Source organism: Methylocystis rosea, from assembly GCF_003855495.1.
Classification (GTDB): Bacteria; Pseudomonadota; Alphaproteobacteria; order Rhizobiales; family Beijerinckiaceae; genus Methylocystis; species Methylocystis rosea_A.
This window is the reverse complement of the sequence record NZ_CP034086.1, coordinates 2375913-2491255: the sequence shown is the minus strand read 5'-3', so window position 1 is coordinate 2491255 and position 115343 is coordinate 2375913. Positions and strand designations below refer to the sequence as shown.

General features: G+C 62.2%; 96 protein-coding genes, 2 tRNA genes and 2 pseudogenes (2 of these 100 cut by a window edge). 56 read left to right on the top strand and 44 right to left on the bottom strand.

Going from position 1 to position 115343, the window contains the following annotated elements; translation table 11 throughout:
* Positions 1-858, top strand: partial view of a SulP family inorganic anion transporter gene (locus tag EHO51_RS11990; RefSeq protein WP_124739092.1) — the 3' portion only. Its footprint begins 708 nt before the window's first position; the window shows 858 of its 1566 coding nt (coding positions 709-1566); the start codon falls outside the window, past its left edge; it ends in the stop codon at positions 856-858.
* A 12-nt stretch (positions 859-870) separates the two neighbouring features.
* On the opposite strand, the gene EHO51_RS11985 is transcribed toward EHO51_RS11990, so the two are convergent.
* From EHO51_RS11985 to EHO51_RS11975, 3 genes are all read right to left on the bottom strand, one after another.
* Entirely contained in the window at positions 871-1485 is a 615-nt protein-coding gene (locus tag EHO51_RS11985) for a sel1 repeat family protein (protein WP_245434574.1), read from the bottom strand.
* Positions 1486-1692: 207 nt separating this feature from the next.
* Positions 1693-2460, bottom strand: a complete 768-nt coding sequence (locus EHO51_RS11980; protein ID WP_124739091.1) for a glycerophosphodiester phosphodiesterase family protein — start codon at positions 2458-2460, stop codon at positions 1693-1695.
* Positions 2457-2936, bottom strand: a complete 480-nt coding sequence (locus EHO51_RS11975; protein ID WP_124739090.1) for a RidA family protein — start codon at positions 2934-2936, stop codon at positions 2457-2459. Before EHO51_RS11975 ends, EHO51_RS11980 begins: the two co-directional genes overlap by 4 nt.
* Before the next feature lie 108 nt (positions 2937-3044).
* On the opposite strand from EHO51_RS11975, the gene EHO51_RS11970 reads away from it, so the two are divergent.
* Positions 3045-3866 carry a cell envelope integrity EipB family protein gene (locus EHO51_RS11970; RefSeq protein ID WP_124739089.1) on the top strand — a complete coding sequence of 274 codons (822 nt, stop codon included), beginning with the start codon at positions 3045-3047 and terminating at the stop codon, positions 3864-3866.
* Positions 3867-3882: 16 nt separating this feature from the next.
* Here EHO51_RS11970 and EHO51_RS11965 read toward each other — a convergent pair whose 3' ends face one another.
* Positions 3883-4926, bottom strand: a complete 1044-nt coding sequence (locus tag EHO51_RS11965; protein WP_124739088.1) for a hypothetical protein — start codon at positions 4924-4926, stop codon at positions 3883-3885.
* Between the two features lie 166 nt (positions 4927-5092).
* On the opposite strand from EHO51_RS11965, the gene EHO51_RS11960 reads away from it, so the two are divergent.
* From EHO51_RS11960 to EHO51_RS11950, 3 genes are all read left to right on the top strand, one after another.
* The gene (locus tag EHO51_RS11960) at positions 5093-5662 is read left to right on the top strand and encodes a pyruvoyl-dependent arginine decarboxylase (protein ID WP_124739087.1); all 570 of its coding nucleotides are present in this window, start codon (positions 5093-5095) and stop codon (positions 5660-5662) included.
* Positions 5659-6579 (top strand): agmatinase, encoded by a 921-nt coding sequence (speB, locus tag EHO51_RS11955; RefSeq protein WP_124739086.1) that lies wholly within the window; start codon positions 5659-5661, stop codon positions 6577-6579. The genes EHO51_RS11960 and speB overlap by 4 nt, the downstream gene beginning before the upstream one ends.
* Before the next feature lie 126 nt (positions 6580-6705).
* Positions 6706-7269 carry a hypothetical protein gene (locus EHO51_RS11950; protein ID WP_124739085.1) on the top strand — a complete coding sequence of 188 codons (564 nt, stop codon included), beginning with the start codon at positions 6706-6708 and terminating at the stop codon, positions 7267-7269.
* Positions 7270-7297: 28 nt separating this feature from the next.
* On the opposite strand, the gene EHO51_RS11945 is transcribed toward EHO51_RS11950, so the two are convergent.
* On the bottom strand, positions 7298-7819 hold the full coding sequence (locus EHO51_RS11945) for a hemerythrin domain-containing protein (protein ID WP_124739084.1): 522 nt from the start codon (positions 7817-7819) through the stop codon (positions 7298-7300).
* Positions 7820-7875: 56 nt separating this feature from the next.
* Positions 7876-9948, bottom strand: coding sequence for a catalase (locus EHO51_RS11940; protein ID WP_124740136.1), 2073 nt, complete (start codon positions 9946-9948; stop codon positions 7876-7878).
* Positions 9949-10262: 314 nt separating this feature from the next.
* On the opposite strand from EHO51_RS11940, the gene EHO51_RS11935 reads away from it, so the two are divergent.
* The 10 genes and pseudogenes from EHO51_RS11935 (at position 10263) to EHO51_RS11895 (ending at position 25746) form a co-directional block, all read left to right on the top strand.
* On the top strand, positions 10263-11279 hold the full coding sequence (locus EHO51_RS11935) for a sensor histidine kinase (RefSeq protein WP_245434573.1): 1017 nt from the start codon (positions 10263-10265) through the stop codon (positions 11277-11279).
* A gap of 613 nt (positions 11280-11892) precedes the next feature.
* Positions 11893-13761, top strand: a pseudogene (locus EHO51_RS20880) (type I polyketide synthase); the annotation flags it as partial.
* Positions 13673-18313, top strand: a complete 4641-nt coding sequence (locus EHO51_RS11930; RefSeq protein WP_245434572.1) for an SDR family NAD(P)-dependent oxidoreductase — start codon at positions 13673-13675, stop codon at positions 18311-18313. The pseudogene EHO51_RS20880 and the gene EHO51_RS11930, both read left to right, overlap by 89 nt.
* Before the next feature lie 54 nt (positions 18314-18367).
* Entirely contained in the window at positions 18368-19399 is a 1032-nt protein-coding gene (locus EHO51_RS11925; RefSeq protein ID WP_124739083.1) for a 3-oxoacyl-[acyl-carrier-protein] synthase III C-terminal domain-containing protein, read from the top strand.
* A 211-nt stretch (positions 19400-19610) separates the two neighbouring features.
* Positions 19611-20522, top strand: coding sequence for a ChbG/HpnK family deacetylase (locus EHO51_RS11920; RefSeq protein WP_124739082.1), 912 nt, complete (start codon positions 19611-19613; stop codon positions 20520-20522).
* A gap of 43 nt (positions 20523-20565) precedes the next feature.
* On the top strand, positions 20566-21486 hold the full coding sequence (locus EHO51_RS11915) for an SDR family oxidoreductase (RefSeq protein WP_124739081.1): 921 nt from the start codon (positions 20566-20568) through the stop codon (positions 21484-21486).
* On the top strand, positions 21477-22844 hold the full coding sequence (locus tag EHO51_RS11910; protein WP_124739080.1) for a glycosyltransferase: 1368 nt from the start codon (positions 21477-21479) through the stop codon (positions 22842-22844). The genes EHO51_RS11915 and EHO51_RS11910 overlap by 10 nt, the downstream gene beginning before the upstream one ends.
* A gap of 51 nt (positions 22845-22895) precedes the next feature.
* Positions 22896-23912: an efflux RND transporter periplasmic adaptor subunit gene (locus EHO51_RS11905; protein ID WP_124739079.1), complete on the top strand. Its 1017-nt coding sequence runs from the start codon at positions 22896-22898 to the stop codon at positions 23910-23912.
* Positions 23909-25081 carry an ABC transporter permease DevC gene (devC, locus tag EHO51_RS11900; RefSeq protein ID WP_124739078.1) on the top strand — a complete coding sequence of 391 codons (1173 nt, stop codon included), beginning with the start codon at positions 23909-23911 and terminating at the stop codon, positions 25079-25081. Before EHO51_RS11905 ends, devC begins: the two co-directional genes overlap by 4 nt.
* Positions 25078-25746 carry an ATP-binding cassette domain-containing protein gene (locus EHO51_RS11895; protein ID WP_124739077.1) on the top strand — a complete coding sequence of 223 codons (669 nt, stop codon included), beginning with the start codon at positions 25078-25080 and terminating at the stop codon, positions 25744-25746. The genes devC and EHO51_RS11895 overlap by 4 nt, the downstream gene beginning before the upstream one ends.
* A 418-nt stretch (positions 25747-26164) precedes the next feature.
* On the opposite strand, the gene EHO51_RS20530 is transcribed toward EHO51_RS11895, so the two are convergent.
* On the bottom strand, positions 26165-26362 hold the full coding sequence (locus EHO51_RS20530) for a hypothetical protein (protein ID WP_164479389.1): 198 nt from the start codon (positions 26360-26362) through the stop codon (positions 26165-26167).
* Positions 26363-26954: 592 nt separating this feature from the next.
* On the opposite strand from EHO51_RS20530, the gene EHO51_RS11885 reads away from it, so the two are divergent.
* Positions 26955-27323 (top strand): copper resistance CopC family protein, encoded by a 369-nt coding sequence (locus EHO51_RS11885; protein ID WP_124739075.1) that lies wholly within the window; start codon positions 26955-26957, stop codon positions 27321-27323.
* A gap of 174 nt (positions 27324-27497) precedes the next feature.
* Here the strand turns inward: EHO51_RS11885 and EHO51_RS21250 are convergent, their stop codons facing one another.
* The gene (locus EHO51_RS21250) at positions 27498-27629 is read right to left on the bottom strand and encodes a hypothetical protein (RefSeq protein ID WP_281024482.1); all 132 of its coding nucleotides are present in this window, start codon (positions 27627-27629) and stop codon (positions 27498-27500) included.
* A gap of 165 nt (positions 27630-27794) precedes the next feature.
* Between EHO51_RS21250 and EHO51_RS11880 the strand changes: the two genes are divergently transcribed.
* Entirely contained in the window at positions 27795-28943 is a 1149-nt protein-coding gene (locus tag EHO51_RS11880) for a copper resistance D family protein (protein WP_245434879.1), read from the top strand.
* Between the two features lie 44 nt (positions 28944-28987).
* On the opposite strand, the gene EHO51_RS11875 is transcribed toward EHO51_RS11880, so the two are convergent.
* The 6 genes from EHO51_RS11875 to EHO51_RS11850 all read right to left on the bottom strand — a co-directional run bounded on the left by EHO51_RS11875 (position 28988) and on the right by EHO51_RS11850 (position 37663).
* Positions 28988-30610, bottom strand: coding sequence for an adenylate/guanylate cyclase domain-containing protein (locus EHO51_RS11875; RefSeq protein WP_124739074.1), 1623 nt, complete (start codon positions 30608-30610; stop codon positions 28988-28990).
* Positions 30611-30788: 178 nt separating this feature from the next.
* A complete protein-coding gene (locus tag EHO51_RS11870; protein WP_026222544.1) occupies positions 30789-31160 on the bottom strand; it encodes a response regulator in 372 nt (123 codons plus the stop codon).
* A 17-nt stretch (positions 31161-31177) separates the two neighbouring features.
* Positions 31178-33949, bottom strand: a complete 2772-nt coding sequence (locus EHO51_RS11865; protein ID WP_124739073.1) for a response regulator — start codon at positions 33947-33949, stop codon at positions 31178-31180.
* A 3-nt stretch (positions 33950-33952) separates the two neighbouring features.
* Positions 33953-35227, bottom strand: a complete 1275-nt coding sequence (locus EHO51_RS11860) for an urea ABC transporter substrate-binding protein (protein ID WP_124739072.1) — start codon at positions 35225-35227, stop codon at positions 33953-33955.
* A gap of 133 nt (positions 35228-35360) precedes the next feature.
* Positions 35361-36866 carry a S10 family peptidase gene (locus EHO51_RS11855; protein ID WP_245434571.1) on the bottom strand — a complete coding sequence of 502 codons (1506 nt, stop codon included), beginning with the start codon at positions 36864-36866 and terminating at the stop codon, positions 35361-35363.
* Between the two features lie 29 nt (positions 36867-36895).
* Positions 36896-37663 (bottom strand): TetR/AcrR family transcriptional regulator, encoded by a 768-nt coding sequence (locus tag EHO51_RS11850; RefSeq protein WP_245434570.1) that lies wholly within the window; start codon positions 37661-37663, stop codon positions 36896-36898.
* Between the two features lie 220 nt (positions 37664-37883).
* On the opposite strand from EHO51_RS11850, the gene EHO51_RS11845 reads away from it, so the two are divergent.
* The 3 genes from EHO51_RS11845 to EHO51_RS11835 are packed head-to-tail and all read left to right on the top strand — an operon-like array spanning position 37884 to position 43840.
* Positions 37884-39569: an efflux transporter outer membrane subunit gene (locus tag EHO51_RS11845; protein ID WP_124739071.1), complete on the top strand. Its 1686-nt coding sequence runs from the start codon at positions 37884-37886 to the stop codon at positions 39567-39569.
* A 28-nt stretch (positions 39570-39597) separates the two neighbouring features.
* A complete protein-coding gene (locus EHO51_RS11840) occupies positions 39598-40740 on the top strand; it encodes an efflux RND transporter periplasmic adaptor subunit (RefSeq protein WP_205789016.1) in 1143 nt (380 codons plus the stop codon).
* A 16-nt stretch (positions 40741-40756) separates the two neighbouring features.
* Complete coding sequence (locus tag EHO51_RS11835; protein WP_124739069.1) at positions 40757-43840, top strand: efflux RND transporter permease subunit; 3084 nt, start codon at positions 40757-40759, stop codon at positions 43838-43840.
* 49 nt (positions 43841-43889) lie between these two features.
* Here EHO51_RS11835 and EHO51_RS11830 read toward each other — a convergent pair whose 3' ends face one another.
* The 6 genes and pseudogenes from EHO51_RS11830 to EHO51_RS11810 all read right to left on the bottom strand — a co-directional run bounded on the left by EHO51_RS11830 (position 43890) and on the right by EHO51_RS11810 (position 49338).
* A complete protein-coding gene (locus EHO51_RS11830) occupies positions 43890-44333 on the bottom strand; it encodes an SRPBCC domain-containing protein (protein WP_124739068.1) in 444 nt (147 codons plus the stop codon).
* Positions 44334-44503: 170 nt separating this feature from the next.
* Positions 44504-45895 carry a glycosyltransferase family 4 protein gene (locus tag EHO51_RS11825; protein ID WP_124739067.1) on the bottom strand — a complete coding sequence of 464 codons (1392 nt, stop codon included), beginning with the start codon at positions 45893-45895 and terminating at the stop codon, positions 44504-44506.
* A 128-nt stretch (positions 45896-46023) separates the two neighbouring features.
* On the bottom strand, positions 46024-46938 hold the full coding sequence (locus tag EHO51_RS11820; protein WP_245434569.1) for a glycosyltransferase: 915 nt from the start codon (positions 46936-46938) through the stop codon (positions 46024-46026).
* 388 nt (positions 46939-47326) lie between these two features.
* Positions 47327-47968, bottom strand: a complete 642-nt coding sequence (locus EHO51_RS20875) for a sensor histidine kinase (RefSeq protein ID WP_245434877.1) — start codon at positions 47966-47968, stop codon at positions 47327-47329.
* A 36-nt stretch (positions 47969-48004) separates the two neighbouring features.
* Positions 48005-48172 (bottom strand): annotated as a pseudogene (locus tag EHO51_RS20870) (HAMP domain-containing protein); the annotation flags it as partial.
* A gap of 449 nt (positions 48173-48621) precedes the next feature.
* The gene (locus EHO51_RS11810) at positions 48622-49338 is read right to left on the bottom strand and encodes a response regulator (RefSeq protein WP_124740131.1); all 717 of its coding nucleotides are present in this window, start codon (positions 49336-49338) and stop codon (positions 48622-48624) included.
* 1587 nt (positions 49339-50925) lie between these two features.
* Between EHO51_RS11810 and EHO51_RS11800 the strand changes: the two genes are divergently transcribed.
* The 3 genes from EHO51_RS11800 (at position 50926) to EHO51_RS11790 (ending at position 53410) form a co-directional block, all read left to right on the top strand.
* Entirely contained in the window at positions 50926-51849 is a 924-nt protein-coding gene (locus tag EHO51_RS11800; protein WP_124739064.1) for a Cof-type HAD-IIB family hydrolase, read from the top strand.
* Positions 51846-52787: a phosphotransferase family protein gene (locus tag EHO51_RS11795; RefSeq protein ID WP_124739063.1), complete on the top strand. Its 942-nt coding sequence runs from the start codon at positions 51846-51848 to the stop codon at positions 52785-52787. The genes EHO51_RS11800 and EHO51_RS11795 overlap by 4 nt, the downstream gene beginning before the upstream one ends.
* A 107-nt stretch (positions 52788-52894) precedes the next feature.
* The gene (locus EHO51_RS11790; RefSeq protein ID WP_124739062.1) at positions 52895-53410 is read left to right on the top strand and encodes a superoxide dismutase family protein; all 516 of its coding nucleotides are present in this window, start codon (positions 52895-52897) and stop codon (positions 53408-53410) included.
* A 103-nt stretch (positions 53411-53513) separates the two neighbouring features.
* Here EHO51_RS11790 and EHO51_RS11785 read toward each other — a convergent pair whose 3' ends face one another.
* The 5 genes from EHO51_RS11785 to EHO51_RS11765 form a co-directional block, all read right to left on the bottom strand.
* Positions 53514-53906 carry a beta family protein gene (locus EHO51_RS11785; RefSeq protein WP_124739061.1) on the bottom strand — a complete coding sequence of 131 codons (393 nt, stop codon included), beginning with the start codon at positions 53904-53906 and terminating at the stop codon, positions 53514-53516.
* A gap of 133 nt (positions 53907-54039) precedes the next feature.
* Entirely contained in the window at positions 54040-55362 is a 1323-nt protein-coding gene (gene fahA, locus EHO51_RS11780; RefSeq protein ID WP_205788963.1) for a fumarylacetoacetase, read from the bottom strand.
* 7 nt (positions 55363-55369) lie between these two features.
* Positions 55370-56599 (bottom strand): CaiB/BaiF CoA transferase family protein, encoded by a 1230-nt coding sequence (locus EHO51_RS11775; RefSeq protein ID WP_124739059.1) that lies wholly within the window; start codon positions 56597-56599, stop codon positions 55370-55372.
* Position 56600: 1 nt separating this feature from the next.
* On the bottom strand, positions 56601-57410 hold the full coding sequence (locus EHO51_RS11770) for an enoyl-CoA hydratase/isomerase family protein (RefSeq protein WP_124739058.1): 810 nt from the start codon (positions 57408-57410) through the stop codon (positions 56601-56603).
* Positions 57411-57668: 258 nt separating this feature from the next.
* A complete protein-coding gene (locus tag EHO51_RS11765) occupies positions 57669-58748 on the bottom strand; it encodes an AraC family transcriptional regulator (protein ID WP_124739057.1) in 1080 nt (359 codons plus the stop codon).
* Positions 58749-59028: 280 nt separating this feature from the next.
* On the opposite strand from EHO51_RS11765, the gene EHO51_RS11760 reads away from it, so the two are divergent.
* Together EHO51_RS11760 and EHO51_RS11755 are read left to right on the top strand one after the other, a co-directional pair.
* Complete coding sequence (locus EHO51_RS11760; RefSeq protein ID WP_124739056.1) at positions 59029-60435, top strand: NAD-dependent succinate-semialdehyde dehydrogenase; 1407 nt, start codon at positions 59029-59031, stop codon at positions 60433-60435.
* Between the two features lie 50 nt (positions 60436-60485).
* Complete coding sequence (locus tag EHO51_RS11755; RefSeq protein WP_124739055.1) at positions 60486-60968, top strand: tautomerase family protein; 483 nt, start codon at positions 60486-60488, stop codon at positions 60966-60968.
* Positions 60969-61400: 432 nt separating this feature from the next.
* On the opposite strand, the gene EHO51_RS11750 is transcribed toward EHO51_RS11755, so the two are convergent.
* Positions 61401-61490: transfer RNA gene (locus EHO51_RS11750), tRNA-Ser, on the bottom strand.
* A gap of 49 nt (positions 61491-61539) precedes the next feature.
* Between EHO51_RS11750 and EHO51_RS11745 the strand changes: the two genes are divergently transcribed.
* From EHO51_RS11745 to EHO51_RS11730, 4 genes are all read left to right on the top strand, one after another.
* Entirely contained in the window at positions 61540-61992 is a 453-nt protein-coding gene (locus EHO51_RS11745; RefSeq protein WP_124739054.1) for a gamma-glutamylcyclotransferase family protein, read from the top strand.
* Positions 61989-62846 (top strand): pantoate--beta-alanine ligase, encoded by an 858-nt coding sequence (gene panC / locus EHO51_RS11740; RefSeq protein WP_124739053.1) that lies wholly within the window; start codon positions 61989-61991, stop codon positions 62844-62846. Before EHO51_RS11745 ends, panC begins: the two co-directional genes overlap by 4 nt.
* Positions 62843-63142, top strand: a complete 300-nt coding sequence (locus EHO51_RS11735) for an acylphosphatase (RefSeq protein ID WP_124739052.1) — start codon at positions 62843-62845, stop codon at positions 63140-63142. The genes panC and EHO51_RS11735 overlap by 4 nt, the downstream gene beginning before the upstream one ends.
* A gap of 80 nt (positions 63143-63222) precedes the next feature.
* Positions 63223-64065, top strand: a complete 843-nt coding sequence (locus EHO51_RS11730; protein WP_124740130.1) for a shikimate dehydrogenase — start codon at positions 63223-63225, stop codon at positions 64063-64065.
* A gap of 78 nt (positions 64066-64143) precedes the next feature.
* Here the strand turns inward: EHO51_RS11730 and EHO51_RS11725 are convergent, their stop codons facing one another.
* Both EHO51_RS11725 and EHO51_RS11720 read right to left on the bottom strand, forming a co-directional pair.
* Entirely contained in the window at positions 64144-64611 is a 468-nt protein-coding gene (locus EHO51_RS11725) for a phasin family protein (RefSeq protein ID WP_124739051.1), read from the bottom strand.
* 14 nt (positions 64612-64625) lie between these two features.
* The gene (locus EHO51_RS11720; protein ID WP_124739050.1) at positions 64626-64982 is read right to left on the bottom strand and encodes a phasin; all 357 of its coding nucleotides are present in this window, start codon (positions 64980-64982) and stop codon (positions 64626-64628) included.
* A gap of 315 nt (positions 64983-65297) precedes the next feature.
* On the opposite strand from EHO51_RS11720, the gene EHO51_RS21245 reads away from it, so the two are divergent.
* From EHO51_RS21245 to EHO51_RS11700, 4 genes are all read left to right on the top strand, one after another.
* Positions 65298-67547 carry a sensor histidine kinase gene (locus EHO51_RS21245; protein WP_124739049.1) on the top strand — a complete coding sequence of 750 codons (2250 nt, stop codon included), beginning with the start codon at positions 65298-65300 and terminating at the stop codon, positions 67545-67547.
* Positions 67548-68062: 515 nt separating this feature from the next.
* Positions 68063-68839: a LamB/YcsF family protein gene (locus EHO51_RS11710; protein WP_124739048.1), complete on the top strand. Its 777-nt coding sequence runs from the start codon at positions 68063-68065 to the stop codon at positions 68837-68839.
* Between the two features lie 5 nt (positions 68840-68844).
* Positions 68845-69576: a 5-oxoprolinase subunit B family protein gene (locus EHO51_RS11705; RefSeq protein ID WP_124739047.1), complete on the top strand. Its 732-nt coding sequence runs from the start codon at positions 68845-68847 to the stop codon at positions 69574-69576.
* On the top strand, positions 69573-70571 hold the full coding sequence (locus EHO51_RS11700; RefSeq protein ID WP_124739046.1) for a biotin-dependent carboxyltransferase family protein: 999 nt from the start codon (positions 69573-69575) through the stop codon (positions 70569-70571). Before EHO51_RS11705 ends, EHO51_RS11700 begins: the two co-directional genes overlap by 4 nt.
* On the opposite strand, the gene EHO51_RS11695 is transcribed toward EHO51_RS11700, so the two are convergent.
* The 3 genes from EHO51_RS11695 to gloB all read right to left on the bottom strand — a co-directional run bounded on the left by EHO51_RS11695 (position 70572) and on the right by gloB (position 72728).
* Positions 70572-71411 carry a DUF5765 domain-containing protein gene (locus EHO51_RS11695; protein ID WP_124739045.1) on the bottom strand — a complete coding sequence of 280 codons (840 nt, stop codon included), beginning with the start codon at positions 71409-71411 and terminating at the stop codon, positions 70572-70574. It abuts the gene before it with no gap.
* Positions 71412-71499: 88 nt separating this feature from the next.
* Complete coding sequence (locus EHO51_RS11690) at positions 71500-71955, bottom strand: cupin domain-containing protein (protein WP_124739044.1); 456 nt, start codon at positions 71953-71955, stop codon at positions 71500-71502.
* Positions 71952-72728 (bottom strand): hydroxyacylglutathione hydrolase, encoded by a 777-nt coding sequence (gloB, locus tag EHO51_RS11685; RefSeq protein WP_124739043.1) that lies wholly within the window; start codon positions 72726-72728, stop codon positions 71952-71954. The genes EHO51_RS11690 and gloB overlap by 4 nt, the downstream gene beginning before the upstream one ends.
* A gap of 105 nt (positions 72729-72833) precedes the next feature.
* On the opposite strand from gloB, the gene EHO51_RS11680 reads away from it, so the two are divergent.
* Complete coding sequence (locus EHO51_RS11680; protein WP_124739042.1) at positions 72834-73589, top strand: class I SAM-dependent methyltransferase; 756 nt, start codon at positions 72834-72836, stop codon at positions 73587-73589.
* Between the two features lie 152 nt (positions 73590-73741).
* On the opposite strand, the gene EHO51_RS11675 is transcribed toward EHO51_RS11680, so the two are convergent.
* Complete coding sequence (locus EHO51_RS11675; protein ID WP_124739041.1) at positions 73742-74425, bottom strand: alpha/beta hydrolase; 684 nt, start codon at positions 74423-74425, stop codon at positions 73742-73744.
* 572 nt (positions 74426-74997) lie between these two features.
* Between EHO51_RS11675 and EHO51_RS11665 the strand changes: the two genes are divergently transcribed.
* Together EHO51_RS11665 and EHO51_RS11660 are read left to right on the top strand one after the other, a co-directional pair.
* Positions 74998-75198, top strand: a complete 201-nt coding sequence (locus EHO51_RS11665) for a DUF2905 domain-containing protein (protein WP_124739039.1) — start codon at positions 74998-75000, stop codon at positions 75196-75198.
* A gap of 56 nt (positions 75199-75254) precedes the next feature.
* Positions 75255-76043 carry a DUF4239 domain-containing protein gene (locus EHO51_RS11660; RefSeq protein WP_245434567.1) on the top strand — a complete coding sequence of 263 codons (789 nt, stop codon included), beginning with the start codon at positions 75255-75257 and terminating at the stop codon, positions 76041-76043.
* A gap of 9 nt (positions 76044-76052) precedes the next feature.
* On the opposite strand, the gene EHO51_RS11655 is transcribed toward EHO51_RS11660, so the two are convergent.
* Positions 76053-77357, bottom strand: a complete 1305-nt coding sequence (locus EHO51_RS11655; protein ID WP_124739037.1) for a hypothetical protein — start codon at positions 77355-77357, stop codon at positions 76053-76055.
* Between the two features lie 152 nt (positions 77358-77509).
* Here EHO51_RS11655 and EHO51_RS11650 point away from each other — a divergent pair, with 152 nt between their 5' ends.
* Complete coding sequence (locus EHO51_RS11650) at positions 77510-78298, top strand: FkbM family methyltransferase (protein ID WP_124739036.1); 789 nt, start codon at positions 77510-77512, stop codon at positions 78296-78298.
* 56 nt (positions 78299-78354) lie between these two features.
* Here the strand turns inward: EHO51_RS11650 and EHO51_RS11645 are convergent.
* The 4 genes from EHO51_RS11645 to galE all read right to left on the bottom strand — a co-directional run bounded on the left by EHO51_RS11645 (position 78355) and on the right by galE (position 80392).
* Positions 78355-78431 (bottom strand) — tRNA-Arg (locus EHO51_RS11645).
* Between the two features lie 86 nt (positions 78432-78517).
* Positions 78518-78985 (bottom strand): SRPBCC family protein, encoded by a 468-nt coding sequence (locus EHO51_RS11640; RefSeq protein ID WP_124739035.1) that lies wholly within the window; start codon positions 78983-78985, stop codon positions 78518-78520.
* 2 nt (positions 78986-78987) lie between these two features.
* The gene (locus EHO51_RS11635; protein ID WP_124739034.1) at positions 78988-79317 is read right to left on the bottom strand and encodes an ArsR/SmtB family transcription factor; all 330 of its coding nucleotides are present in this window, start codon (positions 79315-79317) and stop codon (positions 78988-78990) included.
* Between the two features lie 85 nt (positions 79318-79402).
* Positions 79403-80392: a UDP-glucose 4-epimerase GalE gene (gene galE, locus EHO51_RS11630; protein WP_124739033.1), complete on the bottom strand. Its 990-nt coding sequence runs from the start codon at positions 80390-80392 to the stop codon at positions 79403-79405.
* Positions 80393-80609: 217 nt separating this feature from the next.
* Between galE and galU the strand changes: the two genes are divergently transcribed.
* From galU to EHO51_RS11600, 6 genes are all read left to right on the top strand, one after another.
* Positions 80610-81494: a UTP--glucose-1-phosphate uridylyltransferase GalU gene (gene galU, locus EHO51_RS11625; protein WP_124739032.1), complete on the top strand. Its 885-nt coding sequence runs from the start codon at positions 80610-80612 to the stop codon at positions 81492-81494.
* A 172-nt stretch (positions 81495-81666) separates the two neighbouring features.
* Complete coding sequence (locus tag EHO51_RS11620; RefSeq protein WP_124739031.1) at positions 81667-82887, top strand: beta-ketoacyl-[acyl-carrier-protein] synthase family protein; 1221 nt, start codon at positions 81667-81669, stop codon at positions 82885-82887.
* Positions 82888-82940: 53 nt separating this feature from the next.
* Positions 82941-83147, top strand: coding sequence for a hypothetical protein (locus tag EHO51_RS11615; RefSeq protein WP_124739030.1), 207 nt, complete (start codon positions 82941-82943; stop codon positions 83145-83147).
* The gene (gene murA / locus EHO51_RS11610) at positions 83147-84442 is read left to right on the top strand and encodes a UDP-N-acetylglucosamine 1-carboxyvinyltransferase (protein WP_124739029.1); all 1296 of its coding nucleotides are present in this window, start codon (positions 83147-83149) and stop codon (positions 84440-84442) included. The genes EHO51_RS11615 and murA overlap by 1 nt, the downstream gene beginning before the upstream one ends.
* 150 nt (positions 84443-84592) lie before the next feature.
* Positions 84593-84892 (top strand): hypothetical protein, encoded by a 300-nt coding sequence (locus EHO51_RS11605; RefSeq protein ID WP_124739028.1) that lies wholly within the window; start codon positions 84593-84595, stop codon positions 84890-84892.
* Positions 84893-85037: 145 nt separating this feature from the next.
* A complete protein-coding gene (locus EHO51_RS11600; RefSeq protein WP_124739027.1) occupies positions 85038-85454 on the top strand; it encodes a hypothetical protein in 417 nt (138 codons plus the stop codon).
* Positions 85455-85561: 107 nt separating this feature from the next.
* Here the strand turns inward: EHO51_RS11600 and EHO51_RS11595 are convergent, their stop codons facing one another.
* Complete coding sequence (locus EHO51_RS11595) at positions 85562-85783, bottom strand: hypothetical protein (RefSeq protein WP_124739026.1); 222 nt, start codon at positions 85781-85783, stop codon at positions 85562-85564.
* A 1478-nt stretch (positions 85784-87261) separates the two neighbouring features.
* Here EHO51_RS11595 and EHO51_RS11590 point away from each other — a divergent pair.
* Together EHO51_RS11590 and EHO51_RS11585 are read left to right on the top strand one after the other, a co-directional pair.
* On the top strand, positions 87262-87597 hold the full coding sequence (locus EHO51_RS11590) for a hypothetical protein (RefSeq protein ID WP_124739025.1): 336 nt from the start codon (positions 87262-87264) through the stop codon (positions 87595-87597).
* Positions 87598-87700: 103 nt separating this feature from the next.
* Positions 87701-88438, top strand: coding sequence for a hypothetical protein (locus tag EHO51_RS11585; protein ID WP_124739024.1), 738 nt, complete (start codon positions 87701-87703; stop codon positions 88436-88438).
* Between the two features lie 129 nt (positions 88439-88567).
* Here the strand turns inward: EHO51_RS11585 and EHO51_RS11580 are convergent, their stop codons facing one another.
* The 3 genes from EHO51_RS11580 to EHO51_RS11570 form a co-directional block, all read right to left on the bottom strand.
* Positions 88568-90868, bottom strand: coding sequence for a transglycosylase domain-containing protein (locus EHO51_RS11580; RefSeq protein ID WP_432431909.1), 2301 nt, complete (start codon positions 90866-90868; stop codon positions 88568-88570).
* A 163-nt stretch (positions 90869-91031) separates the two neighbouring features.
* On the bottom strand, positions 91032-96881 hold the full coding sequence (locus EHO51_RS11575; RefSeq protein WP_124739022.1) for an alpha-2-macroglobulin: 5850 nt from the start codon (positions 96879-96881) through the stop codon (positions 91032-91034).
* Positions 96878-102043 (bottom strand): hypothetical protein, encoded by a 5166-nt coding sequence (locus EHO51_RS11570; protein ID WP_245434566.1) that lies wholly within the window; start codon positions 102041-102043, stop codon positions 96878-96880. Before EHO51_RS11570 ends, EHO51_RS11575 begins: the two co-directional genes overlap by 4 nt.
* A 180-nt stretch (positions 102044-102223) precedes the next feature.
* Between EHO51_RS11570 and EHO51_RS11565 the strand changes: the two genes are divergently transcribed.
* Entirely contained in the window at positions 102224-102616 is a 393-nt protein-coding gene (locus EHO51_RS11565) for an SH3 domain-containing protein (protein ID WP_051080429.1), read from the top strand.
* Between the two features lies 1 nt (position 102617).
* Here EHO51_RS11565 and EHO51_RS21240 read toward each other — a convergent pair whose 3' ends face one another.
* Positions 102618-104870 (bottom strand): lytic transglycosylase domain-containing protein, encoded by a 2253-nt coding sequence (locus EHO51_RS21240; protein WP_124739020.1) that lies wholly within the window; start codon positions 104868-104870, stop codon positions 102618-102620.
* A 218-nt stretch (positions 104871-105088) separates the two neighbouring features.
* On the opposite strand from EHO51_RS21240, the gene dapA reads away from it, so the two are divergent.
* Entirely contained in the window at positions 105089-105982 is an 894-nt protein-coding gene (dapA, locus tag EHO51_RS11555; RefSeq protein ID WP_109026585.1) for a 4-hydroxy-tetrahydrodipicolinate synthase, read from the top strand.
* 49 nt (positions 105983-106031) lie between these two features.
* Complete coding sequence (smpB, locus tag EHO51_RS11550) at positions 106032-106508, top strand: SsrA-binding protein SmpB (protein WP_124739019.1); 477 nt, start codon at positions 106032-106034, stop codon at positions 106506-106508.
* Positions 106509-106574: 66 nt separating this feature from the next.
* Here smpB and EHO51_RS11545 read toward each other — a convergent pair whose 3' ends face one another.
* Positions 106575-107186 carry an NYN domain-containing protein gene (locus EHO51_RS11545; RefSeq protein ID WP_018409712.1) on the bottom strand — a complete coding sequence of 204 codons (612 nt, stop codon included), beginning with the start codon at positions 107184-107186 and terminating at the stop codon, positions 106575-106577.
* A gap of 390 nt (positions 107187-107576) precedes the next feature.
* Here EHO51_RS11545 and rpoZ point away from each other — a divergent pair, with 390 nt between their 5' ends.
* Positions 107577-107963, top strand: a complete 387-nt coding sequence (gene rpoZ / locus EHO51_RS11540; protein ID WP_018409711.1) for a DNA-directed RNA polymerase subunit omega — start codon at positions 107577-107579, stop codon at positions 107961-107963.
* A 231-nt stretch (positions 107964-108194) separates the two neighbouring features.
* Entirely contained in the window at positions 108195-110402 is a 2208-nt protein-coding gene (locus tag EHO51_RS11535; RefSeq protein ID WP_018409710.1) for a RelA/SpoT family protein, read from the top strand.
* Positions 110403-110443: 41 nt separating this feature from the next.
* On the opposite strand, the gene EHO51_RS11530 is transcribed toward EHO51_RS11535, so the two are convergent.
* Entirely contained in the window at positions 110444-111325 is an 882-nt protein-coding gene (locus tag EHO51_RS11530) for an AraC family transcriptional regulator (RefSeq protein ID WP_124739018.1), read from the bottom strand.
* A gap of 111 nt (positions 111326-111436) precedes the next feature.
* Here EHO51_RS11530 and EHO51_RS11525 point away from each other — a divergent pair, with 111 nt between their 5' ends.
* The 6 genes from EHO51_RS11525 to recO form a co-directional block, all read left to right on the top strand.
* Complete coding sequence (locus EHO51_RS11525; RefSeq protein ID WP_124739017.1) at positions 111437-112192, top strand: pyridoxine 5'-phosphate synthase; 756 nt, start codon at positions 111437-111439, stop codon at positions 112190-112192.
* Positions 112193-112438: 246 nt separating this feature from the next.
* Entirely contained in the window at positions 112439-113209 is a 771-nt protein-coding gene (lepB, locus tag EHO51_RS11520; RefSeq protein WP_029652039.1) for a signal peptidase I, read from the top strand.
* Positions 113210-113228: 19 nt separating this feature from the next.
* On the top strand, positions 113229-113936 hold the full coding sequence (gene rnc / locus EHO51_RS11515; protein ID WP_124739016.1) for a ribonuclease III: 708 nt from the start codon (positions 113229-113231) through the stop codon (positions 113934-113936).
* Entirely contained in the window at positions 113933-114859 is a 927-nt protein-coding gene (era, locus tag EHO51_RS11510) for a GTPase Era (protein WP_124739015.1), read from the top strand. Before rnc ends, era begins: the two co-directional genes overlap by 4 nt.
* A gap of 64 nt (positions 114860-114923) precedes the next feature.
* Positions 114924-115130 carry a DUF1737 domain-containing protein gene (locus EHO51_RS11505; protein ID WP_026223201.1) on the top strand — a complete coding sequence of 69 codons (207 nt, stop codon included), beginning with the start codon at positions 114924-114926 and terminating at the stop codon, positions 115128-115130.
* A gap of 7 nt (positions 115131-115137) precedes the next feature.
* Positions 115138-115343: the beginning of a DNA repair protein RecO gene (gene recO / locus EHO51_RS11500; RefSeq protein WP_124739014.1), read on the top strand. Its footprint extends 526 nt past the window's final position; only the first 206 of its 732 coding nucleotides appear in the window; its start codon is at positions 115138-115140; its stop codon lies off the right edge, out of view.

The window sequence follows — 115343 nt, the reverse complement described above, 5'->3', positions numbered from 1 at the left end:
CTTCCCGCCATCTTTGGACCGATAGATTTCGCGCGGGAGTTCAACTTTCCGGACTTTACCCGGCTGATCGATGTCCAGATCTACGTGACCGCCGCCACTTTGGCGCTGGTCGGCAGCCTTGAAACGCTGCTGAGTCTCGAAGCAGTCGATAAGCTCGACCCACTCAAGCGCATCGCGCCGACCAATCAGGAGCTCAAAGCGCAGGGCGTCGGCAATTTCCTCAGCGGTATGTTGGGCGGATTGCCGATCACCGCAGTGATCGTGCGCAGCTCCGCCAGCATCGACGCCGGCGCACACACCAAGGTGGCGTCCTTTGTCCACGGCGTGCTGCTGTTGCTCAGCGCGATGTTCCTGGCGAGCGTGCTCAATATGATTCCGCTCGCGTGTCTTGCGGCGGTGCTGCTGCTGACGGGCTACAAGCTCGCGAAGCCGAAGCTCTTCGTTCAGCAATATGAAAAGGGATTCAACCAGTTTGCGCCCTTTGCCGTGACGATCGGCGCAATTCTCTCGACGGATCTCCTCAAGGGCATGGCGATCGGCATGGCCGTTGGGCTCTTCTTCGTGTTGCGCGCAAACTATCACTCCGCATTCACGCTCACGCGCGACGGGCGGAACTACCTGCTGCGCCTGCAAAAGGATGTGTCCTTCCTCAACAAGGCGCAACTGCGCAACTACCTCGAGAATGTCGAGGAGAACAGTTACCTCGTGATCGATGGCACGCGCGCCGGCTTTATCGATCAGGACATCATGGAGACGATTCAGGATTTCATAAAGGCTGCGAGCGATTACAATATCCGCGTTGAACTCAAGGACATGCGGGGACTGGAGCCAGTCAACGGATTGGTCCCTGCCGAATAGCGCCGCGGCGAGTCACATCGACGTCAGCGCGCGGCGGGAAAAATCGCAGGCGGCGAATTCTGGGTCGAGCCTGCAGGATTTCCTGTAGGAGCGACGCGCGAGGGCGACGCTTTTCTTGACGCCCTCGCCGTTGTGGTGCGCCTGTCCGAGCATGGCGCACCCCCAAGGATCGTTTTTGTCGCAGGCGATCTTAAAGCTACGAGATTGACAGCGCTCGCTGGCCTTGGCCGAAAGCCGCTCGAGCGGATCGCCCTCTTCGGCGGCGTTGCGCATATGCGCGGCGCGGTTGGTGCAGCCGGAGGCCTTGCCAAGCGCACAGGCCATGGCGAACAGGAGCTGCGCGTAGCGCGGCGCGATGACGCTTTCGTTCTCCTGAAGCGCAAGCGCCAACCGGAAGCAGTGTTCGCCGCTGCGCTTGCCAATGCAGGCTTGATAGCATTCCTCAGGGCGGGCTGCGCAGTGATCGCGCGTAACCGCTTCATCACCCAGGAGCAATCCGCCAAGCGAGGCTTCCTCACGGAAGACGTCCGCTGGACAGGCGCGCGCGGTGGATTGCAGCGTCTTGTCGCGATCCATTTCGCCTGTTGCGCGGCGGGCGCCGTCAGCGTCGAAGGATCCGTTTTTCACGTCGGCGATGGCTGTTCCGACTCCCAGGATCGCCGCTATCCCAATTGTTAGCACAAGGCGAATTGAGCGTCCGCGCTGGCGCATGGCGATGTTGCTCCCGTCGATCGAGGGGCGCTCGATTGGGATCCATGTCGCGCCCGATCGGCTCTGCTAACAAGAATTGTCGCTTGGGCGGATGCGGCGGCGCACGCCGCGCGACTCGATCGCTTATGGCGCGAAGCCCTCGAAGACAATCTGATCGGCCCATTCTCGCGCCCGCGCCGCCATCTCCGGCGAGCGCACGGTCCAGGTCGTCACGGGAACCTTGAGCGCCTCGCGCAGCAGCAGCGGAATCGCGTGCGGAAGATCGCGCACGCGCCAAGACAGGAAGTCCGGCAGCGTGCGCTTGTAGTGCAGAAAGTGGGTGAGCTCCGCGCGCTGTGCGGTGGACAGCTGCGGCCAATCATCTGCGTCGTAATGCGCCTCGCCAACGACGCCAAGCGGCCGATGCGCGATCCCGAGCGCGGCGGCGCGCGCGCGAAGAAAGGCGATCTGATCGGGGTCGAAACTTTCGACGGCGACGGGACCGCTGTAACGCGCTAGCGCCAGCGCCGTGCGCTGCGCGGCGGTCGTGTCGCCATCGAAGGCGCTCTTGATCTCTACAATGATCGGCGTTCGCCCGCCGATCTCGGCGAGAAACTCGGAAAATCTCGGAATGGCGTCATTGGCGCCGCGCAGCCTCAGACGACTGAGCTCATTTGCGCTGCGCATCGCGACAGCCCCGGCGCTTTCGGTCAGGCGCTCCAGCGTCTCGTCGTGAAATACGACGAGTTCGCCGTCGGCTGTGAGCTGCACGTCGCATTCGACGCCAAAGCCCGCGGCGATCGCCGCGCGGGCGGCAGAAATTGAATTTTCGATCACGCCCTTTGAGGCATCATGCAGTCCGCGGTGGGCGATCGGCCGCGCCGTCAGCCACGAAAAATCCCGGGAGTTCACGGAAGAATCTCGAAGATTCCTTCCACCTCGACAGCGGCGTCGAGCGGCAACTGCGCGACGCCAACGGCGAAGCGCGCATGTTTGCCATTCTCGCCCAACACGGCGGCGACGAGATCGGAAGCGCCGTTGACAACCTGCGGCAGAGAAGCGAAGTCGGGCGCGCTGTTGACATAGCCGCCGAGCCGCACGGCGCGCAGTTTCGAAAGATCGCCGACGGCGGCGTTGGCTTGGGCGAGGACGTTGAGCGCCGCCTGACGCGCGGCGGACTGCCCGGCCTCAAGCGAGACGCCGGCGCCGAGCTTGCCTTGATGCGCCGGGTCGACGCCATTGGCGCCGAGCGGCAGCTGTCCCGATATGAACAGCAAGGCGCCTGCGCGCACGAAAGGAACATAGTTGGCGACCGGCGCGGCCGCGGCGGGTAGAGTCAGTCCCAGCGCTTGCAGCCGCGCGAGCGGGGTGTCGGACGGTGCGGTCATAGCGCCTCCTCAAAGAGAAAGTCGTTGCTCCCAATGGAGCGCGACCCTAGTTTCCTACTCCACCCGACGCAATGGCGTCGCAGGCGCCGCCACACAGAAAGAGGTCCGATGATTTCGTTACGCGTGCTGGCCGCCGCGATCTGCGCGGCGACGCCGGTTGGCCAGGCGTTCGCCGAGCGCGGATTGCCGCTCGCCAATCACCGCGCTGTTTATGATCTGAGCCTGTTGAAATCGAGCGGCGCGAAGGCGCCGGCGCAGGCGCGCGGTCGGATCGCCTTCGACTTTTCCGGGTCGGCCTGCGAGGGCTATGTGCAGAACTTTCGCCAGATCACCGAATTGCAGCCCTCGGAAGGGGCGGCCAAGCTCTCCGACATGCGTTCGGCGACATTCGAGGGCGGCGACGGCGCGGAGTTTCGCTTCAAGGTGGAGACCAAAGTCGACAACTCACGGACCGATGAAGTCGACGGAAAGGCCAAAAAATCCGCCGACGCCCGGCTTGCCATTGATCTTGCAAAGCCAAAGCGCACGCGCCTGGAGCTGTCCGGTCCGATGCTCTTTCCGACGGAACATCTGCGCAAAATCGTGGAAACGGCCGCGGCCGGCGAACAGCTGCTGGAAGCGCGGGTCTTCGACGGCACGGGCGACGGCGAAAAGGCGTTCGATACTTTAACGGTCATTGGCAAGCCGACGACCGAGCCGCCCCAGGAAAAAGTCGCGCGCGTGAATGCGCTCAACAATATCCGTCGCTGGCCGGTTGCGATTTCCTATTTCGAGCTGGGCAAGAAGGACGGGCAGCCGATTTATGTGCTGTCGTTCGACCTTTATGAAAACGGCGTCTCGCGCGCGCTGAAGCTCGACTACGGCGACTTCGTCCTGCGCGGCGACATGACGGATCTCGTGTTGCAGCCGACGCCGACCTGCAAAAAATAGCGCGGCGTTCAGCGGTTCACCGGAGCAACAGCGCTACGATTTTGCGCGCGATGGATCGCGGCCGCCAAAAGATCGCGGCGTGGATATCGAGAGTCTGGTCCAAAAAATCCGCCGTCGGCGGAACGGCGAGGAGCGTTGCATCCTCTGGAGCGCGCCTCAGCGCCGCTTCGTCGTCGGGCATTGCGATGGCGACGCCGCGGTCCGTGACGATCGCGCGCGTCACGTAATGCAGCAGCATGAGATTGGCGACGATCTCCTGCATCTTCGAGCGCGGATTCTTGCGGTAGACGCATCGCGGCGCGCGAATGAGATATTCGCCGCTTCTGTCATCGGAACGCAGCATCAGCGCGACGAGATGGCCGCTTCCGGGCCAATAGCATTCGCTCTGTCGGTTGAGACCAATGAACGCGCCTTCGAAAACCTTCGATTCTATGTGATGTAGCTCGCATGCCCCGCGACGTTGCGCCTTGGTCGCGTCGACGTAATCGAAGCGAATCTCGGCGTTGGGCGCCAAGGGAACGCGCGCGTCGCCGATCCGGCTCAGCACTGCGGCGGCCACCGCCGTTGAGGCGTCGATCGTCAGATGGTTTTCGTCCTGAAAATGCGCCGCCGTCGGGCTTCCCGAGAAAATCTCGTCAAGCCAGATGGCGGGCGTCGCATAACGCGTCGCCGCGTCCGCGTAGAGCCGATGCGCGCGCCGCGTTGCGCTGCGCAGCGCTTTGGAGGCCGTCGGCCGTGGGTCCAGACAGAGAAACAGCAGGCGGATTCGACGCCGGGCGCAGCAGGCCGCGATCGCTTCGAGCGTGTCGGCGACGAGCTTCGGGCGCAGGCAGCCGGCGGCGAAAAGCAGAACGTCGTTGAGACAATATTCGAAAATGATGACGTCCGGAGAAGCCGTCGCGTCGCGCTCCATCTTCAAAAGCGCCAGCAAACCGTAGAGCGACCCTACCGCGCCGAGAAAACGATTCTCGACCTCGTGCTCGGACGCCTGCCGTTGAAATTGGAAGGCCCAGCCTTCCCGCATTCCGGCGTTGGAGCCGCCGAGTAGCAAAATTTTCATGCCATGGAGATATGTTGCGCCAAACTGTCGCCCGCCGCGGCCCGCTTGACGATGCTAGCCGGTTCGCGCGCGCGAGGCCATAGACGAAGCATGCTAAAATGCTTATGGCCGAACGGGCGCCTTGTCCTAATTGAGGCGGTGGTCTTTGCGCGAGGGAGCGCGTTCGATGTTTCCCATTCCACAATGCGTCTTTCTCACGCGCGGCGTCGGCGTTCACCGCCATCGTCTGACGGCGTTCGAATATGCGCTGCGCGACGCCGACATCGAACAGCAGAATCTCGTGGCGGTGTCGTCCATTCTGCCGGCGGGATGCGAAATCATTCCGGTGGAGCGGGGCGTCGCGACGCTTCAGCCTGGCGAAATCACTTTCACGGTGCTTGCGCGCGCCGAGACCGACGAGCCCGGACGGCGCATCACGGCGAGCATCGGCCTCGCGCGGCCGAGGGAGCCGACGCTCTACGGCTATATTTCGGAACATCACGGCTATGGCATGACGGAGCGCGAGAGCGGCGATTATGCGGAAGATCTCGCGGCGACGATGCTCGCTTCGACGCTCGGGATCGAATTCGATCCTGACGCCGCCTGGAATGAGCGCAAGAAGGTCTATGAAACAAGCGAACTGATCGTCGAGAGCCTGTCTTTGACCGCGGCGGCCGAAGGCGCTCCGAACGGCGATTGGACCTGCGCGGTCGCCGCGGCGGTGTTCCGTTTCGTTAAACTCGATGGCTTGGCATGAGCGGGACGCCGACATTCGCCGCGCCGCCCACCTTCCTCGGCGTCGCCCCGGGCGCCGACGCGGCGGTTGTCGTCGCCGGCGTCCCTTTCGACATCGGCACGACCAACCGCAGCGGCGCGCGCTTCGGGCCGTCGGCCATCCGTCACGCCAGTCGCATGTTGATCGACGGCGAGCATCCCTCGCACTGGACGTCCCCCATCGATCTGCCGCTCGCCGATGTAGGGGATTTCGCCATCGCGCTGGGCGACATCGCCGCAAGTCTGAAGCTCATCGAGGATCAGGCGTCGGCCTATGCGCATCTCGTGACGCTTGGCGGCGACCATGGAGTCACACTGCCTCTCTTGCGCGCCTGCGCGAAAAGACGCGGCCCGCTGGCGTTGATTCATTTCGACGCTCACGTCGATACATGGCCCGATAATTTCGGCCAGCCCTATGCGCATGGCTCGATGTTCTATCATGCGATCAACGAAGGCGTCGTCGATGCGCGCCGCATGATCCAGATCGGCATTCGCTCGCCGGTGCAACGCGAAGTCTACGACTGGACGGTTGGACAAGGCGTCACGATCGTCGCCGCGCAGGAGGCGCATGAGATTGGGCCAGCGGCGATCGCCTCGCGGATCGTCGAAGTCGTCGGCGACGCCCCGGTCTATTTGACGTTCGACGTCGACGCGCTTGATCCGGCCTTTGCCCCGGGGACCGGCACCCCCGAAATCGGCGGTCTGGCCACCTGGCAGGCGCAGTCGATCATCCGCAAGCTCGCCGGTCTGAACTTCGTCGGAATGGACGTCGTCGAGGTGGCGCCGGCCTATGATGTTTCCGAAATCACCGCGCTCGCCGGCGCGACGATGGCCTGGGAATACCTCTCCCTGCTGGCGGCCTCTGCCGATACTTCCCGGTCCGCCTTGCGCTCTCCTTAGCTCCTTCGCCAGCGTCAATGCGGCTCTTGCCAAGGGCCGGCCTTCGGCAGCACTCTGCCCCGAACAGCCGGATGCGGCGGGACGCTTCGAAGCGGATCGAGGCGTGCAAGGCTAGGGGAGGGCGGCATGTCCAATGCGGAGCGGCGGGCGCGAGAGGTGGTTGGCGTTTTCTCGGACGGCTATGTGCTCGAGAGCGCGGTCGAGGAATTGTTGAATTCGGGGTTCGACCTTGGCGACATCAGCCTGCTTGCGGGCGAAAAGGCCGTGGTCGGCAAGCTCGGCCATAAATATGAAAAGGTGGAGGCGGCCGAAGACGACGGCGCCGCCCCGCGTGTGGCCTATGCGCCGAGGGAATCTTTGAGCAAGAAAGAGGGCGCGATCATTGGCGGTCTTGTCTACGTCGGCGCCACCGTAGCGGCCGGCGCAGCGCTCGCGTCAGGCGGAGCCCTGGCGATGCTTCTCGTGAGCGGCTTGATAGGCGCGGAATTTGGCGGCCTCATCGGCGTCGTGCTTGGCGAGTTCATGGAGGAGCGTCACGCGAAATATCTCCAGGAGCAACTTGACCATGGCGGCTTGTTGCTCTGGGTGCGAACGCGAAACGAGGCGCTTGAGGAAACCGCCAAGCGCATTATCGCCAAACATTCCGGCCGCGACGTGCATGCGCATGACGTGCCTGCCGCCGCGGCGTGAATGATGTTGAACGTTGAAGCGGCCGCGATCAGGCCGCTTTTTTCATCAGTTCGGCTTTACGCTTCGATAGCTTCACGCCCAAGGCGTCGAGGTCGACCTCGCTCTTGCGCGCCTCCGGAAACATTTCCTGCTCTTCTTCTTGGACATGATGCATGACATATTCGCCAAGCACCTTGACCTTTGCATCGAAGAGATGGTCTTGCGGCGACATCGAGAGGATTTCCGCGATCAGCTGTTTGGCGCTTGCGTGCTCAACTTCTGCTTCGTCGAGAAGCTCTTCGTCGTCGATGCTCTTGCGCAGCGCCGGATAGAAGATTTCCTCTTCGATCTTGGCGTGAACGGTCAGCGCGGCGCAAATTTTTCGGGCGAGCTCTTCCTTCTCGGTTTCCTTATCGAGCTTTTCGTACTGTTTGAACCAGGTTTTCACCTCACGGTGATCCTCTTTCAGGAGCTTGATGGCGTCCGCCGTTTTGGTGGCGGTGGCCGACGTCTTTGCGCCCGTTCGGGGCTTCGACGTTTTCGTGCTGCCGCCCGTGCTTGCCGTTGGCATTTTGGTTCTCCTGTTGCGCGGTTGTTAACTTGGCTGTTCTGTCATGCGTGACCGCATCACGCATCCAGATCGACCGTCAGTTCTCTGGGCCAGTAACGAAGTTCGGCGCAGGCCGCGATGAACGCGGCCGCGTCCTTGACGGTCGCAAGCTGAATGCACGCTTCGTCCAGCGCGTCGGCGACGCCGGCTTTCTCCAGCAGCGGCAACGCGCTCTTGGTGAAGCCGATGAACTTGCAGTGTGCGAAGGCGTCGCTTGCAAAATCGCGCGCGGCGGCGTCGGCGACGAGATCCGCGGCGCCGGTCTCCGACGCGACGATGGCGACGGCGTCGAACAGCACCGACGGTCCTCCGTCGATCTTTTGCGCGGCGGGCTGCAGGGCGCCGTCGTCAAGCACCACGCCGCCGATGTGCGGCGCGACAATCTCGTAAACCGCTCCGATCTTTTCAACGGCCTCAATCAGCGCCTTCAACAGCTTTGCATCGGCGCCGTCCGTCGCGAGAATCCCGAGCTTCCGCCCCGTGAAGGATTTGGGACGCGCCAAAATGCTCAACGCCGCGGATGGGGGAAGCTCTTGCCGAGTCGGGCGCGCGGCCTTCGCCGGATCGGGCATTTCAAGCCGCAAGCCGTCAGCCACGCGCGTCGCGAGCGCAACGTCAATGTTTAAGAGATGCGACACGACACGAGAGCGGATGTCCGGGCGCTCGCACTTGCTCAATTCAAACGTCAGCGCGTCGCCAATATGCTTGCGCTCGATGGGCGTCTGGCTGATCAAGAATTGGCGCGCCTGGCTGTAGTGATCGGCGAAGCTTTCGGAGCGAAGTCTCGTCTTCGGCCCGGCGACTTCTTCCGGGAATGACGTGAAGCCGCGCTCGGGATTTTCGCGCGGTCCGCCGAGCGCGCCCCAACTGTTGGGCTCGTAATTGGCGCGGCTCTTCGGGTTCTTCATCGCCATATGCCCGTCCTGCTGGAAATGCGCCATCGGGCAGCGCGGCGCATTGACGGGAAGATGGGTGAAGTTCGGGCTGCCGAGCCGCTTCAACTGTGTGTCGAGGTAGGAGAAGTTGCGGCCTTGGAGCAGCGGATCGTCGCTGAAATCAATGCCGGGAACGATGTTCTGCGTGCAGAAAGCGACCTGTTCGGTCTCCGCGAAGAAATTGTCCACGGTGCGGTCGAGCACGAGGCGGCCGACGATCTGCACCGGAACCTGCTCTTCGGGAATGATCTTGGTTGAGTCGAGAATGTCGAATTCGAACTTTTCGGCGAACTCGTCGTCGAAGAGCTGGACGCCGAGCTCCCATTCCGGGAAATGTCCGCCCTTGATGGCGTCCCACAGATCCCGCCGATGGAAATCGGGATCGGCGCCATTGATCTTGACCGCTTCGTTCCAGAGCACTGACTGCAGCCCGAGCTTCGGCTTCCAGTGAAACTTGACGAAAGTCGACTTTCCCTTTGCATTGACGAAGCGGAAACTGTGCACGCCAAAGCCTTCCATGAAGCGGAAGGAGCGCGGGATGGCGCGATCGGACATGATCCACATGATCATGTGAAAGCTTTCGGGTGAAAGCGAAACGAAATCCCAAAAATTGTCGTGCGCCGACTGCGCCTGAGGAAAGCCGCGATCGGGCTCAGGCTTCGCCGCATGAATCAGGTCGGGGAACTTTATGGCGTCCTGAATGAAGAAGACCGGCATGTTGTTGCCAACGAGATCCCAATTGCCTTCTTGAGTATAGAACTTAACCGCGAAGCCTCTCACGTCGCGCGCCAGGTCGAACGATCCCTTGCTGCCGACCACCGTGGAGAACCGAACGAATACTGGCGTTTGGTCGCCGACGCGCTGAAACAGATCCGCTCGCGTCACATCTGCGAGCGATCTCGTGAGCTCGAAGTAGCCATGCACGCCGAATCCCCGCGCGTGAACGACGCGTTCAGGGATGCGCTCGTGGTCGAAGTGGAAGATTTTTTCGCGGAAATGGAAGTCGTCGATGAGGCTCGGACCGCGCGCGCCAATGCGAAGCGTGTTTTGGTCATCGGAGACCGGGATGCCCTGCTGCGTGGTGAGCGTCTCAACTTCGTCGTTCGCGGTCTGGTGCGTTTCACCGCCGTCGCCTTGCGGCTGCGCGTAAGACATCTCAGTCTCGGCCGCCAGAATATCGGGTTGCGCGATTTGACTCTTTCCGGCGTTCACGTTGGCGGATTTGACCGGATTGCGCTTTGAGCCCATCAGAAAACTCCAAAAAAAACCGCGACGAAACGCGAGTGTCCCGTGAGCGAAACCTCAGGCGATCTGACTTGTTCCCCAAAAAGGAAAATTCTCTCGGAGCCAAGAGAAGCTCAGAGCGTTGAAGACGTTTGATACGGGGAACGAATGCCCTGCCTAGCGCTGCGGGCAACGCATTCGATCTTGTTCGGAACTATGCGCTATGCAACTATTCGCGGGCCCGAGTGGGAGGAAATCACGGGATTTCGGCAAGTTACGTCAAGGTGCTCAAGGTGGCGTGGGCGACGAAAGTCTACAGGGCGTCGAAAAGAATAGAGGGTGCGCCCTCCTGGATCGTTGCTCTGGCATTATTCGGCGCGAGCCTGTCTGTTCGCATCCTGTTGGATCACTGGCTCGATCCGATGAAGTTTCTCACCTTTTATCCGGCGATCGCGGCCAGTGCGCTGCTGTGCGGCTGGCGTCAGGGCGCAGCGGTGTTGGCGCTCTCCGCTGTGTCGGGGTGGTATTTTTTCTTCGAGCCGCGCAACTCGTTTTTGCTTAGAGACCAGAACGCAATATTCCCACTGATCGGATTTCTCCTCGTCGGCGGCTTTTTGCTTATTCTCGTGGCGGGAATGGCTGATCTGATCAGGCGTCTGGAAGCGGCGAACCAGGTGCAGGTCAGCCTGTTTCGCGAGCTTCAGCATCGCGTCGCAAACAACCTCCAAATTGTCCTGGCGATGATCAGCAACGCCCGGCGGGGGGTGCTCGACGTGACGGCCGCCGAACGGATCGCGGCCGCTGAAGATCGGATCGCGGCGATGTCGGCGTTGCATCGCCGGCTTTACGACAAAACAAGCTACGAACAGGGCCTCGCGCCTATTCTTGACGAGATGTTGCGCAACGACTTTGGCGACCTGCCGGTCCAGCTGTCGTTAGATATATCCCCGGAGGCAAAATTGTCCCTTGATCAGATGACCGCGGTGCTTCTTCTGGTCAATGAAGCCGCGCTCAACGCCGTCAAGCACGCTTTCGAAAAAGGCGCGGGATCAAAATTCGAAGTCGCCTTGCTCAAACAGGGGAACGGCCGCCTGCAGCTCATCGTTCGCGACGACGGTCCCGGAATCGCGCCGGCGTCTGCGGTCGCGTCTGGCTCTCTCGGCATGAGCATCATGCAGGCCTTTGCGCGTCAGCTGGGCGGATCGCTGGAGATGAACGCCTCCGCCGGCACGACGTTGATGGTGGAGTTCCCGGGCGACTAGCGGCGCAAGCGGGCGGTCGCGAGCCATCCCATTTGCGGGCGCCTGGGAGGCGCCGATGCCGCTCACAGGAAATGTCGCTGAGCGGCGCTGGCATGTCGAGAGCTTCGTAAGGACGCTCAACGCGACGAAGCGCGCAAGATGCTGCCGGACGGCGAATGATCCAAACTGCGCGGTAGCCCCGCACTACGGCCTGAAGTTCCGATCGCCGTTATTCATCCGCCCAATGCTTAAGCCAGGCTGCCGGTTTTCCGGTCACGGCGTGCACACCAAAGACGCTCCCGCGCCAGTTTTAAATGCGTCCAATTTGCGACTTAGGCGCTTTTTGGCACTATTGTGACATCGCTCAAAGAAATTGGTGAGCAGTTGATTGCATACATATTGACTTGCGGGACGGCATCAATTAGCGGATATGCTGCAATGCACTTTAGGCTAGGAATGTTACCGCTCGAATACCTCATATTGCTTTAATCGGAGAGGCTGGGATGCCTAATTATCCAATAAGGTCATGCAATTGGCCGCAACTGAAGGAATATATGTTGCGTTCCCCTAAGGAATGGGGTGGTGGCCCGATCTAGGCCCTAACAGCAAATCCTTGTTTTGAAACGCACCGCGCATGCGCGCTTCAGCGACGCATGATCCCCAACCACATGTGTACAGCCAGAGATATCCCATGGACGAACGCAATCCGAACCTGCAGAACTCGGGATTTCGCGGCGACGAGGTCGGAGAGTTGGAGCCGATCGCGATCATCGGCGTGGGATGCCGCTTCCCTGGGGGCGCCAATAGCCCGGACGCATATTGGGACCTCCTCGTCTCCGGCCGGCCGGCTATTCGCGATGTTCCGGAAGACCGCTGGAGCATGGATCGATTCTTCAACGAAAACCCCGATAAACCGAACAAGATCTACACCCGCAAAGGCGGCTTTCTCGACGAGGCGGTCCATCGCTTTGATGCGGCGTTCTTCAATATATCGCCACGGGAGGCGGTCCATGTAGACCCGCAGCAGCGACTGCTCATGGAGGTGGCCTGGGAATCTCTGGAGGACGCCGGCGTCGTTCCGGAAACGCTCGCGGGCTCCGAAACGGGCGTCTATATTGGCGGCTTCACGCTCGACAGCATGCTCGATCAGCTGAGCCCGCATAATCGCGAGAATATCAGCATCCATTCGGGCACCGGCGCGCTGATGACGCTGCTGTCGAATCGGCTTTCCTATTTTTTCGACTTCCGCGGCCCCAGCCTCTCGGTTGACACGGCCTGCTCCTCGTCGCTCGTGGCCGTGCATCTCGCCTGCCAGGATATTTGGCGTGGCCACGTTTCCTTGGCGCTGGCGGGCGGCGTCAACGTCATGTTGCGGCCCGAGTATCCGATGATCATGGGCAAGGGCCACTTCTTGGCGCCGGACGGCTATTGCAAGAGTTTCGACGAACGCGCCAATGGCTATGCGCGCGGCGAGGGCGCCGGGGTGGTCTTGCTTAAGCCCTATGCCGCCGCCATGCGAGACGGCGATCATGTCTACGCGACGATACGCGGCACGGGCGTCAACCAGGACGGGCGCACCGACGGCATCACAATGCCGAGCGCTGCGGCGCAGGAGGCGCTCATTCGGCGTGTCTACGCGCAAAGCGGCGTGCCATTTAGCGACGTGCGCTACGTCGAGGCGCATGGCACCGGGACGCCGGTGGGCGATCCCATCGAAGCCGGCGTGCTGGGGCGCACGATCGGCGCTGGACGCGACGCTGACGATGCCTGCCTGATCGGTTCGGCGAAATCGACGATCGGCCATCTCGAAGCGGCGGCGGGCGTCGCCGGACTCATCAAGGCGGCGCTCTGTCTCGACCGAGGGGCCGTGCCGCCGCAAGCCAATCTGCAGAACCCCAACCCGAAGATTCCGTTCCAGGAACTCGGGATTCGCTTGCCGACCAGCCTCGAGCCGTTTTCGCAAGGCGATGAGGACGTATATTGCGGAGTCAATTCTTTCGGCTTTGGCGGCACCAACGCGCATGTGGTCCTTCAGCGGGCGGAGAAGCCGCGGTTAGAAGAGAAGAAGGATGGGTCGGCGGGAGAGCAGATCCTGACCCTTTCCGGCCGCGATCCCAAGGTGCTGACCATTCTCGCCCGCTCCTATGCGCAGATGCTCTCGCGCGGCAGACGCGCGGCGCTTGAGGACATTTGCCATTCGGCGCGAATTCGGCGCTCCGCCCACGAATGCCGATTGAGCGTCGTCGCCGCTTCGGCCGCCGAAATGGCGACGGAGCTCGAGCAGTTCGCCGCACACGGCTACAGCGACCACGTCATTCAGGGCAAGGCGGCTCGGCGCGCCGAATCGCGACCGGTTTTCGTGTTTACCGGCATGGGGCCCCAGTGGTGGGGCATGGGCCGGCAATTGCTCGAGAATGAACCGGTCTTCCGCAAGGCGGCAGAGGAGATCGACGCGATCTTCCGTCCGCTCGCCGGCTTCTCCATTCTCGAGGAGATGCGCGAGGACAAAAGCCGCTCACGGGTCAAAGAGACGCGTATTGCGCAACCCGCAAATTTCGTCGTGCCAGGTTGCCTTGGCCGAACTTCTCCGTTCCTGGGGCGTCTATCCGGCGGCGGTGGTCGGACACAGCGTCGGCGAGGTGAGCGCCGCCTATATCTCGGGGGCGCTCAGCCTCGAGGACGCCGTCGCCGTCTCTTATCATCGCAGCCGACTTCAGCAGCTGGCCGCCGGCAAGGGACGCATGCTGGCCACCGGCCTCAATCGAGAGCAGGCCGAACGCATTCTGGAGTCCTATCCGGATACAGTTTCGGTCGCTGCGATCAACAGCGTGTCAACGGTCACGCTGGCTGGCGAGGGCGAAGCGCTGGCGTCGATCGCCGAGCAGCTCGCAAAGGACGAAGTGTTCAATCGATTCCTCGATGTCGAGGTGGCGTATCACAGCCCCCAGATGGAGGAGCTGAAGCCGGAGCTGCGGACCTCCCTCCACGGGCTGCGCCCGCAAACGCCTCACACACCGCTCTATTCCACCGTAACGGGTGGGCGCGTCGAAGGGCCCGACTTGGATGCGGAATATTGGTGCTCCAATATGCGGAAGCCTGTGCTGTTCGCCGACGCGATGGTCGCCATGGTGGCCGACGGACTAAGCGGCTTTCTCGAGGTCGGCCCGCATCCCGTGCTCTCGACGTCAATCAAGGAAGTTCTGCGCAACAGCGAAGCGGGCGGCGTTTCGATCGCCACCTTACGCCGTGAGCATCCTGAGCGCGCGACGGTGCTCGCAGCGCTCGGCGCGCTCTATGTGAACGGCTATGACGTGAACTGGCGCGCGCTATCTCCCGCCGGCGCGCGCTTCGTGAAGCTGCCTTTGTATCCCTGGCAGCGGGAATATTATTGGAACGAGACGAGCGCAGGCGCGCTCGACCGACTTGGCCGCACGGAGCATCCCCTGTTGGGAAGTCGGGTGTCGTCGCCCACGCCGAGCTGGGAGCATGATCTCGGAAGGCCATCGATCTCCTATCTGGCCGATCACGTCATCGAGGGATCAATCATCTTTCCGGCCGCCGGCTATATCGAGCAGGGTCTGGCGTTGGCGTCGCTGCTTGATGGCGGACAGGCCAGTTACACGCTCGAAGATCTTTCCTTCCTTAGACCGCTCGTCTTCCCGACGCTCAAAGATCCGATTGTTCGGGCGACCTTCGATCGGAGCTCGAGGGAATTCCATATCTACGGCCAGACGGACGACGAAACCGACTCTTGGACGCTGCACGCGATGGGCCGGGTGCTTACCTTGCCGCCGCCTCGCACCGGAGCCGAGTCGTTGGCGGAGGTGAAGGAGAGAATAGGGGAGTCGGTCGACGTCGGCGAACTTTATGATCGGTTGGCTGCGCACGGGCTGGCCTATGGTCCGCACTTCCGCACGATTCGCACTCTGACGCGGAACGGCGCGGAGATACTGGCGGAGCTGGAGGTCATTCAAGGGCCATCCGAGGAGCTTGAGGCCTATCGGCTTCATCCAGCCCTCCTCGACGGCGCCATTCAAACCCTTGTGGGCGCGATCGGCCAGGGCAAGCTGCAGGAAGCGACCTATCTGCCGGCTGGCGTGGGTCGAGTGGTTTTTCACGCTGGAAGCGGCGCTCCGCTTTGGGCGCACGGACGCGTGACGAATCAGTCATCGGACGGGTTCGAAGGCGACCTTATTCTCTATCGCGCGGACGGCAGCATCGCGGCGGAAGTCCGCGGCGTCAGATGCAAGGCGCTCCACACGAAGAAGCTCACGCCAGAAGAGCGGCTTGAAAGCCGATCCTACGGGCTCGCTTGGGAGGTCAAGCCGCTAAGCGAAACCGATCAACAGGCCGGAGACTGTCTGCTCTTCGCCGCAAATCCGGACTCTTGCAAAGAACTCGCGGCCGCGCTTGAAGCGACCGGAGCCAAAGTTCGGACCGTGGACGCGCAGTCGCTGACGGACGTCATCGCCGCGCGCAAGCTTATCGACGAAAGCCCGCAGCTTCGCGCCATCGTCTTTCTGGGAGAGTCGACGCCAGGCGCGCAGGACGCGGTGAGCGATCTTGGCGAAGCCAAGCGCCTTCTCCGCCTTGCGCAAGCGCTCGAAGGCCAGGACGCGGGCGACGCCTCCCCCAGACTGTTCGTCGTGACGTCGCTGGCGCAGCCCCTGCCGGGTTCGCAGACGGTGAATCTGGCGCACGCCGCGCTGATCGGTCTGGCGCGCACGATCGCCGGCGAAAATCCCCAATTGAGATGCACCGCCGTCGACGTTGATCCCCTTGACGGGAGCCGCAGTCTCCTCGCTCGGCAAATCCTCAGCGACGATCCCGAGACTGAGGTCGCGTTGCGCGGCGATGTGCGGCGCGTGCAGCGGCTTGTTCCGGCGGCCGCTCTCCGCCAGGAGGAGGAGGAGCCCGAGACACGCACCGTCTCCGCCGCATCCGTGCCGGCCTTCCGCCTGTCGCGCGGCGCCGAGAACCGCCTCGAGAGCCTGCGCTTCGAAGAGGCTCCTCGGCCGGCTCCCGCCGCAGGCGAAATCGAAATCGAAATCAAGGCCGCGGCGCTCAACTTCAAGGACGTGCTGAAGGTCCTGGGCATGTTGCCCGCCAAGGCTCTGGAGGGCTCCTATCACGGCGCCGAACTCGGCATGGAGGCGGCGGGCGTCGTCACCGCCGTCGGCGAAGGGGTGACGGCCTATAAGGTCGGCGACGAGTTGATGGGCTCCTTCAAAGGCTCCTTCAGCTCCCATGTGCGCGTTCCCGTCGATAGCCTGCTCGCCATGCGCAAGCCGTCGTCCTTGACGTTTGAAGAGGCCGCCAGCGTTCCCGTCATCTTCTTGACGGCCTATTACGCCTTACATGACATCGCACGGCTGAAGGCTGGCGAAACAGTGCTCATTCACGCCGCCGCCGGCGGCGTGGGGCTGGCGGCGATCCAGGTCGCGAAATCGATCGGCGCACGTATCTTCGTCACGTCGGGAAGCGAGGCGAAACGCGACTATCTGCGCACGCTGGGCGTGGAGCAGGTCTTCGACTCGCGCAGTCTCGAATTCGCCGACGGCGTCCTAAAGTCGACTGGCGGCCGGGGCGTCGACGTCGTCCTCAACTCGATCGCGGGAGAGACGCTGGTCAAAAGCTTGGAGGTGACGGCTCCCTTCGGAAGGTTCGTCGAGATCGGCAAGCGCGACATCGTCGAGAACGCGCGCCTGCCGCTGCTGCCCTTCAACAAGAACCTCCTGTTTGCAGCGATTGATCTCGATCGACTCATGGCGGAGCAGCCGAGTGCGATTCGGGAACTTCTCGCCCAAATCTGGGACCGGTTCGAGCACGGCGATCTCCGCCCCACGCCTGTGACCATCTTCCCGCTGCACGAGGCCGCGGACGCGTTCCGGTTCATGGCGCAATCAAAGCAGACGGGTAAAATCGTCCTGTCCTTCAGCGACCCGGCGCGCGTTGAAGTCGTGCCGGAGGAAGTCGAGAAAAAGCTGATTCAGCCGAAAGCCACCTACATGGTGACCGGCGGCTTCAGCGGCTTCGGCCTGAACGCTGCGCGTTGGCTGGCGCAGCAAGGGGCGGAGAATCTGGTCCTCGTCAGCCGCAGCGGCGCCGCCTCCAGCGAGGCGAGACGCGCGGTGACGGCGCTCGAAGCGCAAGGCGTCAACGTGGTGAGCATCGCCGCCGACGTCAGCGTCGAAGCCGACGTGGCGGAGATGATGGCGCGGATCGACCTCGAGCTTCCGCCGCTACGCGGCGTGGTGCATTCGGCGGCAGTGCTGGATGACACCGTGCTTTCTGGACTCACCGACGAACGGTTCGACGCAGTCTATCGCCCCAAGGCGGTCGGCGCCTGGAACCTGCACCATGTGACGCGCAATGCGCCTTTGGACTTCTTCTTGTGTTTTTCGTCCATTTCGGCGCTCATCGGCAATCCTGGACAAGGAAACTATGTCGCGGCCAACGTCTTCCTCGACATGCTCGCGCACTACCGGCAGACGCTCGGCCTTCCCGGTCAAAGCGTCAATTGGGGCGCGATCGGCGACGTCGGCATGCTGACGCGCGACAAGACGGTTGCGCAGCACCTCGCGCGGGCAGGCATCCAGCCAATTTCCTCCACGGAGGCGCTCGAGGATCTGGAAGGTTCTCTGCTTCAGGGGACGGCGCAATTCGCCTATGTCGATGTCGACTGGTCCAAGTGGGCGTCCACCCATCCGGCGAGTTCGGCGCCCCGCTTCGCGCCTCTTGTCAGTGAGTCCCGCGACGAGTCCGACAGCGTCATCGACCGCGTCCGCGCCGAACTGGCGCAGATTGAGCCGGAACAGCGCGGCGAGCACATTGTCGGCGTCGTTCGTCGCGTCGTCGGAGAGACTCTTCGCATCCCCTGCGATCGCATCGACATAGACGCTCAATTGTCCGATATGGGCATCGACTCGTTGATGGCCGTTGAATTGCAGGTCGCGGTCAAAGCGACGCTGGGCGTCGAAGTTTCTCTCATGGAGCTCATGAAGGGACGAACGGTCGCGTCGCTCGGTCGAGATTTGCTGAAGCGTTTAGGCTGAAGGCGACTGACCAGTCTATCAGATCTGCACCTGCTGAGTTCGAGGAACATAGAAATGCGCATTGATGCCGTGAAGGCCGCCTTGCCGTCGCGCAAGCTGTCGAATGAAGACATCCTTCAGATTGTCCGTGAAAGCAGCGAAGCGACGTATGACGGTGATCTCGACGCGGCGATTAAGAGAATCGAGAGCTGGCTGACCTACAGCGGCGCGCAGACGCGTTACACGCTAGAGGAAAACGAAACGCCGTTGAGCGTCTTGACCGGCGCCATCGACGCGGCGCTGGAAGAAGCGAAATGCACCAAAGATGACATCGACACGCTCGTCTATGTTGGGGTGGGACGCGGATTCATCGAGCCGGCCGGCGCTTATCTCGTGGCGCATGCGCTGGGCTTCAAGAATGCGCATTGCTTCGATGTGCTGGACGCCTGCAACAGCTGGTCGCGGGGCGCCCAGATCATCTATCACTTTCTGCAGTCGGGAAGCAGCAAGCGTGCGATGATCGTCAATGCCGAGTTCAGCGTCACCGGCAATCGGCTTGGCAATTTCGCCCTGCGGCACGAGGGAGAGTTGACCTGGACGTTCCCGACATACACGATCGGCGAGGCGGCCACGGCGACCATTTTTTCAGCCGATCCGACGAACGAGTGGAAATTCAAGTTCCGCTCCCGGCCAGATCTCGCCGATCTCTGCACGATCCCCGTCAACGGCTTTCAGGGCTATTGCAACCAGACTGAGCGCATCGGCAAGAACGGCAACCGGTTTACGTCCTACGGTTACGAGTTGTTTGAGGCCGCGGGCCCCGAACTCATCCAGGTGTTTCAAGATCTCAATCCGCCTTTGGACAAGCTCCGCGCGATTTTCCCTCACGCGGCGTCGCAAAAGGCGGGCGACGACCTCGCCGATCTGTTCAAGCTGCGGCATCTGGTGTCGAACGTTTACCCGCGCTGCGGCAATCTCGTTTCCTGCTCGGTGCCGGCGGCCATGGCCTTCGCGATCGAAGAACAACGCGTCGCGCGTGGAGACCTGCTTGCAGCGGTCGTCGCCAGCGCGGGCATGTCGTTTTCGGCATATTCCTTCATCTATTGAAGCAGCTCACGATGATGCTCACGACATTGCCAGCCACTGTCACCGGCGCCCATGGCGTCGGTCGCTGCATCGCGACGCGTTGTTCAAACAGCCAGCGTCGATTCCCGATACTTGCTGAGTGGAGACGCGCCTCGCTCATTCGCCGAGATCCCGGTCCTTCGTTCCGGCGACTGTTTCCCAAACGGCCGCGCGCAGTCGAAGGGCGGGAGCAATGAGCGACGACCGCATCGTCGCGATCTGTGCTGACGATTACGGCCTGTCCTACGGGGTGAGCATCGGCATTCTCGAGGCGCTGGACGCCGGCCGGCTGACGGCGGTCTCCGCCCTCGTGAATGGCCCACGCTGGCCCGCCATGGGGGTCGAATTGCGCCGGCGCTGCCGGAATGCAGATGTCGGCCTGCATTTCAACCTCACGCTGGGCCGCCCGCTGGGACCGATGCCGACCTTCACTTCGGAGGGGAGCTTTCCGCCGGTCACGACCGTCGTCCGCCTCGCCCTGCGACGCAAGCTTCCCCTGGATGAGATACGCGCTGAGATCGATCGCCAGCTGGACCGCTTCGAGACGGTGATGGGCCGCGCGCCGGATTACGTCGACGGCCATCAACATGTGCATGGGCTGCCGGGCGTCCGCGACGCATTGATCGAGGCCTTGGCGGCTCGAGGGCTCGCCGGTCGGGTTTGGCTGCGCGACGCCGGCGACGAGCTGCATCGCATCGTCCTGCGCGGGGCCCATGCCCCCAAAACGCTCGCCCTGGCGCTCGCTGTGCAGGGCCTGTCTTCCGGTTTTCGCCGCGCAGCGCTGCGTCAGGGCTTCGTGACCAATGAGGGTTTCTCCGGCCACTCGGTTTTCGATCCGGGGAAGGACTACGCACGAGCCTTCGAGACCTATCTTCGCGCGCCGGGGCGCCGCCATCTCGTCATGTGCCATCCTGGCCATGTCGACGACGAGCTCAGGGCCCAAGACTGGGTGACCGTCACCCGCGAGCAGGAGCTCGCCTTCCTGCTCTCGCCGCGTCTACCGGACATGCTGGAAGAGCGAGGCTTAAGGCTCGCGCGGCTCAGCGAGGCCCGTCTGTACCCATCGCCGGGCGGCGGACAGATGAGCGAGGCGACGCCTCAATGAGCGAAGGCCCGACGCGGTTGCTCGAAGCGCAGGGGATTTCCGCATGAGCGAGGGCGCGAAGCGGGCCGTCGTCATTACGGGCGCATCGACGGGCATCGGCGAAGCCTGCGTCAGGCTGCTCGTCGAAAGGGACTTCCTGGTTTTCGGTTCGGTGCGCACGGCCGCCGACGCCGAGCGTCTGAAGGCGCAATTCGGTGAAAATTACGCGCCGCTCTTCTTCGATGTGACCGACGGCGATGCGGTCGCGCAGGCAGCCCTTGCGGTCGAGGACCGGCTTCAGGGCGGGACGCTGGCGGGGCTCGTCAACAATGCCGGAATGGCCGTGGCGGGACCGCTGCTGCATGTGCCGGTCGAGGAGCTGCGCCGCCAGTTTGAAGTCAATGTCATCGGCCAGCTTCGGGTGACGCAGGCCTTCGCGCCGCTGCTCGGCGCCCGCGCCCCTCAGGGAGAGCCGCCGGGCCGCATCGTCAACATGAGCTCGGTGGCGGGCCGGATGGTCGGGCCGTTGATGGGACCCTACAGCGCCTCGAAATTCGCGCTCGAAGCGATGTCCGACGCGCTCCGCCGCGAATTGGCGGTCTATGGGATCGCGGTCGTGGTGATTGAGCCCGGCATGATCGCCACGCCGATCTGGGACAAGGCGGAATCGGCCGCCTTCGACGCCTTCGACCGGACGATCTACGGCCCAGCCGCGCGCCGCGTGCAGAAATGGGCGGTGGACCAGGGGCGCACCGCAGTCGGGCCAGAGGTTGTGGCCGAAGCGGTCCATCGCGCGCTCGTCGGGCCGCGGCCGCCGCTGCGCATTCTCGTGCTCGGCAGCAGCGCCTTACACTACTACGCACAGCTGCTCATACCGGCGCGCCTCATGGACTGGCTGATGGCGCGCCATTTCGGTTTCGATAAAATTCGGCGGCCGCAGGTCTCGAGCCGTGCCGCCAAAAAAGAAGTGATCCAATGGCCCTAGACCGCCCGAAGATCCTTATCACGACCTTTGGCACGCTTGGCGATGTGAATCCGTTTATTGGACTAGGGCGCGCGCTGCAGCGGCACGGGTGCGTCCCGGTCATCGCCACGTCAGAAGAATATCGGGATCTGGTGCAGAGCGAAGGGCTCGACTTCCGGCCTATGCGACCGGATCTGGGAGAAATCTCATCGCGGCTCAATATGCAGAAGGGTGAGATCGCGACCAAAATGTCGCGGAGTAAAAGATTTCTATTTGATCAGGTGATGTTTCCACATCTTCGCGACGCCTACCGTGACGTCATGGAACTGACGAAGGATGTTGATGGCGTCGTGACGCATTGCTTAGCGTTCGGCGCTAAGGCCGCTGCGGAACAGCGGAATCTTCCTCTCTTCAACGTATTTCTTTCGCCCATGCTGCTGTTTTCTGCGGACAATCCTCCGTTAGGGACGCCGGCGCCGTTCATGACGTCTCGGTCGCCGCTCGCCGTCGGATATAACGGGCTCCTGCTAAAAACGCTCGAAGCGGCGTTGACTCTCCTGGCTTCGCCGCTTGCGCGATTCAGAGATGAACTGGGTTTGCCTGGCGTGCGCGGGTTTGAGCTTTTGGTGGGCGCTCCGGGCGCAGCAGCGACGATCGGGTTGTTCAGCTCGCTCCTGATGCCGCCGGCGTCCAAGCGGACACGGTCGGAAATTGTTGTTGGACATAGTTTCCACGACGGGTGCAACACGCCAGCGGGCGGGTCCGACCCGGAGGGGCTTCCGTCTGATTTAATAGAATTTTTGGACTCAGGGTCCGAACCTATCGTCTTCACGCTTGGGAGCCTCGTCGCGATCGATCGGATAGACTATTTTCGAGCCTGCGCCATCGCAGCTCGATCCCTCAACAGGCGTGCTATTCTTTTGGCGGATAGCGCCGATGTGAACAAATTGCGACAAGAGATGTCTTCCGAGATTTCCGTGCACGGCTACGTCCCGCATTCGCTGCTGTTTCCCAGATGTTGCGCTATCGTTCATCACGGCGGAATGGGATCTGTTGGGCAGGCGCTGCGCGCCGGCAAGCCACAACTTGTCACCCCCTTTTGTAACGACCAATTCGATATCGCTGAGCGCCTGAGGCGACTTGGCGTTGCCCGTACGCTGAAGGCTAAGGACGTCTCCGCTGATCAATTGGCGCGGAACATTGAACCGCTCTTGTCGTCGGCTAGTTATGCTGATCGTGCGAGGGCGGTCGCTGATGAAATCGCATTAAACGATGGCGCGGAGTCCGCCGCGGCGTTAATATCGCAAAGGCTCAGGCGTCCAGGACGAGAAATAAGCGGTTGCGTTGTCGAAGATGAGCCTGGAACAGAACGCGTTTGAAGACTGCGGCGGCAATGTCTAAATCCCGATAACGGCATGGCGGCGGGTGAAATGAACCACGAATTTCGTTTCGGAATGTCGGATGGCGCGGCTCTGCATCGGGCGGAACGTTTGCTGCGGAGTCGCATTTCCCTGCGATTGATCCTGCAGATCCTTCTCATCGCAGCGTTGACCATCGGCGTGCCGCTTTTCGTCTGGGCGTATTTCGTGGGCGCCGACGACGCGCCCGCCAAACCGATAAAAGAAGCGACGTGGGCTCCCGCGGCCCTCGGCGTTGGCGCGCTGGGCTGGATCGAACCGCGCTCGCGACTCATCCGAGTGTCGAACGAGGCGGCCGCGACCGGCGGCGTCGTCGGCGAAATACTGGTGCGGGAAGGCCAGGCCATCAAGGCGGGGACCCGGATCGCGGTGCTCTCCGACTGGCGTCGTCGCCGAGCGGAAGTGGCGCTCGCCGCGGCGGAAATCAGCGCCGCCAAGGCGCGACTCCTGGCAGCTGAGGCCGAACTCGAGAGCGCCCAGCGGGACGCCGAGCGCAAGAAGAGCCTGTACAAGTCCGGCTCCGCCACCCTTTCCGTGGTTGATGGCGTCGAGTTGCGCCTGAAAAAGGCCAAGGCGGATGTCGACGTTGCGACCGCGAGCATTCAGCAGAGCGAGGCCAATCTGGAGCTCAAACAGGCGCAACTGTCGCAGGCGGTGTCGACCGCGCCGATCGACGGCGTCGTCATCAAGATCAATGCGCGCCCCGGCGAGCGCATCGGCCCCAACGGCGTGGCCGATATTGCGAATCTCAACGAGCTGGACGTCGTCGCCGAAGTTTACGAGACCGACATTCCACGGGTCAGAGTCGGTCAGAAGGCGATTGTAAAACTTCCGGAGCGGACCGCGCCCTATCCGGCAAAGGTGCGCGAGATCGCTTTTCTCGTCCGCAAAAATCATGTCAACGACGCTGATCCGCTCGCCGACCGCGACAATAGGATCGTTGAGGTGCGGTTGACTTTGGAGCGTCCAGGCATCGAGCAGCTTTGGCACCAGCTCTTCCGTCAGGTTCAGGTGCAAATAGAAAAGTGAGCGGTTTACCCCCGGCGCTCTTCGCCGCTCGATTAGCGTGGCGCCAGCTCATCTACGACAAGCCCAAACTGCTTGCCGCCACTTTGGGCGTGCTGTTCGCCTGCGTCCTCGTGTTCATGCAACTTGGCTTTCGAGACTCGCTTTACACCAGTGCGTCTTCCGCGCCGCTGAAAATGCAGGGCCAGCTGTTTCTGCTGCACAAGCAGACCGAAGCCCTCTGGCGCCCGGTCTCCTTCGAACGCAGCATCCTAATGCGCGCTTTGGGCCTTCCGGCGGTGCGGCGAGTCGTGCCGCTCTACATGTCGCTCGGGCAGTTCAAGAATATGGACACCCATATCCAGCGGACGCTGATGATTTATGGGTACGATCCCACGGCCGAGCTTATTCATATCGACGAATTTGCGACGTTCAGATCCGAGCTGCAGCGGCAGGACACGGCGCTCTTCGACGTGACCTCGCGCCCGGAGTTTGGTCCGATAAAGGAGTTGATCGCCTCCGGGCGCGACATCACCGAAATAAACGGTCGCAAAGTAAAGCTCGTCGGCACCTTCAATATGGGCACCACTTTCGCCGCCGACGGCAATGTCGTGATGAGCGATCTCAACTTTCATCGCGTTTTCCCTTCGCGATCCCTCGATCAGATTGACATCGGCTTCGTCCTGCTGGCGCCGGGCGCCGACATCGCCGCGGCGCAAGCCGCACTCTTGCGACTCGTCGGGCAGGAGGTGCAGGTCCTAACCTATGAGGAGCTCGTCCGCTTCGAGCAAGCCTACTGGGAGAATTCGGCGCCGCTCGGCTTCATTTTCGGCTTCGGCACGCTCATGGGCCTGATCGTTGGCATGGTGATCGTCTATCAGATCTTGTTCACGGATATTGGAAACAACATTCCGCAATACGCCACTTTGGTGGCCATGGGATACAGCCAGTCTTATCTGCGAAACATTGTCTTTGCTTCGTCGATATACCTGGCCGTATTCGGGTTTCTGCCGGGCATGGCGCTGTCCACGCTGCTCTATCAAGTGGCGGAACGCTCTATTTTCATCCCGTTCCCAATGACCCTCTGGCGTATCGCCAGCGTCTTCTTTTTCATTCTGACAATGTGCGCGCTGGCCGGCTTACTGGCGATACGCAAATTGAAGTCGACGGATCCGGCGGACATGTTCTCATGAGCATGATCGAGGTGAAGGGTTTGAATTTCGCTTTTGGACAAGGCGAGTTGCGTCGTCAGGTCCTGACAAACATTCATCTTTCCATCGAAACCGGCGAAATCGTTATTCTCACCGGGCCCTCTGGCTCCGGAAAGACGACGCTGTTGACCATCCTGGGAGGGCTGAGGCTTGCGACCTCCGGAAGCGTCGTCGTACTCGGCGAACAACTGGTGCGCAGCGAAACCAGCACGCGGATCGCGGTGCGGCGGCAGACAGGATATATTTTTCAGCAGCACAATCTCTTCCTCTCGCTGACCGCCACAGAGAACGTCTGCATGGCGCTTGAGCTGCATGATTTATTTTCTGAAAAGCAACGGGTCGGGCTCGCGCGTCAAATTCTGACTCAGGTCGGACTGGAAGAGCGTCTGGAGTATCGGCCGCAGCAGCTTTCTGGCGGACAGCGCCAGCGCGTTTCGATCGCGCGCGCCTTGGTTTCCAGGCCGAAGATCGTGCTCGCAGATGAGCCAACCGCGTCTCTCGATAAGAATAGCGGCCATGAGGCGGTCGAGATTTTGAGAAACCTCGCCAAGCAGAATGGAACCACGATTCTGATCGTTACCCACGACTATAGAATATTGGATATTGCCGATCGCATCATCAACCTCGAGGATGGGATCATCAAATAACGATCAAGTCGCACCAAAGCCGTCAGTGTCACGATACGTCGAATTGGGGTTTGATCCACTCGCGTCGGCCGAAGCGAAGATCAGTCGCGCCGAGACCAGCATCGCAAGTTAAACATATGAATGCCGTCCGGACGCAACGTTCGTTTGTTTTGGCAGGAACGTCGGCCAGACTCGCACAGAGTCCTGCTCGGCCGCACACAGGCCAGAGGAGAAAGCCAAAATGCGTAGAGTCTTCTTCGCCCTATTAGGCCTGCTGGCCGGCTATGCCGCTGGAGCAGCCCTGGGAGGAGTCCTCGTCGCGCTTTTCTCTGGCAACGCGCACGATAAGGATCTTGAGATCGTGATGACATCTGCCTTCGTCACGGGGCCAGTGGGAGCCTTGATGGGGTTGCTGGCCGGGTTGTTCATGCAGCGCGGCTCAAAAGGGGATGAGCGAAAAAAGCAAGGCGAGCCCCGATAGAATGAAAGCGATGATCCCCCCGGAACGCACGAAACTCCCGCTCTTGTAAAAGCCTTCGCTGCGCAGGGATTGACCCAGGAAGTAAAGGCAGATGGCGACGATCAGGAGCTTGAACCAGATCGGATTATCGCCAAAGGGAAAAATCGGTACGACCATCGCGCCTAGCATTCAGAAAGGTTTGTCAGCAAGACATCCGCCTTCCATAGGATACGCGCTTTCTTCAACAAGCGCGCCGAGCGGATCAGTTCCGCAAGCTGCTCGCGCTTCTTCGCGCTCAGCAGGGCAACGTAGTTTTGACGACAATCTCTTTCCCCGCCGCGAAACACCTTGATCGCTGTTGTGTCTGAACCATGCGACGCCAAACAGGCGCTTCGTTGCTTACTCATCAACCTGTTGCTGAACTGGTTCGCCCGTCGCGATCGACAATAGGCGCGCGCGCTTTTCCTGTCGTTCGTCCAAAGGGCGTTAGGCGCCATGCGCGTTAGGGCTGCGGCGCTGAAGGCGCAGGCCTCGCGCACTGGGCTTCGGTTACGAGCCCTCTACGGCGACGACAATGGCCCTCGTCATTGCATCAACACCGAGAGCAAACGCGCGAACGATCTGCAGGGTGGGGCAGGCGCGTTCGGCAAGACGCCCGAGGAGAAACCGCAACAAACATGGACGATGCTCCGCTTGTCGCTATACGCGCGTGACTTAGATGCAATGACAATTAAAGCCGAAAGGCGCTGGTTTTTAACGAGGACTCACGATGATCCCACGGAAAAAATTAGCGTTTCTACTGTCGCTTATCCTTGCGTTCGCGCTTGTGCGCGTTCCCTGCCTCGCACATGCGGCTCTCATCTCGGCTTCGCCTCAGGATGGCGCAACGGTTCCAAGCGGAGAAGTCGTCATTCAGCTTCGGTTCAATAGCCGTATTGACTCGAAGCTTTCGCGTCTCACCCTTCTCAAGGCCGCCGACCAAAGCGTCGTTCAGCCTCTCGAAACGAGCCCAGTATCCGAGGGCCTAAAAGCGAGAGCGCCGGACTTGAGGTCGGGCGCGTATACGCTCGAGTGGCAAATACTGAGCCTTGACGGCCACCTGACGCAAGGCAGGCTGAACTTTCGCGTGGAACGCTGAATATGCAAGCCTTCATTGCGTTGTACGGCTTTTTGGACCTCGTGCTGCGCGCATATCTCCTCGCCACGCAAGCGATCATCGTGGGTGGCGTAGCGTTTCTGACGCTCGTTCTGTCCCCTCTTGAAGGAAAAATAGACGCCGAAGAGGCGCCAATTGCGCGACGTTGCCTGCGCATTACTTTTTTGGAGCTGCTGTGCTTCGGTCTTCGGCGAGATCGTTGCCGTGGGCGTGCTGACCGCGATGCTCGTCGGAACGTTGCAGGTGGACTTTGCCGTCGCAGCCAGCGCCGACGCCGTCGTCAGTCATTTCATCGCCATGATCCTGTCGGGCGCACTGGCGCTTTACGCCCGCCTCGGCGCCCGCGTCTTTTTCATGTGGAGGGGCGGCGCAGTCGCTTTAGCGTTGCTGCTGGCGTGGGCGCATGTGGGCGTGACACATGCCGCGAGCCGCCCCGTCGCCTCGGCGTTGCTGGTGACGACCGAGATTGTGCATGTGCTCGCAGCGGCGATCTGGATCGCCGGCATTCCGTTCTTGTTGGTCGCGCTCGGAATGACCAAGAGCGGCGAGGCGCGGCGATTGCTCGCCTCCAAATTCTCGCGGAACGCCATGTGGTCCGTGGGAGCATTGATTGCCGCCGGCCTCTTGATGATGACGCGCCACACGTCGGATCTCAGCGCGTTGTATGAAACGAATTACGGAATGCTGCTCAGCACCAAAATTATACTGCTGTTTGGCCTGCTATGCTTTGCCGCCGCAAATCTTTCGACAACGCGCAGACTGTGGCGGCTTTCTTCCACGCCCATCAGAAGATTATTGCGTTTCGCTGAGGTGGAGGTGGGGCTGGGCCTGGTTGCGCTGTTTTGCGCCGCCGCTCTTGCATCTGCGTCGCTCCCGACGGACGGCGGCGCGGAGCGCACGAGTCTGTCTGAGATCACGGCGCGTTTCGCCCCGCGTTGGCCGAGTTTTTATAGTCCAGCGTATGCCGAGCTGTCCGCTGCGCAAACAGTCTTCAGCGTAGCCGAACCACGAACGCCTAGCCCACCCAGCGCGGCGGATATCGCCTGGGCGGAGATGAATCATCATTTGGCGGGCGTTTTTGTTGTCTTCATGGGCTTTTTCGCCTTGCTGGAGCGCCATCGCAAAACCGCGTCGGCGGCGCGTCATTGGCCTCTGCTATTTTTGATGCTTGGCGGCATTCTGGTCATTCGCGCCGATGAAACCGCATGGCCCCTCGGACCCATAGGGTTCTTCGAAAGCCTTCGTGATCCTCAGATCGTCCAACACAAAGTCATTGTGGTCCTTATTGCGACCTTTGCGATATTCGAATGGCAGGTTCGACGCGAACGCTTTAGATCCGACTGGCCAGCCTTCGTCTTCCCCATAACAACCGGCGCGGCGGCAGCGTTTCTGTTGACGCACTATGGACACACGGAAGGCAAAGACGAGGTTCTGGTCGCGATCAGTCATACGCCTATCGCGTTGCTCGGGGTTGTCTCCGCGAGCGCGCGCTGGCTGGAAATACGTTTGTCGGACACGTCCGCAGGTCGAATTGCTGGTTATGTTTGGCCCATGGCATTCATTTTATCGGGCCTCTTGCTTCTGCTCTACCGAGAAGAGTGACGCCCCAGTCCCACAAACTTATAGTGCAACCGGGAGGCTGCGCCCTACCTTCTCCCGGTCAGAAAAAACGCTTCCATGGCGCCCTTGCCTTTGATTTCGAGGCCGTCGCGCGGCGCCAAAACAAAGTCTCTGCGCAGATGCTCGTAGGTCGATGCTGAAACCTGGATGCGGCCCGGAAGGCTGTTCGACTCCAGCCGGCTCGCAATGTTCACCGCATCGCCCCAAATATCGTAAATGAACTTGTGCGCGCCGATGACGCCCGCGACGACGTCGCCGGAGTTCATGCCCATCCTGATCTCGAGCGGCGTCGGCAAAGTATCGTTGAGAATGTCCAGTGTTTCGGCCATCGCCAACGCCATGTCCGCGACGGCGTGCGCGTGATCGCCCCGATCGCCGAAGAGCCCGCAGGCGACCATATACGCGTCGCCAATCGTCTTGATCTTCTCGACGCCGAATTTAAGCGCGAGCCCGTCAAACGCCGAGAAAACGCTTCCCAATACGCCAACAAGTTCGGGAGCCGGCAGCCTGGAGGAGAGCTCGGTGAAGCCGACGAAATCCGCAAACAGAATCGTGACGTCGCTGACATGATCCGCGATGACCGTTTCGCCGCTCTTCAGACGCGCGATAATCGGCGCCGGAAGAATGTTGAGGAGAAGCTGCTCGGAGCGCTCTTTTTCGATGCGCAACGCTTCGAGCGCCTCGCGCTCCCGGTCCCGTAGATGCTTTTTCTCCAGTGACGATCCGATGCGCGCGCGAAGGAGCACCGGATCGAAAGGCTTCTCGAGATAATCATCGGCGCCCGCTTCGATGCATCTGACGATGGAGTCGATCTCGTTCAAGGCCGATATCACGATGACTGGAATGTCTCTCAACGCAGGATCAGACTTGAGGATCGAAAGAACATCGAAGCCGCTGATATCCGGCATCAGCAGATCGAGGAGAATGAGATCGAAGGGCGCCTCCCTCAACATCTCCAGCGAGCAAGACCCATTTTCAGCCAGCGCGACAGAGTGGCCCTGTCGTTCCAGACGGCGCTTCAGGAGCTCGCGATTAGACGCGTTGTCGTCGACCACGAGGATGCGACTCGGCCGTACGGCGACACTGTCGGCTTCGTTTTCTGAGATCGGCTGGACAGAGGCGACGAAGCGATGAGCGACCATGGCGGAAACAGGTCCCGAGCCGACTTCGGCGTCCGTCGCCGCCTCGGTTTCGGGGAGTGAAAAACTGACCAGGCCGTCGATACGCTCAAGCAGGCGCGACGCTTCCTCTAAAAGTCGATTGAGGTCCGAGACCAGCGCCTGCGCGTCGTCAACGCCCGCTGCGTCTTCGCGCAGCATCTCGCCATAACCCTTTATGGCGTTGATGGGCGTGCGCAGATCGTGCCGCAAGTGGCGACGATAGTCCTCGGAATCCTCGCCTGGCCCGCGCGTCGGCTCGCGCGACCGACTGACGAGTGACGCGATGACATCAATCAGCGAACGGCTGGCGGCGTGGATTTTTTCGAGGTCGTCACGAAATTCCCCGTGACCGTTCCTTTCGGCCTCGTCCAGCAATATTTCCGCATAGCCTGCAATCGCCTCTGCAGGCGCGCTCAGCTCCTGCTGCACATAAGCAAGCAGTGCGCGATCGCTCCTGTCGGCGGCCGGCCGGAAGTCATGCGACGTCATGTTATTTTTCCAGAAAGCCGGAACGCGCCAACGTCCGCCGTCCAAGATGCGTGACTCGTATTTCTCATAAATGTCTCAACCGGTGGGGTCGCCAGAGTTCGCTCTACGATGACGGCTACAGGAACGCGGCCGTGCATCTGGAGACGGAGGCTTCGAGACGACAATCGATCAGACGATGCTAAGCGCCAGATTGAATCAGGGCCGTGATCTTGCCCAGAAGTCGCGTGATCTCGACAGGTTTCGTGTCATAGTCGTCGCATCCCGCTTCGATCGCCTTCTCCCGGTCCCCCGCCATCGCATGGGCGGTGAGGGCGATGACCGGAATCTTGCGCGTCGCTTCGTTTTCTCTGACCCGGCGGGCCGCCTCCCAGCCATCGATGACCGGCAGGCTCATATCCATCAGGATGAGATCGGGCGATTCGGCGGCGGCCATATCGACGCCCTGCTGGCCATCTATGGCGATCACGACTTCATAGCCATTTCGCCTGAGGCGCCGCGACAGCATATCCCGGTTCATTTCATTATCTTCGACAAGCAAAATCTTCACCACCGACCCGGTCTCCAATGTCAATGCGCTTGGACGGCGTCCGCCGCGCTGGGATTGAGGCACTGACGCATAATCGTCACCAGCTCCTCAAGATAGTCATGGTCCTTCGTGATGATGTCGGCTCCGAATTCTTTCAGCTTGCGCATATCCTCTTCGCTGAGATCTTTCGCCGTGACGATGATGACCGGCAAATGGTCATAGGCGCGGCGCTTACGCAATTCTCTCAAGAAACCGAAGCCGTCGAGATTTGGCATCATCAGGTCGAGAAGGATCAGGTCCGGCGCCGGATTTTCAGCGATCCAGTCGAGCCCATCCTGCCCGTTGATGGCGGCTTCGGCCTTGTAGCCAGCGCCCGAAACACAGCGGCAAAGAAGCTCGCGCGTCGCGGAGTCGTCCTCGATGATGAGCACCGTCGTTTCGCTCGATGCCGCGCAATATTGTGTCATCAGGGCCGTCAAGCGCTGACGGTCGATTGGCTTTGTCAAAAGCTCCGCCGCCCCGAGCGGAATCGCCAGAGCGCGCTCGTTGAGAATCGTCACCATGATGACGGGGATGTTCCGCAGCTCATCATCCTCTTTGAGCTGCCTGAGCACGCTCCAGCCGTCGAGCTGGGGCATCATCACATCCAGCGTGATCGCATTCGGCCTGTGCTGTCTCGCCAGGGCCAGCGCTTCCAGCCCATTGCGGGCGGCGATGACGTGATAGCCCTTGTTCTCCAAAGTCCGTGTGAGCAGGTCGCGCGCGGTCGCGTCGTCGTCGACGACCAGTATCGTCGGGAGAGGCCGGGACGACGTCGGCTCGGCCCGTTTCTTCGTCGCGAGAGGCTCCTGCCGGTCCGGAAGCCTGATCGTGAAGGTCGAGCCTGCGCCCAGCGCGCTCCCAACGGAGATATCGCCGCCGAGCGCCGCGCAAAAATGCTTGGTGATCGCGAGCCCCAGCCCTGTCCCTCCAAAACGCTTCGTGGTCGAGGCGTCCGCTTGGGTGAAGGCCTGGAACAGGCGGGAAAGCTGCTCCTGCGTCATGCCGAGCCCCGTGTCCGACACGTGAAAAATCACAAAAGCGTCGGCGTCCCGCTCGACGGTCAAAGTGACTTTTCCCTGGCTCGTGAATTTGTTTGCATTGCTCATGAGATTGAGCAGGCACTGCTTGACCTTCGTTTCGTCGGACAAAAAGCCGCCCACGTCATCCGGGCAGCAGAGCTCAAGCGCGTTGCCGTTCTTGTCGGCGAGGGGCTGAACAATTGAAAGGACCTCATTCACGAGAGGCCTGATCTCCACCCTCTCGATGAAGACCTCCATCTTTCCGGCTTCGATTTTGGAAAGATCGAGAATGTCGTTGATCAGCCCAAGCAGGTGCCGGCCCGCGCTCTCGATCCTCTTCAGGTCTTCGATCGGCTCTGGATCGCCGTCGTCGATCGCGTTCTCCTGAAGCATTTCGCTATAACCGATGATGGCGTTGAGCGGCGTGCGCAGCTCATGGCTCATGTTTGCAAGAAAAGCGCTTTTTGTCTTGCTGGCTTCCTCGGCCGCCACGCGCGCAACTGACAATTCCTCGTTCGCGAGCTGAAGTTCGCGCGTGCGCGCCCGGATCTTGTCCTCCATGGAATCGTAAAGTCCGCGCAGCTCCACGGTCATCGAGCGGATCGCCGTCAGCAGGAGCCCCGTTTCGTCACGGCTGCCGATCGCGAATTTTACGTCGAGGTCCCCCGCCGCGACCTTCTCGGCGACGCCGACGGCGGTCTTGATGGGCTTGGTGATCGTGCGCGCGACGCCCATGGCCAGAGCGATAATCGGCGGAATCATGAAGAACAGCAGCCAGAGCGTCGCCTCTTTTTGCGCGCTGGTGAGCGCGAAGGCCTCCTTCGTGCTCTGCTGTACGACCATGCCCCAGCGAAACGACGGAACATAGGTCCATGAGGCGACGACTGGCCTGTTCAAGCGGTCATCGAAGAGGCCTGAGCCGTGGACGCCGGCGAGCGCCCGAGCGAGCGCAGGAAAAGCGCTGCCATCGAGCGGCGCCCTGATGCTGAAAGCCTTGGAAGCGTCGTTCCGCAGCGGATTGACCACGACCATTTGGCCCTGATCGAAGCGGGCGGCGACCAGCACCTCTCCTGTCTCGCCGAGACCTGTGTAGTCGTTGATGAGGCTGTAAAGCTCCTGGTTATCGAGCTGGAAGACGACGACGCCAATCACGACGCCGTTTTCCAGAACAGGACCCGCAATAAAGGCGGCCGGCTCTTTTAGCCCCGGATAGATCTGAAACGCCGAAATTTCGGCCTGCAGCAATGTGCGCGCGCGATTAATCGTGTCCGAAAGCTCCGTTCCCTTGAGCGGTCCGCCGAGCGAACTTGGGTTGAAAAGGGCAGGGTCCGACTGCTCGAAAAGCATGAAGCCTTCGGGAGAGACAATCGCGCAGTCGACATAGTTGAACGTGTCGGAAAAACGCTTGAGAACCGCGCCGTGTTTCGCGACAGCTTGGCGATAGGATTCCGAGTCTCTCCCGCTCGTCTTTATGGCTTCGGAAAATTCCCGGGTGGCCTCGCCAATCGAGGCGCTGTGCATCAGAGACTCGACGCTTCTGATTTTTTCAAGCGTCAGAGTCTCCAGCTGCTCCACTTTCTTCTTGGCGACAACCTGCAACGACGTTTGAATCGCCTGCTCGAGAGACTCTCGTGAAATGTCATAGGTTCGCCAGGCGAGGAGGCCGCAGGAGACGATGTTGATCGCAAGGAACCAGAAGATGATCTTGGCGCCGATGGAGCGCCGAAGGAAATCGAGCCTGGGAAGCTTCATGGATCAGTCCGCCTCTGTCGGATTCGCCCATCTGCCGCCCCATCTGTTGTACAAGGCGGTTAGAAATTCCTCCCACTCGGCTTTCGTGCGAGTCGGCGGATAGGGCACGGGACGGATCGGACGATCGATCGTCCAGACAAGCTCGATCCGGCCATCAGTTTGAATTTTACCAACAGAGAAAGACCGCCACGTATGCTGCGTGTAAGGATCGACCGACACCAGACCTTCCGGCGCATCAAGGGTCTCGGTCAGCATGGTGCGTTTGACCCTCTGCACGTCGAAGGACTGCGCCTCCTCGACCGCCTTCGCCCATAAGATGACGCTGAAGTATGAGGTCGCAATAACGTCGCCCGTCACACGGTTGGCGCCATATCTTTCACGAAAGGCGCGAACAAACCGCTCGTTCGCCGGCTTCTTGATCGCCTCGAAATAGCTCCAGGCGCTGTAATGGCCTTGGAGGTTGGCAATCGGTAGGCTGCGAAGCTCTTCCTCGCCGATGCTGACGGAGACAACCGGCGCCTTATCAGCGGAAAACCCAGCGTCGGTCAGCGCCTGATAGAACGCCTTGTTGGAATCGCCCACGACCGAACTGATAATAACGTCCGGCTGCGCCAGCTTGATTTTTTGGACCGCCCGAGAGACGTTGGAGCTTCCGAAGAAAATATAGTCTTCGCCCACAAGCTCCGCGCCAAGCGCGCGGATCGTGTCCTTCATAATTTCGTTGATGCTGTGCGGCCAAACATAATCCGAGCCGATCAAAAAGAATTTTTTGCCAATGTGATCGAGGCTCCATTTGATCGCCGGAATGACCTGCTGATTAGGCGCCGCGCCCGTGTAGATAATGTTGGGCGACTGTTCGAGTCCCTCATAGGCCATGGGATAGACCAGGAGCTGACCATATTTTTCGATAATGGGCGCAACCGTCTTACGGCTTGCGGAGGTCCAGCATCCGAAAATCACGGATACGTGTTCCTCGGTGATCAGGCGCTCGGCCTCTTTCGCGAAGGTCGGCCAATCGGATTTGCCGTCGGCGATGATCGGCTGAATCTTGCGTCCCAGTAAGCCGCCCTTCGCATTGATCTCCTCAATCGCGAGAAGCTCCGCGTCGACCATTGAATTTTCGCTGATCGCCATCGGCCCCGAGCGCGAGTGCAGGATGCCGACCTTGATCGGCGCGCTTTCCGCCCTGAAAAGGAACATCGTCGCGGCGACTACCATCGCGGCGGCGAGAGCGACCGCGATAAAGCCTTTCCACGCGCTGCGAGTGTCGAGGGCCATTGGCCGTATCCTGCTTCCGAGTTTGCGAAGATCGAAACTGGACGTCATTTACTCGATCGTCGCATTGCATGACTGGATGTTTGAACAGAGGCTGTTCGAACGCGCCTCGAAGTGTCGGCGTCGGCGTTGTTTGTCAATTCCGTTCAATGGACGTTCGCGCCGTGTCGCGTAAAGCCCGACGGGATTCATCCCGCACATAAGGCATGTGCCCACCGGGCAGAACAACGAACTGCACGCGCGAACCGTCGCCAAAGGCGGGAAGCTGGTCCAGCAAGAGTTTCGTCGCAAAATAGGGGGTAACGAGATCGGTAATTCCGTGCACGATGAGAACCTTGAGCCGCGGATCGAGCGCCAACGCCTCGCGCAGGTCTGAGACCGCTTCCGCGCTGACGCGCCCACCGCGCCCGTAATCCCATTGGTGCGCAACTTGCGCATTGAGGATTTCATATCGCGCGTCGTTTATTGGCCACTCTAGCTTTTCGGTCACGATCCGGCTCATGGCGGCGCCCAGGGGCGTGCGCAGCGTGTCAAGCACTGGGTCCTCCCAGTCGCTCTCCTGGGAAAAGGGCGCGGGGTCGAAGCCGGCCACTTCCCCATCATAAGCGCTCAGAATCCGCTGGTCGTCACGGGCCCGCTCGCGACTGAACGTCTTGACGTGCACACGGCCGCCGAGCTGCGACACAATCTTGCTGTTGAGACCAGTGAATTGCGCTACCCTGGCGCTCAGCCGCGACAGAGCGTCGGCGTCCCGCACCCCCTTGAGCAGATCGGTCAGATAGGCGCCTCCGGCATATTCCTCGACGTCGGCAAGGGCGGCTCGATCCTTTGCGCCGCGCGTGACTGCTGCAAACGAAGGTAAGTAAGCCGCGAAGGACAGAAGATTGCGCGCGTCCAACCAGGTGAAGTCGAGGACTGGGGAGATGAGAATGAGACCTGTCACCCCCACGCTTTCGCGCTCTCGCAGCGCATGCACCAGTTTGACGGCGCGAAAACTCCCATAGCTCTCGCCGACAAGATATTTGGGGGAGGCCAGGCGCCGGTGTGTCGTCAGCCATTTGCGAAGGACGACTGCAAGCGCGTCGGCATCGCCTTGGACCGAGAAGAATCGCTTCCTGAGATCCTCGCCGTCGCCAAGGATTTTGCTGTAGCCTGTGCCCGGCGGATCAACGAACACCAGATCGGCGAACGTCAGCCAGCTCTCGGCGTTCTCGACGATCGTGGGCGGCGCCGATGGCGAGAGCGCGTTGGCCATGTGAAGCCGCCATGGCGACAGCGCGCCTAGACCGAGCCAGGCGGAGCCCGCGCCGGGTCCGCCATTGAAGACGAAAGCAATCGGCCGGCTGAGCGATTCCGCGCCCGCGCGTTCATAAGAAACGTAGGCCACATCCGCCTGCGGCGCATCACTTTGAGCGTCCCGCAGATGCACGGCGCCTGCTCGCGCCGTGAACGCCACCTTCTCGCCGTTGAGCGTGATCGTATGATTGGTGACGACTTCCGCGGGCAGACCGCGTGACGGAACGGATTGTTCGTTTACACTTTTCTTTCCCGCTGTCGCATCGTCCGCCCGGCATGGGAAGCAGCCGCCCGCGACGATGGCGGCAAGCAAGAGTATCCATCGAATTGGCGGTTTACTCGTCATGCTTCGCCCATCGCAATCGCGTCGTACAATCAGTTTGAAGCGGTCTTGTTGCGACATCTCGCTGTAATGCGCGAAGTTCCCTCTCGCCTATATGCTCTCAGAAAAGCATCAATTCCCGCATCGACCATCGCGTTAGCGGAGGCTTCGGCTCTCGGTTCGAGACCAAGCGCCGTGTGAAGTGGCAGGTCTCCGCGGACAAGACTCAAAAAATGGCTAGCGGCTTCTGTCGCGTCTGAGAACGTCAGCAGGCCGCGGTCTTTGGCCTCTTCGAGCAACGCCGCGACGCGCATGAGCTCGTTTTTCGGCCCGCTTTCAAAGAAGAGCCTGCAGAGTTGCGGAAAGCGCATGCGCTCACTGGAAATCGCCTGAAAGAACGCCATCGACTCCGGGGTCAAATACACTTCGACAAATTGACGCGCGAAGCTTCGAAGCGCCTCGACAAGGCCGATGTCGAGATCGGGCATCTTCAGCCTGCTCGCTTTCAGGCGGCATTCCGCTTCGATCAAATGGGCGAACAAAGCTTCCTTGCTCGGAAAGTAAGCGTAAAGCGTCGCCTTCGACACGCAAGCGGACCGCGCGATCGCGTCCATGCTCGTCTCGGCGAAGCCCTGTTCGAGGAATAATTTTCGCGCGGCCTCGATCACGGAACATTCCTTCCGTCCCGCAACATGCGCCTCTGTCGATCCTGCCGCCGTCGCAAGATCCGTCGACGGGCTCTTCATGGCGGGTTCCTCGATTTCCGTCTTCATCGCGGCGACGCCGCCGACTTTTTCTTCAAGGCTCTGCCCCCGCGCCATCCGCTCTTCCCCACGCCTCCGCCGAGCCTGAACCGGCAAACGCCGGTGGTGTGACTTATCTATCGGCCCACTTTCGAAAAGTTTCAAACTAAACGATCCAGTTCAATTTAACGTTGACACGCGCCAAAGGGCAAGCATAAAACTGAACCGTTCAGTTTAACCTGGGTCCGATATGAGCTGGAGGGCGCCTCAAATATCCCGGCCGTTGCTCAACCCTCATGTGGGGGATCGCCTTGCTCTTCCGCTCGAAAGCCCGAAGGCGCGAAACATCGCCCAGAGCGATCGACGCCAAGGGACATTGAAATCAAAGGGCAGGGCGGCAGCGCTGGGGCTTCTGCTTGCCGCGTTGCTTTCCGGCTGCGCTGTCGGCCCCGACTTTGTCGCGCCGGAGGCGCCCCTGGGCGCGGGCTATGCAGCGGGCAAGCCAGCGAACATCACCCAATCGGCGCCCATCGCGGGCGGCGGCGCGCAAAAGCTCGTTCCTGGCCGCGATATTCCGGGCGAATGGTGGCGACTGTTCCGCTCCAAGCAGATTGCGGCGCTGGTGGCCGAGGCGGTGACCAATCATCCCAACATCGCCGCCGCCGAAGCGGCGCTGCGCCAGGCGCGCGAGACCACGGAAGCCGATGCGGCGTCCTTCTTTCCGTCGGCCACTCTGAGCCAGAGCGTCGCGCGCACGCAAATGACGACGGCGCAATTCGGCGGCTTCTCGCAAAGCTCCTCGTCGAGCGGATCGCAAGGCTCGTCGTCGAGCGGGGCGACGGCGCTGCTCTACACGCTCCATAATTCGAATGTCGCCGTGTCGTTCACGCCCGACGTCTTCGGCAAGACGATGCGCACGGTTGAGAGCGATTTCGCCGCGGCCGAGTATCAGCGATTCCAGCTTGAGGCGACCTATCTGGCGCTGGCCGCCAATGTGGTGACCGCTGCGATCGCCGATTCCAACTACGCCTCGCAGATCAAGGTCACGCGCGATCTCATCGCCGCCTATCAGAAGCAACTCGACATCTTGCAGAAGCGCTTCGAGCTCGGCGCCGTGAGCGCGGCCGACGTGGTGTCGGAAAAGGCGCTCGTCGCGCAGGCGCAAGCGACGCTGCCGCCGCTCGAAAAAGCGCGCGCGCAGACGCGCAATCAGCTCATGGCCTATCTCGGCCGTTTTCCCAATGACGATAAGGGCGAAGCGATCGACATTGAGCATCTGCATCTACCACGGGATCTGCCGCTCAGCCTGCCGTCAAATCTGGTGCGCCAGCGCCCGGACGTTCTTTCGGCGGAGGCTCAGTTGCATCAGGCGAGCGCCAATGTGGGCGTCGCCACGGCAAATATGCTGCCGCAGCTGACGCTGACGGGCAATGGCGGCAGTCAGGCTTCGAATTTCTCGCAATTATTCTTGCCGCAGACCTCGGTCTACAATCTTGCGACGCAGCTCTCCGGCCAGGCGTTCGACGCCGGCAAACTATTCCATCAGCGCGAGGCGAAGCTGGCCGCGCTGGAACAGGCGGAAGCGCAATATCGCGCCACCGTGATCAGCGCCTTCCAGAACGTCGCCGACGCCTTGCAGGCGATCAAGCATGACGCGGCGACGCTGCGTGCGCAGGTTGCGGCCGAAAAGGCCGCCGCCGAAAGCCTGGATATTTCGCAAGCCCAATATTTGGCTGGCTCGACGACCTATCCGACGGTGCTCAACGCCGCGCAGACCCTGCTCAACGCTCGTCTCAATCGCGTCCAGGCGCAGGCGGCGCGCTTCTCGGATACCGCGGCGCTGATGCAGGCGCTCGGCGGCGGGTGGTGGAATCGCCTCGACGAGACGCCGGCGTCGCTTCCCAAACCCACCGATCTCATTTCAACCCTGCCGATCGCCGCGGCGATACGCGCCGAGGCTGAGGAACGCTCCCGTGCCCGTTAACACGCTTTTGCAAGACCGTCTCGGATCGATGTTCAAGCCCATGATGATCATGCTGGCGATCGTCGCCCTCGTGTTCGCAGGCCTTTACGGCTTCGTCAGTTTCCGCTCGATGATGATCGGGCGGTTCCTCGCCTCCATGGCCAATCCGCCGCAGACCGTGTCGGTGACGACGGCCGCCTATCAGGAATGGCGCCCGAAGTTTTCAGCGATCGGCACGTTCCGCGCCGTCAATGGCGCGGACCTCGCGCTCGAAACTTCGGGCATCGTCGAGAAGATCCACTTCCAGTCGGGCGAGGACATCAAGGCGGGACAAATTCTCATCGAGCTGCGCAAGGATACGGACAACGCCCAACTCGAAGCCTTGAAAGCCACCGCGGAGCTCAACGCCATCAATCTGCGCCGCGACCAGTCGCAGCTCAAAATCCGCGCCGCGAGTCAGGCGACTGTGGATACGGATATCGCCAATCTGCGAAGCGCCAACGCCCAGGTCGTGCAGCAGGAGGCGGTGATCGCGCAAAAGACCCTGCTCGCGCCCTTCGCCGGAAGGCTCGGCATCCGCCAGATCGATCTTGGCCAATATATCGGCGCCGGAACGGTGATCGTGACTTTGCAGGCGCTCGATCCGATCTTTCTCGACTTTGTCCTGCCGCAGCAGGACTTGAACGGCGTCTCGGTCGGACAAACCATCGCGGCGACCGTCGACGCCTTTCCCGGCCAGAGCTTTACGGGCAAGATCGACGCCATCAGCTCCAAGGTGGATCTCGCGAGTCGCAACGTGCAGATACGCGCGAGCCTCGCCAATGCTGAACGCAAGCTGCGGCCCGGCATGTTCGCTTCAGTGGAAATCGCGACCGGCAAGCCCCAGCGCCTCATCACGCTGCCGCAAACGGCGATCGTTTATGCGCCTTTCGGCAATTCGGTGTTCCTTGCACAAAAAAGCGAGGAGAGCGCCGATAAGAAGGCGCCGCAAGGCTCCGGGCTCGTCGCGCATCAAGCGTTCGTTCGGCTCGGCGAGACGCGCGGCGACGAAGTCTCGGTGCTCGAAGGGGTGCCCGAAGGCGCAACGGTCGTCACGGCCGGTCAGGTCAAGCTGCGCAACGGCGCGCCGCTCGCCATTTCGAAAGAGCCGTCGCCGCCTGTCGACGACTCTCCCAAGCCCGTGGATCAGTGAACGGAGATTCCGCAAGATGCGTTTCACCGACATTTTCGTGCGTCGCCCGGTGCTCGCCACCGTGGTGAGCCTGCTGATCCTGGTGCTTGGCCTGAGATCGCTGGCGACTTTGCCCGTGCTGCAATATCCGCGCACGCAAAACGCCGTCGTCACGGTGATGACGTACTATTTTGGCGCCGATCCGGCGACCGTCGCCGGTTTCGTCACGACGCCGCTCGAAAACGCCATCGCGCAGGCGAACGGCATCGACTATCTCACCTCGACGAGTCAGATCGGGGTGAGCACGATCACCGCCAATCTGCGGTTGAACTATGATTCCGGCAAGGCGCTCACCGAGATCAGCACCAAGATCGATTCGGTGCTCAACCAATTGCCGCAGGCCGTGCAGCGTCCCGTCATCACCGTCAAGATCGGCCAAACCACCGACGCCATGTACATTGGCTTCAACAGCGACATCCTCACGCCGAGCCAGGTGACGGACTATCTCATCCGCGTCGTGCAGCCGCGTCTGCAATCGGTGCCGGGCGTGCAGACGGCGGAGCTTATCGGCGGCAAGACCTTTGCGCTCAGAGCCTGGCTCGATCCGGTGAAGCTCGCCGCCTATGGGCTCACCGCCAGCGAAGTGGCGGCGTCCCTCCAGAGCAATGACTATATCGCCGGCCTCGGCTCGACCAAGGGCCAATGGGTTCAGGTCAATCTCTCGGCGGCGACGTCGCTCCATTCACTCGAGGAGTTTCGCAACCTCGTCGTCAAGCAGGTGAACGGCGCCAATGTGAAGCTGCGCGACGTCGCCAATGTCACGCTCGGCGCGGACGATTATGAATCCTCGGTGTCGTTCGACGGCAAGCAGGCGGTCTATATCGGCATTCTGGTGGCACCGAACGCGAATTTGCTCGATGTCGTCAAAGGCGTCAAGGACGCCTATCCCGACATTGTCAAAGCGCTTCCCCAAGGCTTGAATAGCGAGATCGTCTACGACACGACGAATTTCGTGAACAGCTCCATCGACGAGGTGATTCACACGCTGATCGAAGCGGTCCTCATCGTCACCGCCGTCGTCTTCGTGTTTTTGGGATCGTGGCGCTCGGTGCTGATCCCGATCATGGCGATCCCGCTTTCGCTCATCGGCGCGCTGACGTTTCTCCTTGCTCTCGGCTTCTCGATCAATCTGCTGACGCTTCTGGCGCTGGTGCTCGCGATCGGCCTCGTGGTCGACGACGCCATCATTGTCGTCGAAAACGTCAACCGGCATCTCGGCGAAGGCCTGACGCCTGTCGACGCCGCGCTGCTGGCGGCGCGCGAACTCGCCGGACCGATCATCGCCATGACGATCGTGCTGATCGCCGTCTATGTGCCGATCGGCTTTCAGGGCGGCCTCACCGGCGCGCTCTTCGTCGAATTCGCTTTCACTCTGGCGGCGGCGGTCACCGTGTCGGGCATCGTCGCGCTCACTTTGTCGCCGGTGAGTTGCGCTCTCGCGCTCAAGCCCCCGAACCGGGGCGAGGAGACGCTTGAGTCCCGCATCGTCGGCTACATCGACGCGCGGATGGACGCCGTCCGGGATCGCTATCACCGTCTACTGGACTCCTCCCTCAATTACGTCCCGGTGACGCTCGTCTTCGGCGGGCTGGTGCTTTCGAGCATCTATTGGCTCTACGCCAGCGCCAAGAGCGAACTCGCGCCAAACGAGGATCAGGGCATCATTCTGGCGCAGGCGACTCCGGCGCCCAACGCCACTCTCCAACAAAAGCTGTACTACGCCGATCAGGCATATAAGATCATCGCCAAGCATCCAGAGACTGACAGCGTGTTCCAGATCAATTCGCCGGCGGCGAATCTGTCCGGCGTCGTGCTCAAGCCTGCGGACGAGCGCAAGGTCGGGGCGGAGGACTTACAGCATATGCTCCAGCAGGAGCTAAGCGCTGTACCCGGCGTGCGCTTCGTCGCCTTTCAGCCGCCGCCGCTTCCGGGCTCGATGGGCTTGCCGATTCAATTCGTCTTCCAGAGCACCGACCCTTTCGAGAAGATGGACGGCATCTCCCGCGAATTCCTGTCGAAAGCTCTGGCGACGGGAAAGTTCATGTTCCTCGACACCGATCTCAAGATTGATCAGCCGCAGTTGTCGCTTGTCATCGACCGCGAAAAGACCGCGCAGCTCGGCCTGAGAATGATCGACGTCGGCGGCGCGCTCACCACCGCGCTGAGCGGTGGCTATACGCAATATTTCGGGCTGGCCGGCCGTTCGTACAAAGTCATTCCGCAGGTCGCCCAACGGTTTCGACTGAATCCGGATCAGATCTTGAATTATTACATCAAGACGGCGGACGGCTCCTTGGCGCCGCTCTCGACCGTCGCCAAGCTCGAAACCGCCATCGTTCCCGAGTCGCTCAATCATTTCCAGCAGATTAATTCGGTGACGATTTCTGGCGTGGCCGCGCCTGGCGTCATCGCCGGCGAGGCGCTCGACACGCTCAAAGAGATCGCGCGCCAAGCGTTGCCCGCGACTTATACGATCGACTATGCCGGACCCTCGCGTCAGTTCATTCAGGAGTCGAGCGGCTTCGCGGTGACCTTTGGCTTCGCCCTCATCATCATCTTTCTGGCGCTCGCCGCGCAATTCGAGAGCTTCCGCGATCCGCTGATCATTCTCGTATCCGTCCCAATGTCGATCGCCGGCGCGCTGGTTTTCATCATGCTCGGCTTTGGCGGCGCGAGCATCAATATTTACACCCAGGTTGGCCTGGTGACGTTGATGGGCCTGATCAGTAAACACGGCATTCTGATCGTCGAGTTCGCCAATGAATTGCAACACAGCGGGATGTCGAAACGGGAAGCGATCCTGGAGGCCACGTCCATTCGCCTGCGTCCGATCCTTATGACCACCGCGGCGATGGTGCTCGGCGTCTTCCCGCTCATCATGGCGGCGGGCGCGGGCGCGGCGTCGCGCTTCAACATGGGTCTGGTGATCGCCTCGGGCCTTTCCATCGGCACCTTGTTCACGCTGTTTGTTCTGCCCGCGGTCTATCTCGTGCTCGCAGCGGACCATTCGGGGTCGCGCAAGAGGGCCGCGCTCGATCTTGTGTCGCCCGCGCATCCGTAAGTGCGTCGGAGATCGTTGTTAAAGGCATGTTCGGAGATGGATTGAGATTTTAAGGAATCCGACGCTCGGCGACCTGCTTGAGAGCGAGATTCATTGCCTCGAATCCCGTCTGTGTCGCGTGGAGCATGCCGCTCAGAGGTCCAACGAGAAGCCCGGAAAAGGTCTCGCCCTGCACAAAACGCGTGCGGCTTTCGCTAAGCGACTCAAGCAAGAAATAGTGCTCGCCATCGAAAATGCCGCCGATGAAGAGATGGCCCTGCCAGCGGAGTTCTCTGTTCCGTCGAACCGCGAGGATGTCGGGCGTGAAATGCATCGGGCGCTTGCCTGGCGGCGACAGCTCAATTGAGAGCCGCGCGCCCGGACTGAGCGTCCCGGAAATCGATGTAATGAACGGATTCCACTGCGGCATTCGGGAGAAATCCGTCAAATGCGCCCAAATGCGGCTGGCGGGCGCTTCAATCTCAATCTCCGTTTCAATCTGCCGCCTAGCCATTTCCAATCAATCTCTCATGCACATGCTGCTGCAGTTTAGTTCCCAAATGTGAATGTTTGAACTTATCGACGGCCTTGCGCAAGATCCGGCTTCGCAGAACCAAGCGCGGTGATCGCAAAGTGATATTGAAGCGCGCCGTCTTGCCGCTAGGAAAAGCGCAAGACTGCAAATCAGGCGGGGACCACCTCAGCGCGGGTCTGATAGGCATCATTCAAGATTAGACTGGCGAGACTGCGCGCAGAATCGTCCCAGGAATAAACAGGCATCTTTTCTTTTTCGATCGGTTCTCGATAGAGCTTCTCGATTTTGTCGGCCAAGTCGATCGAGTCCAGTAAATTGAAATAGCGGACGTGATCTCCGCCGATTTCGTGGAACACCGGCAAATCCGACGCGATGACTGGAAGCCCGTAACGACCAGCTTCAACGAGCGGGAGGCCAAATCCTTCGATCATCGATGGATAAACCAATGCGCGCGCATGGGTATAGCAGTGATGAAGATCGGCGTCGCTCGCCTTATCGAGCCATAGAAGGCGTCGCCCAAATTCGTTGTGTTGTTTGATGCGATGTTCGAGAGATTCGCTTTGCCAACCTGCTTGGCCAATGATGACGTAACGCGCGTCGATCCCGCGCGACCAAAGGCGTTCGAAAGCGTCGAGCGCGATCGGGTAGCATTTTCGCGGTTCAAGAGTGCCCACGCTTAAAAAGTAAGGCGTTTCGCTTGCGGTCACGGTTTTGGCCTCAGAAGAAATCGATGAATTCTCTTCGTCGTTGAAATCCGCGCCCAGTCGCCACCAGCCGATGCGAAGATGCGGCTTGGTCGCGAGGTCTTTGCGCGCGACATAGGCGATGAAATCCATCGCAGTGCTCTTTGAGACGCATATGATGCGATCGCTTTTCAGCACGAGTTTTTCGAACCACTCGTTGAATTCCTCAGTCATTCGCGGCGTGACGCTGAGCGGATGGATCAAGGGGATCAGGTCATGTACGACCGTTATGAGCTGTCCGCCGACATCGGCGAGACGCTGAATAAGAGGCAGATGCTCCGAAAGTATGCCCCAGCTTGCGTCGAGGAGCATGAATTTGTCGCCTTCCCTGAACGTGATCGAGGCCGGGAGCAACGGATGATCGTAGTACGAAAGAAGTTCGCCATTTTCGACAACGACGGGAAGCGCAAATCGATCCTGGATTGATCTCTTGGCTATTTCGCGAACGACGCGCTGCACGCCGGTTTTCCCTCCAACACGTAGCGTTGGCGTTACATCGATGAAAATACGGCAAGAGGAGATGGAGGAGAGCGTGTCGTCCGCGGCGAGTTCTCTTGGCAACAGAGGTCGGCGCCTGAGTCTCGAGCGGTCGCGAGTCCTCGATCCATTGTGCAGATGACCAAGTCCTAGCTGCTTGGTCACAGTCCAGTAAAATTCTCTCAATTTGAAGTAGACGAAAGCTGTCACTGGATCGAGCGCATCCGCCATGCGTCTGCGCTTCATTTCGAGGTTCTCTAGCTGAATCTGCGACGCGAGAAAAAGGGCGACCTCGCTTTCGTGTTCAATTTCCTGCGCCATCTTGCTCCTCTCCAGAGTGTACGCCGAAAGCGCGGACGCGCGCCGCCTCCGAAGATCGGGGTGCTTTCATATTGGTTGGTCTTTGCCGCTGCTCTTCGCGGCGAGAGAACAGCGCCGATTGCATCGGCTCACGTCGCTCGCATACGGGCCATCAACTTGCTTGCGATGTCGCCGAGCCGACTCGCATAACGCTCAGATGAGTATCTCTCTTCGTATAATGCGCGCGTATCGCTCGTCATCGGATCGCTTCGTTCGCTCATCCCACGACGCTTCATCATGGCGGCGGCGAATTCGGCGGCGTCGTCCGCGATGAACACGTTGCGAAGCTGTGATGGATCGATCCCCATTCCTCTGAAAGCCTTCGACGTCGCGACGACCGGCAGTCCGCTGGAGAGAGCTTCCACGGTTTTGATCGAAAGGCCGTGCCCTTCTCTGGTGGGGAGGAGAACTAAAGCTGCATCGGCGTAGGCAGACTGTATTTCAGCTACTCTGCCACGGAACAGATTGCGATGCTCCTTGTACAGAAGTCTGTCACGGCTTTTCACGCCATCGGCGATATCGCCAAAAATTGAAATCGATATTTCAGGCACGCGCGGCACAATATATTTCAAGAACCATCGAACGCTGATGTAGTTGGCTGCGTTGTTGCCAGCGACGAAAATAGCGTGATCGCCATTGTCGTGAGGTAGCGCAGGGGCGATCGAGGGATAGATCAGCTCGTGTTGCGCGAGAGGCAGAAGCTGCTGAAACGCCGCATACTCTTCCGAATTCAAGTGAATGCAAACGTCGGCGCGCTTGATCCAATCGAGTTCGACGGCAAGCATGCTCCTATAGCCAACGTAAGGCGGAATGCTAAAGCCTGCACGATTGCGCAGCTCGTATTGCCGAGCCTGGATGTCGTGAGTGTCGAGGACGACGGGAATACTGCGCCTCTCGCGCATTTTCTCGGCGAAAGGCAAGACGAAAAAGTGGTTGGCGTGAATCAGGTCAATAGCGTTCGTATCGAGCGCTTCGGGAAGAGGCGCGCGCTTCACCAGCTCCACCAGCCAGGTTGCCTGATCGCCATGCGTTAGGGGCCACCAGCCGTCCTTCAGGAGCGTTGTCTTGAAGAGGTCGGGGATCGTGGCGGACGATTCATATCTCTCGTCGGCGGCGAGATCCTGACTATGCGCCCTGTAATCCTTCCAGCGTGCGCCGCGGCCGACCGAGGGCGTGACATCGTCCATCAGCGCAATGGAAAGCACACGCGCGCCGAGCTTTTTGTAGGCTTCTATCTGACTAGCGATAACCTGATGCGTCCCGCAGGAATGCCACGCAGGATGCACGACGGCGACTGTTTTACCCGATAGCGCGGCGCGGCCTGGAATTGATTGATGTATCGACATCCCGACGACCCCCTTTGGGCGTCAAGGTCGAACTCTCAGGGGACATTTATTTGCTCGATTCGTTTCGATTTGTTTCGAGGTCGGTTTTGGGCAGCGATACCCTCGCGATCAGGCCGCCGCCGGTCCGCTCATCCAGCGTGAGGCGTCCGCGGTGGGCTTCCACGATCGCGCGCGCGATCGCCAGGCCGAGCCCGAAGCCCTCTTTTGTGTTCGAGGACGCGCCTACGTCTCCTCGCTCGAAGGGTTCCAGCATCAAATCCCTTCTTTCTTGGGGGATGCCTGGACCCCTGTCAGCGATCTCGACAACCGCTGCGTCATCGCTTTCGAGCACTCGGATTTCAGGGTTTTCCCCGTGTTTCACCGCATTGTCGATTAGGTTGGAGAATGCGCGTTCAAGATTGTCCGGACTGCCTAGAACGTTGACGTGATCGATTCCGTCGTAGCGCGCATTGGCGCCAACATCGACGTACTGATCGACAATCGTCTGCAACAGGCTCGCCAGATCCAGCGCGACGATCTCCTGCTGGAAACCACCGCGCAGATAGTCGAGGCAGCCGCCGACCATCGCCTCCATTTGGTCGAGGTCCCGCAGCAGTTTTGCTTTCGTTTCGCTGCTCTCAATGTATTCGGCGCGAAGACGCATCCGCGTGATCGGGGTCCGAAGATCGTGGCTGACCGACGTCAACATCCGCGTTCGCTGAGAGGCCATCTCGGCGATACGACGCTGCATGCGGTTGAAGGCCCGCGTCGCCTTGCGGACCTCTTCGGGTCCTGTCTCGGCGAGCTGCGCCGGAACACTGTCGAGTCCGAAGGATTCGGCGGCGTCCGCGAAATTCGTCAGGGGCCGCGTAAGCGACAGCGCGGCCCATAGGGAAAAGATGAACAAACTCACCGCGACGAAGCCCAGGGTGACGATCGCGAACCGGGGAAATCCGGAAGGCCGGATCGGGGCGTCGAGCAGGAATTGCTGCCCATCGTGCAACGACCCGCTAAATCGCTTGTTGTCATCATGCGCTGCGATCTCGACTCCGACGGGGAGGCGAAACCGAAAATAAACGGGCTGCGCCCCGTTGCGCGGGGCGACTCCCGGCTCTGAGAGCGCGACGTGAAACCCCGGAAAGTTCTCGTTAAAACCTGTTGCGATGGCTGGCCTCTCCGCTGCGGAGGCGGCGTCCAACGCGGTTAAAGCCGCCACGACGATGGAGGCGCTCAGGTCGCGAGGGTGGCCGGGAGCAGGTTCGGACAGGAAAAGGATCGTCGTCACCGCCGCGTGGAACAGGCCGACGCATAGGAGGAGGAGAAGTCCCAGCTGCACATTGATGTTTCGGAGCGCAGATGTTCTCACTGGACGGTGACTTTCGCGGTGAACGTATAGCCCATCGAGCGGACCGTCTGAATGAGCGTCGGGTCTCGCGGGTCATTCTCGATCTTTTGACGAAGCCGGCTTATCAGGATGTCCACGCTCCGCTCGGTCGTGGACGACGCCTTCAACTCGTCGCGCGAGAATATTTTTCCGGGATTGCGGCAGAGCGTCAGCAACAGGTCGAATTCCGTGCTCGTGAGGATCACCCGTACGCCGGTCGGGCCCAACAGGCGCCGTGTGGAAGAGTCCAGGAAGAATCCAGAAAAGCTATAGGCGCTGATTTTCTGGGACGACTCAATATCCGGTGCAGTCCGCCGGAGGACGGCCCCGATGCGCGCGAGCAATTCACGCGGAACGAAGGGTTTGACCAGATAATCGTCCGCCCCAAGTTCGATGCCAAGTATACGGTCCGTGTCTTCGCCGCGCGCGGTCAGCATGATCAATGGGGGACTTCCCGTGTCTCGCAAGCGCATGCAGATGGAGAATCCATCCTCACCGGGAAGGTTGATGTCGAGCACGATAAGGTCGACCTGCTCGCTCGCGAGAACCGCGTCCATCTGTTTGCCGTCGCGGGCAAGCATCACCTCGAACCCGTTGTCGCTGAGATATTTCGATAAAAGCGATCGAATATCCTCGTCGTCCTCGACGACGAGGATCCATCGCCTATCGGCCGCGCTTGATGCGGGTTTGTTCAAGGTCGGAGAGTTCACCTACTCGCGGCTTCGAGGCAGCGGCGAGTTCCAAACCGAGAGTTCCGCGCAGCTGTGTCGAGATTCTGGCGCGGTTGTTTCAATTTGTTTCGCGCAACGCAGCGCATGACAGCCTCCAATCGCTGGCGCTCTCGCCTCCTCACGCCGGTAGGCAGTCTGATTTCGAACGAACTTTGGCGGCGCTCAAGGAGTCAGCTTCGAAAATAACTTCTGGATAGAACCGTAGCAGAAAATCTCGATAATGATGAAGGACATATAAGATAACTCCTCTCGGCAAAGCATCGCGCCATTCAGTGCTGCTTCCACAGCGATAATGCGACGAGAGATCTATCACCCCCTGTTGCCGGCCGGTCATTGCGGCAAACGAAAACCTATCAGGATCAGGCATCGTCGCGTTTCTCAAGACCTCCATTCGAGACAGCACGCGGAAGAAATTAGCTGTGTTTGACGTTATGTCCTCCATGCGCAACGGGACGATCCGTAAGTCGTCATAATTCCACGAGATCATATCGCACAAAGGACCGTTCGTCTCCGGCTGAAAGTGACGCGATTCCAGAAACGCCAAGGTCAAGGCCATGCCGACGTCTTGGTCTACTTCCCTCAAAACACTCCTCTGACCAATCAGGAGGTCCCATCCATCAGTCGGATGGGTTCGGAGGTGGGAGTAGTATGCGGAGACGACGACACTCAAAGGATTCCTTATAACGTGCATGCATTGCATGTCCGCAGATAGATGATTCTTGATGCTGAAATAGTCAGCGTTCAGCGCGACAACGACATCATTGTCGGACTTAAGCGCCGTCTCTATAGTGTATCCTGACTCTGGGCATTGACGCCCCCAGGGGATCGCGATGTATTTTAAATTATTCTTTCGGCAAATATTCGCGACTATCGATGTTAGCCAGGTCGACGCGCACTTATGGTGCGTAAATAGTGCAAGTTTTCGGCGTTTTGATAGCACTGACTGAATGCGGCTGGCAATGTAAGAAGCATCTCTCACTGCTGTCTCTTATACATAAGAAGATCGGTCTTATTGCTCGCGTCTTGGCGGAGCAAGTTGGCGCCAATGTTCCGCGCGGGAGTGTCGAGATTCCGGCTGGTTAGTTTCGTTTTGTTTCTAAATAGACGGGCGTATCGATGTGTTTAATTTCAATCTTCGGACCTGAACTTGCGAGATGCAGCCCGCTTTTGCCAGCGCGCCTAGCGCCCAAGCGCGGCGGGTCACATCGGCCGTCTCATTGCGGCGCGAGCGGGGAACGGGCGCTGCTTAAAGGAAATGTTGGCGAGATGACCGCCGTTGAGAAGGTTTGCGTAACAAGCGCCGGCCAGGCCGCTTGACTGCCCGCCAAGCGTAATCTTCGCGCGCGATCGGGCGCGAGGATTTTAGAGATTGAGGGCTGTCGCTTAAGCGCGTCGGCGCCACATAGGACGGAGTGTCCGCCGTCAAGCGCACGCCGACCTGTGGGCTTGCGTCTGGTTAAGGCAGGCGCGATCACCATGTCTCCGGTCTCGATGCGAAAGCGCGCGGCTTGTGTAAGCACGAAACGCGGCGACAGAGGATGAGGACCCGGAATGGCGCTTGGAGAACAGATCGACGAAGAGCTCAGGGCGTTTCTGGCGGAGACCAATTTCACCGGAGCGGGCGCGCTCATAACCGACCTTGACGGAACTGCGGTGCATGAATTTGAAGGGCGGATCGTCATTCCAGATCCGGTCGCTTGCGGATTGAAGCGCCTCAATGATCTTGGCCGGCCCATTGTGCTGAACACGCTGCGGTTTCCGCTGAACGTCATCCGCACCTTCGGGCGCGAGTGGTATTCGATCACCAATGCGCCTTTGCCGCTTGTCTCGCTCAACGGCGGCGTCGTCGGCTATCTTAGAGAAGATGCGGCTGGAGACATCGTCTTCGAGGAGCTCGACGCTTTTCCGCTTGAGCCGCTGGAAATTGACGAGGTGCTGACGGGCGTGCGCGGGCTGCTTGAGAATGACGTCGACGACCTTCTTGTCTTCTATTACGCGCGCGACTGGACTCTCGGTGAGACGATCTGGACGCCTGTCAGGGAGAAAATCCCCCATCTTCGCGCAAAATACACGAGCGCGTCGTCTATCGTCTGCCTCTCGCTGGACGATCTTCGCGATACCTTGATGGCCCAGGACATCTGCATGATGTTTCTGCTCGTCGAAGCCCCGCAGGATCGGCGGATGGCCTATCAGCACGTCAAGCGCTCGAATTTCGCGACGCGCAAGGGCGTCGACAAATTGTTCGGCGTGCGCGCCATCGCGGACCGGCTCGGCGTCGAGCTGCAGGACTCTGTCGGCTGCGGCGACACGCCGATGGATTCATTTCTTTCCGGCGTCGGCCTTGCCGTCCATGTCGGATCGCGCGATCTGGAATATAAGGGCCTGCTGCGGACGGTGAAGATTGAAAGCTCCCAGGAGCTTGGCGAACTGCTGTTTCGCCTTGGCGGCCTGGAGAGCGAGGCGCTGCAACAATGACCGCTGCGCAAGAAGCGCCAATCGATCCGCGCAAGGCGCGATCCAATGCGGGCAAAATTATCGAGCATCACCTCGGGTCAAAGCCCAAGAGCATCGTGGCGCGCGGCGGCGGCATCACCAATTTCGTGTTCGAGGTCCGCCACGCCGAAGGTGATTTCATCGTCCGCATGAACACAACGCCGGACAAACTAAAGGATTATCTCAAAGAGCAATGGGCGATCACCAAAGCCAGCGAGGCTGGCGTGCCGACCGCGAAAATTCTGGAGGTCGGCGCCGACATTATCGGCATGCCCTACATGGTGCTTCCGAAAGTCGAGGGACAGGAGGCGACGCATCATCCCGAACGCTTCACAATTTTGCGTGAAATGGGGCGACTGACCGCTCTGATCCACTCCGTCAAGACATCGGGCTTTGGCCAAACGTTTGATTGGTCGGGCAATCAGCTCTCGCGCAAAGAGACTTGGAAGGAGTATCTGCGCGGGGAATTGAAAATTGAAGCGCGCGTCGACCTGCTGGATGAGCAGGATATGCTGGACGCCGGCCAGCTTAAACGGCTGAGATCGGTCGTTCGCGACATGGAGCGCTGGGACCCGTCGCCCGTTCTCAACCACGGCGACATGCGGCTAAAGAACGTGGTCGCCGACGCCTCTGGGGCGATCACCGCCGTGATCGATTGGGAGTGCTGCGCCTCCAACGTTGCGCCCTACTGGGATCTTTCGATGGCGCTTCATGATCTCTCGGTCGACGCCAAGCAGGAATTTCTCATCGGCTATGGCTTGAAGGAGGAGAAGATCCGCGAAATGGCGCCGATTATAAAGGCGATCAATCTCATCAATTACGCGCCCTATGTGGAGCGAGCCGCCGCGGAAAGGGACAAAGCCCGGCTTGAACAATATCGCACGCGCCTGTCGGGGGCGCTGGATCTATATTCGCTTTGACCGCATTCACTCTTTATCCAGTCGCACTTTACACAACAGTGGTCGGCGCGCGTAATATCCTGCGACGCCGCGACGACCGCCGGTTCGCAAAGACGTGAGAGGGAAAGATGTTCGACAAACTTGTCCTCGCCTTAGTTTCAATCGCGCTCATGACCGGCTTTGCATGCGCGGAGGAGCGAACCGCCGACGTCGTCGACAACAAAGGCAAGGGGATCGGCTCCATTGAGGTCAAACAGGGGCCGCATGGGGTCGTTCTTCGCGTCATGCTGCGGCCGGGCGCGCTCGCGCCGGGCTGGCATGGCGTTCATGTGCACGAAGTTGGCGACTGCTCCGACATCGAAAAATTCATGCACTCGAAGGGCCATATCAATCCGTCAAACGCCGAACACGGGTTCCTTAATCCCAAGGGGCCGCACCCGGCGGATCTGCCGAATGTCTATGCATATTCAGATGGCTCCGCGCAGGCGGAAATGTTCGTCGACGGCGTGTCCTTGAGCGGCGGTAAAACCAATCTCCTGGACGCGGACGGATCGGCGATCGTGGTGCATGCGAGCCCTGACGATCACATGTCGCAGCCGATTGGCGGCGCCGGCGCACGCGTCGCCTGCGCCGTGCTGAAATAGCGTGGGCGCCGCGCGTGTGGCGGGCTAAGAGCGGTGAAGATGAGAACTATGTCTACGCTATAAACCACTATAAGAAAGTGGGGCTTAGATGTCGGGCTCGCACTCAATCAATCAGGCTGAACCGCACCTCTTCCGACGCCGGGGCTTTTTTGATCGAAATGCCGCGCACCTTGGCAATATCGCTCACCAATTGAGTGATATGATGCGTGGTGTTGAGCTGTCGCCATGTCGTCGAGTTGCCCGGCCCCACAGCGGGATCATTCGCCACCCTTGCGATGAAGGCATCAGCATTGGAGAAGCCATCGCCCGCACCGCTCGTGAACGATGTTGAGGACGTCGCGAGTGTCGCGGCCGAGTCGGTCCAGCGCCGCGGCCACCTCCCTTGGAATCGCGCCGTCTTCGACACGCCGAGCTCGGCTTCGAAGGCAGCGACGACATCCTCGAAGGAGCGATGGCTGACATGCTCATAATGCTCGACGGTGAAGCTATCGATCATGGCCGCCTCATGGTGGTTATCGAGAACATTCGCGCATCTCCCTTGCCGACGCTGCCCTACGAGCGTGATGCGCCCTTGCCCCGCAATCATCGCAATGCCCACGCGACCGCGCGGTGCCGCCGTCGCCGGCGGCCTACAATGTGGGCGCCGGCTGCACCTCGCCGGCGCAGTCACCAAAGCCGATCCGAGCGAAACCGTCCTTCGCGCAATAGCCGGACAAGGTGACGGTGTCGCCGTCTTCGAGGAAGGCGCGCTCCTCGCCGGCGCCCAGTGGCACGGGAGCGCTTCCGGCCTTGCTCAGCTCGCTCAGCGCCCCTGCCTCCCCTTCGCAGGGGCCGGAAACCGTGCCGCTGCCGATCACATCGCCGATCTGCAAATTGCAGCCGTTCACCGTATGGTGGGCGATCATCTGCGCCACCGTCCAATATTGGTGACGAAAGCTGGTGACCGACACGCGCCGAGGCAACCGGCCGGCCTCTCGCTGACGCGCCGTGGCCAAGCGGACTTCCAGGACGATGTCGAAGCCGCCGGACGTTCGGTTCCGATCGCTATCGAGATAGGGTAGCGGCGGAGAATCGCCGTCCGGGCGCGACGCCGCCGCGCGAAACGGCGCCAGCGCCTCCAGGGTGACAATCCACGGAGACACGCTTGTCGCGAAGTTCTTCGCCAGGAACGGTCCGAGCGGCGCCTGCTCCCAGACCTGGACGTCCCGGGCCGACCAATCATTGAGCAGGCCGATGCCGAACACTTTGTCCTCGGCCTCGTCGATCGGGACCCGCTCGCCGGCCGCGTTGGCCTGGCCGATGTAGATCGCCAGCTCGGCCTCGTAGTCCAGCCTCTGGCATGCCTGGAGCAGCGGGATGACCGCGCCGGGAGGCTTGGCCTGCCCCAGGGGCCGGCGGACCGGACGCCCGCTGACGCCGATGCTCGACGCCCGGCCGTGGTAGGCGAGCGGCATCCAGCGAAAATTCGGCGTGACCAGCTCGAGGCCCATCGCCCGGCCGATGTTGTCCGCGTGAAACAGCGAGGTATAGAAATCGGTATAGTCGCCGATGTCGGCCGCGACCTTAAAGATCGCGTCCTCCCGCGGAAACAGACACGCAGCCACGGCGTCGCGCCCAGCCGGCGGAGCGCCTTCCTTCAGGAGATCGAACAGGCCGTGGCGCAGAGCTCGCCAGGCGGTGGGCCCGAGCCGGAAGAGGGCGTTCAGGGACGGTGAGACGCAGGCGCGCGCGGCCGCGGCGGCGGAGCCCTCGAGCAACGCGGCGTCGCCGAGCGCATGCATGTCGACGATTTGATCGCCGATTGCGACGCCGCCCCGCCAATGATGCTGCTCGTCGGGGCGTTGAAACACCGCGAAAGGGAGATTCTGGATCGGGAAGTCGCCGTCGGGCCGGTTGGCGCCGGCCACCCAGCTGCGGGCGGCCGGGTCGTGCGTGTGGTTGAGCGCGACCATGATGACCTCAATCGAAATCGCCCATGATGCTGCGGCGGCTCAGAAGGATGCGTCGGTCCTTCAAGCTTTGGATGGCCTCGGGCGCCACCTTGGCTTCCGCGCAGATCTCGGCGTTGTGCTCGCCCTGAAAGGCCGGCGCGCCCGGCGCGGGAAGCTCGGCGCCGCTGAAGATCCACGGAGCGCCGGGCATCGGCGTCGTGCCGCCGGTGCGATCGTCGATCTCGACGATGGCGTTCCATTCCTTGACCCATTCCATCTTCGCGAACTCGGTGATCGAACGGACTTCGCCCACTGCGAGGCCGGCTTCGCTGACATGCGTCTGCAGCTGCGCCAGGTCCTCGAAGGTCAGGATCCAGGCCCGCACCTCGGCGAGGAGGGCATTGAGGTTAGTCCGACGGAGCCGCGCCGTGGCGAACCGCGGATCGACCAGCAAATCCGTCCGCCGCATCATTCCGCAGTAGCTCATGAACATCGGCGTGTAGATCGGGCTCGCGGCGATCGTCAGCCGTTTGCCCCCGGGCAACTCGTAGATGTGGGATTCATTGGCCGAGAGCGCGATCGGCTCCCCCTCGGTGTCGATCTCCGACAGCAGAGCGCCGGCGCGCTCATTGACCGAGAGCATGGTGGCGGCCATGGAGACGTCGACGTGCTGGCCTCTCCCAGTCTTGTGCCGGTGCTCAAGGGCGGCCAGCACCGCAATTACGCCCTGAAGCCCGGTATAGACGTCGGCGTGGCTTGCGGCGTCGTTCATCGGCGCGGTCAGGGCGGCGCCGTAGTGAGTGTGGACAATCGAGGTATGGCCCGTCTCGCATTGCACCGTGGGCGCGAAGGCGGGTCGGCCGCGCCAGGATGTGGACTGGCCGTAACCAGTGATCGACACATAGACGATATTGGGATTGTAGGCGCTCACGTCCTGGTAAGAGAGGTCGAAGCGCGCAAGCGTGCCTGGGCGGAAATTCTCCACGATGATGTCGGCGTGGCGGCAGAGCTCCATGACGATCTCCCGCGCTTCTTTCCAGTTGAGGTCGAGGCTGAGGTTGCGTTTGCCGGCGTTCTGCTGGACGAAATAGAGGCCCATGTCGCCGATGTGCGGCAGGCCCTTGCGACCGATATCGCCCGACGGGGGCTCGATCTTGATAACGTCCGCGCCGAGGTCGCGTAGCGCCTTGGTGCAATGGGGGCCGGCGAGAACGCGGGTGAAGTCGACGACGCGCAGGCCTTGGAGGGGCGCGGACATCTCAGTTTCCCTCGTAGACGGCCGTGCCCGGCCCAGTCTTCAGGAACGCCTCGATCCCGCGCTTCCGGTCCTCGGTCGCCCAGATCATCGCGTTGATCTCGACTTGGCGCCGGTCGGCCGCGGCGATGCCCGCGCGCGCCGATTCATTGGCCAGCATCTTGATGCCGCCAAGAATCCGCGTCGGGCCCGCGGCGAGCTGTCGGGCCCAGGTCAGGGAGACGGCGCCGAGCTCCTCTTCGGGAACGACCAGATTGATGACGCCCCACCGCTCGAAGGCCTGCGGCGAGTGGCGGCGGCCGAGCATCGCGATCTCCTTGGCGCGCGCGACGCCGGCGCGCTGCACCAGGCGTTGGGTTCCGCCGAGCATCGGGTGAAGACCGACCGCGACCTCGACTTGGCCCACGAAGGCGGAGTCCGCGGCCAGGATCATGTCGCAGGTCAGCGCGATCTCCAGGCCGCCGCCCAGCACGCCGCCGTTCAGAGCGGCGACGGTCGGGACCGGGATGCTCTCCAGGCCCTCCAAGAGGGCGGCGAACTTGACGGGGTCGGTGTGTATGACCGTCGTGACGCCGAAGGACTTGACCTCCGCGCCCGCGCAGAAATGGCGCAGGGCGCTGCGCAGCAGGATGGCGCGCGCGCCGGCCTCGACCGCCGCCCGATAGGCGGCGACGAGGGCCTCGAGCATGGCGTCGTCGAGAAGGTTGTGCGGCGGTTTGGTCATCGTCACGACGGCGACTGCGCCGTCGAGCGTCCATTGGACGGGCGCCTCGGCCGCCGGCGTTCGGGAGTCCTGGACGGCTGGGGGCGTCATTCCCTATCTCTCTTCGCTCCACAGTCGCGTCGCTGCTGACTGGAACGCTGGCGTTTCGCCTCGCGGCGTCGCTGGGCGGGAGTGTGCCGGCGAACCGGCGAACCAGCCACGTCCGACTCTGCCAATTTTCGTATTCGAAACTGCCAGTCGGACCGCACATCTCTTTTTTATTCGTCGGTCGTCCAGCCCTCGAGACCATCGCACGCAAGGTGATCGTAACGGGTCAAATCACGCCAAGCGAGAAGTGCTTTGTGGCCTCTATTCGACCTTGGAGAGGATCCCATCGGGGCCCTCCTGCAGGCCGCCGCGATAGACGCTCGGCGCATGTCCCGTCCACTTCTTGAAGGCCTTGCGGAAACTGGTCGCATCCGCGAAGCCCACGCGTTCGGCGACTTCTTCGATCTGCAGCCGGGTGTTTTCCAAATACTCGATGGCGATCGATCGGCGCAGGTCGTCGATGATTCCCTGATACGACACGCCGCTCTCCGAGAGCCGCCGATGCAGGGTGCGCAAAGAAAGGCCCAACTTGTCCGCGATCTCCCGAGCGGGCGGAAATTGCTGCGAGCTGTTGAGGCAGACGACGCGAATCTGTCGCGCCAAGTCGGCGCCGCCGGTCGTCTCGGTCAACACCCGATCGCAGAATTGCTGGCACACCTGGGCGGTGATCGGATTGGCGTTCGGGCAGGATCGATCGAGGACGGCGGGGTCGAAATGCCACTCCATGGTCTCGCCGCCAAACTCGATCGGGCAATTGAACATCCGCTCGTAGAGCCGCCAATACTGCGGGCGCGGGAAGGTGAAAATCATGCGCTTGGTCGGAAATGGCCCTCCCAGGACGTGGCTGAACAGCGACGTCATCGAGCTGCGCCAGAACTCGGCGGCGAAGGGCAGCAAGTCGCCGAGCGCCTCCACGCCGTGGCTCCGCAGAACGGCGGTGTTGTTTTCGATGCTGAAGCTGATCCGCCTCACCGCCGGCCCCGCCATGGTCACATGTTCGACGGAGAGCAGCAGCGCTCGGCCGAAGGTCGCGCTGCTGACCATGGCGTAACCGTAGATGCCATAGTCGCTCAGCCGCTGCCGCGCGCCGGCGAGCAGGCCGATCTCCGGTCGCGTCGCCAGTCGGCGGGCATTGGCGTAAACGGCCAGCCGCTGGCGGTGCGACATGCGCGCCCTGGGATCCTCCAACTGGCAAGGCTGGATACCTGTCTGCGCGAAAAGGTCTTCAACGGAGACGCCCTGCGCGCCCAATTCCGCGGCGAGCGCGCTCAACCCGAGCAGGCTTTGCGTTGGAGCGTCGTGGTCGTCTGGCAGCGGATACACGATCTTGATCGCTTTCAACGATCCCTCCTCCCCGTCGGGACACTGGCACGACTTGACCACCTCTTTTGCGGCCGCGCAACGGATGATCCGGCCGGCGCCAGGCCGATCAGAGGCTCGACAGGACGCGACAAATCAACAGGCGCTCGAGTCCCCGGGCATTGCCCCCTGGCACGTTCGAACGCCTAGATTGGCAGAGTTCGACGTTATTGACGACGACGCGAACGCCTAAGCTCCGCGATGAGACGGACGAGCAAGCACAGCAAGACTTCGTGGCTCGATCACTACGGCGGAGAAACGCATGGCCTACGAAACTGTGAACCCAGCGTCGGGAGCGCATTTGAAGTCCTTCGACGACATCTCCGAGGCGGGGCTCGAATCGGCCGTCGCCACCGCTCAATGGGCCTACCTGACGGACTGGCGCGATCGCCCGGTCGCGGAGCGCGCTCGGATCCTTTCTAAAGCGGCGGCGCTGCTGCGGGAGCGAGCGGATGAGTACGCCGGCTACGTCACTCTCGAGATGGGCAAGCTCTCGGGAGCGGCCCAGGCGGAGGTCCAGCTCTCCGCGGCGATCCTCGACTACTACGCCAGCCACGCCGAGGAATTCTCGAGGCCGAAGACCTTCCCCGGCTTCCCCGACAGCGTGCTCGAGACCCGCCCGATCGGCGTGATCCTGGCAATCGAGCCGTGGAATTTCCCCTACTATCAGGTGGCTCGCGTGATCGGCCCGCAACTGGCCGTGGGCAATGTCGTGCTGCTTAAGCACGCCGAAAGCGTGCCGCAATGCGCGCTGGCGTTCGAGCGGCTGATGCGCGACGCCGGAGCGCCTGCGGGCGTTTTCACCAACCTCTTTGCCAGCATCGAGCAGATCGGGCGCCTGATCGACGACCCCCGCATCGTCGGGGTGACCATCACCGGCAGCGAGCGCGCCGGCGCCGCCGTGGCCGAGCGGGCTGGACGCAATCTGAAAAAGGTTGTCGCCGAGCTGGGCGGCAGCGACCCATTCATTGTCCTCGATGATGCGCCGCTCGAGTCCACGGTCGAGAGCGCCATCTTCGGCCGGATGTTCAACACGGGCCAGAGCTGCGTGTCGTCCAAGCGCATCATCGTGGTCGGCCAGGCGCGCGGACAGGCGTTCCAGGACGCCTTTGTCAGCGGCATGGCGGGACTGAAAGTCGGCGAGCCGACCGCGGAAGACACAGGGCTCGGGCCGATGTCCTCGGAACGCGCATTGAACCTTCTGCTCGACCAGATCAGCGCGGCCAAGAAGGGTGGCGCCAAAGTCCTGGTCGGCGGCGAACGCATCGACAGGCCGGGCTTCTATCTGCAAGCGACGGTCCTGACGGACATAACCTCCGAAAATCCGATTTATGCGCAGGAGCTGTTCGGTCCCGTCGCATCCCTTTTCGTCGTCGACACCGAGGAGGAGGCGATCGCCCTCGCCAATGCCAGCCCATTCGGTCTCGGCGGCTCGGTCTTCGCTGGCGATACAGCGCGCGGCCGCGCGGTCGCCGATCGGATCGAGAGCGGAATGGTCTTCGTAAACCAGCCGGCCTGGACGACCCCCGAGCTGCCGTTCGGCGGCGTCAAGCGCTCGGGCTATGGCCGCGAGCTGTCGGAATTGGGCTTCGGTGAGTTCGTCAATCGCAAGCTGGTCACCGTCGTTCAGTCTGGCTCCCCGCCCTGGGGACCGGTCCAATCTGGTTGACGCCTGCCCGGAAGGCGCAGGGGCAGCCATAACATCGAGGGAGGAGCACTATGCCGCTATGGAAGGTTTACACTCCGGTCGGGGCCTATTCGGATGCCGACAAGGCGGAGTTCGTGGCGAAGATCACCGAAGCGTACGGCACGGTTCCCATTCCAGCGTTTTACGTCGTGGTTATCTTCGAAGAGGTGGCGGCGAACAACATTTTCGTCGGCGGTAAGCCACACCCGAAGTTTGTGCGGTTCAAAATCGACCAGATGGCCCGAACGGCGAATGGCGCTGTGGTGAGAAGCTGGTGGGTTCAGACCATCGATAGTTTTATCGCCCCTTGGGTCAAGGACCGCGGATTCGACTGGGAGGTCACTGTGGATGAGCTTCCCGCCGACCTCTGGTCGATTCAGGGCCAGATTCCGCCCCCCTTCGAGTCCGTTGCGGAGAAGCGCTGGATCGCGGAAAATAAGGTCAGCCCATACTCCTGTCACGAGACGATTCCGGCCAGCGGGAAGATTTGGAACGCCGGCGTCGCCGGCTCCTGAATGACCGGCTCCGAGCCGCTGTGAGATGCGCGGGCCGGCCGCTTCCCCTGCGGCAGGCCCTCGTTTCCGCTTCGGAAACCGCGCCTGGGCCCCGCGAACCTCGCTCGACAACACGGCGCCGAGTTCGCCCCTCGAAGTCGAGATCGTCGGCATCCTCATAGCCGCGGCCAATCGCGAAGATACGGGCGACGACTGAAAGACGCATCACAGGATGAAAGCAGCAGCTGAGTTACGGCGTAAGAAAGACATTCGTTGACGCGACGATTGAGACAATCGCGTCGACATGTTGGGATTGAAAAACCCAAAACTGGTAGGCCAGGTTCGTACATTTAAGCACAACGCCAATTAGTATATATTCTGGGCTGAATTGGCGTCCGTATGAAGGCTTTGACTTAGAAATATCACTAAATATAACTACTTAAGCAATAAAAGTGGCGGAAGGGGTGGGATTCGAACCCACGGTGGAGTTGCCCCCACGCCGGTTTTCAAGACCGGTGCCTTAAACCACTCGGCCACCCTTCCGCGTCGGTCGTGATATAGCACGCGTCTTCTTTTTTTTCGCGACCCGGATTTGCGCGTGCCGCTCTACTTCGCCTATGGCTCCAACATGGACGCCGCCGCCATGGCGGGTCGCTGCCCCCGGTCCCGGCTGCTCGGGCGAGGGCGGCTTGCCGGCTTCAGGACAATTTTGATGCCTTCAGGCTTTGTCAGCGTCGCGACAGACCGCCGCATGAGCGTTCATGGCGTGCTGTGGGACGTCGCGGTCGGAGACGTCGCCGCGCTCGATCGCTACGAAGACGTCGCCCATGGTCTTTACGCCAAGAAAAATTTGCCCATTCTGCGCGAACCCGTCGGCTCCGTCCTGGCGCTGACCTATGTCGGCGCGCGGCCAGATCTCGGCGCGGCGCCCCGCGGCTATTTCGAGGCGGTCATCGCCGCGGCGCGCGCGCAGGCGCTGCCGGGCCCGTATGTCGACTATCTATCGAGCCTGCTTTCCGCTCCGCAATCAGGGCGACGTTCATGAATGCAAAAACGCCGATCGTCGGCGCCGTCGACGAGCTGCGCCGCTATGTGCGCGCGCGCCGCGCCGCCGGCGAGCGCATCGGCCTTGTGCCGACCATGGGCGCGCTTCACGCCGGCCATCTGTCGCTCGTCGACGCGGCGCGTCAGGCGGCGGACCGCGTCATCGTCACGATTTTCGTCAATCCGGCGCAGTTCGGCCCGAATGAAGATTTCGCCCGCTATCCCCGCACGCTCGCGGCGGATGTGGAGAAGCTTTGCAGCGTCGCCGTGGATCTTGTCTTCGCGCCGTCCGTCGATGAGATCTATCCGCCGGGCTTTTCGACGAAAGTCGTGATCGAGGGGCCGGCGACCGCCGACCTCGAAGACCGATTTCGGCCGACGCATTTTTCCGGCGTGGCGACGGTGGTGACGAAGCTTCTCAATCAGGCGCAGGCCGACGTCGCGGTCTTTGGCGAGAAGGATTACCAGCAGCTTTTGGTGATCAAGCGTCTCGCGCGCGATCTCGACATCGCCACCGAAATCGTCGGCGCGCCGACTCTACGCGAGGACGACGGCCTCGCCATGTCTTCGCGCAACGTCTATCTTTCACGCGAGGACCGTGAGCGCGCAAAGCAATTGCACGGCGCAATGAGCGAAGCGGCCCGGCAAATCCTGAAGGGCGAGAACATCGGCGCTGCGACGGGCGCGGCGCGGGACGCGCTGACTGCCGCCGGATTCGAGGTCGACTATCTCGAAGCGCGGCATGCGCAGACGCTCGCCCCGGTCGCCTCTCTCGCGGATGGTCCCATTCGTCTGCTGGCCGCGGCGAAGCTTGGCGCGACGCGGCTCATCGACAATATCGCGGTCCAATCATGAGCGATCGGGAGATCATACGCCTTTTTATCGAAGGGCGGGTGCAGGGCGTCGGCTATCGCGCCTTTCTCGTCCGCGAGGCGCTCGCGCTCGATCTCACCGGCTGGGCGCGCAACAGGCGTGACGGCGCGGTCGAGTCGGTCGTCTCGGGGCCGCGCCAGGCGCTCGACGCGCTGATCGCTGCGGCGCGGCGGGGTCCAAGGCTCGCGCGAGTCGACGCGCTGCGCGAGGAGCCCGCCGATGAAGCCGCGCTCGTCGCGTTTTGCGGCGCCGGCTTTTCCGTCGCGCCCGACGCGTGAGCTGGAGACGAGACGTGGAGACGAGACGTGGAGACGAGACGTGGAGACGAGACGTGGAGACGAGACGTGGAGACGAGAACGTGACAAACGGCCATCGCTTTGTTCTCGCCGGCGTCATAGGCTGGCCGATCGCGCATTCCCGCTCGCCGAAAATCCATAATCACTGGTTCGCGCAATATGGGATCGAGGGCTGCTACGCGCCGCTGCCGGTCGAGCCCGGCCGGCTGGAGGCGGCGTTGCGCGCCATGCCGGCGCTCGGCTTCGCCGGCTGCAACCTCACGATTCCGCATAAGGAGACGGCGCTGCAGTTTCTCGATCATGTCGATGACTCGGCGGCGCGGATCGGGGCGGTCAATTGTGTGGTCGTCGAAAGAAACGGCGCTCTGATCGGCCGCAATTACGACGGCTATGGTTTCATCGCGTCGCTTTATGAGGCGGCGCCCCTTTGGCGCGCCGAGCGCGCGCCCTGCGTTATCATCGGCGCCGGCGGCGGGGCGCGCGCGATCATCCACGGCTTGCTTGAGGCGGGCGCGCGCGAGATTCGGCTTTTCAACCGCACCCTGGCGCGGGCGGACATTCTCGCCGCCGACTTTGGGCCGCGCGTGTCGGCGCTCCGCTGGGAAGAACGCCATGCCGGGCTCGCCGGAGCGGGACTTCTCGTCAATGCGACGAGCCAGGGCATGGTCGGCCAGTCGCCGCTGGATCTGTCGCTCGCGGCGCTGCCGACATCGGCGCTGGTCGCCGACATCGTTTATGCGCCGCTGGAGACGCCCTTATTAGCGGCCGCCCGCAAACATGGCGCGACTCCCGTCGACGGGCTCGGCATGCTGCTGCATCAGGCGCGCCCGGCGTTTCGCGACTGGACCGGCGTGATGCCCGACGTGACGCCGGCGCTGCGCGCCATGATCGTCGCAACGCTGTAAAAGATCGTCGCAACGCTATAAAGAAAGAGCGCCGCGACATCGCCGCGGCGCTCTCCTTACATTAACTCACTTTTCGCGTTACGCCGCGCGCGCGCCGTAGATCGGCGTGATTGAGAAGCTCAGCAGACGTTGCGCGAGCGTCATCAACTCGGTCGACTGCCGCATCAGCGTGTCGAGCCGGTCGCTCACGAAGCGCGACTGAAGGGTCGTCACCTCGTCGATCGTCTTGGCGCTGGCGAGCCGCTCGGCGAAGTCGAGCAACGCAGTGGCGTTTTCCGCCCAGAGATCGATGGACTTCTGCTGCCAGAGGGCAGGGTCGAATCCTTCGGCCTCGCTTTCGGCGGGCTTTGGAGGTTCGGAGATCGCGAGGGCTGTAGAGGGAGCCGCGACGACCACCGGCGTCTGCGTTTCAACAGGGGCGGGGGCCGGCTCTGCGCTGACAGCTTCGTTCGTCGTCGGAGCCGTCTCGGCCTCCGGAACGCTGGGGGCGAAGCGTTTCGTTTCCGGGGCCTTTGGCTTTTGGGAACCGTTCTGCGGATTGGCCATTAAGCTTCTCCCGGTTAGGACTTCGTCGTCGAGCGCTGGAGGCTCGCGCCAAGCTCCGTGGTCTGCTCCTGGATCGCCCGCAGTTGCGCCTGAACGAACTCCGACTGAAGCTTGAAGACTTCCTGCGGGTCCTTGGCGTGGACGAGCTTCTGGGCCAGATCGAAGGCCGCGTTCACATTGGCCTCGGCAAACGACAGGGCCTTGACGCTGACGTCCTTGGCGCTTGGCAACCCGAACGGGATCTCCGCCGAAGTGTCGAGCGCCTTCTGCGCGGCGCCGGCGAAACCTTCAAAGGCCTTGCGCGCCTGTTCGACGCTCTTCTCCGCAAAATCGCGGACTTCAGTGGGAATTTGGTAGACAGCTTCGACCATGGCGCACCTCCGTGCGGTGAAAAATTAAACAAGCGCCGCGCTAAACCATATTTAACCCGCCTCGCGCCCGGCCCCGACGGCGATCCGGCGAGTCCAGTCATACTGCCCGATTTTATGTTGCGATGCAACAATTTTGTGCGCCGCAGCAGATCTCGGGGACGGTAGTTCTCGAGTGTAGAAATACTATGAAAGGCGCGCGACAATCATAGACCTTGCGCGCGGCGGCGGCTAATTTGCTTGCATCCGTTAGCGTCGAGCCGACGAGACGCCTGAGAAGCGCGCGGCGGGCGAGACCGTCGGTTGAGGCGGTAGGCAATGGGCGGTTCGCAGCAGGACCTCGAGGAAGACGCGCGAGCAGCCGCTTGCGTGGCGGCCGATCCTGTTTTTTCCGCGCTCGACGCCTCCGGCGCGCCGATTGTCGCGGCGAGCGGCGATCCCCTGCGCATTGCTTTTCTGAACGAGTCCGCCCGCGCGGTCTTTGGCGAAGACGCCGGCGCGCTCGCCGAACGGCTGTTTCGCGGCGACGATCCGGGGCCGCGACGTCTGACCGAGCTTGTCGGCGAACTGCGCTGCCGCCCGGGTCTTCGTCTTGAGCGGCTGCGCTTTCGTGTTTCGGGGCAGCCGCAGACGGTCACTTTTCTCTGCCGCAGCCTCGCCGCGGAAAGCGGCGACTGTTTCGTTATCGCGGCGCTTGGCGTTCGCGCGGACTCGCCAGCTCAGGAACCGCGCGCGGCTGAAGCGCGGGTCAGCGATGAGACGGCGGCCCTCCGCCGCAGCCTGGCGGCGCGACACGGCGCGCGTTCGCCGCGCTTCTTGTGGAAGACCGACGCCGCGGGACGATTCACCGCCGTGACCCATACGCTCGCCGACGTGGTGGGCGAAAAAACCGCCGACATCCTCGGCCGCTCAGTGCAGGATGCGACGCAAGCCCTTGCGCTCGACGCTGCATTTGTCCGCGCCGTCGCCTCGCGCCGCGCGTGGAGCGGCGTCGAGATTGAATGGCCCTTCGAAGGGGATGCCGGATGTGTGCCGACGACGCTCGGCGCCCAGCAGATGACGGATTCCGCAGGGCGGTTTCTCGGCTATCAGGGCTATGGCGTGTTGCACATCAATCGCGCGCGAGCCGCCGAACCCACTGCGGCGACGGGCGTCGGTTCGCGTTCTGAAGAGAACGCCTTCGAGCCGTTGCTCGACAATGTCGTGATGCTGCGCGCGCCGGCTTCGGCGCGCGTCGATGTGGGAGAGGCGCTCAGTTCGAGCGAACGCCTGGCGTTTGAGGAAATCGCGCGGGCGCTCACGGAAGGCGATCTCGTCATCCCCGCAGCGGAGGCCGCGGCGCCGTCGGAGCCCGATCCTGACGAGCAAGCGGCGCCGACGCGTCGCAATCTGGAGCTCATCGCGCCGGGCCCGGAGCAAAGCGCCCTGGCGCTCGCGCGCGCGCTCGAAGAAAAGCTTGCGCGGGCGAAGTCCGAGAGCGCGCTTCTTGGCGCGGCTTTCGACCTCTCTCGCGCGCCGCTTGCGATCGTGGCGGCGGACGGGATGATCGTGAGAGCCAACGCGCCCTTCGCTGCTTGCTTGGCGACGGAGGCGACTGCGCTTGAGAGCCGCAACCTGACGTCTTTTTTCGCCCCAACCGACGCGCAAATCCTCAGCCAGCGTTTTTCCGACGTCCAGCCGCACGCCCACGCGCGCGTATCGCTGGCCACAGCGCCGCTGCGCGGGAACGTCCCCGTCGATCTCATCCTGCGCCGGGTCTTCGTCGACGGAAGGCCAATAATGTTGGTTTCCGCCGAGCCTTGGGAGGCCGCCTCTGCGGATGACCGCGCGTTGGAAGCGGCGCGTCTTGCCGCCGAAAGCGCCAATGCGGCGAAGTCCGATTTTCTGACCCGCGTATCGCATGAGATTCGCACGCCGCTGAACGCCATCATGGGTTTTGCGGAAGTGATGATGGAGGAGCGTCTCGGGCCGATCGGCTCTCCCCGCTACAAGGAATATTTGAAAGATATCCGCGCTTCCGGCGCGCATGTCCTATCCCTCGTCAACGATCTATTGGATCTCTCCAAGATCGAAGCTGGCAAGATGGAGCTTTCCTTCTCGCGCGTCGACGCCAATGCAACCATCGCCGAATGCGCGTCGATCATGCAGGCCCAGGCCAATCAGGGGCGCGTCGTCATGCGTCTCGCGCTTGCGGCGGGCCTGCCGCCGCTGCGGGCTGATGCGCGCTCGCTCAAGCAGATTCTTCTCAATCTGCTGTCGAATGCGGTGAAGTTCAACGAGCCGGGCGGTCAGGTCATCGTGTCGACCGCGCTGAACGACGCCGGCTCTGTCGTCATCCGGGTCAAGGACACGGGGATCGGCATGTCGGAGGCGGATGTCGCAACCGCCTTGGAGCCGTTCCGGCAGGTTGGCGCTTCGCGCAGGGCGAGCGGAACGGGGCTTGGACTGCCGCTGACAAAGGCATTGATCGAGGCGAATCACGCCTCATTCAGCATCAAGAGCCGTCACAACGAGGGCACGCTGATTGAAATCGCGTTTCCGCCGCCGCAAGCTCTCGCGGCGGAGTAGTCCGAACGACGATGGAAGAGGGGGCCGGTGGGAAACGAGAGCTGAACCGGAGCAGCTCAGTCCGTTGGCGCAACAACGCCGACTCTTAGGCCAAGCTGGTGCTTGCCAACGGACCGTATGGAACTAAAGGCCTTAGTTTTCTTGACCTTAGCGGCCAATCTTCATCGCGACGAGAGCGCCGCCGATGACGATAGCGAGCATGAGTCCCGGGATAAGATACTGCATATTTTTTCCTCCCACGTTGAGCCAGCCAGTGGCTCTTTTTTCCGGCTTCGCCGCGATATAGCTTCACCAAAGGGCACTGTCTTTGTCAAGCGCCACCTTGCCCTATTTGTGCGGGTTTGTGCCGATCTTCGCTGCATCGGATCGCTATGTCACAGGCCGACAATCGCGACGCTGAAGCCATCGGCCGATAAGAAGTTGCAGGGGGCAGACTGACCGAGCGTCGCGCATTGCCGCCGTGGCGCGGTTGCGCCAATCTCGCGGCCCCACTTCAAAGGCGACTCGCACTTCTCATGACTTCCGCTTCTCGCGTCATCGATCTTAACGCCGACCTCGGGGAAGGTTTCGGCCATTGGCGCATGGGCGACGACGACGCCATGCTCGACATCGTGACGAGCGCCAATGTCGCTTGCGGCTTCCACGCCGGCGACCCCGACATCATGGCGACGACATTTGCGCGCGCCAAAGAAAAGGGAGTCGCCGTCGGCGCCCACGTCGCCTTTCCGGACCTCGCAGGTTTCGGTCGGCGCAGTTTGCCGATGAGCGCGCGGGAGATCGAGCGCGCCGTCGCCTATCAGCTCGGCGCGGCGCAAGCGCTGGCGGTTTTGAGCGGACATCGAATCACGCATGTGAAGGCGCATGGCGCGCTCGCAAATATCGCCGAGCGCGACGCCGACGTCGCGAACGCCATCGCCCGCGCGGTCCGCGGCGTCGATCCGTCGCTCGCGCTGCTCGCGATCGCGCTGTCCGAGCAAACGCACGCCGGCGCGCGCGCGGGGCTGCCCGTCGTGAATGAAATTTTCGCCGACCGCGCCTATACGGACGACGGACGCCTGCAGCCGCGATCGGAAGAAGGCGCGGTGATCGAGGATATCGATAGAGCCTGCGCCCGCGTGCGCGACATGCTTGCGAGCGGCGGTCTCAGGACCATCAGCGGCAAACTCCTGCCGACGCAAATCGACTCGGTCTGCGTTCACGGCGATTCGCCGCTTGCGGTTGAAATGGCCCGGAGGCTGCGCGCCGCGCTCGAAGGCGACGGCTGCAAGCTGCGCGCCTTCGCAGGAGTCTGACCGCAATGGATTATGAGACGCCGCGCTTCCTCGACTGCGGCGAGTCGGCGCTGTCAGTGGAATTCGGCGACAGCGTCGATCCCGCCGTCAATGCCCGCGTGCTGGCGCTCGACGAGCGTCTTCGCGCCGCGCCGCCGGCCGGCCTGCGCGAAACGACGCCCACCTATCGCGCGCTGTTCCTGCGCTACGAGCCGCTCGAAATTTCGCGCGCCGCGCTTGTTGCAGCGATCGAAGGTCTGATCGGCACTGCGGGCGTCGAGGCGTCGCAGCCAGCTGCGCGCTGGACCTTTCCCTGCTGCTATGATCCCGAGTTTGCTGAAGATATTGGCGAAGCCGCCGCGCTGCTCGGGCAGACGGCGCAATCGCTGGCGCAGCTGCACGCCGGCGCCGACTATCGCGCCTACATGTATGGTTTCGCGCCGGGGTGGTGCTATCTCGGCGGACTGCCGCAGGCGCTCGCGATCCCGCGGCGCGCCGCCCCCCGCGGTCCGACGCCGCGGGGCGCGGCGTTGATCGGCGGCGCGCTCTCTCTGATCGCCGCTAGTCCCATGCCGACCGGCTGGTATGTCGTCGGACGCACGCCCGAGCGCATGTTCGCGCTGAACCGCAACCCGCCTTTTCTTATCGCGCCGGGCGACGCCGTGCGCTTTGAGCCGATTGACGCCAAGACATTTCTATCGCTCGAAGCGCGCGCCTTGGCCGGCGAGACGGTGGCGCGCCGGGAGACGCTGCTTTGAGCGCGCGGCTGCTTATCGAGGCCGCCGGGCCCGGCGTCACGATCCAGGACGAGGGCCGCTTCGGGCATTCGCGCTACGGCGTCACGCCGGCGGGGCCGATGGATCTTGGCGCTTATCTTGCCGCGACGCGCGCCGCCGGCGCCGACTGCGCGATCGAAGTTTCGCTTGGAGGCATGACGCTTCGGGCGGAAGGCGCGACGCTTTGCGTCGCTGTGGCGGGAGGCGATTTCGACATCCGGCTCGAAGGGCGGCCAATGCCGCCGGCGTGCCTGCTGCCGCTTGCCGAGGGCGCACGGCTCGCGCTGCGCGCGGGGGGATCAGGGGCCTGGTGCTATGTCGCCGTTGGCGGAACGCTCGATCTCGCGCCCACGCTCGGTTCGCGCGCGACGCACGCCCGGTCCGGCCTCGGGCCAAAGCCGCTCGCCGCCGGGGACGTCTTGATGCTCGCCGAGGCGGCGCCGCCGCCGCTCGAGCCGCTGGCCCTGGCGGCGCCTTGGCTCGCGTCAAGCGACGCGCCGATCCGCATTCTTCTCGGGCCTCAGGCGGATTATTTCACGCCGGAGGAGATCGAGGCTTTTCTGATGGCACGTTGGCGTATCGGCGCCCGCAGCGATCGCATGGCCTATCGGCTCGAGGGTCCGGCGATCCGCCATCGGCGCGGACATGACATCGTCTCCGACGGGGTCGCCATGGGCGCCATTCAGATTCCCGGCGACGGCGCGCCGCTGGCGCTCATGGCGGACCGACAGCCGACCGGCGGCTATCCGAAAATCGCGACGGTGATCGGCGCCGACCTCGGCCGGCTGGCGCAATTGCGTCCTGGCGAAGACCTGTCCTTCCGCGCCGTGGACTGGGACCAGGCGGTCGCCGCCCGCCGGGCCTATTTTGCGGCCGTCGAGGCCGGTGCGACGCGCGCGCCTCTCGGCGCCGCGATGAGCGCCGAGTCGCTGCTGGCGGAAAATCTCGTCGGCGGCGTCGTCAACGCGCGAGACTGATTATTCCGCCGGCTCCTTGACCTCGGTGAGGAGAGCGACGGACTCGGCCGGCTGCGGCGCCGTCGCGGCGAGGGCCGCCTTCGCCGCCGCTTTGCGCCGCTTCCACCATTTGATCAGCATCATCCACCAGGGGTCGCCGACATGCAGGTGATAGCGCAGCGGCGTCTTGATGATGGCGAGCACGAGTCCGATCGAGAACAGGCACCAGACCGCCGGCCATTCATTGATGTTGCTGGTCGTCAGGCCGGCGAGAAACGGCCCCGCAAGCCAAGAGAACAGGATGAAGCGCCAGCTGCCGTAAAGCGATGGGATGTAGAAGGCCATCAGCGGATATTCGATGTAGCCGCGTCCGAGATAGGGATTGCCGACCATCGAATTGCCAAGGCCATTCGTCGGCAGCAGCCAGGCGATGTGCCATTCGCCGCGCACCGTGCAGAGCACGTCGCCGCACAGCGGGCGTCCGAGGGCGCAATGGCCGGCCCAGGCGAAGGGATAGAGCTGGAGCAGCATGGCGATGGCCGCGACGAAGCAGCCGAAATAGGCCCAGGGCGCGATGATGCGGGCGCTGTCCTTGGGCATGAAATAGAGCGCGACGGCGTTAATGAAGAAGGGCTGGAATGTTATGTGGAGATAACCAAACATGGTCATCAATTGATTGAGCGGCGAGTCGCATTGGTTGAGAACCGAATAGGCGACCGCCTGAAGCGACTCCATGCTGGCGAAGTAGAGAAGGCAGACCCAGAGGGCGACCGGTTCGGGGTCTTTCTTGAGCGCCGAATAGGCCGCGCCGGCGATCCCCGTCGCCGCCAACACCGTTGACGCCTCTCCACTCCAACACATTCGGGCATTTCCTCTTTTATTGTCTGCGACCCGATACACTATCCGTTGGGTCGATCAAAGCCCCCGATCGGCTGAAAAGCCCTTGCGTTCAGGCTGGAACGTCGGGTGAGAAGTCCGCCGGCGCCAGCTCGAAGCCGGCGAATTCAAAGCCGGGCGCGACCGTGCAGCCGACGAGGGTCCACTGCTGCGGCCCCCCGCCGAGGCTTTTCGCCGATTGCCACACGCCTGCGGGGACGACGGCTTGCGGGTGCTCGCCCGCCGCGAGTTCGGCGCCCAGGCGCAAGACTTCGGTCGGGGCGCCCTGCGCCGCGATCTTAAGCTCGAGCGCCGCGCCGGCGTAGAAGTGCCAGACTTCGGCGGCGTCGACCCGATGCCAGTGGGAGATTTCGCCGCCAGGGAGCAGATAATAGATCGCCGTCGAGGCGGCGCGGGAGCCGCCGACCGGCATGGGATCGCGAAAGGTCTGCCGATAAAAGCCGCCCTCGGGATGCGGCGCGAGTTCGAGAAGCCGCACGAGTTCCTGCGTCGACAGCGCGCTTGTCATGCGGCGAAACTATTCTTGCGCTCGCGCATCGCCGCGAAGACGGCGAAAGGATCGGCGCCCTGCATGCCCATCGCGGCCTTCACGCTGGGGTCCTCGACGCGCAGAAACGGGTTGGTGGCGTTCTCGAGCGCGATCGTCGTCGGCAGCGTGAATTTTCCGTTCTTGCGCAGCTCGGCGACCGTTTGCGCCCGTTCGCGCAGCACCGGATTGTCGGGATCGACAGCGAGCGCGAATTTGGCGTTGGCCTGCGTATATTCATGGCCGCAATAGACGCGCGTTTCGCCGGGCAGAGTCGCGAGCGCTTCGAGCGTGAGGCGCATCATGTCCATGGTGCCCTCGAAAACGCGGCCGCAGCCGAGCGAGAACAGCGTGTCGCCAACAAACAAAATTTCATCGTCGCCGAAATAATAGGCGATGTGTCCAAGCGTATGGCCGGGCGTTTCAATGACGCGCGCGCATGCCTCGCCGACTTCCACGCTATCGCCTTCCGAAACCGCGCGATCGAGCGGCGGCAGTCGATGCGCGTCCTTGGCGGCCCCGATCACCTTCATGTGCGGAAAGCGCATCTTGAGCGTCTGCGTTCCCTGCACGTGATCGGCGTGATGATGGGTCAGCAGCAGATGCGTCAGCGGCCAGCCGCGCCGCTCCGCCTCTTTGGCGATCGCTTCGCCGTCCGGCGCGTCGACGCTCGCGGTCGCCCCGAGTTCCGGCTCATGAACGAGCAGGCCGAAATTGTCATTCAGGCAGATAAACTGCGCGACTTCCAATGCCATGGGCGTCGTCTCCTTGGGCGGCTGTCTATCATACCGCTTCGCAAAAAAACGCGACAGCCGAACGCGCGCGACCGGCGCGCCTTGCGCCACTGATCGATTGAGTCGATGATCGGGGCCATGCTCGACGTCGTCGATTTGCGGGCCTTTTACGACACGGCGCTGGGAGAGGTCGCGCGCCGCCTGGTGTCGCGGCTGGTGCGCACCCGCTGGCAGGACCATGCGGGGCTGCGCGTGCTCGGCCTTGGCTATGCGACGCCTTATCTCGACAGTTTTCGGGAGAAGGCGCAGCGGGTTCTCGCCTTCATGCCCGCCACGCAGGGCGTCGTCCATTGGCCGCTCGACGGGCGCTCCGCCTCGGCCTTGGTCGAGCCGTCGATGACGCCGCTGCCTGACGCCAGCATGGATCGCATCCTGATCGTGCATGCGCTGGAGACGGACGAACACCCGCATGATCTGCTCGAAGAAGTCTGGCGCATTCTCGCGCCCGGCGGCCGGGTGCTGATCGTCGCCCCGAGTCGCACCGGCCTTTGGGCGCGCGTGGACACGACTCCCTTCGGACAGGGTCACCCCTATTCGCGCGGCCAGTTGCAGCAATTGCTGCAGGAAGCGCAGTTCCTGCCGCTTTATTGGGACGAGGCGCTTTACGTGCCGCCGTTCCAGCGCGCGTCGCTGCTGCGCTCGGCGCCGGCCTTTGAACGCATCGCCGGCCGCTTCTCGCTGCCCGGCGGCGGCGTGCATATCGTCGAGGCGACGAAGCAGCTCTATCGCCCGGTGATGCGTCGCGCCGTCCGCCGCGTCCCGATCGAAGCCGAAGCGGCGATGGAGCCTGCCGGCGCCGAGGCCGGGCTTGAGGGAGTTTGAGGTTTCGGATGAGCTGTCGATTCGACGGCTGGGCGAGAGCGCTTCAAGATTGCATAGACTCATGTGATTGAAGAGGAATCGCTCGACATCACAATGTTGGAGCAGGTTCTCATCGAAAAAGTCCGCCAACTTTTTCGGAACCGGACCTAACGTCAGCGGCGGCGAAGCTCGACGGCGACGCCAAAGGACTGCGCCAGGAACAGGGCGCCGTGGATCAGCCCTGTTTCGTCGATTCCATGGCCAAGCCGCGCCGAGAGGTGCCATTGGGTCGGCACGCCGGAGTCGGCGAGCGCATTGGCGGACATGAGCAGCGCCTCGACGGGGATCATTTCGTCTTCTTCACCGTGAGCCAAAAGGACGGCCGGCGGTTTCTCATAGGCCGTCGGCGCTTCGTCCGCCTGCGCCGGCCCGAGCACATAGACGCCCGAATAGCCGAGAATCGCGCGCGGCGCGCGCTTGCGGCGCAGTCCCGTATGCAGCGCCATCATCGTGCCCTGGCTGAATCCGATGAGCGCCAGCGCTCTGTCGTCGAGGCCGCGTCGGTCGAGTTCGGCGTCGAGAAAGGCGTCGAGCGTCGGACGCGCAGCGACGCAGCCGCGCCAGCGCTCTTCAGGATCGCGCATGGTCAGCGGAAACCATTGTCGTCCGGTCGGCGATGCGGCGCATCGATCAGGCGCATGCGGCGCGACGAAATCGGCGTCGGGTAGGAAGGCGCTCCATTGGCGGCCGATGTCGATGAGATCGGCGCCGTCGGCGCCGTAGCCATGAAGGAAAACGACGAGCTGCTTAGGCTTGCCGGAGCGCGCCTGCACCTTGGGACCATCAATCGCCGCCATGAACCTGCGCCCTTCCGTCGCCTCGCCTATGCGCTGGAAGGTTTATGCGCGAAGGGCGGCGCCGGCGCAACGGCGCGCGAAACTATAGTGTCTTCACGAAAAACGAGACGATCTTGAACGCATAGATGCAAGCGGCGGCCAGCGTGCTGTGCTTGACCATGGTCATGGCGAGAAAAATGTGATCAGGCCTCATAAAAACCCTCATAGTCGCACGCAACCGCTGCGCGCCGGCGATCGCATCAGGAGCGACCCATTCAACGAGACGGTTGCTTTGCGAAGCGTCGCGCGGCCTGCGTCTCCAACAGGCTCCCGCAAGAGGCGCGCCATCCGCCATCGGTTCGATTGCGTCGGTTCGCCGCAGGCGAAAACCGAATGTCATGCGTCGAACCCGTCGCGGCACCTAAACTTTGACAAAGCGCCTGGTCAAGCGAAGGGCGCTGAGATTCCTAGCTTTGCGACAATGTGTCACCTGGAGCGGCGATCGCGAACGACGCGCCGTCGCTGCTGGCGATTTCGCTGAAATGCGCGAAATAGCATTCGTGAAAGTCATCGAACGACGAAAGGCTTAACCTGTGGCCAAGTTTCTCATCATCGCGGGGCTCGTCATGGTCGGCCTCGGCCTTCTCTGGGTGGTCGGCGAGCGGTTTGGCCTCGGGCGTTTGCCGGGCGACATCGTCATCGAGCGCGGCAATTTTAAATTCTATTTTCCGCTCGCCACGTCGCTCATTTTGAGCGTCGTCATCAGTCTGCTCTTGTGGTTCTTCAATCGATAAGGCCTTTGACAATTTGCCGCAGGCATTCGCTAATGCCGCCCAACAAGGAGGCGCCGGTGCCGCAAATCTTTAAGCATCTCTCCGTCACGCAAATGGCCCTGCTGTTCTGCCTGGGCTCGCTGGCCGGGACATGGCTCGGCGTATTTCTTTGTCGCCGCCTCGCCCACGAGCGGATACACGGCCGTCGCAACGCCAACGAGATGATTGGCCTGACATTGGCGTCCTTTTCGACGCTTTACGGAATTCTACTGGGACTGCTGGCGGTCGAGGCCTATCAAGATTTCTCCGCGGTCGCCGACGTCGTCTCAAAGGAGGCGCTCACGATCGCCGCGCTTCACCGCGACTTCGACGGCTTTCCGCAGCCGACCAGCAGCGAGCTTCAGGAAAAACTTCACAGCTACGCACGCGAGGCGGTCGAGGCCGTACATCCGCCGCCTGATGTCCCTCGCGAAGCCCATTCACGTTCGCCGGGACTGACCGCGCTATTCGCCCAGGTCATGAACTTTCAGCCCAAGCTCAAAAGCGAGGAGATGGTTCAAGCCGAGACGTTCACGCGTCTGAATTCGCTTGTCGAGCATCGCCGCTATCTCATCGCCGCCGGCGACAGCGGCATTCCGAAGGAGCTCTGGTGGGTTATGTGTCTCGGCGGATTCCTGTTGCTTGGCCTTGTGATCATTTTCGACATGGAACTTCATGTCCATCTGATCCTCAGCGGCGCTATTGCGCTCTTTATGGGATCGGTCGTGTTTTTGATTGCCGCGATGGACAATCCGTTCAACGGCGGGATGACGGTCGACTCAGGGCCGATCGAATCCGTGCTGCAGACTTTCGAGGCTCCGCGCTGAGACCGCTCATCAGTCGCTGCACTTTTTTTCGAACCGCCATTCGTCAGCCAGTCGAGCGGCGATCGCCTTGGCGACAACCCGGTTGCCGACGCTTTCGCCGGTCGCCGGGTCGGCGGAAAAGTGAATATGATCTGCGTAAACCGTGTCTGGAGTCGCGGAGAACACGTCCAGCAGGCTATGGACGGCGATTCCATCCTGCTTCAGCTTGAGCAGCGTATCGGTCATCTTGAGATACAGATCCTTGTAGCTCAAATCGCCAACCACGCCTTTTTCCTCTTCAGTTAGGGCCTTGCCGTAAACCGGCGAGGGCTGAATGAAGAACACCACTTTTGCGCCCTGCGCTTGGGCGAGCGCGGCGGTCGTTTTAAAATATTTCTTATACTGATCAAGGTTGTACTCGTAGACTTCCTCGCGGCTCCACTCCTTGGGGACAGAAAAATTCGTCAAATGCGACTTATGAAGCGACGCCATGTTTTTCATAATTGAATCGTTGAGCTTGGTGCGAGCCGCGTCGACCAAAAAGAATATCGTGTTTGATGACCTCAAAAGCGGCATATTAAAGTAAAACGAATAAAATGAGTTCAGCGCCGCGCCGCCCAGTATGGGCAAATAGCTGCCCGATGAAGATGGATTCACTAAGATAAAGTTGTTCGAAGGCCATTCGAAACGTTTTGACCAAGACGTCCATTTCTCGAGAAGCATATCCTTCTCATTGAAGCCTTCCAAGGTAACGATGCCATCGAAAACCTCGCCAAAGAGCAGGGTCATGATGGCCTGTTGCGGCTGCTTCCAACCGCCATCGGCGCCGTTATAAACTTCGAATGACTTCCGTCCCTCCGGAGGAGCATAGCATCTATTCAACTGTTCTTCGAGGTATTTGGGTTTACCTTTTTCCGTTTGGCCAAACATGGCGGCCACCGATCCGCCGCTCACCATGATGCGAAACGCGTCGGTCTCCTTCTTGTAGGGAAAGTCGCGTCCGAACAGACCGATATTATTTATCTCGAACTCTGAATTCTCGCAGGGCGGATTATCCGCATGAACGTTCGTCAAATAAGGGTGAGGGTAAACAGTGTCCATGTAGCGGCACTTGACGTTTCTCTTCGACGTCATGTGCACCACGAACGTATTCGAACGGCTCTCTTCGCGCGTTTGCGGGCTGACGAGTTTTCCTTCGCTCAGGAAATAGTAAAGAGTGAAGCCGGCTTCTACAGCGAGCAAACACAGCACGATCACAATGAAGTTAGCGGCGATGCGAACGCTGCGGCGGGGCGTTTTGGCCGGACTGTTTGTTGTTTCGCCTGTTCCGTTCATCAAAAGCCCTTTCCAATTGTCCCTGGCTCGTGCAAAAGACTCCAACCACATCAGCCAAGAGACTAAACGTGGTTTCGCCAATTAACAATTCACCTGGCGCCGTTCACGCTCGCGCATAAAGCGAATAGCACCGAGAGTTGAAGAGCGCCGACATGTGGATCTCCTACGCACAAAATTTCGAAGACGTCATGCTCGCGCGCGCCTTCGCGGATCTCGCGGAAGGCGTCTATGTTGATGTTGGCGCATGGGACCCGGACCTCGAATCCGTGACGCGGCATTTCTACGAAGGCGGGTGGCGCGGGGTCAATGTCGAGCCAAATCCTTATTATTTCAGGCGATTGCAGGAGCGGCGTCCGCGCGACGTCAATCTATCGTTCGCGGTCGGCGCGCAAGCGAGTCGGGCGACCATGACGCTCGTCCACGATACCGGCATGTCCAGCCTCGACGCCCATGTGGCTGCATCGCATGCGCAGCTCGGCTTCGAACAGGAGGAGATGCAAGTAGAGGTGCGCACACTCAACAGTATTTTTGAGGAGCAGGCGCCGTCCACAGTGCATTTTCTCAAGATCGACTGCGAAGGATCTGAGCGAGACGTCATCGTAGAGTTTGACCTTCGCCGGTTTCGGCCGTGGATCATCCTGGTTGAATCCGTGGCGCCGGGCGTCGCCAGGACAGAGTCACACAGTTCGTGGGAACCGCATATTTTGCGGTCCGATTATGTGTTTGCCTATTTCGATGGACTCAACCGCTTTTATGTCGCGCGCGAACACGCCGACCTGCAACGGCATTTTGCTGTTCCGCCCAACGTGTTCGACGATTTTTACGTCGACCGAATGATGCAGATGGGGCTGGCCCTGGAAGCCAAACGCAAGAAGGCCGCAAAGAAGGACAGAGCGGCCTGGTGGCGCACGCAATTCGTGGCGCGGCGCCGGGTGATCTGATCCGGCGGCGTCGACGCTCCGCCGAATGCGCCGGAGTTTCATACGCCTCGACGTGCTGGCGGTCCCGAAGGGATTCGAACCCCTGACCTTCGGTTTAGGAAACCGCTGCTCTATCCTGCTGAGCTACGGGACCGCGTCGCCTCTCTCTAGCATAGAGCGCGTTTTTGAAAAATTGCGTCATGGGCGTCGTGGGCTCGCCGGCGCCTGCGGGCGTGCTCCTCAGGAAATATTCCCCGCCACTTCCTCGAGTTGCGCAATGCATGCGCCCCAGCCGTCATAGAACCCCATCTTTTCGTGCCGCCGGCGCTCGGCGTCGTCCTTGTGCATGACGCGCGCGACGTAGCGCGTGCCGGAGCCCTCGTCGGCGATGGTCAGGATCGCGGTGAACGCGAGCCAGGGCGAGGCGGGACGCCAGTCGCCGACGAGCATCGAGGTGAAGACGATGCGCTCCTGTGGCGTGATGTCGAGAAAGCAGCCTGGATTGTCGCTTTCTCCGCCATCCGGCCCGCTCATGTATGTGTGAAAGGCGCCGCCGGGACGGAAGTCGAAGGCGCGAACCTCGGTTTTCCAGGGCCGCGGGCACCACCATTCCTTCAAGAGCGCCGGGTCGGTCCAAGCCTGCCAGACGCGCGCGCGGGGGGCGGCCACGAAGCGGGAAATTTCAAGGTCCAGTTTTTGATCGCCCATCCTTAATCCTCGCTTTTTTCCAGGAACGCATCCAAGCGATCGAAGCGCGCCTCCCAATGCGCGCGTTGCCGCGCGAGCCACGCCTGCGCGGCGTCGAATCTTTTTGGCTGGATGCGGCAAGTGCGCACGCGCCCGACCTTACGGCTCGTCACAAGCCCGCTCCGCTCCAGAGTCTGCAAATGCTGCATGACCGCAGGCAGCGACATGTTGAGCGGCTTCGCCAAGTCGCTGACATTCGCCGGCCCGCGCGCAAGGCGCTCGACCATGGCCCGCCGCGTCGGATCGGCGAGCGCCGAGAACATGCGATCGAGGCTCTCAGAACGCTTAGGCATGTGCTTAAGTATCATTGCGCGGCGTCAGCGGCAACAAAAACTTCACAAACCGCTTAAGTGTTGGGCGGACGATTCCGGCGCTGCATCAGCCGCCGCGCGCGATCAGACGCTTTTCCCACTCCAGCGCCTGGCGAACGATCTCGTCGAGGTTGTCATGCTGCGGCGTCCAACCGAGCGTCCGGCGAATTCTTTCGTTTGCCGCGACGATCGCCGCGGGATCGCCCGGCCGTCGCGGCGCCATCTCGATGTCGAAATCGACGCCCGAAACCCGCTTCACCGATTCGATCACCTCGAGAACGGAAAAGCCGCGCTCATAGCCGCAATTGGCGGTGAGATTGGCGCCGCCGTCGCGCAGATAGCGCAAGGCGTCGAGATGGGCGCGCGAGAGATCGGTGACCTGTATATAGTCGCGCACGCATGTGCCGTCAGGCGTCGGGTAATCATCGCCGAAGACCTGCAGCTTCGGGCGCAGGCCGAGCGCCGTCTGCACGGCGACCTTGATGAGATGCGTGGCCTCGGGCGTCGATTGCCCCGAACGACCTTTCGGATCCGCGCCGGCGACGTTGAAATAGCGCAGGGCGACATAGGCAAGGCCGTGCGCGCGCGCCGTATCCTCCAGCATCCACTCGACCATGAGCTTCGATCGCCCATAGGGCGAAACCGGCTTCAACGGCTCGTCCTCGCTGACCGGATTATGCAGCGGGTCGCCGTAGACGGCGGCGGTCGAAGAAAAGATAAAGCGTTTGACGCGACGCGCCACCGCCGTCGCGAGCAGGGTGCGCGCTTTCGCCGTATTGTTGAGATAATAGCCGAGAGGATCGGCGACGGAGTCGGGAACGACGATCTTTGCGGCGAAGTGAATGATCTCATCGACGCCGTGGCGCTCGATCAGATCGGCGACGAGATCCGCGTCGCCGAAATCGCCGACGACGAGCGGCGTCCCCTCCGGAACGGACCAGCGAAAACCGGTGGATAGATCATCGAGCACGACCGGCGGACCTTCGCCGGCGTCGAGCAGTTCGAGAACCGTATGACTGCCAATATAGCCGGCGCCGCCCGTAACCAGAACCGTCATGCCGCAACCTTCCTCTCGTATCTTCGACAGATGTTCACGCCGCAGTCCTGACGCCTCATGTCTTTTGCGCCGTTCGCGTCGCGAACTCTACGATCCAGCCAAATCGTGCTAAACGGCCGAGTTTCAAGCCGCCTTCGGTCGACCCTGCGGCGAGTCGCCTCTGGAGCGATTCGCCGCTATCACCCCTTCGCCGTCTCACCTCTCAACGGGCTTCTCCATGAGCAAACGCATTCGCAAGGCTGTTTTCCCCGTCGCCGGCCTCGGCACGCGCTTTCTGCCCGCCACCAAAGCCGTGCCGAAGGAGATGCTGACCGTTGTCGACCGCCCGGTCGTGCAGCATGTCGTGGACGAAGCGCGAGAAGCCGGCATAGAGCATTTCATTTTCGTCACCGGGCGCGGCAAGGGGGCCATCGAAGATCACTTCGACATGGCCTATGAGCTTGAGGACACGCTGCGCCGCCGCAACAAGTCCAAGGAATATGAAGCCCTGATGTCGGACCTGCCGGCCGCGGGGGCGACGAGCTTCACCCGTCAGCAGGCGCCGCTTGGCCTCGGCCACGCCGTATGGTGCGCGCGCGACATCATCGGCGACGAGCCCTTCGCGGTGCTCCTGCCCGACATGATCACGCTTCCGGCGCCGGGCCAGAACGCGCGCTGTCTCGCCGAGGCGGTCGCGGCCTACGAAAAGCACGGCGGCAATATCATCGCGGTTGAGGAAGTGAAGCCGGAAGAGACGCATCAATACGGCATCGTCGCGCGCGGCAAGGATTATGGTTCGACCTTCGAGATCACCGGCATGGTCGAGAAGCCGCCGCAGGGCACGGCGCCGAGCAATTTCATCATTTCCGGGCGCTATATTCTGGAGCCGGAAATTTTCGGGTTGCTCGAAAAGCATGAAAAAGGCGCAGGCGGCGAAATTCAGCTCACCGACGCCATGATACATCTCGCGAAGACGCGGCCCTTCCACGCCGTATGCTTCGACGGACGCACCTATGACACGGGCTCAAAGCTCGGATTTCTGGCGGCCAATGTAGCTTTTGGCCTGGCGCGGCCGGACGTCGCGGAGGGCCTGCGCGCCGAGCTGAAGAAGTTGCTCGAATAGAGTGTATATCTATAAAAGCCAGTGGTTTATGCGCGTCTAGGGCGAACGGCGCTTTTGTCTGCGGCGCGGTCCGCCGTTTGACGCCGGCGGGCGCCTCATTAAACCTTCAAACGATTCTTAAGATCGGCGCATCGCCGCGCGCGGTTGAAATCAAGCAAAGGATTGAACATTGATGCCGCAACAGGGCGCCGCGCGTAGAATCGTCATTACCGGAATGGGCGCGGTGTCGGCCGCCGGCGTTGGCGCGACGCCGCTGTGGCGCGCGGCGCGCGACGGCGTGTCTTGCGTGCGCCCGTTGAAATCCGAGCGCCCCTATGTAGGGCGAATCAAGATCGCCGCGCAGGTCCCGGATTTCGATCCCGCCGCCTATCTCGAAGCCGAACTGCTCCCCTACTGCGATCCCTTCACCCAATTTTCCATCGTCGCCGCCGATGAAGCGCTGGCGCAAGCCGGGTTCGAGCGCAAGCAAGTCGGCGGGCCGCGCACGGCGGTCATCATCGGCACCGGCATCGGCGGCGCCACGACCATCGATAATAACGCCTATCTCGAATATAAGCTCGACGGCCGTCCGGATACGTTGACTGTGCCGCGCCTGATACCGAGCGCCGCGCCGACGACTCTCGGCATGCGCTACGGCGCCAAGGGACCGACCTTCGCGCTCGCCTCCGCCTGTTCCTCGGCGGCGCAGGCCATCGGCGAAGCCTTCGAAATGCTGCGCGCCGGCCGCGCCGATCGCGCGATCGCCGGCGGCGCGGAAGCCTGCGTGATCAACGGTTCGATTCGTTCGTGGGAGGCGCTGCGCGTTCTCACTCCCGATCTCTGCCGCCCGTTTTCGTCAAAGCGCAACGGCATGACGCTTGGCGAAGGCGCCGCTGTCTTCATCCTGGAGACGCTGGAAGGCGCGCTGGCGCGCGGCGCGACGCCGCTCTGCGAACTCGCCGGCTATGGCACGACGAGCGACGCATTCGATCCGCTGCGCGCCGACGTCGAAGGTCCGTCGCGCTGCATGCGGCTTGCGCTCGAAAGCGCCGGACTGGAGCCCCGCGACGTCGACTATCTCAACGCCCATGGCACCGCGACCTACGCCAACGACATCACCGAGTCCCAGGCGATGCGCGCCGTCTTTGGCGACGCACCGCCGCCGGTTTCGTCGACGAAACCCGTGCACGGCCATGCGCTCGGCGCGAGCGGCGGGCTGGAGCTCGTCGTGACGATTTCGGCGCTGCGCGATCAAATCGCGCCGCCGACGATCAATTTTCTTGAGCCTGACCCCAAATGCGCGGTCGACGCCATTCCCAATGTCGCGCGGCAAATGCCGATTCGCGTCGCGCTCTCGAATTCTTTCGCCTTTGGCGGCATCAACGCCACGCTCGCCGTGCGGGCGATGATTTAATCGGGTAGGGCCCTAGAATCGCAGAAGTTTTGCACGAGGGGCGGTCGACCGCGATGACAGAGAACGACGAGCAGGGCAGGAGGGGCGCCCCAAAAGGGGCGGATTTTAGCCCGAAGTCTAACGGCGAGCCGAAGAAGAAGGCGGCGCTTGCCGCCGCCTTGCGCGCCAATCTTGCCCGGCGCAAGGCGCGCGAGCGCGCGCTGCGGGACCAGGCGCCAGCGAAACACGGCGAGGACTCGAAAACCGACAGCGAGGGGTGATGGATAAGATCAAGATCGTCGGCGGGACCAGGCTCAATGGCGTGATCCCGATTTCCGGCGCGAAGAACGCCGCCTTGCCGTTGATGATCGCATCGCTCCTGACGCGCGAAACCGTGACGCTCGCCAACATGCCGCTCCTCGCGGATGTGATGCTTCTTGAGCGCATTCTCGGCAATCATGGCGTGGATTACGCCATCGCCGGCAAGCGCACCGGCGAGTCCGTCGACGCCGGCCGCACCGTTCATCTCACCGCGCGTGAAATCGTCGACACCACCGCGCCCTATGATCTCGTCTCGCGCATGCGCGCCAGCTTCTGGGTGCTCGCGCCGCTCGTCGCGCGTTGCGGCGAGGCGCGCGTGTCGCTGCCGGGCGGCTGCGCGATTGGCACCCGCCCTGTCGATCTTCTGCTCATGGCGCTGGAAAAGCTCGGCGCCAAACTCGACATCGAAAATGGTTACGTCGTCGCCTCGGCGAAGAATGGTCTCATCGGCGCCGAGATCGACTTTCCCAAAGTCACCGTCGGCGGCACGCATACGGCGCTGATGGCGGCGTCGCTCGCGCGCGGGACCACCGTGCTGCGCAACGCCGCGCGCGAACCCGAAGTCGTCGATCTTGCCGACTGCCTCATAAAAATGGGCGCGCGCATCAAGGGCGCCGGCCAGTCGACGATCGAGATCGAGGGCGTGGGTTCGCTTTTCGGGGCAAGACACGCGGTCATGCCCGATCGCATCGAGGCGGGCACTTACGCCATGGCGGTGGCGATGACGGGGGGCGACGTTCTGCTCGCCGGCGCGCGCGCCGATCTTCTGCAGGCGGGGCTCGACGCTCTCGTGCAGGCAGGCGCCAGCATCACCGAGACGAATGAAGGACTGCGGGTGACGCGTAACGGCGCCGGCATTTCGCCGGTCGACGTCACGACGGCGCCCTTCCCCGCCTTCCCGACCGATCTGCAGGCGCAGTTCATGGCGCTGATGACGCGCGCCAAGGGCGTTTCGCGCATCACCGAGACGATTTTCGAGAACCGCTTCATGCATGTGCAGGAGCTCGCGCGGCTCGGCGCTCAAATCAAGCTTGAAGGGGATACGGCGATCGTGACGGGGGCCGATCACCTCGATGGCGCGCCGGTGATGGCGACGGATCTGCGCGCCTCAGTCTCGCTCGTCATCGCGGCGCTCGCCGCGCGCGGCGAGACGACGATCAACCGAGTCTATCATCTCGATCGCGGTTTCGAGCGCCTGGAGAAGAAGCTGCGCGACTGCGGCGCGGAAATCGAGCGCATCACCGCGGCGGGGTGAGGGGCCGGCGGCCATAGCGACGCAATAATTCCACTAAGATCAATTGACATCGCCCCTACCGTCGTCAGGAGCCGAGCGACAAAATTTTTCAAGAAACGTTACTCGACTCGACCGTCGTGTCGTCATATTTTTAAGCGGTGAGAGGTCGTTATGAGTGATCTGACCAACATAATATATCTGTTTGGCGCTGGCATTATAATGATAGGCGTCTGGTTTTTGAACAGCAGGCTTGCGATAAAAGAATGTCAGGGCGACAGAGCGAAGCTCTACCAAGTGTATTTTTTGTATTCACGCGCTATGTTTTCTCAAAGCGCCGAGCGCATTGCCGCTCAGTTCGGAATTTCTGTTAACGATGCACGTGTCCTTGTAAAATTTACAGCTATATCTGTTGGAGAGTTTTTTTGTCTCGGGTTACTCTGGCTAGCCGTTATGCTTAGCTTGGCGCGCTAATTAAAAACTTTGGGCGCCAGCTTTGATTTCGTCGACTGGGAGACAGGCTTTTTTGGTCGGGTGATCCCAGTATTCGACGATCATGAATCCGAAACAGGTGGATTCGAAAACGAATTCTAGAAGCGCTAATTGACGGACCTAAAAGTTGTTTATTTTTATGTATCTGACTGTTCACCTCTCAATCGCTGCCGTAGCGACGGCTCTTTATGTTTGGCCACAGGAGTTGTTGGGGGCTGATCCAAGAGCTTTAAAGATAATTGCAACTTGGTTACTAATATGCGGCTACCTATTTGGAATTGTATTTTGCTTTAGCGATGAGTTGGAGAAATTCAAAGGAGTCGCTCCAAGCCCAGTGTTTGTAGTTACCGATGTTATCGCCGTGATTTTACTTTGTCCTATTAGTAATTTGGCAGTATTATATGTGACTATCAAGAATGCACTCGCTCAGCGTAACGGAGGAAGCTTACTTCCGGCTCTAACGTTCGGGCTGGTGGTTTGGTTTAACGTCGCATGTATAATCTTTTTCGATTATATTCTTGACCAAGATGCATTCAATATGTAAGTGGCGAGCGTGATACCGTGCCTGAATGGTAGTTCAAGATATGGCATCACAGATCACTTTCACCGGGAAGCCGCGGTCGTTGACGCGACGAAGGACACTGCGGCCGTTCATTGGGCGAGTTCCGACTCGCTCTGGTCGGAGCCGCTCATCGCCCAAACCATCGCGCCCGGCGAGCAGAAGCTGCCCGTTTCTTTCTGCGTGGAGATCAAACTCAGCCGCGACGCCGACGGCGTCGGGTCGGAATGATAGAACATGAAAATGATGATCTCTACTCTTGGATCAATGGTGTTGGTCGCAGGCGTTTTGCTGTACGCTCTCGAAATCGACATTGGAAAGCTTCTAATGGCGTATCCTAACACAGTCGACGTCAGCCGTAAGGAGGATGTGGCCGGACTAAAGCTCAAAGCTGGCCATCGTTACCTGGTCTGCTACATTCCAGGCGGATCTGGAAAACTAATAAATTCAATAATTATGACGAACGTCATCGATAAATATTGGAATACGCTACTAAAAACAGCGTTCAAAAACCTCCATGATGTGTATCTTGGCGATCACAGCGCTGCGCTGCTAATCATAGCGGATTCTATGGAATACTATATCTTTCTCGATATGTACAAATATATATTATACAGGCCTTCCGATGAGGAGACTATTTGTGAAGTACACGATGGCGCATTTGTTCCTCGGTTAAATGTCAACTAAGTGCTTGGGGGAGCTCCTCCTTGGGCAATGATTACGGCGACGGCAATCTGCCCGGCAAGGGCGGCGCATGATGCAGGCGGCTGAAATTGCAGTGGAGACTCGGCGCATGCGCGGACGAAAACCCAAGGCGCCTCAATATTACAGGTTCCGCGCAGCGCTCACTGACCGGCCGCCTTTCTTTGAGCTGGCGAATAGGGAGCGCTTGCAGGCATGCGGTTCGCTGCTTGCCGAGCCTGGCTGGCCGGATGGCTATGCGCGGCTGACGCGTCACCCCTGGCGATCCGCTGCACATGATGTGGACGCAAGCGCATATGTTAAGCGAAATCACGACGTGTTCGGGACGCTGGAATTACCAAAACGTCGTTGGCGGGCGAGACACGCGCGATCTGCGCAATAGTTTGGCAGAATTTTTCGAAACGACAATTCGAGAATACGAAGCCGGCGATCCGGCCACGCTGTATGGCTCCGCCGGAATTCCTGCTGATTTGGAGGATGACGATGGCTGACATATCCAAGTGAGAAAAGTCCTGCCTTGAGATTCGGTGGCCGTTCATTGGGCGAGTTCCGACGCGATTTGGCCAGTGACAGCAAAATTCTCCGCTGGCTTCGCCAGATAAAAAGCGGAATGAGAGAGTATCCAAATTGTCCAATGAGCTGCAACTAGTTGCTTTCCTCATTTTTGCGTCAGTGGGCCTCGTATGGTCTTGGCACAGAATTGTTACTTACTATTTCCGGTCACGAAATTGGAAAAAATGTAAAGGAGTTGTGCTTCAGTGTGAAGGTAAATTATACAGCGACAATAACTACTTATATGAGTTACTAGTGCGGTATTCTACTGGAGATAAGCAGTTAACTGTGAAAGTTAATGCTGGCTATCTTCGCATAAATGTTGGCGAAAACGTTTTATTGATATGCGATAAAAGAAATGCACTAAATTGTCAGCTTGTAGATGCTTATGAGAATATCTGGACGCCTTTAGCTATCTCGAGTGTTCTTCTGCTACTGATCTTTCGGATTCTAATGACTGCCTCACGTTAAATGTTCATCGATCGACGGCCAGACGATTTTCACCCGCACCAACGGGACGAGGGGAACGGCGGCGACGGTGACTCTCGTCTACGACGCTAGGGGCGCCGCCCTGCGCTCGACGACGGCGACGGACGCCAATAGCGCCGTGACCCTCAAAAACAAGGCGCTCAATCCGGACGGTTCGCTAGCGAGCGAGACGATTTCCGTGACCTCGGCGGACGGCAAGTCCCGCACGCTCTCGCGGGATGTCGACAGCTACGCCGTCATCGACCACTGTCAGACGGAGACGACTGTCGTCAACGGCGACGGCTCCAAGGTCACGACGCTGATCGACAAGACCGGCGGCCGGTCAATCTCGACAAGATCGTCACAAGTAAAAAGTTCCCGCTTTACTTTCTCGAAAGCCGCTTGACAGCCAAAGCGCCGCCGTTACTGTTTCCGTGACTATATGCCATGCCTGCCCCGTTTAGCGGCGGAATCGCGGGAAGGTTTGCTTGAGGCCTTTGAACACATATTTGCGCAAATCATTGTCTGCCGCTCGGGGCTGGCAGCGCCTCGGTGCGCTTTTGCTTTCCGCGATGGTTGTCGCGAGCGCGGCTCCGGCCAGCGCGGCGGAGACCTTTAGAGGCCGCGATCCAGAATCCTACGAGTGTAGTTCGGATTACCAGATTCTCAACCGATTTTCTGCGCCGCCGGGCGCTCCTAATTACTCGACCAAATTTTCGGACATCAAGTTCAAGCGAGAGAACAACGTTATCTCGGTCCAGGATGTATCAAACTCCAAGGATTTGGCGTATATTGTCGTCGGAGAAAACAGTAAATTTTGTGTTTTCAAAAACATACTAACTCAGGATTACCGTAAAATAGAAGGGATTCGAGAGCAGTGCCAAATAAAATATTTCAAATTCAATACAAGAATTGTAATAGATACCCAGCTGCCTGTGCAGCCGTTTCGCGCGCCTCGTCTTCAAGATGAGTTCGATCGCATGGATCACTTCGTCGACGTTCACGCCTATCGCCCGGTAGACTGGAAGGCTAGGGATTCGGCGGCTAAGGCTCGCTGCTTCGAACCAGATGGAAACCCAGACATTCCTTACCTTCGGTTTCGCTCTCTTTACGAAATGACGCGCGAGAAGTCAGGGGTTCTCATAACAGAAGAATCGCCTAGCAAGCTTAGAGAGGGCGATACCTATTCTGCCTATGAGCGCGAAGCTCTCATGAAGGCGGGGCCGGGACTTCCGCGGCCGAAGTAAGAAGTTTCGTTCGCGATGAGCGTCACCAACCACAACGGCAAGCTCGATTCAGGCGACCAGAAATTCCCGCAGTTCAAGCTCGTCGCTACCAACGCCAATCGAGAAATGAAGACGAGGGACGCTCAGGAGTCACTCGATCACAACCTTCACCGCGCGCGACGCGACAGGGACGAGCGCCAGCCGCGCCTGAATGCGATGTCTGCCGGGCGTCATCGGCCAGAACACGGTCTCATTCGCCTGCGCCGTGGCGAAAGGTTCGCCGTCGATCGTCCAGACGATCTGCGCATCTGCGCCTGAGGGCGCGAGTTTCAACGCGAGACGGTTGAAGCGCTCGGGCTGCTCCGGGTTTCGCCAGATATGCGTATTGTGCTCCGGCGTCGCGATGACGAGCGGCGCGACGCTCATTGCTGGCGAGTCGCACGCCCGATCCGCTTTCTCCCCCTGCGGAGCGCCGGAAAGGCGCGCCTCGAAGGCGGACGGCGCGCAGAGCGCTGTTTCCGGATCCTTTGAGACGCCGCTTTGCGGCTCCTCAGGTTGAGGACGCGGATCTTGCGTCTGGCTCCAATCGGCGTCCTCCGGCTTCACCCATTCGCGCAGCGTTTGCGCGCAGTCGGCGCCATCTCCCGCGCGACAGAGATCGATGGCGATGCGCCCCGGCGGCGGCGCAAAAATTTCCGGCGCGATGTCTCCGGGCTTCGCGCCATGGAGCTTTACGAGCACGGCGTGGGCGAGCCGCGCCGCCGATGACACGCCCGTCATCGCGCGCATCGCGCCGGCGTCGCCGCGGCCGAGCCACACGCCGACGATGAATTTGTGCGAGAAGGCGATCGTCCAGGCGTCGCGATAGGCTTGCGACGTTCCGGTCTTCACGGCGACGGCGAACGGATAATCAAGCGGCCCGTAGCGCGGAAAGGACGGAAGCCGCGCCTGCGGATCGGCGAGCATCGAGGCGATCAGCCGCGCGCTGTCGATCGAGAGCACGCGCCGCGCCGGACGTCGCGATTCGTCGCGCGTGAACGCAAGGTCGCGCATGATCCCGTCGTCGGCGAGCGCCGCATAGGCGCGCATCACATCCTCGAGCCGCGTCGGCAAGGCGCCGATCGCCATGGAAATCCCGAAACTCTCCGCCGGCGTTTCGAGATCATGCAGGCCGAGGTCGCGAAGGAAGCTGAAATTCGCCTCGAGGCCGACGCGCCGCAGCAGATTGGTCGCCGGCACGTTGCGGGAATTGGCGAGCGCCTGACGCGGCGTCAGCGGCCCAAGATAGAGCCCGTCGGCGTTCGATACGCCCGAGGCGCCTTCGGGAATGTCGTTCAAGAGATCCGTGGTCTTGAGAGCGCCGCGCTCGAACGCCAGCGCATAGATGAAGGGTTTTAGCGTCGAACCGGGCGAACGCCGCACGCGGGTGAAATCGAAGGCCCCGGCCTGTGGGTCGTTATAGTCGGAGGAGCCGACATCGGCGATGACGGCGTTTGTTCCGCGCTCAATGACCATGACCGCGACCTGCCGGGCGCCGCGGCGGCGGAAGTTCGATAGATAGCGGCGGGCGAGATGCAGCACGTCTCGTTCGACCGCCAGATCGATCGTCGCATTGATGCGCCGATCGCCCTCCGCCACCGGCCGCGCCAAGCCTTCATGCGCGAGCGCTTCGTAGCGCAGCGCCAGATGCAATGTTTCGGGGCGGCGTTTGGCGTCGAGCGGCCGCAGATGATCGAGCTCTGCGCGCGCCAGCGCCGCCTGCGCGCCGTCGAGCGCGCCTTCTTCTTCGAGCCGCACGAGCGCATGACGCGCGCGCGCCGTCGCTAGGACGAGGCCGCTCTCGCGTGTGATGTTCATCCGTCCCGGCGATTGCGGGATGGCGGCGAGCAGCGCCGCCTGCGCCCAGGAAAGATCCTCGACCGGCTTGTCGAAATAAAAACGCGCCGCGTAGGCGACGCCATGTCCGTTGAGCCCATAGGGCGCAAGCCGCAGATAATGCGCCAGCGTCGCCTCATGTCCATTGCGCGCGATGATGGCGAGCGCGGTCGCGGCCTGCGCCAGCTTTTCGGCGAATGAGCGCGGCCGCTCGCCCTGCATGCGCGCGACCTGCATGGCGATCGTCGAGGCGCCTTCGCGTCTGCCGCGCGAGGTCAGGTTACGCCATGCGGCGCGCAGCAGCGCGCGGACGTCAACGCCGGAATGATCGTAGAAGCGGCGATCTTCGAGAGCGAGCGTCGCGCGCGCCATGCGCTGCGGAATGGATGCGAGCGGCCAGTAGCCATAGTCGACGTGCGTCGTGTTCGTCGCAGGGTCGCGAATCTTCTCGCCGATCTGCGAGAGAAAGGCGCCGTTGCGGTCATAAACGATGGCGCTGGCGCGCGGCGCGACGAGTTCGGCGCGCGACAGCGCCGCATGCGAGAGCCAGGCGGCGCATAAAATTAATGAAATCACAGGCAGAGCTATTGCAAGGCGCGCGAACCCTCTCCCGCACGCGGGAGAGGGTGGCCCCGCGAAGCGGGGTCGGGTGAGGGCCCTCATCCGTCACGCCTTCGGCGTGACACCTTCTCCCGCAAGCGGGAGAAGGGGCGCGTCGGCGCAGGATCGCCAACAGTCATTACTTCCCAATCTCCAGTCGCGCTCCGGCGCTCGTCGCGCGAAGGCCCCTCTTGTACATCGCTTCGACAAGCGCTGGCGGCTGCGTATAGGCGCCCGCCGTCTGTGCGCGCAGGCGAAAGGCGAAGCGATAGGTTCCTTTGGGAAGCGAATCATAGGCGTAGAACACGCGGTCATCACCAAAGGCGACCCATGTCGGCGGCAGCGTCGGCGCCATTGAGGGCTGCGCTTCGGCGGGCGCCGTGGCGAGATTGGGATTGAGCGGCTCGAAGCCCGCCGCGAGCGGGATCGAAATCGCGATATGCGTGCGATCCTCGGGATTGACCACTTCCGCCGTCTCTTCGATGAGGTCGCCTTGCTTCACCTGCAAAACGCCGTCGCGAACTTCGATCTTTTCCGGCGCCTTGCCGCTTTCGATGCGCCAGCCCTGCCGCGTGATCGTAAAGCCGTCGCTCGTCGCTTGAGCCTTCGCGCCCGGCTCCGCCGGCATGTAGCTTGTCTCGATCATCGCGACGAGCGGCGCGTTGGAGCCGTTGGCGATCTTCAGCGGCGCGTCGCTGCTGGAGACATGGCGGACGACAGGCGTATTGGCGTCGAGCGTCAGCGCGCGATCCTGTCCGCCATCGTTGAAGGTCACGCCGATCGACGCGGTCGGCCGCCGCCAGCCCTCGGCCAGCGCTTCGATGGCGGCGGCGTCGGCGTTTGTCGTTCCCCAGCCGTCGCTTTCGCCAAGCCGCAGCAGAGCGTCGCGTAGCGCATTGGCGCGCGGATCGCCCGAGGCGGCGAGCGCCGCGGCGCGCACCATTTCAGCGAGGCTGCGAGTCTCGGACGGCAGAATGATCGGCGAAGCGCTCTCCGCCGCCTGTCCCGCATAGACCTGCACGCCATTGCGGCTGGCGAATTTCACGCGGCTCCACATCGTATCGATCAGCGACGCGAGCGCGCGCTGATCGACATTGGGGAGAAGCGCGGCGGCGGAGGCCATCTGCGCGACGCTGATATTGGGCAGGAAGTCGGCGCGGCGCGAAAATTCCGCGACATAGGAGTCGTCGAGCTTGCCGCCTTCGGCAAGCGCCGAAAGCGCCTCGACGCGCTCGCGCAATTCATCGCCCGACAGCAGTCGCGGATAATCGGAGCGCAGCGACAATTTCAGGATATTGGCGAGGCGACCCAGAAGCGCCTTGTCGATCGGCTCGCCGGCGCGTTCCGCCCGCGCAAGGAAATCATAAGACCAGGCGGTCAGCGAGACATTGCCGCGCGCCCGCGGCCAGAAGGCGACGAGCCCGTCGGCGTCGATCGACTGGTCGATGATTTGCGCCGTCGATTTCACATTGGCGGAGACGCGATCCTCAAGCCCCGCCGCCGCGAGAATTGGCCCGAAGCTCTTCAGCGCCAGACCGCCGCGCGCGAGCGACAGCCGTTGCTCGGTGCAGCCATAAGGATATTCGACGAGCGCGTTCAACCCGGCGACGAGCTTCACGATCGACGGATCGGCGGCGACGATCGTCTCGCGCGAGAAGCTGCCCGGCCGCGACTGCTCGCCAGCAGGAGCAAGCGTTTTGGTTTCGCCGGGCGCGATCTCGACCAATTCGAAGCGGCGCGTCGCTTCGCGATCCTGCTTCACCGGCAGGGCGATTTCGACCGCGTCTTTCGCGCGGTCGGCGTCACGCTCGATGCGAAAGCCGAGCGTCGCGTCGCCGTCGAGTTGCGCCGGAGCCGCCGCGCGCAGATCGATCCGCACAGGTCTGTTCTGCGCCCATTCGATTTTGCGGCTGGTCTCGCCCGAGAGCTTCAGCGCCGGCGCCGTGATCGACGCCTTGCCGGCGCCGCCGGGCCCTTCGACGATGCGCGCGACAAGTCCGATATCGAAGGAATCGCCCGGCCTGATGAATCGCGGCAGCGCCGGCTGCGCGACGAGCGCCTGCCGGATCAGCATTTCGCCGCCGGCCGCGCCGAAGCGATCCGGCCCGCTGACCGCTTTGGCGCGCAGCTTGAACACGGTCAGCGTATCGGGAAGCTGCACCTTGATTTTGACGACGCCGTCGGGGCCGATCTTCACGCTCGGCAGATAGATCGGCACGGGCGTGAAATTCTTGCGCACGGAGATATTGTTCTCGGCGCCCCATTCCTGCAGTTCGTCGCCGTCGCCGCCGGCGATCTCTTCGAGCGGAATGACGCCGAAAGCCATGTTGCGCGTGTCGCGCGCCGCCATTTTGGTTTCGCGCTCGACGATGAAGTCGGGCAGGGGATCGAGCGGGCGTTCCTTGGCGAGCGACAGCACCGCCTGATCGACCATCCAGAAGGTCGCTTCGCCGGCGAGCGGCTTGCCGGCGTCGTCGGAAAGCCGCAGCGCGACCTCGACCGTGTCGCCCGGGCGCGCCTTGGCCGGATGTTCGATCTTCACATTGACGATGTTCTTGACCGGCGTCACCTCGATCCATTTCGTCGCGGCGATGGTGACAGGCTTGCCTTGGTCGAAACTCGCCGTCGGTTGCGGCGGCGCGTCCTTCAACCGTCCGCGCATGATCAGAAAATGCACAGCGAGCTTTGGCGTCTGCTCCTTTTTCACCGGCAGCGTATAGCGCCCGAAACCGTTGGCGATGTCGACGAACTCATAGTCGTAGACGCCGTTCGGCTGTTCGACGATGGCGAGGGCGCGCGCGTTCTGGAACGGCGACTGGATGATGAGCGTCGCGGACTCGCCCGGCGCATATTTGTCCTTGTCGGTCGTGATCGTCGCGGATTCGGCGGGCGGCCGCGCGAAAGTGACAGGCGTATCGCCGCCGACGAAGAAGTCGACGCTCACCTGCTGCCGGCGCTTGAGCCTGTCATAGGCTTCGAGCTGCACGACATAGACGCCGGCGTCGCGCGTCGCCAATTCGACCTTCTGCGCCTCCTTGGCGCTCGTCACCTTGCGTTCGATCAGAACGTCGTCCTGCGTCTGCGTGACATATTTCGCCGCGCCCTGGGCGAAGTCGGACGCCTGCAGCGTCGAAATCCAGTTGCGCTTGATGAGCCGCAGCGTCATCTCCAGACCGACGACCGCGTCGCCCTTGCCGTCAATGGCGATGAACTCCGGCGTCACCGCGCCGGGACGCTCCACATAGCGCGGCGTCTTCACGCCGAGCACGAAAGGCGGCAGCGCGATGACGTTCTGCACGTTGCGCACTTCTATGCCGTCGTCGCCGGTCACCGTCGCTTCGATGGAGTAGCGGCGCGGCTGCGCCGTCGGCTCGATCGCGGTGTCGAAGGTCATGCGCGCGGCGCCGCCGGCGTCGGTGCGCTGATCTCGCTCGAGCACCGCGGTCGACTTGAACTTGCCGTCGCCGGAGAAACGCGCGTCGGTCGAAAAGAGAAAGCCTTCGCGCCCCGGCGGCGTGAAGACATGCGGAAATTGCGCGGCCCGCCATTTGACGGGGCGCTCCGCTGCAAGCCCGCCAGCGAAATAACGGGCAAGGAGGTCGACGTCGAAGGTCCCGTCGAGCGCAACGGTCTGCGGCGCATTGAGCACGACCTCAAACGTCGGCAGCCGATAGGCTTCTTTCTTGAAGGTGAACTGGCCGCAGGAAATGTCCTGAGCCGGCTCCGTCGCTTCGCTCTCTCCCTCGGCCGCTTCTTCCGTTTCGCTCTTCTGCGCTTCGGCCTTCTTCGACTTTTTCGGCGCATCCGGTTCAAACCGCGCTGAATAGTCGCCGGTCGCCTGAGTTTGCGCGTCGAATTTGTGATAGAAGCCGCCGGCGGAGTCGAGCTTCACCGGAATGCGCCATTCCTGATTGGCGGGTCCCGTCACGACAAGCGTTCCGCCGGTCTTCGTCAGGCTCAGCGCCCCGCCGCGATAGCTGCGCACAAAACCCTTGATGTGCGCGAATTCTTCCGGCCGATAAATGGGCCGCTCCGAGAAGAGATGGCAGAGCGTGCGCGGCTTTTCGGCGCGCGGCTGGTCCGCCTCGCTTGTCCAGGCGAGCCATTCCGACTCCGGCTTCGACCAGATTTCCCGCGAATATTCCGAGGGCGCGCTGTTGGGGTCGATGACGAGCGTATCGAGCCCCTTGTTCACGACGATGCGGCGCGCTTCGCCGGCGCCGCGCTTGTCGGGCGTCCAGGAAAAGAAGCCCGAAGCGTCGGTGGTTCCGCTCGCCAGCGTGACGAATTTTTCGTCCTTGATCCCTTCGACGCGGATTTGCGCGCCGCTCACAGGCTGCGTCGTCGACAGCGACGTGACCGCGAAGCGCACCCGCGTCGGCTCTTCGATGGCCGAGAGCGAGAGATCTGTGATCTGCACGCGCAGCCAGCGGCGCTTGTCGTCATCGACCGCGCGCAGGCCGACGAGATAGGTCCCCGGCTGATCGCGGCCGCTGACTTTGGCGAAATCCTCCTTGAGATCGACGCCGAATTTCGCATCGGGGCCGTTGCGGCGGATCGGCAGATCGACGAGTCGCGACACCGCGGGCGATCCGAGCGATTTGATGCGCTGCTTGATCGCCTCAGCCTCGATGTTTGCGGTCTCGCTCCACGACTTCGGCTCGTTGCCGGGCAGGGGCGGCGCGTCGGAATCGCTCGTGTCGACGCCATGCGCCGGGAAGGGAAAGAAGTCGCGCGACAGGGGATCTATGGCGTGGATGCGGATGTCGGCGCGGTCATAGCCGCGCCCGCGCAACGGCAGAAGTTGCGGGCCAAACCGCTCGGCGACGCCATAGCCCGCGTCCCATTGCAGCGCCGGCGCGTCGCGCGTGAAGGCGAAGCGCTGCGAGAAGGCGCTCGCCAGCGCGCGTCCTTGCGAGTCTTTCAGCGCGCCTTGAGCGATGGAGAGTTCGTAAACCTGGTCCGAGAGGAATTTCGCGACCATGCGCAGTCGCCTGCCGTCGGTTTCGACGGCAAGATCGTCGACGGGCGGCGTGATCCGAAGCGCCTCGCGCGCGCGCAGAATGTCGATCGTCTCGGGCGTCGCATTAAAGGAGAGCGTGAGCTGCCGCTTGCTCGTCGGCGCATAGGGGATGGCGGCGGCGTCGCCTTCCTCTTCGCCGCTCTCGGGCGTCGTAAGATAGGATGCGCAGCGCAGCACGTTTTCGGCGCGGTCGTCGCTCCAGCCGTGGCCGCAGCTCGCCTCCGTCGCCGCGAAGGGCGGGGCAGTGCGCAGCCGCAATTCATAGGTCTGGTCGTCGAGTCCGGCTTCGTCGGAAAGCCGCAGCCGCAGGATCGCAACGCGGCCGTCGGCGATCCGTTCACGGAAGCGGATGACGTAGGTCTGCTCCTCGGCGCGCTCGCCCCGCTCCAGCGCGCGGATTTCATAGGCCGAAGCGCTGAGCATTTGTCCGCCTTGCGGCGAAACGCCGGGCGCGGGACGAATTTCGATCGTGAGCAGCCGCGTCAGCGCGGCGACGTCGACCGGCTCGGCGAATGTGAGGGCGATCTGCGTCAGTTCGAGTTGCGGATCGGCGCCCTCGGCGGGATTGGTGGAACGCGGCGTCGGCAGCAGCGCGACGAGTCTGGTCTCCGCTGCGCCGAGCTTCACGTCGACGCGCGACAGCGGCTTCCAGGCGTCGGCGGGGCGAAATTGCAGCGCGCGCGGACCGAGCCAGCGCCATTCGCCGGCAGGCTGCGGGGTCATCGTCACATATTTTTGCGGCGTGTCTTCCGCGCCGCCGGCCTTCGGCCCCGTGTCGCTCGGAAAGAAGAGCGTCACCGGATCATAGGCGCGCAAAAACCGATCCGGCGCGACGCGCGCGCCATCGGCGCGTTGCGCGCGATCGAAGACGGGCGGGGCTTCCGCGCGCAGCGGCGTCGCCGCGGCAAGGAGCGCGCAGAGAGAGAGAAGCAGAATGTTTTTCATCGCCGCGCCTTTCGAAATCATTGCGCCTTGCTTTTCTTCATGCCGGCCTTGTCGAGCAGCTCGGCGACGATCTCCGCCGGCGGCGCGTTCACAGGCGGCGACAGCCCGACGATCGCCGCACGGATCGTCGTCGCCTGCGCGTCGGCGGGCGTGCGCGCCTCGATAAAATAGCGGCCGGGCGAGAGCGTCATCGTTTGCGCGACGCCTTCGCCGAGCGTCTTGCCTTGCGCATCCATGAGCCGCGCGCTGACGCGATCGGGCTCCGCGCGCACGCCGATACCGATATTGCGCCCTTCCTTCACCTCGAAGCTGAAGAGCGCGCTTGCGCCGGGCGAAACCGCCACCGCGTCGTTCACGCCTTCATGCGCTTCGGTAACGGGCTGCGTCGAAATATCGAGCATGCCGGACAGCGCGCCGTCGTAGGGCGCGTAAATGTCGAGCGTCGCTTCGCCCGGCGTCATGTAGCGATGAAGATCGACGCCATTGGCGAAGGCGAGCGTCTCCCGCCTGCCATTCTGCGTGAAACCGACGATCGCCGGTGCGCCGCCTGTCGCTCTCAACAGCACAGGTTTGTCGCCCTTGATCGAAAAGCGCATCGCCGCGCCCTCCAGCGCCACGCGCTGCGGCGGATTGAGCGCGCGCGCCGCCGGCGCCGGCCAGGGCGATGCGCCGGCGCGCTCGATCCAAAAAGCGACGAGGCCAGGGCCGTGCTCGATAATCGCTTCGCCGGCGCCGTCGAGCGCAATGTTCGTGCCGCGCGAGATGCGGCCGCTGTTCGAGATGACCGTCGCCTGCGCGCCGCTGACGATCAGCTTGTCATTCTGCTGCGCCTCGAGCGGCAGCGACATCTGTCCGGCCGCAGGGAAGAAGCGCGTGAATGCGCGCGTTGCGTCGAGCCTATTGTTCTCGCCCGGCTCGCGGGCAATGCGCGCGGGCTGAGGCGTTTGCGTCATGTTGACGAGAAGCACGCGCGATTTGACGCCGTGCAGAATGCGCGACGTTGCGGCGCCGTCGCCAAAGACGACGCGCGGCTGTGCAAAGGCGGCGAGTCCGCCGGCGAGGTCGAGCGCGAGCGGCCCGGCGGCGTCATCCATATCGACAGGCTGCGCGCTCATCGGCGGGACGATTCCAGCGAACAACGCGCCGCCTTTGATCGCCGGCCGCGTGTCGACGTCAATGGCGCCAAGCGCGACGCGCATGGGCGCGCTGCCTTCACCGTTCCAGAGCGCGAGCGGCGTGTCGCCGGCAAGCGCCAGCGCCGCGCCCTTCGCCACGCCGACGCCGCGGCCGCCGTCGAGCGCCGGCTGCGCGAAGGCGGAGCGCGCAAGCCATAGCCGCAGCTTGCCGGCGGCTGGCGCGAGCGGAACGAGGTGCGCGCGTTCGCCCTCGCCGATGTCGAGCGAAATCTCGGCGCCCTTCCAGTCGAAAGCGGCGACGTCGACCCGGGTGGCGCAGTCGCCGCGCCTCATCAGCCATAGTTCCTGCGCTTGCGGCGCGAGCGGTCCGGAGCGCGCCGCGCGCAACAATGTCCCCGCCATCGAACCCGCGGCGATGTCCTCCTTCGTCGCCAGCGTCACGAGGGCCGCGTCGGGCGTTGCGACCTTGGCGACGCAGATCCCGGCGACGCCGTCGACCGGATCAAGGGCGACTTCGCCCAGTCGGCGCGCGCGCCGTTCGACCGCCCGGGCGGCGAGCGTGATCGGCGCGTCTTCGCCGCCGATCGCCCAGACGACCGCGCGCAGTTCGCCGTCGTTGCCCGCAGGCCATGCCGCGACGGGCGTGCGTCCGCGCTCGACGCCGATCGCGCGCCATTTGCCGTCGGCGTCGCGCCGCTCGATTGAGATGGCGACGTCGCCATCGGAGCCCGCCGCGATCAACGCGAGACTCCCGGCGGGCGCCGGCGCGAGGGAAAGAACATGCGCGCCGGCGCCGTTCAGCGTCTTCTCGCCCGAGAACGTCAGCGCGCCGTCATTCTTTTCAATGGGCAGCGCCAGGCGAAGCTCGACGCCGCTGAGAGGGGCATCCTCGCTTTGCGCAGCTTCTCCTTCATTGGAAACTTCTTCGGTTTCCTCGCTCGGCGCTTCTTCAGTCTCCACTGGGGCGCTTGGCTGTGCGCCGAGACGTTCGAGTTCGAGCCGGTAATTTCCCGCTGGCAGGCGTCGCGACAGCGCGACATTCCAGTCATCGGCGCGCGGCTGCAGGCGCTCGATCACGTCGCCCCTATCGTCTTTCAGCACGCCGATTGTTTCGATGTCTCCGAAGCTCGCAAGGTCGACGACGCTGTCATTCGCCAGAGAAAAATCGACGTGCGTCGGCGGTTGGACCGCGCGCGGCGCATCCGGCTGCAATTCCTTCGAACCGAGTGAAATCTCGTAGTCGAGGCGATCGTCATGCGCGAGGCTTCGCGCCTCAACCCGATAGTCGCCCGAAGGCAGCTTCGATTTGAACGACCTTCCCGCAGCAACCTTGCCGACGCTCTCCTTCTCGCCTTTGAAAATTTCGCCAACCATGCCTTCGCCGATGGAAAGCTCGATCTCAGCGTCGCCATAAAGCGCGAAGCGCCAGACGTCGGGGGCGCGCGGCGCATCGCGCGCCTGCGGCTCGCGCCATTGCACTTTCTGCGTTTTGCCGAAGGGCAGGGGATGCGGGCCGTGGCCTTCGAGCGCCTTCGCGGCGACGATGGGCGTCAGTCGCGCAACCATGCGCGCTTCGACGTCTCTCGGCATGACGACCAGCCGATAGGCGCCTTTCTCGAACCGGCGCGTCAATCGCTGCATTTCGCCCGGCGCAGCGAGGGGCCAGCCCTCGGCGTCCTCCAATCTCGCGCGCCATTTCTGCTTCAGGCCGAGAAGCTCGATGCGGTATTCGCCCTCGCGTGTGATCTCGATCGGCACGATCGCGCCCTTGCCGGAATCGAGCGTCGCGCGCGCAACGCCGGCGTCGACGAGTTTCGCCGTCGGCGCGAGCGTCGCGGGCGAAACGGCAAGGCCAAGATGGCCTGAAGACTCTTTCGCTGTTACGGCCGCGCGATAGCCGCCGGCGCGCAGAAACGCGGTCACGAGCGCATTGTCGCCGGGCCCATTCGCTTCGCCTTCGCCAAGCCGCGGCGAGACATTCGCGCCGACGCGCAGCGCGGTCTTCATGCGCCCGAGCGTTTCGACCCGGTAAAGGCCGCCTTGCGCGACGTCGAAGCGCAGACGTTTCGTTTCGTCGCGGCCAAGATCGAAAAAGGCCGGACGCGCGACTGAGGCTGAAAGCGGGGTGGACGCGGGCTTGCCTGCTTCATCCACCTTTGCCGGCGTCGTTTCGAGAACGAAGATGAGGCCCAGCGCGCGCGGTTTTTCTGACGCCGCGATCTTTATTGTCGCCAGGCGCTGCTCATTCTCTTCCTTTCGATCGCCGAAGGTCAGCGGGACGTCGGCGTTATGCCAATCGCGGGCAATCGCCTTGCCGGTCTTGGGAAGCCGCACTGGCAACGCCACGTCCTTGCCTGCGTCCTGCCAGAGCGCCAATGGCGCCTTGTCGAGTTCAACGGGAAGCGCGACGACGCGCGGCCCGGTTAAGAGCTGCGGCGCGACATTCGTCAGGATGAGATAGGAACCGTCCCTTTCGAGAGTCTGCGTCCCGAAAGAAATTGTGGAGCGTGAAGGCGCCGCCGCAGGCGCAGATACAGAGAGTCCGGGCGGGCCGAGCGTCACGTCGATCACGCCGCCGGAATCGCTCTTCGGCTCGAGCTTGAGAAAATAATAGCCCGCCTGGAGATCGTAGCGCGCGGAGTTCTTGCCGTCAGCCCGGGGCGCCAGCGCGCCAAGCGCCGGTTCGATCGAAGCGTCGACCTTGACGCCTTTCGCATCGATCGCGACGAGCCCATCGCGCGTCGCCTCGAAGAGGATCGACGTCGGCCCGAAGAGATTGAACTTTCCCCGCCACGCTTTTCCGGCGCCGATGCGCGGCGCGTCCGAGGCGATCACCCGCGTCTTGCCGTCCTTCTCTATGCGCGCGAAGAGCGCCGTCGCCGGCGCTTCGTCCCCGCCGTCGCCGGCAAGATCGACGCCGACGAGATGCGGTCCAGACGCTTCGAATGTTTCGCGGTCCGACTGACGCAGTCCACGCAGCGTGAACGCCTGACCCTCGTAGCCGGAGACTTCAATATGCGCGTTTGTCTTGCCGTCGGACGCGAGGCGAAGGTTCGCGGAGGGCGTGCGGCTGTTCTTCGAGATTGTCGCAATCTCTTTGACTTCATTGCGCCGCGCTTCAAGCCGCGCCGGCGTCGTCTGCGCGAGGTCGAGACGAAAGGCGTCATAGCTTGCCGGCGCGCCGAAACGCTCGGCGCCGAAGGGGCCGATCACGCCCTCGGCGACGCCCGCCGCGAGCAGCGCCGGCTCTTCAAGGCGCAGCAAGAAGGGCTGCCCCGCGTCGCCTTGCGCCCAGACCAGCTTTTCGCCGCCATAGGCGGTGACGACATAGCGCCCCGGCTCCAGCGCGCCTTCAACACGCAGTCGATTCATCGCGCGGCCCGGCTTTGTTTCGACCGTCTCCTGCTCGGAGGCGAGATCGACGAGTTCGCCGTCGCTACGCCAGACGCGCAGGTCGCTGAGCGCCCGGCCGATCGCTTCCAGGCTCACGCGACCCTCTGCGCCGACGTCGAAGGAATAGGAGCGTTGCTGCAGATCGCCGAGTTCACCGCTCTGGATGCGCCCTGGCGCGAGCGTCGGCTTCGACGGGCTGGCTTCGACGAACGCCTGCGCGGAGAGCGTGGCCTTGCCGCTCGCGCCTTTCACGCCGAAAACCCGTAGCTTGTAGACGCCCTTGTCGAGCAACGCGTCGATGCGTCCGTCGCGCAGGCCAGGCGCGCCGCTTGAGTCGAGCGGGCCGGCGATCATGTCGACGAGTTCGATGCGCGCGCCGGAGGGACTTTTTGCACGAATCGCATAGCGGCCTGGCGCCGGCACGGCGATGAGGCTCGCGCCGTCGCGATCCGCCGCCAACTCGCCTGGCGTAAAGCTGATCGCGCTTGTTTTGGCTTTCGTCTCGGCGATGGCGCTCTGCGTGGCGCGCCACAACGGCTGCGCAAAATACGCTGCAAAGGCGGCGACAAGAGAAAACGCGATCCGCCGCATGAGCGCACCGTAAGCCAGCGGCGGACTTGCCGGAAAGGCCGCGCCGCCGCTGGATTCAAGCATAGGCCGCGCGCCGCGCCTGAGTCGAGAGCCACGCGCCTGTCGCTGCGCCGACGATTCGTCCATGCCGCTGTCCCATGCGCTTGTTTGGCCGGCGCCATTTGGAGCCGGCGGGAATATCTTTTAGGTTAGGCGCTGCGTCTGGGGATTGCGCGAGCGCACATCAAAACCAGGGAAGTCGGCATGCGTCGGTCGCTATTCGCCTTTGTTCTTTTCGGCGCGCTCTCCTGCGCTCAGCAGGCGGCGGCGATAAAGCTGACGCTCGCCTATCCGGCGGTGTTGCGCGCGGGTCCAGAGGAGAATTATGCGGCGATCACGACCGCGCCGGCGGGGACGGAAGTCAAAATCTTGCGCGACGATCCAAGCTGGACGCGCATCGCCATCGACAAGAAGCGTTTTTTTGTCGCGACCCTAGAGCTTGTGTTCATGTCGTCTCGGGTCACCCAGACGTCCGGCTGCGATTTCGGCTATCCCTATTCGGGCAGCAATCAATATTTTGCCGAGCCGCTGACGGAGCTGCGCCACAGCTGGCCGCTGGGCGAACTCCTCGGTTCTCATAACCGCTTTCCTTGCTAGATCACAGGCTGTCGCCGGCGCGCGCCAGTTCGACTTGCGGCGACCGCGTTCCCGTATCCTCGAACTTCGCCCGATAGACGACGAAATTCTCCATCACCCGCTGCACGTAATTGCGCGTTTCGGTGATCGGAATCCGCTCGACCCAGTCGATCGGATCGACATTGGGCTTGCGCGGGTCGCCATAGGCGTCGATCCATTGCTTCACCCGACCGCCGCCGGCGTTGTAGGCGGCGAAGGTGAGGAGATAGGCGCCCCGATATTCGCCCAGCAGAATGCCGAGATGCGCCGCGCCGAGCTGGGCGTTGAAGGGCGGGTCGCTCAGCATCCGCGACATGTCGAAGCTGACGCCGCGCATAAAGGCGGTGTGCCGCGCCGTCGAGGCGATCATCTGCATCAGGCCCATGGCGCCGGCGGAGGAGACGGCCTTGGGATCGAAGGCGCTTTCCTGGCGTGCCACGGCGAAGACGATCGAACGGGACGCGGAGCCAGGAAGCGCGTTGAAATCCGGAACGCCATAGGCGGGGAAGGCGACGTCGTCGAGCGCGATTCCCCTATAGGAGGCGGCCTTGCCGTAAATGAGCGAGAGCTTCGCGTCGCCCTGGCGCGCAATGACCTCTCCGAGGGCCGCGACCTGCGTCTCGTCCTGCAGATATTTTGCGCCGTCGAGCGCAAGCGGCGCCGCGACCTCCTTCTCGCCCACGGAGAACAGCAGCTCCGCAACGCGAACCGCTTCGCTTCGGCGGTCGCCGGAGGCGGCCGCCGGCGGCGGGCGAAGCGGTCGCTCGTCGGCGCCGAGGCGGGAATTGGCGAGCTGCCCGTAGAAGGTCGTGGAATGCGCCGCCGCCTGCAGATAGAAATTGCGCGCTTTGGAGTCGTCCTCGGCGTGCGCGGCTTCCGCCGCGCGTCCGAGCCAATAGTACGCGCGAGACTTTTGCAGCGGAGTCTCGGCGACCTGCGCAAGCCGCGTGAAATGGCGCTCGGCTTTGATCGGTTCGTTCAAGAACCGCAGAGCGATCCAGCCGGCGTTGAATTCGGCGTCGACCTTGTTGCTGGTCTTGGCGGCGGCGTGATCCGCGCAAAGCGTGTAAGCGGTCTGCGGATCTCCCTGGTCGAGAAGCTTGCGGGCGACGATGCGCCGCTCCTCCCACCAAACGTCGCCGTCGACGACCTTCTCGATGTCGCGCGGCGCATTGCGCAGCAGCGCGCCCGCTTCAAGGAATTTCTTGTCGTTACGCAGCTTGTGCACGCGTCCGTAAAGCAGTCCGGGATCGTTCTGCACAGACGCCGGCAAAGAAGCCGCCAGCTTATCGACGCCGGAGATGCGTGCGCGGGCGAGCAGCGTGACATCCTTGCCGGCGAGCTCGGCGCTGCGCAACGCGAGCGTATTCTTTCCGGCGTAGAGCAGACGATCGGCGCGGAACTTGTGATCGGCCGACGTCAGAAGCTCGCCGAGCTCCTTATTGAAGGTCGTGTCGAACCCCTGTCCGATATCGTCGTTGCGCCAAGCGTCGCGCGCCAGCGCCGCCGCCGATTCGAAATCGCCTTCGCGAGCGATCGCCCGCGCCAGGGCATATTTGCCAAAGCCGGTGAGCGGCTTGTTTTCCGCGAACCAGGCGAGCACAGTCTTGTCGGCGTGGCGCTCGGCGACGAGCGCCTGCTCGCCGCGACGGCGCAACCAGTCGCCGGCGGGCCAATCCGGGTGAGCAGCAAGGAATTCGGCGATGCGCCTGAACCCCGCTTCGTGGGCATGAAGCCGAAGGCCGGTCCATCGCGCGGCGGCCTCGGCAAGCGGCGCATGGAGCCGCGACGCGGCGTCGTCGCCTTGCGCGAAATCTCCGGACCTGTATGCGGCGACCGCCTGGGTGAAAACCTCGGCGTCGTCTCCTAACAGGGCGGCGGCGGAATGCGCCATCGCGTCGACGTTGAGCCGGTTCTGCGCGGGCGCATAGGCGACGACCGGCGGCAGCGCGCCTTCATCGGCGGCAAAAAGCGAGTTTTCCAGAGGATGCGCCGCCTCATCGTCGCCGCGTTTGCGGTCGACGAACTCATGCACCGTCTCCTGGAAGGTACCGACCCGCGAGCGCCAGGCGCCGAGACTGAAGGGGATCGAAGGCGTCCAGCGCGAGGCGGTTTTGCGCTTCGCCTCGCCGTCGCCAAGACGGTCAAGGCCGGTGAAAGCAGGCGCCGCGATCACGAGGGCGGCGATGCCGACTGTCAGTTTGAACCGCGTCGCGACCCGTCGAGGCAACATCATCACCGCGTTTCCCTACTGGTGTGAAAAAGCTGCGCTCATTTGGTTTACGAAGAGTCAACTTCGCGCGCCCGCTGTCTTCGACCTCTTGTCGTCTCCCATTATAGCGTAAGGCTTTATAGCGTGGGGCTTTCCTCGACGCAGCCCAACCGCTATGAAGGGCATTCAATCTTAGCGACGCGATTACGGCGGCTCTGAGGCGTAGGGAAAGCATTGATTCTATGAGTGGAAAGCCGATTTTTCATGGGTCGATGACGGCCCTGGTCACGCCGTTTTCCCATGGAGAGGTCGACTATGACGCCCTGCGCGCGCTGATCGATTGGCAGATCGAAAATGGAACGCATGGCCTCGTGCCCGTCGGCACCACGGGGGAGAGCCCGACGCTGAGCCATGAAGAGCATGGGCGCGTCATCACCGAGACGATCCGCGCCGCGCGCGGGCGCGTGCCGATCGTCGCCGGCGCGGGCTCGAACAACACCCGCGAGGCGATCGCCATCGCCGGCCATGCCGAGCGCGCGGGCGCAGATGGTCTGCTCATCGTCACGCCCTATTACAATAAGCCCAACCAGGAAGGGCTTTATCTGCACTTCAAGGCGATCAACGACGCAGTCTCGATTCCCATCATCATCTACAATATCCCGCCGCGCTCGGTCATCGATATGAGCGTCGAGACCATGAAGCGCTGCGCCGAGTTGAGGAATGTCGTCGGCGTGAAGGACGCGACCGGCAACATCGGCCGCATCTCGTTGCAACGCGCGGCGATGGGGCCGGAATTCATCCAGCTTTCGGGCGACGATCTCACGGCGCTCGCCTGCATGGCGGCGGGCGCGCATGGGTGCATTTCGGTCGTCGCCAATATCGCGCCGCGGCTTTGCGCCGATCTGCAGAACGCCTGTCTTGCCGGCGACTACGCCAAGGCGCTGGAGATTCAGGACAGGCTGACGCCGCTGCATGTCGCGACCTTTATTGAGGCCGGCGTCACTGGCGCAAAATACGGGCTGTCGCTTCTGGGCAAGGCTGAAGAAGAGGTGCGTCTTCCTCTGGTGCCCTGCACGCAACCCACTAAGGATCGCATACGCGCGGCGATGATCCACGCCGGCGTGCTCCCCGCCTAAGGCGCCAGATTCGCGTCTCTCCTTCATCGAGACGCTTTGAGGAAAATCAGTGGCCGCAAAGCCGGATCCGAATTTCAAGGTCGTCGCCGATAACCGCAAGGCGCGCTACAATTATGAAATCGGCGAAATTTTCGAAGCGGGGCTGGCGCTGACGGGCACCGAGGTGAAGTCGCTGCGCACGGGCAAGGCGACGATCGCCGAAAGCTACGCCCATGTCGATCGGCAAGGCGAGGCATGGCTGGTCAACGCCAACATTCCCGAATATCTCGCCGGCAATCGCTTCAACCATCCGCCGAAGCGGCCGCGCAAACTGCTGCTCAAGTCGCGGGAGATCGCCAAGCTCTCGCAGGCTATCGAGCGCGAAGGCATGACGATCGTGCCGCTGAAGCTCTATTTCAACGCCAGGGGCAGGGCCAAGCTGCAAATCGCCCTCGGAAAGGGCAAGAAGCTGCACGATAAACGTGAAGTCGAAAAGAAGCGCGACTGGAGCCGCGAAAAAGGCCGGCTGTTGCGCGCGCGCGGCTGACCCCGACCTACAAAAATTCGGCGCCCCGACATCGAGACGCCGAACCTTTGGCTCCGGACGCTGGCGTCACTCGCCTTCTTCTTCTTCGGCGTGAGCCGCTTGCGGCGCGGGACGAGGACGCTCCTGATACCGCTGCATGCGCTCTGCGCGCTCGCCCGGATCGCGGCCGATCTTGCCGACAAGATGGATAAGATCGATGAATTCGTCGGCCTGCCGGCGCAATTCGTCGGCGATCATCGGCGGCTGGGTGGTGATCGTCGAAATGACCGAAACCCGCACGCCGCGGCGCTGCACGGCCTCCACCAGAGACCGGAAGTCGCCGTCGCCGGAGAACAGGACCATGTGGTCGATATGGCCGGCCATTTCCATGGCGTCGACCGCGAGCTCAATGTCCATATTGCCTTTAACTTTGCGGCGGCCGAGCGAATCGACGAACTCCTTGGTCGGCTTGGTCACGACCGCATAGCCGTTGTAGTCCAGCCAGTCGATCAGAGGACGGATCGACGAATACTCTTGGTCCTCGATCAGAGCGGTGTAGTAGAACGCGCGGATCAGACGGCCCTTGCCCTGGAATTCACGGAGCAAGCGCTTATAATCAATATCGAATCCAAGCGATTTCGCGGTCGCGTACAAGTTCGCGCCGTCAATGAACAACGCAGTTCGTTCGATATCTGCCATCTTAGTCTCACGGTCGGTTAAGGTGTTAAACGCGGGCGGCGCCGGCTAACGCCATCAACCCGCAGTTCGGCGTTTCGCTCAATCGTTTCAATGTCCGGCGCCTAAATTAACAAAAGAGCGACTGCGCCGTTCTCGCTGCATTCGCCGGCTATTCACAGCCATCTTTGAAAAGCGCCGCACGCGTCTCTAGCAAATACATCGCCTCTCCATGTCACAGCGTCAAGAGGAACTGCGTTTTTTTACGGGGCGATGATTGGGCATTTTCTAGAAAAAATCCGATCTGCAGCGTCAAAAAAAACCGCCCGCGCGTCTAGAGCCACGAGATTATTGCCTAATTTTCCTAATTGGCGTATCAGCGCTACTCCCGAACCGAATGGAGCTTGACAGCAGATGGCGCGCGTTACTGTCGAAGATTGCGTCGACAAGATCGAAAATCGCTTCGACCTTGTCCTTCTCGCGGCGCATCGGGCGCGAAACATCTCGTCTGGTCAGCCGATCCTCGTCGATCGCGACCGCGACAAAAATCCTGTGGTCGCCCTGCGCGAGATCGCAGAATCGGCGCTCGCGCCGGAAGACCTTTCCGAGGATTTCATCCACTCGCTGCAGCATCACGTCGAAGTCGACGAGCCGGAGGCCGAAGCGGCGCCGGCCTTGACCCCTGCGGTCGCCGGCGAACTCGAAGTCGAGGGTCCATTCGACCGGATGACGGAAGAAGACCTGCTGCGTGGTCTCGAAGGGCTTGTGCCGCCCGCAGAGGTCGAGGACGAAGCGGAGTAGGTTCGCCTGATCCCGCTGGCGGGGCGTTCGCGACACGTCTCCGCCGCGACGTCTCCTGCCAGAGCTGCGCATTCGCGCATCGTCGCCGTTGGTCATTGGTCATGGCGGCCGGCGTGCGCTATCCTCGCGCAACACACTCGCCGCTCCGGCGCCGCTCGCTTGCCTTTTGCGTGGAATTTACGCTTGGGCGGCGACCGGGTCGGCGCATAACCGGTCATTGGCGCCACGCGCATGATGCGTCAGTACGAGCTTGTCGAACGCGTGCGGAAGTATAACCCGCGCGTCGACGAGGATTTGCTAAACCGGGCCTATGTCTACGCGATGAAGGCGCACGGAGCGCAAACCCGCGCCTCCGGCGACCCTTATTTTTCCCACCCGCTCGAAGTCGCGGCGATCCTCACCGATCTGAAGCTCGACGACGCGACGATCGTCGCGGCCGTTCTGCACGACACGCTCGAAGACACCGACGCGACGCGCGAAGAAATCGACCGGCTGTTTGGCGAACAGATCGGCAAACTCGTCGAGGGCCTGACCAAGATCGAAAAGCTCGATCTCGTCACCAAGCAGGCGCGGCAGGGCGAGAACTTCCGCAAATTGCTGCTCGCCGTCGCCGAAGACGTGCGCGTGCTGCTCGTCAAACTCGCCGACCGCCTGCACAATATGCGCACGCTGCATTTCGTCCCGCAGGAGAAGCGCGCGCGCATCGCTCAGGAGACGCTCGACATCTATGCGCCGCTCGCCGGCCGCATGGGCATGCAGCGCCTGCGCGAGGAGCTCGAGGGTCTCGCCTTTCGGCATTTGATGCCGGAAGCGCATCAGACCATCGAGCAGCGACTGCATGATCTGCGCGCGAAGAACGGTCGCATCATCAAGCGCATCGAGGACGAACTCACCAAGGAGTTTGAGGCGCGCGGCATCACCGCGGCGGTCACCGGACGCCAGAAGACGACCTTTTCGGTGTGGCGCAAGATGGAGCGCAAGTCGATCTCCTTCGAGCAGCTGTCCGACATCTTCGGCTTTCGGATCATCGTCGGCGCGGTGGAGGATTGCTATCGTGCGCTCGGCGTCGTGCATACCAAGTGGCCCAACGTCCCCGGCCGCTTCAAGGATTACATCTCGACGCCGAAACAGAACGACTATCGTTCGATCCATACGACGGTGATCGGTCCTGGCCACCAGCGCGTCGAACTTCAGATCCGCACCGCTGAAATGCATGAGATCGCGCGCTTCGGCATCGCCGCGCACGCGCTCTACAAGGATGCGGTCGGCGCGCATGGCCGCGAGCAACTCGCCAAGGAAAGCCGCGCCTTCCGCTGGCTGCAGGAAACGCTCGATCTCCTCGCGCATGGCGACAATCCCGAGGAATTTCTCGAGCATACGCGCCTCGAACTGTTTCAAGATCAGGTGTTCTGCTTCACGCCGAAGGGCGGACTGATCGCGCTGCCGCGCGGCGCGACGCCGATCGATTTCGCCTACGCCGTGCACACGAAGCTCGGCGATTCAGCCGTTGGCGCGAAGATCAACGGACGCGTCGGCCCGGTGTTGTCGCAGCTGAAAAACGGCGACGAGGTGGAGATCATCCGCGCCGAGGGGCATGTTCCGCCGGCCGCCTGGGAGGGCGCGGTGGCGACCGGCAAGGCGCGCGCCGCGATCCGGCGCGCGACGCGCGACGCGGTGCGCCAACAATATGCCGGGCTCGGCCGCCAGATCGTCGAACGCGCCTTCGAGCGCGCCGGCCGCGTCTGGAGCGAAGAGAAACTGAAGGCGGCGCTGACCAGGCTCGCGCGGCCGTCGGTCGAGGACGCGCTCGCCGCCGTGGGGCGCGGCGAAATCTATTCGGGCGACGTCGTCAAAGCGGTCTATCCGGATTTCAGCGAAGAGCGTAAAGCCGCGCCCACCGCCATCGGTCCTGGGGAGCCGGGCTGGTTCGGCGTCAAGGCGAACGCCAATGTGGTCTTCAAAGCGCCCGGCGCGAAAGAGGGCAGCGGCGCGATTCCGATTCGCGGGCTGCGCGGCGACGCGCCGGTGCGTTTCGCGCCCGACGGCGGCGCCGTGCCGGGCGACCGGATCGTCGGCATTTTCACGCCGGGCGAAGGCATCACCATCTATCCGATCCAGTCGCCGTCGCTGACCGCCTTCGACGACCAGCCCGAACGCTGGCTCGACGTGCGCTGGGATATCGAAGCCGGCTCTTCGGCGCTGTTTCCCGTTCGCATCGTCGTGACGGCGCTTAACGAGCCCGGTTCGCTCGGCGCGCTGGCGACGCTCATCGGCGAGACCGGCGCCAATATCGACAACATCAGCTTCAAGGCGCATTCGCCGGATTTCCGCGAAATGACCTTCGATCTCGAGGTCGCCGATCTGAAACATTTGAACGGCGTCGTCACGCGGCTGCGCGCGAGCGCTTTGGTGAGCAAGGTCGAGCGGATGATTGGGTGAGGTGCCGCCGCCAAGCCGCGCGGCGGGTCCGCGACCCCACTCTATTTCAGCGGCAGATAGATCTCGGTCAAATGGCGGTGTTCGGGCGTGTCGTGATCTAGGTTCAGATAGTGGAAATAGACCGGGAAATCCCGTAATTCCTCTCCCGATTCCGGCAGCCAATCGCGATAGAGCGCGTAAACGCTCTCGTCGATCCGATCGCGAGATCCGGTATGGATGGTCATGGCGCAGCGCCCGCCGGGGATCGTCTTGGTGACGACGCCGTGTTCATTGGCGGCAACCGGCGCCGGCGCCGATCCGCAAATATCGAAGCGGAACTCCTCGGGCGGCGTCGTATTGGGGTCGTTATAGGGCACGCCGTAGGTCTCGCATTCGCTGACCGTAGAAAGCCCGGACGATTTTCGCCAGGCGATGAAGCGCTGCACTGAATCGTTGAGCAGCGCCGGTGCGCCGCGATGTTCGAGCGCCGCGACCAATACGGGTTCGACGTCAATGATCTTTACGTCCATGTCTTCGGTCCTTTCGATGGGTGGGAGGCTTATTCGAGATCGCGCGCTCCATGACGCCCAGTCCGGCTTCTTGCGAAACACGCTGGGCGTCTGGCCGAACGCGGCTTTGAAGGCCCGGGAAAAGGATTCAGGATTTTCGAACCCCGAATCCAAAGCGACGTCGATGATCGGCGCGGTCGGATTGAACGCCAGTCGATAAGAGGCTCTCTTGAGCCTCATGAATTGGATGTAGCGTGAGAGGCTAATCCCGCAGTTCTGGGAAAATTGCCGATGGAAGTGGAATTTTGAAAAGTTCGCGACGTCGCTCAGCACGTCGATGGTAAGTTCGTCGTCGAGATGCTTGTCGATGTAATCCAGCACGCGATTGATGCGTCGCCCATAGTCAGGTTCCTTCCGCCTTGTCTTGGTCTCCATGTTTGCATCGTAGCAAGCGCGACGGCCGGCTTCCTGACTGAAATTGCTCTTTGCGCCCGCTCCGGCCCCGCGCCCAATGACAAACCGTCCGCCCGCGCGCTATAGAGCGCAATGACCTCGCCGCCCCTTCGCCTTGGCGTTAACGTCGATCATGTCGCGACCGTCCGCAATGCGCGCGGCGGTCCGCGGCCCGACCCTGTTCGCGCCGCGCTGCTCGCCATCGAGGCCGGCGCCGACGGAGTCACCGCGCATCTGCGCGAAGACCGCCGTCACATCAACGACGCGGACATGGCGCGGCTGAAGGCGGCGATTTCAAAGCCGCTCAATTTCGAAATGGCGGCGACCGAGCAGATGCTCGACATCGCCGTCGCGACGGCGCCGCACGCCGTCTGCCTCGTGCCGGAAAAGCGCACCGAGCGCACGACCGAGGGCGGCCTCGACGTCGTCGGCCAGCACGACTACCTGCTGCCTTACGTCGATCAGCTGACGCGGGAAGGCGTGCGCGTGTCGCTGTTCATCGAGCCGTCGGCGGAGGCGATTGACGCCGCCGTGTCGGTCAAGGCGCCTGTCGTCGAGCTCCATACGGGCGCCTGGTGCCACGCCGTCGAGGTCGGGGACATGGGCCGGGCCGAGGCGGAATTCGCGCGGGTCGCCGAAGCCGCCGCCTATGGCGCCGCCCTCGGGCTCGAAATTCACGCCGGCCACGGCCTCGATTATGAGACGGCGCGCCGCGTGAGCGCCTTGCCGCAGATCGTCGAACTCAACATCGGCCATTTTCTCGTCGGCGAGGCGATATTCGTCGGGCTCGCGGAGGCGATCCGGCGGATGCGGGAGGCGATGGAGCGGGGCCGGGCGCAAGCCTTCTAGGGCCAAGGCGCGGCGCAACCATCGCAAGCGCAGGCGCGGCGTTAGCGTTAATCCCGATCGGGCGAAGACGCGCCGGCGGAGCGCGCTAAGGTGGCGGGCGGTCATCCATTTGACGCCGGCCGGGGACTATTCTTTGGCTCGGGCGAAGGTTCTCATGGAAGCTTTAGCGTGTTAAGCCGGGCGGCCGGGCGGGCCGACGCCGCCCCAATGCATAAGGAGTGAGTCGGCTTGAGCAGGAACGTTCCGGTGGCTGAAAAACGCGAAGAGGGCGGGGTTCTCGAAACCATCAAGGTCATCCTTCAGGCGCTGGCGATCGCGCTTGTCATTCGCACGCTGCTCTTTCAGCCGTTCAATATTCCTTCGGGCTCGATGATCCCGACGCTGCTGATCGGCGATTATGTTTTCGTGTCGAAATACGCCTACGGCTATTCGAATTACTCGATGCCCTTCGGCCCCGACATTTTCTCCGGCCGCATTCTGGCTTCGCCCCCCAACCGCGGCGACGTCATCGTCTTCAAGCTGCCGCGGGACAATGAGACCGACTATATCAAGCGCGTCATTGGCCTACCCGGCGACCGCATCCAGGTCATCGACGGCCGGCTCTATATCAATGGCGTCATCGTGCCCCGCACCCCGCTCGAAAAGGAAGTGACGGAGAACCGCGAAGGCCGCGAAGTCCCCGTGACGACCTACGAGGAAACGCTCCCGGGCAACGGCGATCATCCCGCGGTCGAACATACGATCATCGAAATCGAGGGCGATCACGGCATCAACGACAACACCGAGCTGTTCGTGGTGCCGCCCGATCACTATTTCATGATGGGTGATAATCGCGACAACTCCACCGATTCGCGCATCGCGCCAGAGCTTGGCGGCGTCGGCTTCGTGCCCTTCGTCAATCTCGTGGGCCGCGCCGAGATCATCTTCTTCTCGGTCAGGAAGGACGAATCGGCGCTCGCTTTCTGGCGCTGGCCATGGTCCGTGCGGTGGGACCGGCTGTTCCGGCCCGTTCATTGATCGGACGCACAGGCGTGACATGACGCGCAGCCGCGACGCGGGGCTCGCTGATCTACAAGCGCGTATCGGACATGACTTCGCCGATCCGGCGCTGCTCGGCCGCGCGCTGACGCATGTCAGCGCGTCCCCGGCCCGGCGCGATTCTTACGAGCGGCTGGAGTTTTTAGGCGACCGCGTGCTCGGCCTCGCCGTGGCGCACATGCTCTATGACGCCTTTCCAAACGAGAGCGAAGGCGAACTATCGCGCCGCCTCGCGGCGCTGGTGCGCAAGGAGACCTGCGCCGAGGTCGCCGAAGTCTGGGGCGTTGGCGCCGCGATGCGGCTCGGCGAGGGCGAGGCCCAGACCGGCGGACGCGGCAAACGCGCCTTGCTCGGCGATATTTGCGAAGCGATCATCGGCGCAGCCTTTCTCGACGGGGGCGCCGCTGCGGCCGAACATATCGTTCGCAAGGCGTTCAGCGACCGTATGGCGGCGAGCGGCCAGGATTTGCGCGACGCGAAGACCGCCTTGCAGGAATGGGCTCAGGCGCGCGGCCTTGCGACGCCCCGCTACCGGCTCGTCGCCCGCAGCGGACCGGACCACGCGCCCTTCTTCGAGGTCGTCGTAGAGGTGCAGGGATTTGCGGCGGCGCCCGGATCGGGCGCCTCGAAACGGGTCGCGGAACAGGCCGCGGCGGCGGCGTTTCTGGCCCGCGAGGACGCGGCCACAGGGAAGGGCGACACATGAGCGGCGACGACGAATTGGCGCGAGAGGACACGCGCTGCGGCTTCGCGGCGCTGGTCGGCGCGCCCAACGCCGGCAAGTCGACGCTGCTTAATCAACTCGTCGGCGCCAAGGTCTCGATCGTGTCGCGCAAGGCGCAGACGACGCGGGCGCTTATTCGCGGCATCGCCATCGAGGGCGCGGCGCAGATCATCCTGGTCGACACGCCAGGCATCTTCAAGCCCAAGCGGCGGCTCGATCGCGCCATGGTCGCGAGCGCGCTCTCCGGCGCGGCCGACGCCGACGTGATTGCGCTGCTCATCGACTCCCGCAAGGGGATCGACGAAGAAGTGGACGCGATACTGACGCAGCTTCAGCATGCCAAGGCGCCCAAGCTCCTCGTCCTGAACAAGATCGATCTCATTCCCCGCGAAAGGCTGCTGGCGCTGGCGCAAACGCTCAACGCGCGCGAGAAGTTCGACGAAACTTTCATGATCTCGGCGCTGAAAGGCGACGGCGTCGGCGATCTGCGTCAGGCGCTCGCGCAGCGCATGGGGCCATCGCCCTGGCTCTATCCCGAGGATCAGCTCTCGGACGCGCCGCTGCGGCTGCTCGCCGCGGAAATCACCCGCGAGCAGATCTATGAGCGGCTGCACGACGAATTGCCCTATCAGTCGACTGTCGAGACGGACTCCTGGACCAATCAGAAGGACGGCTCGGCGCGCATCGAGCAGACGATTTTTGTCGCGCGCGACAGCCAGAAGAAGATCGTCATCGGCGAAGGCGGGCGAACCATCAAGGCCATCGGTCAGGCGGCGCGCCGCGAGATCGCCGAGGCCGCCGAACAGCCGGTGCATCTCTTCCTGTTCGTGAAGGTCCGGGAAAATTGGGCCGACGACCCGGAGCGCTATCGCGAGATGCGCCTGGATTTCCCCAAGGGCAAATAATAGCGGCCAAGATCGGGTGATTCGCGCGGCGCTGGAGAATCGAATGTCGAACGAACGCAAGGCGATGACCGCCTATCGTTTTCTCACCGGGCCGGACGACGCGGCGTTTTGCCATCGCGTCACGGAAGCGTTGAGCCTAGGCTGGCGACTCCACGGATCGCCGTCGCTCACCTTCGACCCGACCCAAAACCGGGTGATTTGCGGCCAGGCTTTGATCAAGGATGTCGAAGGCTTAGATTACAGGCCGGATATGAAGCTTTCCGAAGTGTGAGCCTGATATGGAATGGCGCGACGACGCTCTTATTCTCGGCGCGCGTCGGCATGGCGAAACTTCCGTCATCCTCGAAGTGATGACGCGCGGACACGGCCGCCATCTTGGTCTCGTGCGCGGCGGTCGCTCGCGCCGGCTCCGTCCGATTCTGCAGCCCGGCAATCTCGTCGCGGCGCAGTGGCGCGCGCGTCTCGAGGATCATCTCGGCGCCTT

Excerpts from the sequence above, each read along its gene's own strand:
- EHO51_RS11975 (WP_124739090.1), bottom strand. The coding sequence starts at position 2,936 with ATGACCGCACCGTCCGACACCCCGCTCGCGCGGCTGCAAGCGCTGGGA.
- EHO51_RS11970 (WP_124739089.1), top strand. The coding sequence starts at position 3,045 with ATGATTTCGTTACGCGTGCTGGCCGCCGCGATCTGCGCGGCGACGCCG.
- EHO51_RS11965 (WP_124739088.1), bottom strand. The coding sequence starts at position 4,926 with ATGAAAATTTTGCTACTCGGCGGCTCCAACGCCGGAATGCGGGAAGGC.
- EHO51_RS11960 (WP_124739087.1), top strand. The coding sequence starts at position 5,093 with ATGTTTCCCATTCCACAATGCGTCTTTCTCACGCGCGGCGTCGGCGTT.
- speB (WP_124739086.1), top strand. The coding sequence starts at position 5,659 with ATGAGCGGGACGCCGACATTCGCCGCGCCGCCCACCTTCCTCGGCGTC.
- EHO51_RS11950 (WP_124739085.1), top strand. The coding sequence starts at position 6,706 with ATGTCCAATGCGGAGCGGCGGGCGCGAGAGGTGGTTGGCGTTTTCTCG.
- EHO51_RS11945 (WP_124739084.1), bottom strand. The coding sequence starts at position 7,819 with ATGCCAACGGCAAGCACGGGCGGCAGCACGAAAACGTCGAAGCCCCGA.
- EHO51_RS11940 (WP_124740136.1), bottom strand. The coding sequence starts at position 9,948 with ATGTCTTACGCGCAGCCGCAAGGCGACGGCGGTGAAACGCACCAGACC.
- EHO51_RS11930 (WP_245434572.1), top strand. The coding sequence starts at position 13,673 with ATGAACCGGTCTTCCGCAAGGCGGCAGAGGAGATCGACGCGATCTTCC.
- EHO51_RS11925 (WP_124739083.1), top strand. The coding sequence starts at position 18,368 with ATGCGCATTGATGCCGTGAAGGCCGCCTTGCCGTCGCGCAAGCTGTCG.
- EHO51_RS11920 (WP_124739082.1), top strand. The coding sequence starts at position 19,611 with ATGAGCGACGACCGCATCGTCGCGATCTGTGCTGACGATTACGGCCTG.
- EHO51_RS11915 (WP_124739081.1), top strand. The coding sequence starts at position 20,566 with ATGAGCGAGGGCGCGAAGCGGGCCGTCGTCATTACGGGCGCATCGACG.
- EHO51_RS11910 (WP_124739080.1), top strand. The coding sequence starts at position 21,477 with ATGGCCCTAGACCGCCCGAAGATCCTTATCACGACCTTTGGCACGCTT.
- EHO51_RS11905 (WP_124739079.1), top strand. The coding sequence starts at position 22,896 with ATGAACCACGAATTTCGTTTCGGAATGTCGGATGGCGCGGCTCTGCAT.
- EHO51_RS11895 (WP_124739077.1), top strand. The coding sequence starts at position 25,078 with ATGAGCATGATCGAGGTGAAGGGTTTGAATTTCGCTTTTGGACAAGGC.
- EHO51_RS20530 (WP_164479389.1), bottom strand. The coding sequence starts at position 26,362 with ATGGTCGTACCGATTTTTCCCTTTGGCGATAATCCGATCTGGTTCAAG.
- EHO51_RS11885 (WP_124739075.1), top strand. The coding sequence starts at position 26,955 with ATGATCCCACGGAAAAAATTAGCGTTTCTACTGTCGCTTATCCTTGCG.
- EHO51_RS21250 (WP_281024482.1), bottom strand. The coding sequence starts at position 27,629 with ATGACTGACGACGGCGTCGGCGCTGGCTGCGACGGCAAAGTCCACCTG.
- EHO51_RS11875 (WP_124739074.1), bottom strand. The coding sequence starts at position 30,610 with ATGACGTCGCATGACTTCCGGCCGGCCGCCGACAGGAGCGATCGCGCA.
- EHO51_RS11865 (WP_124739073.1), bottom strand. The coding sequence starts at position 33,949 with ATGAAGCTTCCCAGGCTCGATTTCCTTCGGCGCTCCATCGGCGCCAAG.
- EHO51_RS11860 (WP_124739072.1), bottom strand. The coding sequence starts at position 35,227 with ATGGCCCTCGACACTCGCAGCGCGTGGAAAGGCTTTATCGCGGTCGCT.
- EHO51_RS11855 (WP_245434571.1), bottom strand. The coding sequence starts at position 36,866 with ATGACGAGTAAACCGCCAATTCGATGGATACTCTTGCTTGCCGCCATC.
- EHO51_RS11850 (WP_245434570.1), bottom strand. The coding sequence starts at position 37,663 with ATGGCGCGGGGGCAGAGCCTTGAAGAAAAAGTCGGCGGCGTCGCCGCG.
- EHO51_RS11840 (WP_205789016.1), top strand. The coding sequence starts at position 39,598 with ATGTTCAAGCCCATGATGATCATGCTGGCGATCGTCGCCCTCGTGTTC.
- EHO51_RS11835 (WP_124739069.1), top strand. The coding sequence starts at position 40,757 with ATGCGTTTCACCGACATTTTCGTGCGTCGCCCGGTGCTCGCCACCGTG.
- EHO51_RS11830 (WP_124739068.1), bottom strand. The coding sequence starts at position 44,333 with ATGGCTAGGCGGCAGATTGAAACGGAGATTGAGATTGAAGCGCCCGCC.
- EHO51_RS11825 (WP_124739067.1), bottom strand. The coding sequence starts at position 45,895 with ATGGCGCAGGAAATTGAACACGAAAGCGAGGTCGCCCTTTTTCTCGCG.
- EHO51_RS20875 (WP_245434877.1), bottom strand. The coding sequence starts at position 47,968 with ATGTTGACGTCGGTCAGCCACGATCTTCGGACCCCGATCACGCGGATG.
- EHO51_RS11800 (WP_124739064.1), top strand. The coding sequence starts at position 50,926 with ATGGCGCTTGGAGAACAGATCGACGAAGAGCTCAGGGCGTTTCTGGCG.
- EHO51_RS11795 (WP_124739063.1), top strand. The coding sequence starts at position 51,846 with ATGACCGCTGCGCAAGAAGCGCCAATCGATCCGCGCAAGGCGCGATCC.
- EHO51_RS11790 (WP_124739062.1), top strand. The coding sequence starts at position 52,895 with ATGTTCGACAAACTTGTCCTCGCCTTAGTTTCAATCGCGCTCATGACC.
- EHO51_RS11785 (WP_124739061.1), bottom strand. The coding sequence starts at position 53,906 with ATGATCGATAGCTTCACCGTCGAGCATTATGAGCATGTCAGCCATCGC.
- fahA (WP_205788963.1), bottom strand. The coding sequence starts at position 55,362 with ATGGTCGCGCTCAACCACACGCACGACCCGGCCGCCCGCAGCTGGGTG.
- EHO51_RS11775 (WP_124739059.1), bottom strand. The coding sequence starts at position 56,599 with ATGTCCGCGCCCCTCCAAGGCCTGCGCGTCGTCGACTTCACCCGCGTT.
- EHO51_RS11770 (WP_124739058.1), bottom strand. The coding sequence starts at position 57,410 with ATGACGCCCCCAGCCGTCCAGGACTCCCGAACGCCGGCGGCCGAGGCG.
- EHO51_RS11760 (WP_124739056.1), top strand. The coding sequence starts at position 59,029 with ATGGCCTACGAAACTGTGAACCCAGCGTCGGGAGCGCATTTGAAGTCC.
- EHO51_RS11755 (WP_124739055.1), top strand. The coding sequence starts at position 60,486 with ATGCCGCTATGGAAGGTTTACACTCCGGTCGGGGCCTATTCGGATGCC.
- panC (WP_124739053.1), top strand. The coding sequence starts at position 61,989 with ATGAATGCAAAAACGCCGATCGTCGGCGCCGTCGACGAGCTGCGCCGC.
- EHO51_RS11735 (WP_124739052.1), top strand. The coding sequence starts at position 62,843 with ATGAGCGATCGGGAGATCATACGCCTTTTTATCGAAGGGCGGGTGCAG.
- EHO51_RS11725 (WP_124739051.1), bottom strand. The coding sequence starts at position 64,611 with ATGGCCAATCCGCAGAACGGTTCCCAAAAGCCAAAGGCCCCGGAAACG.
- EHO51_RS11720 (WP_124739050.1), bottom strand. The coding sequence starts at position 64,982 with ATGGTCGAAGCTGTCTACCAAATTCCCACTGAAGTCCGCGATTTTGCG.
- EHO51_RS21245 (WP_124739049.1), top strand. The coding sequence starts at position 65,298 with ATGGGCGGTTCGCAGCAGGACCTCGAGGAAGACGCGCGAGCAGCCGCT.
- EHO51_RS11710 (WP_124739048.1), top strand. The coding sequence starts at position 68,063 with ATGACTTCCGCTTCTCGCGTCATCGATCTTAACGCCGACCTCGGGGAA.
- EHO51_RS11705 (WP_124739047.1), top strand. The coding sequence starts at position 68,845 with ATGGATTATGAGACGCCGCGCTTCCTCGACTGCGGCGAGTCGGCGCTG.
- EHO51_RS11695 (WP_124739045.1), bottom strand. The coding sequence starts at position 71,411 with ATGTGTTGGAGTGGAGAGGCGTCAACGGTGTTGGCGGCGACGGGGATC.
- EHO51_RS11690 (WP_124739044.1), bottom strand. The coding sequence starts at position 71,955 with ATGACAAGCGCGCTGTCGACGCAGGAACTCGTGCGGCTTCTCGAACTC.
- gloB (WP_124739043.1), bottom strand. The coding sequence starts at position 72,728 with ATGGCATTGGAAGTCGCGCAGTTTATCTGCCTGAATGACAATTTCGGC.
- EHO51_RS11680 (WP_124739042.1), top strand. The coding sequence starts at position 72,834 with ATGATCGGGGCCATGCTCGACGTCGTCGATTTGCGGGCCTTTTACGAC.
- EHO51_RS11675 (WP_124739041.1), bottom strand. The coding sequence starts at position 74,425 with ATGGCGGCGATTGATGGTCCCAAGGTGCAGGCGCGCTCCGGCAAGCCT.
- EHO51_RS11655 (WP_124739037.1), bottom strand. The coding sequence starts at position 77,357 with ATGAACGGAACAGGCGAAACAACAAACAGTCCGGCCAAAACGCCCCGC.
- EHO51_RS11650 (WP_124739036.1), top strand. The coding sequence starts at position 77,510 with ATGTGGATCTCCTACGCACAAAATTTCGAAGACGTCATGCTCGCGCGC.
- EHO51_RS11640 (WP_124739035.1), bottom strand. The coding sequence starts at position 78,985 with ATGGGCGATCAAAAACTGGACCTTGAAATTTCCCGCTTCGTGGCCGCC.
- EHO51_RS11635 (WP_124739034.1), bottom strand. The coding sequence starts at position 79,317 with ATGCCTAAGCGTTCTGAGAGCCTCGATCGCATGTTCTCGGCGCTCGCC.
- galE (WP_124739033.1), bottom strand. The coding sequence starts at position 80,392 with ATGACGGTTCTGGTTACGGGCGGCGCCGGCTATATTGGCAGTCATACG.
- galU (WP_124739032.1), top strand. The coding sequence starts at position 80,610 with ATGAGCAAACGCATTCGCAAGGCTGTTTTCCCCGTCGCCGGCCTCGGC.
- EHO51_RS11620 (WP_124739031.1), top strand. The coding sequence starts at position 81,667 with ATGCCGCAACAGGGCGCCGCGCGTAGAATCGTCATTACCGGAATGGGC.
- EHO51_RS11615 (WP_124739030.1), top strand. The coding sequence starts at position 82,941 with ATGACAGAGAACGACGAGCAGGGCAGGAGGGGCGCCCCAAAAGGGGCG.
- murA (WP_124739029.1), top strand. The coding sequence starts at position 83,147 with ATGGATAAGATCAAGATCGTCGGCGGGACCAGGCTCAATGGCGTGATC.
- EHO51_RS11605 (WP_124739028.1), top strand. The coding sequence starts at position 84,593 with ATGAGTGATCTGACCAACATAATATATCTGTTTGGCGCTGGCATTATA.
- EHO51_RS11595 (WP_124739026.1), bottom strand. The coding sequence starts at position 85,783 with ATGTCGATTTCGAGAGCGTACAGCAAAACGCCTGCGACCAACACCATT.
- EHO51_RS11575 (WP_124739022.1), bottom strand. The coding sequence starts at position 96,881 with ATGATTTCGAAAGGCGCGGCGATGAAAAACATTCTGCTTCTCTCTCTC.
- EHO51_RS11570 (WP_245434566.1), bottom strand. The coding sequence starts at position 102,043 with ATGCTTGAATCCAGCGGCGGCGCGGCCTTTCCGGCAAGTCCGCCGCTG.
- EHO51_RS11565 (WP_051080429.1), top strand. The coding sequence starts at position 102,224 with ATGCGTCGGTCGCTATTCGCCTTTGTTCTTTTCGGCGCGCTCTCCTGC.
- EHO51_RS21240 (WP_124739020.1), bottom strand. The coding sequence starts at position 104,870 with ATGATGTTGCCTCGACGGGTCGCGACGCGGTTCAAACTGACAGTCGGC.
- dapA (WP_109026585.1), top strand. The coding sequence starts at position 105,089 with ATGAGTGGAAAGCCGATTTTTCATGGGTCGATGACGGCCCTGGTCACG.
- EHO51_RS11545 (WP_018409712.1), bottom strand. The coding sequence starts at position 107,186 with ATGGCAGATATCGAACGAACTGCGTTGTTCATTGACGGCGCGAACTTG.
- rpoZ (WP_018409711.1), top strand. The coding sequence starts at position 107,577 with ATGGCGCGCGTTACTGTCGAAGATTGCGTCGACAAGATCGAAAATCGC.
- EHO51_RS11535 (WP_018409710.1), top strand. The coding sequence starts at position 108,195 with ATGATGCGTCAGTACGAGCTTGTCGAACGCGTGCGGAAGTATAACCCG.
- EHO51_RS11530 (WP_124739018.1), bottom strand. The coding sequence starts at position 111,325 with ATGGAGACCAAGACAAGGCGGAAGGAACCTGACTATGGGCGACGCATC.
- EHO51_RS11525 (WP_124739017.1), top strand. The coding sequence starts at position 111,437 with ATGACCTCGCCGCCCCTTCGCCTTGGCGTTAACGTCGATCATGTCGCG.
- rnc (WP_124739016.1), top strand. The coding sequence starts at position 113,229 with ATGACGCGCAGCCGCGACGCGGGGCTCGCTGATCTACAAGCGCGTATC.
- era (WP_124739015.1), top strand. The coding sequence starts at position 113,933 with ATGAGCGGCGACGACGAATTGGCGCGAGAGGACACGCGCTGCGGCTTC.
- EHO51_RS11505 (WP_026223201.1), top strand. The coding sequence starts at position 114,924 with ATGACCGCCTATCGTTTTCTCACCGGGCCGGACGACGCGGCGTTTTGC.